This is a genomic window from Nocardia gamkensis NBRC 108242 (assembly GCF_001612985.1).
Taxonomy (GTDB): Bacteria; Actinomycetota; Actinomycetes; order Mycobacteriales; family Mycobacteriaceae; genus Nocardia; species Nocardia gamkensis.
In genome coordinates, this window is the sequence record NZ_BDBM01000032.1 from 1 (window position 1) to 103,160 (window position 103,160).

Sequence of the window (103,160 nt, forward strand, 5' to 3'; positions counted from 1 at the left end):
AAGCCTATCAGAATGTCTACACTCTGCGCTGGAGATTTCTTCCTACCCGGACAAGGCTCTTTCTCAGAGTCCGGTCGGCCGGCATGTCACCACGGCACTACTCCTCCGTCATCGAAGAACCCGCCGGTCGGTCCGTCGTCGGGCAGGGTCGCCAGGCGCACCGCGATCGCCGCGCCCTGCGCCGGTGTGCGGACGCCTCGAAATCCGTTGAGGTCGGTTGCCGTGAAGCCGGGGCAGGCTGCGTTGATCAGGATGTTGGTGTCGCGCAGCTCCTTGACGTATTGGACGGTGACGGCGTTGAGGAACGTCTTCGACGCCGAGTAGGCCGCGGAGATCGGGCCGGTATCGGCACCGGGAGTGGTCTGCCGGGTGAGGGAGCCGACCGTGCTGGACATGTTCACGATCCGAGGGGATGCCGAGCGCCGCAGCAGCGGCAGCACCGCGTTGGTGACGCGGATGACGCCGATCACGTTGGTTTCCACGGCGGTCCGCACTGTCGCGGGGGAGACGGCGGAGGGCGTCTGCGGCATGCCGCCGGTTATGGCTGCGTTGTTGACGAGCACGTCGAGGCGTCCGAAACGGTCCGCGATCAGGTCTGCGGCGGCGGCCACGCTCGCGTCGTCGGTCACGTCGAGCGGTACGCCGAACGCGTCGGCGCCGCCCGCCCGCAGCTTCGCCACGGCGGCTTCGCGGCGCTGTTCATCCCGGGCGCCGACGCCGACACTCCAACCGAGGGCGCCCAAGCCGGCCGCGATCTCGTACCCGATGCCCTTGTTCGCGCCGGTCACCAACGCGATCGTCTGTTCACTACTCATACGGCGATCCTGTTCCGAGCCGCGACGGGGCGTCCAACACCGAGTGGGTGGCAAGCGATACCGCTCAGGTATCGGCGCTGGTGGGCGACGGATACCATGGGCGTCGTGGAGACCCGGGAGCTGCGATACTTCGTCGCCGTCGCCGAGGAGTTGCACTTCGGACGGGCGGCGCAGCGACTCGGGATCGCGCAGCCCCCGCTGTCCCGGGCGATCGGGCAGCTCGAACGGCGGCTCGGTGTGGTGCTGCTGCGACGAACCAGTCGTGCCGTCACCTTGACCGAGGCCGGGTCGGTGCTGCTCGGGGAGGCCAGGGCGGCGCTGGACGCGGTCGAGGCCGCCGAGCGACGCACCCGGCGCGCTGCCCTCGCCGCGACCGGCCGGGCCGGCGTGGTCTTGGCGACGAAGGCAGGAGCGTCCGTCGAACTGCTGTCCAAACTTCTCGACGCCTACGCCGCCGAGCCCGGCGCGGTCACCATCGATGTGCTCCTGTGCGGGATCGGTGAGCAAGAGCGACTGCTCCGCGACGGACGGGCCGACGTGGCTCTTCTGCACCGGCCGTTCGACGCGACGGCCGGGTTCGACACCGAGGAGCTGTACACCGAGGAGCAGGTCGCGCTCCTGCCGGCCGGGCATCCCCTCGCCACTCGGCCCTACGTGCGGATGGCGGAGGTCGCCGCGCTGCCGGGCCTGCCGATGCCGCGCTGGCCCCGACGAGACGGCACCTACCCCGACGGCCCCGGTCCGCTGGCTCGCGACCATACTCAGCTGCTCCAGTTGATCGCCCTCGGACGGGCTTCGGCGATCCTGCCCGAGTCCGTGCGGGCACATCTGCGCGGCGACCACGCCGCCGTGCCGGTGCTGGACGCCCCGGCCGTCACGACAGTGATCGCGTGGCCACCGCACAGCCGCTCGAAGGCCGTCGCCGATCTCGTGCGGACTGCTACCCGCCTCTAGCCGATTCCGCACGATCTTCACACCCATGAGCGTCATCGGTAGATCTACTGGTGGCGAGATCCACCGGCGGCGGCGCGCTATCGCTGGAGCGGACCAACCCGAAACAAATCAGCCGGACCAACCTTCGTACGCGCTCACCGCTTCCAACGGGCTTCCAGTATCGTGCCGACCGCGGCGGTGATATCCAGCTCGGGGTCGAGGGTGGCGGCGGCGCGCAACCCGGCCGCGGCCATCTCGAGCATGCAGTCGACCATATGCTCCACGTCGAACGGTTCGTCGTTCTGCAACCAGTAGACGGTGGCCTCATCGAGGGCGCCGATACTCGACCGCGTCATCATGCGCAGGGCGGGGACCTCCGGGTCGAGGCCGAGCAGCGTGCACCACCTCTCGATGGCGCGCCATCGCCCGGCTTCGAATGCCTCCCCGATCTCGGCGTCGGTGGTGCGCCCGCTCAGAACCAGGCGCAGCGCCAAGCCGCGGTGCGCGGCGAGATATCGGAAATGGGCGGCCAATGCGGCCCGGATCTGCTGGGCGGTAGAGAGGTCGGGATCCAACCGCTGTGCTCGGACGATCTTGTCCGAGGCATCGCGCATTGCCTCCAAGTAGATGCCGCGTTTGTTCCCGAAGTAATGGAAGAGCAGCCCGTGGGCGACACCAGCGGTCTTCGCGATATCGGCGACGGCCACCTCCTCGTAGCTCTGCGCGGAGAACACCTCGACCGCGGCGTCGATGAGCCGCTGCCGGGTCTCGGCGGCCTGCGCCGCCCGCGCCGTGCGCCCTTTCGGTGCTGCCGAGGTCATCGGTACCCCTTCCGTCAACGGCCTCCAGTCCGATAGTGCTGGGTTACCAGGCGAAACACAAGTTGATTTCAAGTCGTTGACATGAAGTCAATCGACGCCGTAGCCTGTGACATGGCGCTCATGCGATCCGCCGCATCCCGCCCCGAGCGAAGCGACCGGACGGTCTTCGCCATCAAGCGGAGCCGCACCTGTTCCGCACCGGCCGATAACTGTTCAGTGTTTGAGGAGTTTCGATGCGTAATCGCATTGCCACCCCGAGCTATGAGCCCGACATGTACTCCCGGGCAGCGATTCTCGACCCGTACCCGCACTACGCGCGGTTGCGGGATCTGGGTCCGGTGGTGTGGCTGACCGAGCAGCGTGCCTACGCGGTGCCGCGTTACGCCGAATGCAAAGCCGTACTGCTGGACGACGAGACGTTCGTTTCCGGCGAGGGCGTCGCGTTGAATCCGGTGGCGAACCGGCTTTCTCGTGGTACCACCCTCAACAGTGACGGCGAGGAACACAGCCGTCGGCGCGCGTTACTGGCGCACCGGCTGACACCCAAGGCGCTGCGCACGATGCGGGAAACCGTCGACCGGCAGGCAGTGGCGGCGGTCGAGGCAGCGGTCTCGCAGGGTGTGATCGACGGCGTCGAGCTCGCGACCGCACTGCCGATGTCGGTCGTCCCTGATCTGATCGGCTGGCCAGAGCACGGCCGCGAACACCTGCTGCGCTGGGCCGCAGCGACATTCGACTCGCTGGGACCGATCAACGGCCGATCGATCCGGACCGCTGCCACGAGCGCGCAGATGATGCGCTTCACCCGGCGGCTCGCCCGCGACCGGGACCTGCTGCCCGGCAGTGCGGGCGAGGAGGTCCTACAGGCTGCCGACGAAGGCAACCACCCGCGTTCGGAATGTCCGGCGCTGCTGATCGATTACCTCGCGCCTTCGCTGGACACCACGATCGGCGCGATCTCCAGCGCCCTGTATCTCTTCGCTACCCACCCTTCCCAGTGGCAGATGCTGCGGGCGGACCCGGCGATGATTCCGAACGCGGTGAACGAGGTGGTGCGCTACGAGTCACCTCTGCGAGCGTTCTCTCGCAAAGCAGTGCGGGAAACCACGGTGTCCGGCACCACGATCCCTAAAGGTGCGCGGGTGGTGGTCATCTACGCCTCCGCCAACCGAGACCCAGAAGAGTGGAAAGACCCGGACACCTTCGATATCCGCCGCGACGCCTCCCGCCAACTCGGCTTCGGGCATGGCACTCACGGCTGCGCCGGACAGGGCCTGGCCCGGCTGGAAACCCAAGCGATACTCCGCGCACTGGTCGATCGCGTCGAACGCATCGAGATCGCCGGCGCAGGCGAATGGGCGATGAACAACATCATCCACCGCTTCGAACGCCTTCCCCTGCAATTCGTCCCCGCCTGAAAGGCTACCGCGATGAAGATCTCCGTCGACTACACCCGCTGCGAAGGCCACGGCCTGTGCGCCGAACAAGCTCCCGCCGTGTTCAGCCTCGACGACGACGCCGAACTGACCTACCGATTCGAAGGCACCGACGTTCCGGACGAGCATGTCGCCGTCGCCCGGGCAGCCGCAGACTCTTGCCCGGTAGCCGCTCTGCGAGAACACCCATGAACCCCGCCCGACTCGATCGTCATCGTCGGCGAGGCGATCACGGGATCACCGCCTCGCGTGAACTACGCGCCGCCGGTCACAGCGTTTCGATCACAATCATCGGCGCCGACAGCCGCGGACCGCGGCGGTCGGAAGTGGTCTTGCACGACCCGCCGTCGAACACGATGGGCTGTGACGGCGTCCATCCGCACGTGCTCGTCGGGCCGGACGAGCACGTAACCGGGAGCACCACGGACCATGCCGCCTCCGCCGCGTCGCAACTGCAGCGTTGCCTGACAGCCCACCCCACCCGAATCCCGACGACCGGAAGCGTCGGATCGTGTCGATCGATGTGAGCACCGCTCATGTAAGGATCGCTGCTCGACCAAGACGCTGCTCCCACCTCACCCCGCTACCGCATATGAGTAGTCCGCTACGCGGCCGTGCGTTCTGTGCCCGCGCCGATGAGGGTGACTCGTCGACGTCGCTCGCCCCGGGTTGACGTAGTCGGCTACTCGTGCCGTTGGTTCATTGCCTGGGCACGATAGCCAGTGTGAGGTAGCCGAGATCCGTCCGCTGTACGTCTGCCGAATGAAGACCCACGCCGCGATCGAGTGATGAAATGGTGCTCATCGAACACAATGCCCCGCATAGGACGTGTTCCCAGCTCACATTGATCGAGGAATTCGCCCTGCACAGCGGTGGCCGCCGGATTTCCGTTCCGCACGCTGCCGAACGGGTGCTGACCTATCTGGCACTGCTGAATCGACCGGTTTCCCGTGGCCGCCTCGCCGGTGCGCTATGGCCGGAATGCGCTGGTCACTGCGCGGCGCAGCGTCTGCGAACCGCTCTGTGACGCCTGCGCCGCATTCAGGACGCAGTCGTGGAGATCAACGGTGATCGGCTTCGCCTCCATTCGAACGTGGCCGTCGATCTGGCATACCTGAGCGAATTGGCGCAGAGACTGGTTCACCAACCGTGCTCGGAGGACCTCGCACGCGTCCCGCTGCTCCTGAATCGCGCAGCTCTGCTGCCGGACTGGGACGAGGAGTGGGTGGTCATCGACCGGGAACGGTACCGATTGGTCTGGGTCGCGGCGCTGGAAGCGGCGGCCGAGTCGTTGCTGCAGCGTCGACAGGTCGGCGCCGCCCTGATGGCCGCGTCGGCGGTGGTGGCAGCAGAGCCGCTCCGGGAAAGCTCCCGCCGGATCCTGATGCGTATCCATCTCGCGCAGGGCAACAAGATCGACGCCCTCCGGGAATACCAGCGATACCGAGGCCTGCTGTCGGCCGAGTTCGGCACGGAGCCGTCGCCGGAATGCGACGAACTTCTCCTTCGCGTCCACAAGTGCGGCGCCGCGACGATCGAGTCGCTCCCGAAGCTCTGACACGAGGCACACGGGCGCCGTATCGACGGGTGGCGTAGGTCATCGGGCACTGCCGTGCCGGGACCAACGGTGAAGTGACGGCGATGTGACGCGCATGAGGAACACTCCGCCGGTAGGGAACCTGACCACATCACCCTCTGCTTCCAGGCGGTTGCATCATGAATTATCGCGAACAAATCCAGGCGGCGTGGTTGAAGCAAATCGAGGCCGCCGCAGAGCGTTACGTCGAGACCGAGACCAAGCGTGAAGACATCGAGCAACGTCGCAAAATAAAGGACAGCCCGGTTGTCGACTCTCCGGAACAGATCAGCGCTCGGGCGCAGCGGCTGGCGACCAGCGGCGAGGTGCCGGTCGAGGCCATGATCGAAGCAGGCAGAACCGAGCCCTCCGACCGGATTACGACGCTCGAACGAATCATCGGCGCCAGCAATGAACTCCAACCGGTCAACTTCCTTTGCCGCGGCGCTCGCACGGCAGCCACGGTCGCGCGGATCTCGCTGAGTCGTAACGGCCGAGAAGTACCTATGGGCACCGGGTTCCTGGTATCGCCCCGGTTGCTCCTGACCAACAATCACGTACTTCCCGATCAGGACACCGCCCGGCAGGTCGTGATCGAGTTCGGCGCCGAGACGACGATCGACAACGATCCCCGCCTTCCCGCGCGGTTCCGTCTCGACCCCGACTTCTTCGTCACCGATGAGCACCTGGACTTCACTCTTGTGCCGGTCCGTCCCGGCGCCGACGGCACCCCGCCCGGGGATGCCGTCGGCTGGTGGAACCGCCTGATCGTGGACCAGGGAAAGATCGTCATCGGTGAGGCGATGAACATCGTCGGCCACCCGATGGGCAGGCTGAAGGAGATCGGGATCCGCCGAAACCAGCTCGACTTGCAGCTCGATGACTTCTTGCACTATTCGACCGACACCGAACCGGGGAACTCCGGCTCGCCGGTCTTCAACGACCAGTGGGAAGTCGTCGCGCTGCACCACTCGGGGGTACCGCGCACCGACGATCAAGGCCGGATTCTGCGCCGCGACGGCGCAGTCTGGCACGAGGGCGACGGCGACGACTCGATCGCCTGGACCGCCAACGAGGGGGTGCGCATCAGTGCGATCCTCACGCACCTGGCCGGACTGCGATGTTCGGCGCGCGACCAGGAACTCCTCACCGAACTCGGTCCCGACGCCGGGCCGGTCACCCGACCACCGGCGATCGGCCACCGCGTCGCACCTGCAGAGGACCGCACCGAGCTGATACCTGCGGTGCCGCGTGAGAGCACAGAACTCCGCCATGGCCTCACCGCCCGAGCAGGGGCCTTCGGCGGCACACGTCATCTGCTGTTCCTGCACGGCCGCAGCCAGCACGGCCGGGATCCCGAGCTCGTGCGCCGCGAGTGGACCGCCGGACTCAACAAGGGCCTCACCCTCGCCGGGCTCACTCCGCTCGATCCCGCGGATGCGTACTTCCCCTTCTACGGCGACCGCTTGGCAGCCCTGCTGCAGCCCATGGAGGGAACGGCTCTCGCGCCTGAAACCATGGCGATCGACCATGCCCTCGCCATGGCGCCGACCACGCCGCCGGCTCGCCAGCTGTACGAACAGATTCTGCAGAACGCTGCCGCGGATGCCGGCATGCCCGACGAGGACGATCTACCGGCCGACCGCATCGAGGTAGAAGGACTCGGTTCGATCGGCAGTGCGATCGTGAGCAGGTTGCAGCGGCAGCTCAGCTGGCTGGCTGCCCGCACCGACCTGGACGAGCTCATCATCGCCCAAGTCTTCCGGGACGTCGCCATGTACCTGGCCGACGAGCAGATCCGGCAAGCGGTACTCGACTGTGTCCTCGAGACCGTCCCCGCTTCGGGACGGCTCACCCTGGTCAGCCACAGTCTCGGCACCGTGGTCGCGATGGATGTGCTCACCCGGCTCCAGCCCCAGCTCGACGTCGCCGTGCTGCTCACTCTCGGCAGTCCCCTCGGGCTGGACGCGGTCCACGGCAAACTCCTCGTCCGAGGACCGCACCGGCCGGAGCGCGTCGGCGACTGGCTGAACGCCTGGTCCGCGGTGGATCCGATCACTGCCGCAACACGAAGGCGCCGCAGGCTGCGGTGACGCCTCCGTCAGATGTGCCGGATCGAAACGTGCTCGCCGCCGATCTGTCGGATGGCCTCAACCCCGCGCGGGCGGTCAACGGGCCTGCGGATTCCTGGTCAGGGCGACCGCGCCGAGGGCAGCGGCGACCAGCCCGACCGCCAGGGACAGGAAGCCGCCGACGATCCCGTATCCGGTGCCGGGACCGCCTTTGGCCGCTGCCACGACCAGCCCGCCGATCACCAGGCCGGTCACTCCCGCAGCCAGCGCGGTCGTCGCGGCGCGGCGTCCGGTGTGGCGGATGAGGACGCGGACGCCGGTGACGACCCCGACAAGTCCCACCGCGACACCCACCAGGGACCAGAAACGCCCGGCGGTCAACCCTGAGGCGCCCGACTGGGCAAGGATTTCCGAGGCGGCGAGTACATGAGAAACGGACACGACATGCTCCTTCTCCAACGACTGAGACGTGGCCCATCCTCTCCGCCGCACCCGCTTCCGGTCGTCCTGCGCGCGCAGGCACTTCACGCTGCCGCAGAGGGCGTACGAAACCACAAGGAGTACTGCCCGCGCAGTAGACGGTGATCATTCCCGTGCACGACGTCCCAACGCGGGCATGGGGTTAGGGTGCACCCATGGAACGGCTTCGGGACTGGGCGATCGCCGTGGGCATCGCGGTATTCCAGCTCGTCTCGGGGTTGTCCGGGCCCGCGATCGGGTGGGTGCTGCTGGTCGCAGGCGGGCTGTCGTCGGCCGCGAGCCGCCGAGCGCCGGTCGTGGTGCTGGCGGTGACGGGGCTGACCGCGTTGGCGTACCAGGCCCTCGGGGTCGATGTGCCCGCGGTCGCATTCTTGTTCGCCGTGTATGCCGCGTTCCGCGCGGGGCAGCGGGTGGCGGCTGTGGCGGGGTCGGTGCTCATGGTGCTCGTCATGCCTTTCGCGTTGCTGATCTCGCCGCGCGGACTGCTCATGGGCGAGGCGTTCGCGGAGACCCGGGGCGTGCTGCAACTGGCATGGTTGGTCGCCGCGGGCGCGGCGGGTGAAGCGCTGCGGCAGGCCGAGCGGCGGGCCGAGGAGGCCGAGCGCACGCGCGAGGAGACCGCACGGCGGCGGGCCGACGAGGAACGGCTGCACATCGCTCGCGAGTTGCACGACTCGCTGACCCACCAGATCTCGGTGATCAAGGTGCAGGCCGAGGTGGCCGTGCACCTGGCCCGCAAGCGCGGCGAGCACGTGCCAGAGGCGCTGCTGGCGATCCTGGCGGCCGGTCGCGAGGCATCCCGGGAACTCAGGGCCACCCTGGAGGCCCTGCGCGACGACCGCGCACCGTCGCACGGGCTCGATCACGTGCCGGAGCTGGTGGAAAGGGTCCGCGCGACCGGCCTGGACGCGAGATTGACGGTCGAAGGGCAGCGTGCGGCCCTGCCCGCGGCCGTGGACCGGACCGCCTACCGGATCGTCCAGGAGTCGCTGACCAACATCACCCGGCACGCCGCCGCCGCCACCGCCTCGGTCCATATCGAACACCGCCCCGACGCCCTGGTGATCCAGGTGGACGACGACGGCCGAGCCACACCGGACACCATGCCGGTGCCGGGTGTGGGGCTGCTCGGAATGGGAGAGCGGGTCACCGCCCTCGGCGGCCGGTTACACACGGCGCCCCGCGGCGGGGGCGGTTTCACCGTCTGTGCCGAGCTGCCCGTGGAGCGGGCGCCTTGATCCGCGTCCTGCTGGTCGACGACCAGCCGCTGATACGCAGCGGTTTCCGTGCGCTGCTCGACGTGGAGGACGATATCGAAGTGGTGGCCGAGGCCGCCGACGGCGCGCGGGGCGTCGAGCTGGCCCGCGAACACCTGCCCGACATCGCACTGATGGACATCCAGATGCCTGTCGTGGACGGCATCGAGGCGACCCGGCGCATCGCCGCCGACCCGGCCCTGACGGGGGTGCACGTGGTGATACTGACCAACTACGGCCTGGACGAGCACATCTTCGACGCCCTGCGCGCCGGTGCGGCCGGGTTCCTGGTCAAGGACATCCATCCGGAGGACTTCCTGCACGCCGTTCGGGTCGCGGCCCGGGGTGACGCACTTCTCGCGCCGTCGATCACGCGCAAACTGATCAACCGGTATGTCAGCCGGCCACCGGACTCCGGTGAGGCTCCCGGTCTGGCCGGGCTGACCAACCGCGAGCGGGAGGTCGTCACGCTTGTCGCCCGGGGCCTGTCGAACGACGAGATCGCCGAGCACTTGGTGATCAGCCCGCTGACCGCCAAGACCCACGTCAACCGGGCCATGACCAAGCTCCACGCCCGCGACCGCGCTCAACTGGTCGTCCTGGCTTACGAATCCGGCTTGGTGACCCCGCGCCGAGCCTGACCTCCACCTCGCCTCGCTCGGCCGTCCGCTCAGCCCCTGCCTCGAAGCTGCTCGGGGCCACGGCCGGGCGTTGCGACCGCAGGCCTTCGGTTCACCCGGCCGTCCAGGGCTGCAATTTCTCCGGATTCCTGATCGCCCAAATGCGGGTGATCCGGCCGTCGGCGATGTCGAAAGCGTAGACCGTGACAATGGTGTCATCGAGCCGTGCCACCAGGCCGGGCTGGCCGTTCACCGTGCGCTCCACCAGGGTCACCGCAGGGCCGTAGGTGGCGATTTCCATCCAGGCGCGGGCGATCTGCTCGCTGCCGTGGATCGGGTCGAGGAAGGCCAGTGCCAGGCCGCCGCCGTCGGCCGTCGCGGTAGCCTGTGGATCGAGCAGCCCGATCAGGGCCTCGATATCCCCTGTCTCCCAAGCTCGTTTGAAATCCCGGACCACCTCGGCGCGCTCGGTGCTCGACGGACCCCGGGTGGTATCGATGCGGCGGCGGGCGCTGGAGGCGAGCTGGCGACAGGCCGCGGGAGTGCGCCCGACGATCTCGGCGACCTCGGCGAAGGAGTAGCGGAAGACGTCGTGCAGAACGAACGCCACTCGCTCGGCCGGAGTCATGGAATCCAGCACGACGAGAAAGGCCATGCTGATCGACTCGTCGAGGGTGACCCGGTCGGCGGGATCGACGGAGTCGGGACCATCGAGCCATTCGGACCGTCCGGGTACCGGCTCCGGAATCCATTCGCCCACATAGCGTTCCCGCCTGGCGCGCGCCGAACCGAGTAGATCGAGGCAGATCCGGCTGGCGACCGTCGTCAACCACGCGCCGGGCGCATCCACCTTCCGTCGCTGCGACTCCGACAGCGCGTACCAGCGCGCGTAGGTCTCCTGCACCACATCCTCGGCCTCGGCGAGGGAGCCGAGCAGACGGTAGGCGAGGTTGATCAGCTGTCGGCGTTCACTGATCACCGCGCGCAGGTGCGGGTCGGTCATGGTCGTCTCCTTCGGTGTGTGCGTCCTCACCGAATTCGACGAATCAGCGAACCGATTTGTGAGGCGGCCTGACATTCCGGACGGCTGCGTCGTCGGAAGGTTGTGACACCTTCAGCAGAGCAGGAGTTCCGGAAATGACCAGAATCGGGATTATCCTCGGCAGTACCCGCCCCAACCGCAACGGCTCGCAGGTCGCCCGGTGGGTCCTGGAAACGGCATCGCAGCGCGGCGACGCGGAGTTCGAACTGATCGATCTGCGCGACCACCCGCTACCGCATCTGGACGAACCGGTGGCGCCGATGTTCGGTCCGTCGAGCAACGCGCATACCCGCGCCTGGGCCGAGCGGATCGCCCCGTTCGACGGCTTCGTGGTGGTGACCCCGGAGTACAACGGCGGGGTCCCCGGAGTACTGAAGAACGCCTTCGATCACCTGTTCGCGGAGTGGACCGACAAGGCGGTCGGATTCGTCTCCTACGGCGTGAACGGCGGCGCTCGCGCGGTGGTGCAGCTACGCACAGTCTGCAGCACGTTGGGTATGGCCGACGTGGGTTATCAGGTCACGATTTCGGTGCTCACCGATTTCGAAAACCACACCACCTTCACACCGCGCGATCATCATGCCGCCGCCCTCGACAAGACGCTGGATCAGCTCATCGCCTGGAGCACCGCATTGGCGCCGCTGCGGACCGGCACCGAAACCACTCTCATGAATTCCTGAGGAGCCGATTATGACCGGAATCAACAACTTTCAGTCAGCTGACACCGAGGCCGATGAAGTCGAGCTTCGCCGAGCAATCGACAAGGTGATCGAAGGGCTGCGAATCAAGGATCTCGAGGTCCTGAAGCAGATGTACACGCCCGACGTCGTGTCCTTCGATGTCGAGCCGCCGCTCCAGCATATCGGGATAGCGGCGAAACTCGAGAACTGGGCGAAGGTGTTCCTGTTCTTCGAGAGTGTGACCTATGAGGTCCGCGACCTGACGTTCACCGTAGGCGGGGATGTGGCATTCGGGCATGCCTTCGCTCGGCTCAGCGGCACGTTGAAGAACGGAGCGGCAACGAGCGGTATGTGGGTCCGGGTCACGTACGGCATGCGGAAGATCGACAACGCCTGGCTGATCGCTCACGACCAGGTCTCGGTACCGCTCGACATCTCCAGTGGCAAAGGCGTGGTCGACCTCGAGCCCTGACGGGCCGCCGAAACGTTGTCGAGAACCTGACGCATCGCTCGAGACGTTGTGATGCCGATATCCGGTCGCATCGAAGGCCCGGGGCCGCCCACCACAGCGGCTCCGGGCCTCGCCTGACGCCTTGCTTCTCCTGATCGGCCCCCGAAGCCGGCGGTGTCGATCGTCGAGTCTGCCCGCTGTGACCGTGGCGTCGGCCGAACCGGCGGCCGCCACGGAGAGCCCGCGTGGCGGATGCCGGATCGGACAGCAGGGTGCCGGCGGGTGATCGGATGACGTAGCCCCAGGTGATGCGCGGAGCAGACAGCCGTCGAACGAGTGGCGCAACCTATTCGATCGCTTTGGAGATGATGTCGTCGGCGAGGGGAGCGACCGCCGCGATGATCTCGGCCGTAATAGCCGGTGGCGTACCAGCCGCTCGGAGGGACTGGGTCAGATGTTCGGCGACGCGGTCGAAGTGGTGCCGGGTTATGCCTCGACCTTGGTGGACCTGCTTCATCCGCGGCCCGGTGTATGGCGTCGGTCCTCCCAGGGCGGCGGCGAAGAACTCGACCTGGCGGCCCTTCACTCGCGGCATGTTGACGCCGGTGAAAAATGGCGCAAGTTCCTCGTCGGCCAGGATGCGGGCGTAGAGGTCTTCTACGACGATTTCGAGGGCAGCGTGGCCCCCGGCCCGGGCGTAGAGGGTGCGGTCGTAGGGCGTGGCCGACGTTGTGTCCACGGTGGGCTCCTCGGATTGCGGGCGATCAGATGTGCGTTCGGAGACGGCGACTCGGCATGTCGGCAATGACGACGGATTCGGAGCTGCCGAGCGGTGGAGGCCGGTCAGGGTGACATCTCGCTGAATCCGCTGAGAACTCGAAGATTCCGTAACACCTTCGGTTCTGATATCGCCGCTCACGCCAACCTCCGTACTCGCTCGGCGCCACGGGGTCGCACACCAGAGCGCCGCCCTGCTCGCTTCGCCGCACTCGATGCCGCCCAGTTATGTTACTGCATATTCCATAGAGTATGCGACCGTCGCTGGTGTCTGCCATCCGGTGCGACACCCGATTGGAAGTCATATGAAAGTGCAGTTAGATCCACATATAGTGCATGGTTTTACAGATCTCCAACAGGCAGCTTCCCGGTCAATTAAGTTATTCGCTATGCTGTAGCAAACGCTGGTGCTGCGGGCGGCGAAAATCACGATGCCTGATAGCAGGGCGATACCCGCTGCCGGCCGGGCTGGACCCCAGCGCAGGGTGCCGCGCCTTTCGGTGTCCGGTGTCGAAGCGCGAAGTCGTCCACGCCCGGTAGGCGCGGCACCGGCCACGGCGGCGCGAGGACTCGGACGGCGGTGTAGCCCAGTGACCCGGCTCCGTGGGGGGTGACGGACGTGCGGTCGCCGCGTCGACTGCGGAGGACCATAACGCCCCGGCATCGGGGCCGCGCGATCGGCCGTCCGCGTGGTGCTCACTCGGTAGGCTCGCGCGTGGTATCGGGAGGCGAGCACCGATGGCGGGAACGGATCGCTGGTCATGGCGGCGTGTCCTCGGTACGGATGGCCCGGCGGCAGCGATCTGTATCCGGTTGTCGGTGGGGCTGGTGTTCCTCAGTGAGGGGATCCAGAAGTTCCTCTATCCGGACAAATTGGGCCCCGGCCGGTTCGAAAGGATCGGTATCCCGGCCCCGACCTTCTTCGCGAACCTCGACGGCGTCGTCGAGGTCACCTGCGGGCTCCTGATCGTCATCGGACTGCTGACCCGCTTCGCCACGCTGCCGTTACTGGTCGATATCGTCCTGGCGATCGTGCTGACCAAGTTGCGTGAGCTGCGCCCGGGCGGGTTCCAAGGAGTAGAAGGCATCTGGGGGATGGCCCACGACGCGCGCACAGATGTAGCGATGCTGCTCGGGCTGATCTACCTGCTGTGGGCCGGGCCCGGCCGCTGGTCACTGGACGCCCTGCTCACACGGCCGGAACCGCCAGGACGCCGACGATCGAACCGGTGACTCCGAGGCATAGTCCCTCGCCAGGTCCCGCAATCTTGCCTCAACGAAGCACGGTGATCATGACAGGATCTTGATCATGCCGATTTCCACCAGTTCGTTCGACCATGTTCGCTTGACAGTGACCGACATCGACAGATCCCGGGCCTTCTATGACGCCGTCTTCGGATGGCCGATCGCGTGGGAGTGTCCTGCGGACGCGGACGAAGCCACCCGTGCGCGATTCGGGTTCCTCTTCGGCGGTGTGATCTACCAGATGGGTAATGCACTGCTGGGGCTTCGCCCTGTCGCCAGCGACGAGTTCGACGAAGATCGAGTAGGACTCGACCACCTCGCCTTCGCCCTCGCCACTCGGTCGGATCTCGATTCGGCGGCTGCCTTGCTCGACGAACTCGGCATCCCGCACGAGGGGGTGAAAGATCTCGGTGCCATGTACATTCTGGAATTCCGCGACCCGGACAACATCGCGCTGGAGTTGGTCGTACGCAAGCAGTGATCGCCCCTTCCCGGAGAGCCTCGGCATCCGCGGTGGCACATATGACGCATGGAAGTCGTCCTGGTCTGAGCCGTCTCAACAGTTGGCGGGGACCGTGTCGCCCGTGAGCCGGACCTCGAACCGGATCGCGCCCGGGCTCTGCGCGGGCAGGACGATGGCCGCGCCGCGCCCGGGTCTCCAGGTCCGGTGGACTGGGATGTAGTGGCGATCACACACCAGGCATTTCCGGTGAAGAGCATGAGCCGGGTCAGGGTTTGCGTGCTGTGGCGACGATCGTGGGCACGATGGCCAGTGCGAGGATGCCGCCGCCGATGGCCAGCGTGGGATAATCGGCAGCGGCGACGACCAGTCCCGATGTCATGCCACCGGTGGCGCCGGCGATGGCGATGGTGACGTCGAGGATGCCTTGTGTTCTGGCGCGGGTCGCCAGCGGCACGGTGTCGGTGATGATCGCGGTGCCCGAGACGAGGCCGAAGTTCCAGCCGAGCCCGAGCAACGTGAGTGCGGTCGTCAACAGGGTGACGGAGTCGTTGGGGGCACAGGCGGCGACTGCTCCGGCGCCGAGCAGAGTCGGCCCTGAGGCCGCTGCGATGGTGAAGTGGCCGAAGCGATCTACGAGCCAGCCCGTCACCGGCGATGGCAAGTACATCGCGCCGATATGGATGGAGATGACCAGGCCGGCGGCGGTGGTGCTGTGGCCGTGGTCGCGCATGTGGACGGGTGTCATCGTCATGACCGCCACCATCACGAACTGAGTGAGCACCATGACAACTACACCGGCCCACACGCCGGGGCCGCGCTTTTCGACCGCGGGACGCGGCGGAATGTCGGCATCATCAGGCTGCGCGAGGACCCGGTCGGCCTCGCGTGTGCGGGCGAGTAGCAGCGGGTCGGGGCGCAGCCAGATGGCCAGTACCACTGCCGCCGACGCGTATGCGGCGCCGGCGAGCAGGAACGGTCCGGCCAGGTGGGGGATGCCGAGTTCGTGTGCCAGGTCGCTGGTCGGCGTGGTGAGGTTGGGGCCGGCCACGCCGCCGAGTGTCGTGGCGACCAGCACGGTGGACACGGCACGGGCGCGGTGGGCGGAGTCGGCCAGATCGGCTCCGGCATACCGGGCCTGCAGATTGGTGGAGGTTCCGGCGCCGTAGACGAACAGCGCGGCGAACAGCAGGATCGGATTGTCCGCGATGGCGGCGGCGATAATTCCGACGCTGCCGATGGCGCCGGCCAGGTAGCCGGCGACCAGGCCGGTGCGGCGGCCGCGGGCTTGCGAGATGCGTCCGACGGTAACGGCCGCCAGCGCGGAGCCCGCGGTGCCGAGCGCACTGGGCAGACCGGCGAGGCTGGTCGAGCCGAGCATGTCCTGCGCCAGCAGTGCACCGACGGTTAGGCCCGCCGCCAGTCCCGCTCCGCTGAGGGCCTGCGCGGCGACGAGGACGAACAGGGTGCGACGCTGCGCCCGGGCGCCGGGGGCATCGCCGGTGTGGGCAGGTACCGAAGTCGTCACGACGGACTCAGACCCTCTGGCCGAAATCGAGGCGGTCGCGGAGTCCGGCGGCGGTGAAGGCGGCGACCAGTTCGGCCCGGCCTTCGGTGAAGTGTGCCCATCCCTCGTAATGAACGGGAACAACCTGACGCGCACAAAGGATCTCGGCGGCCGCGGCGGTCTGGGCACTGTCGAGAACGATCGGCGCGCCGTCGAAGAGAATGGAGAAGCGGGGCGCTCCAGCGAAGAGGATGGCTGTGTCCACCGGCGCGAAACGTTCGGCGATCTGCTCGACCGCGGTTAGTGAGGCGTTGTCACCGCTGACATAGATGGTGGGCAGGCCTTCGCCGGTCAGCACGAATCCGACGACCTGGCCGGTGACGGGTTCGACCTCCTCGCGGGTGCCCGGCCCGTGGATCGCGGGCACGCCGGTCACGGTGATCGTGCCACCGCCGGGGCGATCCAGCTCGATCGACTCCCAGTCGAGGAGGCCTTTGGCGCCATTCCCCAGGCGTTGCCCGCCACCCGGCGTGGTGAGGGTGAGCGGCACTTCGGCGAGCAGGGCACGGCCGGAGTCGTCGAGATTGTCGGGGTGCTCGTCGTGCGAGAGCAGAACCACGTCGACGCGACCGAGGTCGGCCGGGGTGGCGGCGGTCGGCGCGGTCTTGGTCAGCAGGCCGCCGGGCTGCGGGAAGTCACGAGGCGCATCGAAGGTCGGGTCGGTGAGGAACCGCAGCCCGCCGTATTCGAACAGGGCGGTCGGCCCGCCGAAGATGCGCACGCGGACATGCTGGTCGGTGGGGCTTGCGGGGGATGCCACTACGAACTCCTCACGGATGAAGTTCAATCTATCCGTGAGGAGGGTAGGTCGTTCTCACGGATAAAAGCAACTTGTAACATGAGAGTTGTGAAAGACGTGCGAGAGATCTCGACCGGCGGGCCCGCCTTGCCGTCCGCACCAGGGGCCGAGCAGTACCTCGCCCTCGATTTCGCCGACAGCGCCTATGCGCTCCCCGGGGGGCACTTCATCGACCTGCTCGGCACTCCGGCATCGACGAACCGGTGGCTCGCCGAACGTGGCCTCGCTCCCGCCGATGCGGGAGTGCAGGAAATGTGCGCGACGCAGCTGCGCGCACTACGCGAACACATCAGGGCATTGTTCGCTGCCCGCGTCGCGCGCCGGCCCGCACTACCGGCAGCACTGGCCGCCGTCAACGACGCGCTGAGCAGAACCCCGACAGCCCCCCTGCTGAAATGGGATGATACGAACGGCCCCTACCGCGCCGCGGTATGTCCACCCAACGAGATCCTCGACCGCGCGCTCGCGACGCTCGCCGCCGACGCCGCCGACCTGCTCACCGGTTCCGACGCCGATTTCCTGACTACTTGCGACTCCATCCCGTGCAATCGCTACCTGATCCGCCACGGCCGCCGTCACTGGTGCTCCACGCGCTGCGGCGACCGCGCTCGCGCAGCCCGCGCCTACGCCCGCGCCAAAGCGAACTGAGCGTGCCGCCGATCTCCCGAGCATTTGGCACCACGTGACCGCTGGACCCCGTGGGCCGGGGCTGTGTGGCCTCCGGCCCGTTTCCGGATATCAGTCGCGAGACGACCGATCCGATCAAGAGTCAAGCGGAGGCTCGCTTTCTGAAAGCGCTGTGCTCGTGCTGATTCGGCGGTAGCATCCTGGCCTGGGGAGGCGACTCCGAAGAGACCGTGTCCGGGGAGGAACGTGGATCTTGTGACGACCAACGATTTGATACCCACTCCGCGTCGCACACTGCTTCGTATGACAGTAGGCGTCGGAATAGCCGCTGCCGCCGGATGTCTGATCATGGAGAACGCTGCACCGGCTTCGGCCACACAGCGCCTTTGGAAGAGATGTGCGCGTTGCAGTGGTCTCTGGTTCTCGGGCAACAATACCCGCGGCGGCTGCCCAGCAGGCGACATCTTCGACGGCGGCCACCACGACGATGGAACGGGCGACTTCATCTTGAAGGAAGACCCTGATGGTGGCGAGGGTCAGTCCGAATGGAGGTGGTGTCGGCAGTGCCAAGGGCTCTGGTTCGAAGGGAATTTCGGCTTTCGCGGAATATGCCCTTCGCCTCAGTTCAGCGAACAACCCGGTCACGTGGCTTTCGGATCCGGCAACTACCGACTGGAAGACGTGACCAATCGGGACGGGGTAGGGGGATCATCCAAGTGGCGCTGGTGCCGCAAGTGTTCGGGTTTGTTCTACGACGGCCATACTCCGGCAGCCTCGGGTGTTTGCCCGGCCGACCGTCAGCACCACGACATCATAGGGAGCGGTGACTACATTCTCCGCGCGGCGGAATCCACACGTCTACCGTCACCACCCTACTGATCTAACAGGCGAACGCACGTGACGATGATGCTTTCCCGCACGGCGGAATCGTCGGCGTCGAACAGGCCGAGGCAACGAGCGGATAGTTCGTCTTCCAGTTCACCTCGTCGTTTGCAGCCCGGCCCGGATTATTTCTCGAATGGGCTTGTCGCAGTGGCTTCCTGCGCGTAATCGGCACCGGCTATCGATTCCGGCACGAAACCTACCGACAGTGGTTCCGACAACCCCGCGTAGGAGTCGCATAGCGATAACCTCCCTTCGGCCAGAACAGTTCGCACATCGGCATGCGCGTGCGTCCGGCATCCATGCGCGCCCCATAGGGTGGTAGCCGACGGTCCGGTCCGTCGAGAGGAGTTGCCGATGGATGCCGAACACTTCCTGCCGTTCCGCAAGAGCGCGGTGATCTCTCTGTGCGCCGACGAGCTTCCCGACGCGGAACGCGAATCGTTCGCCGAGTTCGCGCGGCTGCTGGCGGCGGTGGTGCATCACGAGTTCCATGTGCGTGGTGAGACGGTGCTCGACGCCTATCACGTGGTCGACCCCGCGGAGGATGAACGGGCCATCCGTGCCGCTACTCCCGAGGACCGGGCGGCGGCACGGGCACGGGTAGAAGCCGAGCTGGTCGCGCTGGCCGAGGCGGCGGATTTCACGCGCATAGATGCCGCTGAGATCGTGCGCGCCTTCGCCGAGCACTCCCTGGTGAAAGTGCGGTTGGAACTCGACGAGGAGCATATCGATACCGCGATGTTCTTCCGGCGCGGGGTATCACAGCGCACCGAGCAAGTTCGGTGGCTGTTCGGCTTACGGCGGCGCAGCGTCGAATTCACCAGCTACGGCAAGGTTCTCGTATACATCGCGTTCGCCGAGCGGCCGGAGGAGGTCGCGGATCGCCCCAACGGAGGTGTGCTGCTGAAGCTGTTCGGGAACGTCCCGAGAAACGACCTCGAGATGCTGTATCCGATCGTTCGGATCCGGATGCGACCACTGGACAAGCTGCTGATCGGCGTGCCCGCGGTGGTCTCCGGAATTATCGTGGTCGTCACGAAGCTGGTGGCGTCGCTGGGGCCGCTGGTTCTCTTGCTGGCGTTCTGGCTCGGGCTGCGCGAGGAATCCGTACGGTTGGATAAGGCCACGCTGCTCACCCTGGGCGCCGGTTTGGCGGCCTTCGGCGGTTACCTGGTGCGCCAGTTCTCCAAGTTCAAGAACCGCAAGATCAAGTTGATGAAGACGCTGTCGGAACACCTCTACTTCCGCAACCTCGACAACGACGCGGGAGTGTTCCACCATCTGCTCGGCGCTGCCGAGGAATCGGAGGTGAAGGAGGCCGTCCTCGCCTACCACTTCCTGCGCACCGCCGACCGGCCGCTCACCGCAGCCGAACTCGATCAGCGGGTGGAGGAGTGGTTCCGTCGGCGATGGGAGGCAACCTTCGACTTCCGGATCCGCGACGGGATCAGCAGGCTCCGGAAGTGGGAACTGCTCGTCGAGGACGAGCACGGCGCACTGGAGGCGGTGCCGCTGACCGAGGCGAAACAGCGGCTGGATCGTCACTGGGACAACCTATTTCGAATCCAGCGCGAAACAGGTGACACCGCGGCTGCACGGCGAGTCGGGGTCACCGCCGGCTGAGACGTTGCCCACGAATCGACTTCTCAGCAGGGAAGTGCGCTCGGTCGGCGGGCCTGTGTCACCGGTTCGATCCGCTCACGGCCGGACGTCCGGAAGTGCAGCTCCCAGCGCCCGGCGCAGTCCGTCACGCCAGTGGGGAAGTGGCGGAAGGCCGCAGTCTGTCCACGATGCTTTCGACAGAACGGCATTCCGCGGCCGGGCTGCGGCATCTCGGAATTCCGATGTGCGGCAGGGCCGCAACAGGCCCGCATCGAGCCCCGCCGATTCGATGATCGCCCGAGCGAATCGGTATTTGGATGCGGCTCCGCCCCCGGTCGCGTGGAGCAGGCGCGGTGGATTCGGGTGCGCGACGAGGTCGAACAGTGCGGATACGAGATCATCGACGTAGGTCGGGGAGGCGATCTGGTCGGTGACGACCGCGACGTGCTCGCCCCGGGAGCATCTCCGCACGAGCGCGGCCGGGAAATCCCGATCGGTCCCCGAGTACAGCCACATGGTGCGGACGATCCGCGCCTCGGGCAACGCTGCTCGGGATGCCTCCTCACCTGCCAATTTGGATCTTCCGTACACGCTCAAAGGATTAGTGGGCGACCAGGTTTCCCATGGACGCGACGCCGCCCCGTCGAAGACGTACGCGGTCGAGATGTGCAGCAGTCGCGCTTCCTTCTTCGCGCAGGCTCGGGCCAGTAGTCCCGGACCGACCGCGTTGACCGCGAACGCCTTGTCGGCTTCGGTCTCGGCGGCGTCTACGCTCGTGTACGCCGCGCAGTTGATGACCACATCGCCGGAGCCGATGGTGTCGTTCACCGCCGATTCATCGGTGATATCGAGTTCCTTCGATCCGAACCCGAGCACCTGTCGATCAGCGCGACGAAATGGGCTGGTCGCCTTCGTGATCGCGCTCCCGAGCAGTCCGTCGGCACCGGTGACCACCAGCCTGCTCACCGCTTGTCCTCGAGGGAGGTCCGCACAACCCGCACCTGGGAGCGCCGGTAGCCGGAGACATACTCGCGGACCGAGGCGATCATGTAGTCGGTCATCTCGTCGGTTATCCCCGGGTACACCCCGACCCAGAAGGTGTTGTCGGCGACGTAGTCGCTGGCCGCCAGGCTTCCGGATACACGGCACTCGATGTTCGAGTACGCCGGATGGCGGAGGAGATTTCCGGCGAACAGGCCTCGGGTCGCTATTTTGCGGCTTTCGAGAAAGTTGACGATGTCGATGCGGCCGAAAGGCGCGTCCGACAGCACCGTGAGGGCAAATCCGAACCAGCTCGGATCGCTACCGGGGGTTGGTTCCGGCAGCCGGAGATGGTCGATCCCGTCCAAGCCTTCGCGAAGCCGACGCCAGTTGTGACGCCGGCGGGCGCAGAAATCGTCCAGTCTGGCCAGCTGGGAGAGTCCGAGCGCAGCTTGGATATCTGTTGTCTTCAGGTTGTATCCGATATGCGAATAGATGTACTTGTGGTCGTATCCGTAGGGGAGGTCGCCCAGCTGTTGGGTGAACCTCTTCCCGCATCTGTTGCTTTCGCCCGGCTCGCACCAGCAGTCGCGTCCCCAATCGCGCAGCGACTTCACGACGCGAGCTGTGGTCAGGTCGTTGGTCAGCACACATCCGCCCTCACCCGTGGTCAAATGGTGTGCCGGATAGAAGCTGACGGTGGCCAGATCACCGAAGGTTCCGGTAGGGTGCGACTGGTATGTCGATCCGACTGCGTCGCAATTGTCTTCGATCAAAAACATTCCGCGCTCCGCGCACAACGCGGAGATTTCTGCCACCGGAAACGGGTTGCCGAGCGTGTGCGCCAGTGCGACGGCACGGGTTCTAGGGCCGATTGCCGCTTCCACGGCTTCCGGCGTCGTGTTGTATGTCGTGGAGTCGATATCTACGAAAACCGGTTTCAACCCGTTTTGCAGTATCGGGTTCACTGTCGTCGGGAAGCCGGCGGCAGCCGTGATGACCTCGTCTCCGGGGCGCAGCCGGGTATCACCCAACTCCGGGGCGGTTAATGCACTGACCGCCAGCAGGTTCGCGGAAGATCCGGAGTTGGTGAGCCGCGCCTTGCGGAGGCCCATTTTCCGGGCGAATTCTTTTTCGAATCGGTCGGCCAGGATTCCGGCCGCGATACGCATATCCAGTGCGGCTTCGAGGACTGCGCCCCTGTCCTTGTCGTCGAGGCAGGCGCCGGATGATTGGATCTCGGTGACGCCCGCGACGAAGTGGTGCTCGCTTTGCGAATTGTGGAATTTCCGGATTATCGTGAGCAGTTCTTCTCGATCGTTCACTCTATTTCTCCCGGTACGAGCCTGAAATGAGATCTCTGAGGTCGTCGGTGAATGCGGATTGTGGCGGCAGCGCCCACATATGCCGCTTGAGTGCTCGCGCGGCCTGCCGGTAGGCGGGGTCGTCGAGGATTCGCCGGCAGGCGGTGAGAACATCCGAGGCGGTGACGGTCATTGGGTCGAGGTGGATGCCGGTGCCGAGGGCTTCGCAGCGTACTGCATTTCCGGGATGATCGGCGAAGAAGGGAAGTACCAGGTGCGGGACTCCGTAGGTTATCGTGTCGCGCATCGAATTCAATCCACCGTGTGTGATGAACAGGTCCACGTTCGCCAATACGAGCGACTGGGGGACGTACGGCAGGACATGGATGTGTGCTGGTAGCGACCGGAATATATCCTGGTACAGCGACGGTAGCGAGACGACGGCGGTACACCGGAGCTCGGCCAGAGCCGCGATGACCTCCCTGTAGATTTCGGCCATTCGATCCCGGAACCTCGGGGAGAAGGGGCCGATCGAGCCCAGCGAGAGGTAAACGATCGGCCTATCACCAGGCATCGACGTGAACACGTCGGGCAGCAGTTGATCATTGTGGCGTACCGGTGGTTCGTGCCGGTAACGGACCAATGGAGTACCGAGATCGGAGTTATTGAATTCTTTCGGCGTCAGGGAGACCGTGAGATGCCGGAGTATTCCCGGTACCGCCGGTTCTTCCGGAAGCCCGAGTTTGGCCCGCTGAGTGGTCAAAGCGGGCCGGATCAGGTCTTCGTGGAGGTCTCGCACAAGCGTCAGCGGGCCGATATCCACCGTGACGTGGGGTATTTCGAGCACTTCCGCGGCCAGGTAACCGCCGAACTCCGAGCACTCGTGCAGGACGACATCGGGCCGCCACCGGTCGGACAGATCCAGTACGTCTTCCGCGACACGCAGGGCGATCCGGTCACCGAGGAACTCCGTCATGTACATCCGGTCGAACGCGGCTATGTCCCGGTCGAGCAGAAGTCCGAAAATCGCTGCATCGAACTCGCGGTCGGCCCATCGCATTCCCACGTCCACGGTCTCGACGCCGTAGTTGCCGTGCAGCCAGGCGCCCCACTTCTCAGGTGCCGCAACGCGGACATCGTGGCCATGTCTGCTCAGCGCGTCGGCCAGTGTGACCAGTCCACGGAAGTGGGATTCGAACTGGTTGACGGTCACCAGCACGCGCATGCGATCTGCCCGCGAAAAAGCCATGTCCGCAGCGTGACACATTGGGGCACAATGCTGTACGCGTTTCCGGGCAACTGGACCTGCGACGGTTTCAGCTCGGGCGGGTCGAGTGAGTCGCCCGGTGGAAGCCGGACTGTCACAGTAGGTCTCGGCGGTTCCTCGACCCGGTGCCACGGGCTGGGCGAGCGCGGAAGCGTTGCGCGTCGCATGAGCCGGAGCGGCGCGTGCGCGGCCCGGCACCCATCGGTGATTTCGTCAGAACTTGCCGGCGTGGTGTTCGATTCGGTGCCCGAGCCGGGTGGCGAATTCGGTGATGAAGTCCTCGGTCAGGGGCGGCCAGCCCCAGAAGTCGAAGGCGAGGGCGCCCAGGGCGAAGCCGTCTGTCCATTGCCAGGTGGTGATGGGGCTCGGTGTGGTGCAGGAGGGGCAGATTGCCGAGCCGGTGCCTGTTCGTTTCCAGGTGTCGATCGCGTCCGAGAACGGCTGCCATACGGCGGGATCGGCTTCCCATTGTTGCGGGTAGTCGATGATCACGGTGGTGGCCTGGCAGCGTGGGCATACCGCGGAGGCCGGTTCGATGGCGCCCTGGCCGGGATAGTGGTCTTGGCGGCCGGCGATGACGGCAACGGGGCCGGGGATCCAGTCGGCGCCCCATTCCTGGGTGATCTGCGGCCAGTCGGGGCCCGGCAGATAGCCTTCGTCGGCGTGGAGGCTGTACATCGCGTCACGCGAAGTCTCCCGAAGCAGCCATCGCCGCGACACCATCCAGTCCACCATGTGCTCGGCCAGCGTGCTCGCGTCGGCCGAGGTCACATCGAGGTCGACGATACGTTCGAAATAATCACCCACACCCGCATCCTGCCACCGAGGACCGATGGTCGTATTCGGGCGCCGAGTGGCCGTTCATCCGCTGACGCCCGAGACGTGGCGGGGGAACGGATCATCGCCAGGTACCGTTGGGCGGTGAACCCAGCTGATACGCGAAGTCTCAAAGACGGCGATCTGGAGACCCGCGGAGCAAATCTGCGGCTGCTGCTCGCGCGGGCTGCTGACGGGCACACATCCGCCAAGGAAGCACTGCGCGCGCTCGTCCGCGACTATCCCGACTACCACCGGTCGCTGTACAGCCGGGCGTTGAACCAGGCGGCGGTCTTCGGCGACGACACCCTGAAGGCACCCCTGCTCGCGTCACTCGCCGACACTCGGTACAACTGCCAGGCATGGGCGGCGATGGGCTGCGCGGCGCTCGGCTTCCGCGATGCGGTTCCCGGCTTGATCGCGATGTTGGACCATTCGCAGGAGATGGCTCGCGAGCAAGCGGTGATCGCTCTGGGCACCCTCGGCGACGAATCGGTCGTCCCGGCGCTCACGCCCGTGCTGCGGGACCCGATCGGAGGAATGCGCGAACGTGCCGCCGATGCCCTCGGCATGATCGGCGGTGATGCGGCCTTGGCCGCACTGTGGGACGAATTCGAGAACCGCCGGTACTTCCGCATCGGCTATATCGCCAGCGCGCTGGCCAAGTTTGCCCCGGACGTCATTCCGAGGCTGTGCGCGGCGGCCGGCAGTGACGACCCGGACCAGCGATATTGGGCGGCAGTCGCGCTCGGTTCGACCGGCGATGATCGTGCCGTGCCGACGCTGGAACGGCTGATGGCCCACGACCGGGGCTCCACAGTCTTCGATGGCATGGTGAGCGTCGCCGCGAAGAAGGGCCTCCGCACGCTACGACGAATCCAAGCCGCAATCGCAGCCCGCGAATCCTGAAAGGCCACCGGATTTGTCATCGCGAGAGCGAGTTACGCAGATCGGTGATCGTGGCGCGGCGCTCGTAGGCGATCCAGGCGAAGATCGCGGCAAGCACCAGGGGGAAGATCCCCATCAAGGGCTTGTCGGCGATGAAGGCCTGCGTCCCGGCGGCGAGCACGGTGAGAACGGACAGACCCGCGGCAGCCAGGGCACTGAGCCGTGGCACCATCAGGCCGATGCCACCGGCAACCTCCGCAACTCCGATGAAGATGAGCAGCCCGAGGGGGATGGTGAGATTCTCGGGGGCGTTCTCCGTCAGGGTGTTCGGAATAACAAGCTTCGGCCCGCCGGAAGCGATGATGAAGAACAGGCCGAGCAGGATCTGCAGGGTCCACAGGACGCGGTTGCGGACCTTGCCGGGACGACCGGTGACGTTGTTGGAGAACTCGGCGGTGGAGTTGGCGGTGGTCATTTCTGGTCCTTCTGGTCGGTCGCGCCGGGTTGGCAGCGCGTTCAACGGATAGGACGGAGCGCCGTCCGAGAATTCATCGCTGTCGGCGAGAATTTCCCGAGCGCCGCCCCGACCGGCCGGTACCGCCCGGTCGGGGCGTTTGTGCATCTGCCGACCAACCGCCATCGAAGAGGGCCGGGACCTGTCCTCGATGAGCGGTGTCGGGCCGGCAGTTCCTATCGTCCGCTGCCGGCCTGGCGGCCCGGCCTCACTTCAGGTGCCGGGTGAAGAACCGGTTCGCGTCGTCTCCTTCGAACGCCGGAACGCCGGTGTGCCCGCCCATGTTGGCGTGCAGCGTCTTCTCCTTGGAGCCGAAGGCGTCGAACAGGTCCAGGGCCATCTGCCGGTCGTTTCCTTCGTCGTCCCATTGCAGCAGGACTTGCAGCGGAATGGTGACCTGCCGTGCTTCCTCGAACATGCTGCGGGGCACGTAACTTCCGGCGAACAGAACGGCGGCCGAGATGCGCGGCTCGACCACCGCCAGCCGGACGCCGATGGAGATCACCCCACCCGAGTACCCCACCGGGCCGCCGATCTCGGGCAGCGAAAGAAGGGCGTCCAGGGCGGCCCGCCATTCCGGGACCGCCTTTTCGACCAGCGGGAGGACGAGCCGGTCGACTATCTCGTCGTCGACCGGCTCGCCGGCCGTCACCGCCCGGCGCAGGTCGGCGCGGGCCTGTTCGGCGGCGGCCGAACGCGGCCGGTCACCGCTGCCGGGGAGCTCGATGGTGGCCGCGGCGAAGCCCTCCGCCACGGAGTGCCGGGCCCGGCCCACCAGTCGGGGGTACATCTGGCGGAGTCCGCCGGGATGGCCGATCAGGATCAGCGGGGCCGGTGCGGATGCGGATCCGGGCGTCCACAGGATGCCGGGGATCTCGCCGAGGGTGAATTCGCGTTCGAGGACGCCGTCGGCGAAGCGCTGTTCGGAAGTGAATTGCATGGTCGTGCCTTTCGGGAGTGCTCTCGAGCGGCGCTCCCGGACGACCTATCGCCCGACCGTGACCCCAGAGGGGAGCACCCATGTAGATACTGCGTTCACGGGTACCACCTCCTCGTTCTCTGGCACGGCTTCCGGAAAGGTAGCAGCGGTCGGCTTGGTCCGCCAACAGGTTTTCGCGGAGACTCCGGGGATGCCGCCGCGGCTGTCCGGCGGGGCCGCCGGGCAGCGGGCCGGGCGCCGATACCGAGTGCCGCTAGCGAATTCCCGGTGTCGCCGGGTGGGGGCCGACGCAGGCGAAGATGAAACAACCCGCTGGCCAATTCGCGAACGGCGCGGACATGGGCTTGCCCAAGCAGGACAGCGGGTTGCATCCCGGGTAGGCCATCGGGCCGATGCCGAGTGCGGCGAGAGTCGCGTCCGGGTTCGAGATCATCGGATCGGACAGCTGGACATCCGATTGCTGTTCGTACGGCGCCGCGGCGGGTATGCGGGGTTCCAGGAAGGCGGCGCCAACCGCACGCAGGACGTCGTGCGGGAAGCTCAACGCGCTCCCCGGAACCGTCACACCGGTCCAACTGACCATCAAACCGAGGCTCGGCACGATGAAATTGTCCTGGCGCATCATCCCCGACATCTGCATCGCATCCGGCGGCAGACCGGGAAAGTAGTTCGCGCAGTCCGGCCCGTTCACTACGAACAGGAAGCCGTAGCACGGATTCGTCGGCGTGGGACGGCCGGCCTGCGCGAGATAATCCGCCGAGATGATCCGGTGACCGTCCCACTGGCCGCGATTTGTGAGCAGCAGACCCAGCTTGGCGAAATCGTCTGGCGGCAGCAGCAGATGCGCGTAACCGTAGGTGTTTCCACTGCGGTCCCGCCCCCAGAAGTAGTCGGTCGGAAAAATACCCAACGGATCGAACAGCTTTCGCTGCGTGTACGCCTGGAAGTCCTCGTCGACCGCACGCTGGATGACGTACACGAGCAGATCGACAGCGCGCTGGCTGTAGCGCCACTCGACGCCTTGCTGTTGATCGATCGGCATCGCCAGCGCCTGCGCGACCACATTCGGGTCGATCTGCGCCAGTCCGGTGATGCCCTCGGAGGCCACCGCCACCCGCATGCCGCTGGCTTCGATGAGCAGATTCCGCACGGTGATCGCGCGATGAGCGGCATCACCGAGTTCGGGCGGCAGATAGGCGCCGATCGGGTCGTCGAGCCGCAGCCGCTGCTCGTCCACCGCGACCCCGGCCACCATCGAAACCACGCTTTTGGTGCTGCTCCAGAGATTCCACGGCACACCGGCGGCCCGCGCGTGGCTCGGGCCGGTCGCGATCAGGCAATTGTTCCGGAATACCTGCAGCGTCGTGCGCGTAGAATCCGCCGCGAGCGCCACCGCCCGACGCAGCGCCGCCGAATCGAGTCCGACCTCTTCCGGTGTGGCCGTTTCGGGTACTCGTCCACTGCTGACCGCGCAATGCTTCAGCCCGTCCGGCTCGGCATGCGCCAGCACAGGTGCACCGATCCCGAGCATCGACGCGGCCACCGTAATGGCAGCCACCGCAATGCTTCTCATACCTCGACCCACGCCGTCCTCCGCTCTCGACGAACTCCACCTGGCTCATCGCGCCCACCTCGCACCCGGTTACTTCCTCGGGTGCCCCTACTTGTAGGGGGCGGACCTGCACCGTCATCGCAGCTGCCTGCTCAGAGCGACGGGTGATCCGTTGCGATAGCAGCTTCGAAACCGTGACGGCACGGCCAGCACGCGTTCGCGGTCCCGAGCGAAGACCGCGACCGGAACGGTGCGCGACCGCGCAGTACTGTGAATCGTTCACCTGCGGGGACGGGTGTCCGGCTGGACGAGAGAACTGACTACACATGAGCGACGAGCAACAAATCCTCACCCCCGGCGACACCTGCTGGCAGATCGCGCGGGCCGATCGGCTGGCGTGCATTGTCGATGCGGCGGACTATTTCCGCCATGCCAAGTCCGCGATGTTGCAGGCCCGCAAGCGCATCGTGCTGATCGGCTGGGACTTCGATACCCGAATCAAGTTCGAACCGGGGGAGAAGACCCTCGAAGGGCCCGATCGGCTGGGTAAATTCCTGTCCTGGCTGCCGAAACAGCGACCAGATCTGGACATCTACCTGCTGAAATGGAATGTCGGTGCGTTCGCGGCGATCAGCCGCGGTATGACACCGATCTTCGTCGTCAATTGGATAACCGATCGGCGGTTGCACCTCGAAATGGATGGCGCGCACCCGATCGGTTCGGCACACCATCAGAAGATCGTGGTGATCGACGACACGCTCGCGTTCTGCGGTGGTATCGACATGACCGTCGATCGCTGGGACACCAGCGACCATCGGGACGACAACCACTACCGAACCGAGCCCAACGGCCGCCGGTACGGACCATGGCACGACGCGACCACCGCTGTCGACGGCGATGCGGCGAAGGCGATCGGCGAATTGGCCCGGGCCCGGTGGAAGGCGGCGACGGGACAGCAATTGGCCGCGGTCGACGAGCTCGCCGGTGACACGCCGTGGCCGGAGGGGCTGGAGCCGACGATGCGGTCGGTGGATGTGGGTATCGCGCGGACCTTCCCCGAGCTCGCCGACCGCGCCGAAGTGCGGGAGGTCGAGGCGTTGTATCTGGCGGCGATCGCGGGCGCCAGGCGGTCGCTGTACATCGAGAGTCAGTACCTGGCCTCGCGCACTCTCGCCGAGGCGATCGCCGCTCGGCTGCGTGAGCCGAACGGTCCGGAGATCGTGCTGGTGCTGCCGCGTCACGCCGACGGCTGGCTCGAGCAACAGGCGATGGATGGGGCCCGTCGCCGCTTACTGCAGCTGTTGTGGAAGGCCGATACCGAGAACCGGTTCGGCGTCTACTACCCCGTCACCGAGGCCGGCGCGCCGATCTACGTCCACGCCAAGGTATTGGTGATGGACGATCGGCTGCTGCGGGTGGGATCGTCGAACCTCAACAACCGTTCGATGGGCTTCGACACCGAATGCGATCTGGCCGTCGAGGTCACCCCCGCCACCGTGGACGGTGACCTGCTGCGGGAAACCATCCTCGGTATCCGCCGCCAGCTGATCTGCGAACATCTCGATGCCGAACCCGCGAAATTCGACGCCACACTCGCCGAGACGTCGTCTCTTCTGCGCACCGTCGAGAGGTTGCGCGGCAACGGCCGGACCCTGGTGCGGTTCGAGCCGGGGACCGTCGAGGACGAAGACAGCCCGCTCGCGGAGAACGAACTGATGGATCCCGAACGCACGCCACCGAGCCTGCGCGACAACCCGTTGCTGATCCGGAGTATCCGCAGGCTGAAGACAGCGGTGGCGGTGCGCTGATCTACGTGGCGGACGCACGGGGTCGAGTTCCTCCCGACCGAGCAGATTCCCAGCGCGTAGGACACGCAGCCGAGGGGGCGGTCCGACTGGGCTGCCCCCTTTCGGTTCGTGCTGGAAAGCGCGCCGATGAATAACCGGTGCTCGGTGGACTCACAGCGCGTTCGTCGACCCTTCTTTCCCGCCGTTCTCTGGCGGGGTACCGGAAAGGGAGGCGAGCAGCTGCGTGAGTGCGTGGCGATCGTCGGCGCATAGCCGGTCGGTGTAGGGGGCCAGGGCCGCGCGGATCTCTTCTTGCAGCCGTCCGGCGAGTTCGCTGCCCGTGGGAGTGATGAACACATCGACCACCCGGCGATCCTCCGGCGATTTGCCTCGTGCCACGAGACCTCGGCGCTCGGCCCGCTCGACGAGCCCGGACATCGTGGACTTGTCCAGACCGAGGAACACCGCCAGATCGGTCATCCGCGGTCGGCGGTCGCGCAGGAAGCCGAGTAGCCGCAGCTGGGTGAGAGACAGGTCGTGCTCCGAACCGATGCGGGTGAGCACGGCCATCACCCGGAAGGACGTCCGAACGAGGGCATCCTCGAGCGCATCGTCAGGTCTCATGTCGTGATCGTACTTCACATAGTTTGCATTACCAACCAAGCTCGGATTAGTTGGTAATACAAATAAACTGAGGAGTCGCCATGCACGCCGCCGTTGTCACCAGCTTCGACGCTCCACCCCGGTACAGCGAGTACCCCGCCCCGATCGCCGAGGGGGAGAACGAGATGGTCGTGGACGTACTCGCGGCCGGTTTACACCACCTGGTCAGGGCTCGGGCGAACGGCACGCACTACAGCAGCACCGACAGGCTCCCGTTCGTTCCCGGCGTCGACGGCGTCGTGCGCGACCGGCACGGAAACCTCAGGTACGCGGTGCTGGACGACAGCGACCTGGGCATGTTCGCCGAACAGACGGTGATCGATCCCAGGCGCAGCGTGGTACTACCGGGCGATGTCGACCCGGTGCACATCGCTGCCGCGATGAACCCGGCGATGTCGTCGTGGGTCGCCCTGCGCCGCCGCATCGCGTTCCAAAAGGGGCAGCGCGTCCTCGTCCTGGGTGCCACGGGTAGCGCTGGACGCATGGCGGTGCAGATAGCGAAGCAATTCGGTGCCGCATACGTGATCGCCGCCGGGCGCAATGCTTCCCGGCTCGCCGCGCTGCACGACCTCGGCGCGGACGAGACGGTGACGTTCGAGCAGACCGACCGCGCCGCCGACGTCGACGTCGTCCTCGACTACGTGTGGGGAGAACCTTCCGCCCGTGCGATGACCGCGATGATCAGCGCACGCCGCGACCGCTCCGCCCCGCTGGACTGGATTCAGATCGGATCCGTCGCCGGCCAGACGAGTCCCCTCCACTCCGCGCTGCTGCGCGCATCCCGGCTACAGATCTGCGGCAGCGGTATCGGCTCGGTCTCCTCCCGCGACATCCTCGCGGAGCTTCCGGAACTCGCCGTCGCGGTGCACACCGGCGCGATCGACGTGCAGGCGCGTCCATTGCCCCTCGCTCAGATCACCGAGACGTGGAGCGCGGAGACGGAGGACCGCATCGTCTATGTCCCCTGACACGAGGCCCGCCGGTATTTACCGGCGCACGGAGAGTCCGCGCCGACAGTCACAAGCTTTGCCTCCGGAAGCCACGGATATCCGGGTTCTGGCCGGGCCTCGCATGGCGGCGTAGAGGCGTAACCGGCCGGCATACGGCGTTGACACGGTGCTGCCTCGGGAAGTTGGTCCCGAGGCAGCACGCGGTCTCCGCTGTCCGCGCTTTCAACCAACCACATGCCGCAGTAGACGGCGATTGCCGCAAGGGCTGCATGGTCGGCTCCGTATCCGGGTTGCTACTGGCGCAGATTGCGGTCGAACAGGGCCAGTAATTCGCGGTAGTGCCGTTCGGCAGCTTCGGGATCGTGGGCGGAGGTGTCGGCCTGGGTATAGCCGTGTTGAGCCCCTTCGTAGACCTCGGTGCGGTAGCGGACGCCAGCGGCGGCGAGTGCCTTGTCGAACCGGCCGATGTGTTCGGGAGTCATGTGGTCATCCTCGCCGGCGTGGGCGAAATACAGCTCCGCGGTGATATTTCCGACGACAAGGTGCGGACTGTCCGAGGTATCGGTGACGAGCGGGCCGCCATGGAAACCGGCCACCGCCGCAACCCGATCGGGGAACATGGCAGCGACCAGCACCGCCAGCCGCGCCCCCATGCAGTAGCCGGTGACGCCGACCTTCCCCTCGGAGACATGCGGCGAGGCTGCCAGCCACTCGAGGTAAGCGCCGGCATCGGAACGCAGAAGCTCCGGTGTCAACTCGCGGATCATCGGGAAGACCTGCTGGAAGATGTCCGGCCGCTCCGCCGGGTCGATGAAGTCCGGCAACTCGATTACCGGTGCCCGCCCGTGCCGGTAATAGGCATTCGGAAGCAGGACGGTATAGCCGTGGGCGGCAATACGATCAGCCAGCGTCCGCAGGCTGGGCCGCAGTCCGAAACCGTCCTGAATCACCAGTACTCCCGGATGGGCGGCACCATCGTCGGGGTAAGCGACATATGCGTCGGCGACACCATCGGGTGTCTGCACCTCGACCGGCGTACCATGCGTTGCAGTCATCGTGGAATCCTTCTGTCGTGGTTGATGTCTTGTGATCAACACGACGAAGGCGGAGCCCGCGCGATACCGCAGAAGCCTCGATCGACAAGCCGACTGACAGCGGCCCGCGCGGCGTTCAGAACAGCGCCGGGTAACCAATCCGTGTGTGGCGCATCGCCGTCCCGGTAGTCATCGCCTCACACCGTAGCCCACCGGACAGGACATATGTCAACTCTGAGGTAGTCATCGCCACTCGGTGACCTCGCCGCCTGACCTCGGCACCCCCCAAGGGCGCGGTGAGTCTCCGAAGGAGACACGTCGGTGTGTGTCCCACTCTCTCATCGGCTGCTCATAGTCGTGGTCGGTGTCAGCGGACCCGTGGCGGATCGATGAGCAGTTCCCGCACCAGTTGGCGCAATGCTCGTGGATTCCCGACGGGTATGTGGGTGGTGGATGCGTCGACGGCCTCGCGGAGAGTCAGCGTGGCCCAGCCGGTCCGTCCACCTATGGAGAATCGGGATCCCTGTCGGGCTCACCTTCGGTGCCTGATCCCTCGCCCGCACTCTTCTCGATTCGCCGCGGTTTGACCATGCGCCGGATGCCGGCGGCCGGAGCGTCGTCACCAGCTCGTTTCCGCCGCAGCGCGTCGAGATCGACGACATTCCCCTCAGGCTCGGCGCTGCCCGGATCATTCACGGGGGCGGGGTGCCGTGCCGCGCCTGGGTCGACCGGCCACCACCCTGTCTCCCGCTGCAGTTCCGATCGCAGTACGGGCTTGGTCGGTGCAGGATCGTAGACGGAGCCGCCTTCCGAGCGCCAAGTCTTCTGGAGACGCTCGCCGGCCTCTTCCGCCACGCGCCGCGGGCGACGCGGTAGGCGGGTGACGTTCGATGTGCCGTCTCCGGGGGTCTCCACAGCCCTGCTTCCTTCTTCCGACTTCCTGCGCAGCAGTTCCAGCTCGTCGAACCTCTTCCCGCCGGGACCTGTCGAGGATTCCCCTCCCGGCACTTCTCGCTCCGACATCGAACTAGCAGCCGACGAGTGCCACTGCACCCGTCGGCGCCATGACCGCTGGTAGGCCGAGCTGATGTTTCCACTTATTGCTGATTGCGTCGCGCACGTCCATATTCTCCCTCAATAGGAAACCACTGAGGGGCCTCGGGCACGCCAGGTGGCCCCGGCTCGGGGAGGGGGAGGAGTGCAGGGCACCCGCACGGGCCGTCGGTTCAGCTTCGGGCGCCGAGCGTGCCGGTCCAGGTGGCCGTGTCGAGACCGGCACGCGCGGCCAGGGCGAACGTGGCGGTGAGGTCGTTGTCGGTGCGTGGTCGGGGATCGTCCTCGGGGTAGCGCTGTGTCTTCAACCGCGCTATCGTCTCGGCGAAGGATCGAAGCACGGTCTCGGTCGCAGCGCCACGCTCGGCGTCGTCGAGCAGTTGATCACACAACTCCGGCATACCGGTGTCGGTGTTGTCGAACTCCAGCCGTTCGGCGATCTCGCCGACGGCGCCGGCCCGGGTCGTCAGAGCCGAGATGCCACAGTCGAGCCCGTCGTCGGCCAGATCGCCGGGGTAGTGGGCCCGGTTCCAGGCCCCTTCCCGACGGTACCGCAAGGGGGCTGCTCGACCTGCGTCGGCGCTGCGGCGTTCCGGCCCTGGCCACTCCTGGGCGAATTCGGCGCGTCTCCAGTGCGCGCTCGCCGCGGCGCACAGCGGCTACCGTCCCGCGTGCGTCCTCACCTCGGGCTGATCGGCAGGCCGGGGCAGAGTTCGATGTAAGGCTGGTTCGGCATGCGCACCCGGTCACTCCAATTCCTCTGGCTCATATTGGAAGTGAGTTTGGCGCACAGCTTGTCGGGATCGGCGTCGTAGGCAGGCCATACTCGCACCGTCGTGTCCCAACTTCCGGAGGCGACCAGCGTCCCGTCCGGGCTGAACGCCACGCTCGCGACCTCGCTGATGTGGCCGATCATCGGAGTGCCGAGCAGTTGTCCGGACTCGGTGTCCCACAACCGCACCGTCCTGTCGCGGCTACCGGAGACGATTCGCTTACCGTCTGGGCTGAAGGTCACACTCTTCACGATGTCGTTGTGGCCGATCGTCGGTTGGCCGAGCGGTCGTGCGGACTCGATATCCCACGACCGCACCATCCCGTCGTGCCCACCGGTGGCGAACCGCTTCCCGTCGGGACTGAATGCCATGCCGCCCACAGGGGCGCTGCCGCTGTCCGGCAGTTCTTCGATCTTGCGCCCGGACTCGACATCCCATAACTGCACCGTCCCGCCCCAGTCGGTCGCGACTCGCGTGCCGTCCGAGCTGAAGACCGCATTCTCCGCGCCGACTCTGTCTCCGATCGGAAGTTCCCGGATCCTTTTGCCGGACTCGGCATCCCAGAACAGCAACTTCTTGTCGGAACCGGAGACAACGCGTTTGCCGTCCGGAGTGAAAACCGCGTTCGGCACGGCGTTGCCGAGGCCTGTGAGCGGCTCCCCGATCGGCCGCCCCGCGTCGACATCCCACAATCGCATCGTCCCGTCATGACTGACGGAGACGATTTTCCTACCGTCGGGACTGAAGACCACGCGTTTGACAGCCTGAGTGTGGCCGATCAGCGGCTCTCCTAGCGTTTGCCCGGATCCGACACCCCACAACCGCACCGTCCCATCGGAACTGCCCGAGGCGATACGTTTACCATCCGGACTGAAGGCCACACTCGCCACGATGTTGCTGTGGCCGATCATCGGCTGCCCGATCAGATACCCGCGCCCGACGTCCCATATCCGCACCGTCCCATCGAGGCTGCCGGAGACAATTCGCCTGCCATCCGGGCTGAACGCGACATTCATGACGCCGTTGGTGTGGCCGAGCATAGGCGCCCCGATCAATTGGCCCGACCCGACATCCCACAGACGCAGGATCCCGCGGTAGTCACCGGTCACGACCCACCGCCCATCAGGACTGAACGCCAGACTCGACACATAGTCGGCGTGACCGGTCAGCGGCCTCCCGATCGAGTTGCCCGACTCGACGTCCCACAAACGCGCCGTCCTGTCGGAACCCCCCGAGATGACGCGACGCCCGTCCGGGCTGAATGCCACGCTGTCCACGGTGTCGGTGTGGCCGATCAGCGGCCGCCCGATCGGCTGTCCCGACTCGGCGTCCCACAACCGCACGGTCCTGTCCAAACTGCCGGAGACGATGCGACGCCCGTCCGGGCTGAATGCCACGCTGTCCACGGCGTTGGTGTGGCCGATCAGCGGCCGCCCGATCGGCTGTCCGGACTCGGCGTCCCACAACCGCACGGCGCCGTCCTGATCGCCGGTGACGACTCGCCGCCCGCCCGGGCTGACAGCCACATCCCCCAAGATGCCGATATCGACGTTCAGCGGCTGCCCGGTCGGTTGTCCGGATTCGACATCCCACAGTCGCAGCGGCCCGCCCAACTGGCTGGTGACGGCCCGACGCCCGTCCAGGCTGAGCCGTTTGAATTGAACCCCCAGGGTACGTGTGGGGATCTGCCGCGGCTCCCCGACCAGTTCACCGGAATCGGCATCCCACGACCGCAACCGTAAATCGAGACCCCCGGTGACCACCCGACGCCCATCAGGACTGAACACCACATCCCAGACGTCCGACCCGGTGTCGACGATTTTGGCTGTCTGTCGCCGCTCATAGAGCGCACCGACGATAGCGCCCGCGGTCTCGGGGCTCGGCGCTAGGGCGTGTGCCGCGAGAATTTGCTGAACAGCTCGAATATCGCCACCGGACCGGCTCTGCTCGAACATGGCCTGCGCTTCCGCGACCAACTGTCGCCCGACCGCCTCGCGGGTGCGCGCCTCGGCCCGGATGCTCGCGGCCTCCGCCCGTTTGCCCGCGGTATCGGCTCGCCAGAATCCCGCTCCGGCCAATCCCGCCACCGCGACGGCGACGACCAGCAACGCCGCGAGCGCTCGAGCCCGGCGACGCAATGCCGTGAGGCGATCCTCTTCCCGACGGCGGGACGCGAGGAGGAATTCACGGGCGGGCTGGAGACGTCGCTGATAATCCGGTTTCGCCGAGAGCGTTTCGGCTTCGGCGAGCCGGGTCCCTTCCAGCAGCCACGACTGGTCACGACCGTTGCGATTCCAGCCTTCGACAGCACGTTCGAGGCGGTCGGCGGCCTTGAGGTCGTCGGCCTGCGCGCGGAGCCATCCGGCCAGCGAATCCCAGCGCCGCAGTAGGCTTTCCAGTGCCACCTCGACGATCACCTCGCCGTCGCGGCGGTCCTTGACCAGCAATCGCTTGTCCACGAACCCGTCGATCAGCTCGTGCGCCTCCTCGGGGAGTTCTTCCCAGCGAGCGATGCGACGCATCGGCTGATCGCTGTCGGGATCTACGGTCGCCAACGCGGGGATGAACGCCGAGCGCAACACCTCCAACTGCCGCTGTCGTATCCGCGGATCGGTGGACAGCAGCGATTCGACCTCGGTGTGGACGACCCGGTCGATACCGCCCATCGCGTTGTAATTCTCGACAGTCAGCGTTCCGCTCGCGGCATAGTCGTCGTAGAGTCGCGACAGCGTCAGTGCCAGCAGCGGCAGGGTGTCGGCGCCGTGATCACCGTCGGCCAGGAGCCGATCCACCAAGTCCGGTTCGATGCGCAGTGCCACACTGTCGTCGGCACGAGCCGCCGGCCCGGTGATGACCTCCTTGAACTGGGTCCGCGGCAACGGCTCGAGCGCGTCGAAGACGAATCGCGGCACCGTCTTCATCTGCACGGAATTCTGTAGCTGCTCATAGCGATCGGTACGGATGGTGACCGCCGCCTTGATCGACACGTGCTGTGTGCCCACCTCGTCCGGTACGGCGAGCAGCGTGCCCAGCAGCTTCAGGAATTGCTCGCCCTGCGCCCCGGCGTCGGCGACGAACAGCTCTTCGGCTTGATCGATGGGCAGCAACAACGTCGGCAGGGGTATATCGACATCGTTGGATGGCCACCTGTCTCGCGCGGCGTGCTGCATCTGGACGAGCCACTCACGTGCGCGATCGACGTCGGGCAACGCGGATTTGATCTCCCCGAGGGTCGGAGTGGTCAACCCGAGGCGAGTTCGGGTGGCGTAGATGACCGCGGCCAGGCCGTGAGCACCGGTGAGCGCTCGACGTTCCGGCCGCATGATGTCCAGTACGAGAAAGTGCCGATCCTCCCGAGCCAGCCGCGGCAACAATCCCGCGCGCAGAAACGACGATTTGCCCGTCCCCGACGCTCCCAGCACCACGAACATCGACTCGGCACCGATCGACCGCATCCGCCGCAGATGTTCCAGACCCGCCATGACCTGCACCTCGCGTCCGAAATACACGGCGGCGTCCACGGCATCGAAGGGTCGCCAGCCCCGGTACGGCGACCGGTCCGGCTCGCCTGCGGGCGGCCACGGAAAGTTTTCGGCACCGATCCCGGCGTCGCCCAGGCCGTCCAACAATCTGCGCAAGCCTTCGGTGCGCATTCGCACCGGCTCGAGTTGCCCATCGACCTGGATCTCGGTGACCGGACCGTCGCCGAACAGGTCGCACCGTTGCCATTCACGGGTCGGATCCGTATCGGTGAACGGTTCCAGCCTGGCACAGTAGATCCGCTTGCCGAGATTCACCGCCGTCAGGTACTCGGCAACGCATTCGGCCGAGGTGTGCCAATCCCGCGAGGTCAAGCAGATCACCGCTTCGCAGCGTGCCAATCCCCCGCGTAGGGCATCTCGCCAACGGACACCCTGAGCGATCCCGGATTTCTCGTCGAGATCCAAGAAGATGTTGCCCGTCAACGCGGGCCGTTGCTCGACCAGCCAGCGCAACAGCGCGACAGCCTGCACACTGTTCCGACTCGAATGACTCAGGAACAGCCGTGTCATCACGCCCCCTTGATGGAGAGACCATCTCGCGCTCGTCAACGCTACCGCACGCCGAATCGGAGCACCTTCCGCGCCGGAGGTGCCGGTGGCGCGCAATCGGCTTTCCGGCACGGGGTTTCGTGGTCGATTGATATCATTCGAGCCGCTGTCGGCCCACTAGATCGGCGGCGGGTAGGGGCGTTGATGGAGGTGGAGGACGTCCACTACTCATACGGCAGACGGTCGGTGCTGCGTGGCATCGACATCGTGTTGCCTGCGGGGACGCTGGTGGGCATCGTCGGTGAGAACGGGGCGGGTAAGTCGACGTTGTTGAAGGTTTTGTCCGGAGGGCTGCGACCGGACCGGGGGATGGTCCGGCACCGTGGGCGGTTCGGTTACTGCCCTCAGCAGGTAATCCTGAACGACGCCTTCACGGTGCGTCAGCACCTGAACTTCTTCGCCGCGGCCTATGCGATCCCGGACCTGCGACGCGCCGAGGAGGCCATGGAGATCTTACGTTTCTCCGAGTATGCCGGTGAGCGGGTCGGGACGCTCAGTGGCGGCACACGGCAAAAGCTCAATTTGACGCTGGCGGTGATGCATGATCCGCAGGTCTTGCTGCTGGATGAGCCGTATCAGGGTTTCGACTGGGAGACGTATCTGCGTTTCTGGGATCTGGTCGCGGAGTTCCGTGACACCGGACGGTCGGTTCTGGTTGTCTCGCATCTGGCTCACGACACCGACAAGCTGGATAAGGTGTGGCGGTTGCGCGACGGCGTCTTACGAGGCGGACAGGAGCAGGCCGGATGAATAATGGTGTGCGGCTGTTCGTGATTGCCACGCGCTATGCTCTCATCGAGCATGCTCGCAACCGGTTCGCCATGCTGTTGGTGGCCGTCTTCCTCCCCATATTGATCACCGTGGTCCGCGTGGCCGTCACGGACATCGAGGTGCCGTTCCGGCTTCGAGACACCGGTCTGGTTCTGCGCGCCAACGGTAATGAACTCGCTCAGGTCAGCGGCGCCCTGATGGCGGTCTCGCTGATCATAGGATTCATGATGTTCGCGGCCACTTTCAGCAGCGGCGCATTCGACCGGCGTCTGTCGATGGCCGGGTACCCCCGAGTCGCTCTGGGTTTGGCGAAGATCGCCTGCCTGGTGGTGGCCTCGGTGGTGGTTTGCGTGTACGCCACCGCGGTTATTTGCTGCTACTGGTCGCCGCGGCAGCCTGTCCTGCTCGCTGCGGCGCTTTTCGGCTCGGCGATGACTTACGGGGCGTTGGGTGTGGCCCTCGGCGCGCTGCTGCGCCGTGAGGTGGAGGGGATGTTCGCCATCGCGATGATCAGCTGTTTCGATATGGCCGTACAGAACCCCATCGCCAGTGCTGGGGCCGACAGCGATTTCGTGCGATGGCTGCCCTCCTATGGGGCAATGCAGGCTTCGACCACGGCCGGTTTCTCCGACGCCACCCCGATGACGGGTTTCGCCGTGCAACTGGCCTGGTTCATTGCGAGCGCCCTCGTCGGACTGATCGCTTTCCATCGGTGCACCCGCTCCTCTCTTCGACGGATGCGCATCCCCGGCCCGATGGGGTCCGGACAACCTGCGAAGCACTGAGGAGCGTCCCGCACGACCACACGGTGGAGGGCGCGGGACATCACTCTGTTCGGCCTGCTGCGGGGCTTACGAGGCGGTAGGAGCCGGTTCGGCGGCAGGGAGGTAGACCTCACGGCGCAAGCGTTCGAGATCCGGCGCTGTGGTAGCGGAGGTGTGCGTGTACCGATCGCTCTCACGCCCCCAGAGCCCCACGCTCGTGATGTTCACATACATCTCCGCGTAATCCTTCCCCTGACTCGATAGGCCGGGAAGAACGCGCAGGAGCGCGGGGACATAGTGGATCACCGCCTCGAGCTGAGCGCGCTGATCCGCTACTTGGCGCCGCACCTGGTCCACGGCTTCGTCGCGAGTGCAGCCGGTTTCGTGATGAACCGCCCGCACCAAGTTGTAGGGAACTCGGTCTGCCTCGTCCTGATCTAGTCCCACCAGGTCGTTCTCCACGAAGGTGACCCAGAAGGCCAGTTCCTCGAGACGGCGGATCACGGGGTGTTCGCGCAGCGTCGGCGGTAGTTCCCGGTCGTGGTACACCTCCATGCAGGCGATGGCGGTTTCGATCCCACTGGTCGACATCCGCATCGGCAGGTAGTCGGCCGTGGAAGGGATGTAGCCACTGATGCGATGGTGCGCTTCGCGTTCGGCGGCTTCGAACCACTCCTCGATGCCGTCGAGGAACCGCTTCTGCCAGCGGATGGTCCGGCCCTCGCGCAAGCGCGGCCATATGCTCGCCCACGCCGTCGGAATCGCGCCGGGCCGCCACGGTTTCGCCGGGTCCTGGCGCAGCGTTGCCACCATGCCACGTCGCAACGCGGTCACGGCTTCGGGGTCCCTCAGCTGCGGATCCTCGAAAAGGTCATCCCAGGCGAGGACCAGCACAGCCATCGCGTAGGCGGTCTGTTCACGGACCGCATTCGCTGCTGGGGCCAACGTGTGCGTGGGGATCTGGATCGCCCCTGTCCACCGGTGGTAGTCCGCCTCGGCGGAGGAGACGGCAAGGCCGGTGTCCACCAGCCAGTTCCGCAACCATCGCGCGAGTTGCGGCGAAAGCCCATTGCCATGAGTTCGAGGTGGCCGCGTCGACCGCCGGGGGACCGAGGGACCAGAAGCTCGCCGGTCGAGGATGGACCGGGCGTAGGCGGTGATCGCGCGGCGAGCGCGCGGGTCAACGGGCAGAGTGGCGAGCTGACCGGCAGCCCGGTCCATGAACTCGTCGGCCACCGCCTGTGCTTCGTCCACGGCGCCGCAGGCGATGACGAGCTCGCGGGCACGCGCAGCTTGCTCGAGCGTCATTCTGCTCTGCAACAGGCGAGCAAGGCTTCGATCGCGGGCGGCCGCGCGGATCACGGGCAGTGTGTAAATGCCCGCGGACAGGTCCGCGTTGACAGGCTTGCCCATTTCTTCGGCGGTGGAGGTCAGATCGAGGATGTCGTCATACAGCTGGTAAGCCAGCCCGAAGTACCGGCCGAACTGGGCGGCCGCCTCTTGCTGATCGTCGGGCCGGCCGGCCTGCATCGCGCCCACCAGGCATGCCAGCGAGAGCACCGCCGCCGTCTTGCCGTCGATCGCGTCCAGGTAGGACTGCTCGCTGCGGGAGGCCACGTGGAGGTCGGCGGCCTCGATCACCATGCCCGCGCACATCTGCTCACCGGCGATTGCCCCCGAGAGGACCTCGCGCCGACCGAGTTCGGCCAGCATGCGCACACTTGTGAGCATCACGGAGTCCCCACCCAGCACAGCCATATGCGAACCCCACACCACATTGGCACTGGGACGGCCTCGACGCTCGTATGCGTGATCGATGACGTCGTCGTGGTAGAGCGAGCCCAGATGCAGCAACTCGACGGCAGCGGCGGCGCGCACCACCCGGTCGTCGGCCGGGGCAGCGGGATCGGTGAGCAGGTAGTACGACAATAGGGTCAATGTGGGGCGGACCAGGCGGCGAGAGGTGTCCGGCCCTTCGTCTGTGAGTGCGGCCAGTTCAGGCCTACCCTCCAGCCGAACGGGTCCGAGAACCTCACGGACACGGTCCAGGTCCGCGTCCAGATGGGGGAAGACAGCCGAATCTATTTCACGTGGCACGCGGGCACTCCTGACTGGTTGCATCGGTCATCCAGAACACCGCCGATCAATGGCAATTCGACACCAGGCGACGCGGAAGATGTTGGGATCGACCAAAATTGATGCCAGCTCCGCAGTTGCGGTGCGGCTCGGCGGACATCGGCAGTGTGCGCCGCGCATCGAACGTGGCGGCCCACGTGTGTCGGGCCTTCGCGTCGGAGAGGCTTGCGCGGCTACACGAATGTCGGTGTCCTGACGCACCACCGACTGCCTGAGTGCGCACGATCGCCTCGATGCCGCCAGCGCCGCGGCGGACCGCGCCGCTTGATGGCGGGAGCTCACCGCACATGCCCGAATCCACTTGATCGAAGACTCCGTCGACGGCGAATCGTTTTGCCGCGTTCCGGCTCTGATCAGCGGGGATGCAGGGTGATCCGGGCGTTGTGGGCGGGGCTGAGGCCGGTGTGATAGCGACGTGGGGGTTCGACGGGACCGGTGGCCGCACCGATGCGACGATGCTCGAGGATGGTGCGGAAGAGGATGCGCGCCTCCGTCAAGGCGAATTGGGCGCCCAGACAGCGATGCGCGCCGGCGCCGAAGGTCAGCCAGGTGCGGCCGTTCGGTGGCTCGTCGAGGAAACGTTCGGGGCGGAAGTCCATCGGGTCCGAATAATGCCGGGGTGATTCGTGAATGAGGAGAATCGGGACTATGACGATGGCCCCCTTGGGGACCTGGACGCCGTTGACCACGGTGTCGCGCAGCGCGCGCCGCCCGGTGAACGGAGACACCGGGCGGATTCGCATCGTTTCGGCGACCACGGCGTCGAGGTACGTGTCGAGCCGGGCGCCGTCGCCTGCGTCGACCGCCGCGTCGAGCTCGGCCATGGCTGCCGGGTGGGCGGCCAGCATGGCGGCGATCCAGCCGAGCGTGATGGCGGTGGTCTCGTAGGCGCCCAGCAGGATGCCACGCATATTGCGGGCCAACGCGGCGTCGTCGTGCTGATCCAGTTCGGTGCCGACATACCGCGACAGCACATCTTTCCGGCCGTTCCCGTCACCGGGCGTGGACCGGCGCGCGGCGATCTCCTCGATGATGAGGGCGTCGACCTCGGACTGGCGGCGGCTGAGCGGCGGGTAGGGCAACGTATAGCCACCGACCAGCGGAGTGAGCAGGGTGACGGCGAGAAAACCGCGACTTTCGATTTCCCCGAACCACCGGCTCACCGCCTGTTTCAGCCGGTCCTTGCGGGGCGGAGCCACGTCGCCGAAGACGACGCCGAGCAGCACGCCGATGGCCAAGTCGTAGCCGACCTTCAGAAACTCGAACGGTTCACCAACAGGCCAGGTCGGCAGTTCGCGCTGGACCACCTCCACCATGAGATCCTCATAGGACCGGAGTGCCTTGCTCTGGAACGGCGGCGCGAACAGTTGACGTTCGCGGCGATGGTCGTCACCGTCGAGGAAGATCAACGTCTGCTTGCCGAACATCATGTCGTGGCTGGAGAAGCGGCTCAGCACCTGTCCGACCGAGAAGTCGTCGTGGTTGGCGAACAGTCCTCGCACATCGTCCATGTCGTAAGTGACCAGCATGGTCGGAAATCCCGGCGGCGAGACGACGAACCGTTCGCCGAATTCCAGCAAGGGAGATCGGTGCGTACCGGGGCGCATCAGTCCACCGATTTGCGCGATGTGGCGGGTGCGTAGCCGAGGGAGTTCACGCAGAGATATCGGGGCATGCGACATGTAGCCATCCTTAACCCGTTGCTCGGCGACTCGCAAACATGAAATCCCCGCAGTGGCAATAGATACCGCTGACTCCGCGCGGCGTCCCCTTCTTTACGCTGCGAAGCCCAGACCGAGCGCGACCGCGACCGGAATCAGGTAGAGCATCGGAAACGCCACGGTCTTGTATGAGCGGGCCCGCAGCACGGTGATCACCGCACCTGCGAAGTACAGGATCAGGCCGATGGCCGCTGCGACTCCGATCGCGGGAACGAAGAGGCCGGCGATCAGCCCGAGCGCTCCAGCGGCCTTGGCCGATCCCAGTGGCGTCCACCACGATTGCGGCACGCCGTATTCCACCAGCGGGTCCACGACGAACGCGGCCCGGCGCAGCAGCGAGACCGCCGAGAAGCCGACCCAGGCGGCAGCGACGATGGTGACGACGATGTATGCAGTGTTCATGGGAATCTTCTCGGTTTCTCTTCGGTAAGTCCTGGTCCGGATGGGTTCGCCTCGATGACGACGCAGCGCGCCGGAGTGTGACATCCGGAAAAACCCAACCCGGTTCGGTGGTTGTCCGGTGGCCGCGGCTTCGGTCGCGAGTTCGGTTGTGGTGACGCGGCGGTAGCGCGCCGGGCAGTCGGTGGCGAAAACGGTGCAGATCGGCTCGCGCGACTCCGGCTCAGTAAGGGCCGATGGCGAAGAAAACCGCATTCGGTTGACTCTGACATCGTGTGAGGTTGCAGACTCACTGGCGTGACCGACCCCTCGAAGCTGATGTCCATCGGCCGCTTTTCCTCGTTGAGCAGGATCAGCGTGCGGATGCTGCGGCACTACGACTCGAGCGGTGTGCTGACTCCCGCCGTGGTCGATGCCAGCGGATATCGCCGGTATTCGCCGGAGCAGCTGGGTGATGCCGCCCGGATTCGCCAGCTGCGTGACGTCGGGTTCGGCGTGTCCGCCATCGGAGCCCTGCTCGCCGTATACGGCACTCCCGCGTATACCGATGCGCTGCGATTGCAGCGCCGGACGCTCGTGGACGAGGCCGCCTCGGCCAGGCATCGGCTGGCCCTCATCGAGCGCATGCTCGACCGGAACGAATTGGAGAACATCTTGTCCGACATCGAGGTTCAATTGATCGACATCCCCGCGCAGACGCTGGTGACGCTGCGCGGGACGGTGGAGAACTACGCCGCCGAGGGGGAACTGTGGGAGCGATTCGTGCCCGAGCTCCAGCGGCAGGACATCGCGATCACCGGTGCGGGCGGCTGCATCGAACACGACGGGGAATTCCGGGAGGCCCATGTCGACGAATCGGTTTTCGTGGAGACCGCCGCAGGTGTCGAAGCCCAAAGCCCGCTCGTGGCGCTGCACGTCCCGGTTCGCCGCGCGGTGTGCGCGACCGTGACCGGCCCGTTCGCCGAGATGATCCCGCAAGCACACGATCGAATCGCGGCCTTCATCAATGACAACGGTCTGCGGATCGCTCGTACGGACGACGACGTCTCGACCCACCACTTCAACGTCTACCGCAACGACCCCAGCCAGGTGCCCGAGTCGGAGGCGATGATCTCGGTGACCGTCCCGGTCCTGTGAGCACATCCTCGCCTCACCGCCGTTGGTCGACTGTCGCGGCACGGGTGGCTCGGCGGGAGTGATAGTGCCGGTGACCGGCGGTGTCCGCGGACCGGTCGACGCGGTGGCGGAGAAAACGCCTCCCCGCTGTTCGGTCGGCGCACGGCCGATACATGTGGCTGCGGTGAGGCGGGGTTGCGGGTCGGGCGGCGGTGCCACCCACACGGCCGCCGGGGCAGGGGCCGCCGACCCATCGGCTGATCCGCCGGTCGCTCCGGAGTCGCTGGACGGCTGGATACATATATCGAGCAAGCGGGAACAAACCGGTTGGCTGGATACATATATTCTCCGTACGGGTGGCGACGACGAGTGGAGTGTCAGTGACGGAGCCGGATTCTGCACTGCTGGTGCGGGCGCTGCAGGCCGATGCTTCGCACACCCCCGAGTCGGTGCGCGCGGTGACCGCCCGGTTGATCCGGGATGGTGCGCTCACCGCGGGTGCGCGCTTGCCGACTATTCGCGAGGTAGCCCGGCGCTGCGGGCTGAGTACGCGCACGGTTGTCGCCGCCTGGAGCGCGCTGCGCGAGGAAGGCCTGATCACCACCAATCGACGCGGTGGCACGGTGGTAGTCGCGCTAGAGGAGGCCCCGGCGGGCCGTGCCCTCGCGGCCCGCGACCTGCTGACCGGAAGTCCGGACTACGCATTGCAACCCGATCTGGCACCCGCCATGCTGGCCGGATTGCACACCGATCAGCTCAACCGACCCGGGCGTGACTACATCACCGATCGCCTGCGCGAAGCCGTCGTCGACGGCTGGCCGTTCGCGGCCGAGGCCTTCGCCGCGGCGGGCGGCGGTTCGGAGGGTCTGTTCCTCGCGGTGGACGCCGCCGCGCCCGCGGGTTCCCTTGTCGCCGTGGAGGAGCCGGTGATGCCGGGCTTCCTCGACACCCTGACGGAGGTAGGGTACGAGGTGCTCGGTATCGAATCCGACGAACAGGGGGCGCTGCCCGGCGCGCTGGCGGCAGTGCTGCGGCGGCAGCCGTCGGTGGTGGTGCTCCAGCCGGAGGGCGGGTACGCGATGGGTGGCGCGCTGTCGGAGGACCGCGCCACGGAGTTGGCCACCGTGCTCGCCGCGGCGGAGCAGGTGCCCTGGATTGTCGAGGACGACGCGGTGGGGCCGCTGGCCCTGGCGCAGGCGCCCTCGCTCGGCCGCTGGTTCCCGCGCCGCAGCGTGCGGGTGCGCAGCTATTGCAAGGCCTACGGCATGGACATTCGGACCTGTGTCATCGGCGGCAGCGCCGAATTGGTCGACCGGGCCATTCGTGCACGGGTCCACGGTATCGCCGCCAACAGCCGGATTCTGCAGAATGCTCTGGCGCACCTCATCACCGACCCGGCGACCGCCGCACTGATCGATACCGCCCGCGATCGCTACACCGCCCGTCGGGAAGGGCTGCTCGCGGCATTGCGCGAGCGCGGCGTCACCGCGTGTTCCGGTGTGAACAGCCTGGTGGTGTGGGTGGAGGTCGCCGATGAACAGGCGGCGCTGCTCGAGCTGGCCCGGCACGGGATCGTCGTCGGATCGGGGGCGAAATCGTATGTGGCACCGCCGCGTCCGGGCGTGGTGCGCGTCGCGGTGCCGCAGCTACCCAATGCGGCCGCCGGGCTCGCCGAGCTGCTCGCCGAGGCCGCCGGTGCCACGCATCGGGAGTTCCTGGACTAGCGGACGGGCCGCGGATGCAGCCGCGGGGCTATCTCGGTGCTGACGCGGTGCAGGCATTCCGCGTACCGGGGATGGCCGACCGCGAGAGGAATGTGGAACAGCACTTCGGTGGCGGCGTCGAGGCCCCGGTCCTCGCGCAGCTGTTCGACGATCTGCTCGGCGGTTCCGATCCGGATGCGGTTGTCCGTGAGGAACCGTCGCCGGTCGGCGGCGCTCGGCAGCTCCGGGTAGTAGGCCGGGCTCAGTCGGATGTCGGTGTCGAGCAGGTCGAGCGCGTCACGTTCGCTGTCACCGGGCAGCACCGTGACGGTCGACCCGACGCGCGGTGTGCCGCGGCATGAGGACAGATAGGCATCGACGAGTTCGGCGACATCGCCGCCTGCGCGCGCCAGGGAGTTGCCGTGTGGAAGGAGTCCGTCGCCCGCCGCGCCCGCGCGCCGCGCGGTGTCGATGTTGCCAGTGGACTGCCAGATCCGGGAACGCAGGGTGCCCGGTGGCGGATACAGGGCGATGTCGTCGGTGACGCGGCCGTAGGCCAGTAGACGCCGCAGCGCGGCCATCCGGTCGGCGTACAGCGCCTCCCGGTCGGTGTCGGGAACACCGAATCCGATGTAGCTGGAGGCGGAGTGGCCGAAACCGAGGCCCTTGCCGACACCGAGTTCGAGCCGTCCGCCACTGAGCGCGTCGGTGACCACCGCGTCCTCCGCCAGACGCACCGGATGTTCGAACGGCAGTGCCACCACGCCGGTGCCGAGCCGGATCGTGGTGGTGTGCTGGGCGGCCGCGGCGACGAACGGGAACACGGCGGGCAGTGCGGCGTGATGGGCCTCGAAATGCCGGGTCGCGAACCAGAGGGCGCCGAAGCCGAGTCGTTCGGCACGCGTGCCGATGTCGATGGTCTGCCGGTAGACCTCGGCGGCCGGCGGACCGCTGCGCAACTGCACGAACAACGACGGCGCGCTGAGGGCCGCTGAGGACGACGAAGTGATCACAGCCGGTAATGCCCTCTCAGGGTGGTGGTGTCGTATTCGGTGCGGAAGATGCCGCGCCGGCGCAGCAGCGGGACGACATGATCGACGAAATCGGCCAGGCCGCCGGGCAATTCGTCGATCATCACATTGAATCCGTCGACGGCGCCCGCCGAGAACCAGTCCGCGATGAATCCGGCCACCTGTTCCGGGCCGCCGACCACCTTGGCGTGCACACTGCCCGAGGCCAGCAGGCGCGCCGCGCCACGCGTGTCCGCGCCACTCGAGCGCACGTACTCGAGCAGTACCGCGCGTTGTCCGCGTGACCCCCCGTCGGTGTTCTCGTCGGGAATCCTCTCCCACGGGAACGGCGCGTGCAGGTCGAGATCTGCGGGGTCGAGGCCGAGCCGTTCGGCGAGGTTGACCAGTTGGACCTCGTCGGGAATAAGATCGATGAGCTCGCGCTCGCGTCGCCGCGCCGCGGCTTCGGAATCGCCGAGCACGACGATCAGCCCCGGCAACAGCTTCACACTGTCGGGAGCGCGCCCGGCGTCGGCGGCCCGACGCCGGAGTTCGGTGCGGCGTTGCGCCGCCGACCCGGGATCGACGTGTGCGGAGTAGACGGCGTCCGCTGTCCTCGCACCCAGTTCCACGCCGTGGGTGGAGGCGCCAGCCTGGATCAGCACCGGCCTGCCGTGAGTCAGCGGCGGCGCCTTCAACGGCCCGGCCACCCGGAAGAACTTGCCGTCGTGGTCGATCGGCCGGACCACTGCCGGGTCGAGGTAGCGGCCGGTCGCCTTGTCACCGATGATCGCGTCGGCGGGCGCCGAATCCCACAACGCGGTCACCACGTCGAGGAATTCGGCGGCGCGGGCGTACCGTTCGGACTTCGGCGGGGCCTGGCTCAGGGAGTAGTTGCGGGCCGCGGCGTCGCCGCCGGTGACGACGTAGTTCCAGCCCACCCGACCACCGGACACCGCCGACAGCGCGGCGAACGAGCGCGCCAGATTGTAGGGGTCGCTGTAGGACGTCGTGGCGGTGACGACCAGGCCGATGTGGCTGGTATGCGCGGCCAGCACGGACTGGGCGATGAACGGGTCGAGCAGCCGGCTGGGCGCGTTCCAGTCCTTGGCCTGGATGTCCGGTGAGTCGGCCAGGAACACGGCATCGAGCAGTCCGCGTTCGGCGGTGCGCGCCACGTCGAGGTAGTGCTCGATCCCGACGAAGTGCGCCGCGGGTTGTTCGGCGCGCCGCCACGGGCTGCCGAGGGTGCCGCCGGGTATCAGGTTGGCGTTGAGGATGACATGTCGTGGCTGGGCGGTCATGGCGGATCTCCGGGGATCAAGGTGAGGGGACGGGGCCGGGCGCGGGGGAGTCGCCGCGGACGAGGGGTCGTGCCGGGTCGGCGGTCCACTGCGACAGCGAGCCGGGATACAGGGCGATCTCGATGCCGAGCGTGGTGAGGACGAAGACCTGCAGGGCCGCGGCCATCCCGCTGCCGCAGTGGGTGGCCGCGGGCGTCGCGGGGCCGAGGCCGAGGCCGAGGCCGCGATAGCGCGTACGCAGGGTGTGTTCGTCGCGAAGCAGTCCGTGCTCGTCGAAGTCGTCGAAGACCGGCGCGTTGACGGCATCGGGAATGTGACCGGCGAATGCGCCCTCGCCGCGATAGTGGCTGCGGGGGCGGGCATCGAGGAGGATGCCGCGTGCGGGCAGCGTCGCCACGGCGGCGGTGCCGACCACGGGAAGTCCGCCGGGCCGCGCGGACACGGTTCCCGCCGTGACGGTTTCGGTGCCCGACACGATGGGGCCGCCGGCAGCGCGCCACGCCCGCAGCCCACCGTCGAGGAGCCGGACGTCGGTCAGTCCCGCCCAGCGCAGGACCCACCAGGCGCGGGCGGCGGGTACCGAGCGGGAGTCGTCGTAGACCACCACGGTGCTGTCGGCGCGGATGCCCCAGCTCCGCAGCGCGGTGGTGAGTGGTCCCGCTTCCGGCAGCGGGCGGGCGCCGGAGCGCGCGGTGGCGGTAGCCGCGAGGTCGGCGTCGACGTCGACGAACCGCGCTCCCGGCAGGTGTCCGCGCCGGAATGCATTGGGGTCGGGCACGCCTGCGCCGACCCGGACGTCGAGCAGCACCAGCTGTTCGGGTGGGTCGTCACGCAAGTTGCTCGCGGAGATGAGATGGGCGGCACGGGCCCCGGACATCGCGATCCTTTCGACGCTCGGACTATGCGCGGTGCCGAGGATATGTATTCCGAAGCTGTGGAAACATAATTCGGGTCTGCGTGACTTTTTGTGTTCACAGTATCGCGGTGGGGCTCATATGTTTTCACAGCCGAGGTCGCCCGACCCGGCACATATCAGCGAGAGGGCTGCTATGGGAGACGTCCTGACGAGCCGAGTCGTCGACGCCGAATGGTTGCGGACCCGTCTCTCGGACCCCGGCGTCATCGTCATCGAGGTGACCAACACGCCGGGTGCCGAGTCGGACCGGAGCACCATCGCGGGCGCGCGCACCGTTTACTGGAAAGATCTGCTCTGGCACCACTCGCGCCGGGAATTCCCCGCGGCATCGGTCCTGGTCGATCGTCTGCACGCACTGGGTGCCGATGCCGAGTCGACGGTGATCTTCGCGGGCGAGCCGACACAGTTCGCCGCGTACGCCATCTGGGTGGCCGCGGCCGTCGGGGTCGGTGGTGACCTGCGCTATCTGGACGGCGGAGTGCCCGCGTGGCGCGCCGCCGAAGCCGCGAACGGCACCGTGTCGAGCGACTGCGCTGCCGCACCGATCGAACGCGCCGCCGATGCGGCCGAGCCCACCGGCGACGCGCAGGCCTCCGAGTCGCCGGAGCCGCTGCCCGAGGTGGCGCCGCGCCACGAGGAAATCGTCGTCGGCCGGGACGAGGTACGCGCGGCCCTCGGATCGTCCGTCGCGATCCTGGATCTGCGCTCACCGCAGGAGTATTCGGGTCTGCGGGTGTCCCCGCTCACCGAGCCGATCGATCACGGTGCCGAACGGGCGGGCCGGATTCCGGGCGCGCGGAGCCTGCCAGCGCAGGATCTGCTCGACGCGCGCGGACTGCTGCGGCCGGTGTCCGAACTCCGGGAGCGGGTGGCGGAGCTCGGCATCGACGGTGCCGAGCAGATCATCGCCTACTGCCGGCTCTCGCATCGCGCCGCGCTGGGCTGGCTGGTGTTCACCGACCTGCTCGACGATCACCGGGTCCGCGTCTACGACGGATCTTGGACCGAATGGGGCAGCTTGGTCGGCGCGCCCATCGAGGACTGAGCCCCCATGAATCCACACCGGCGCAAAGTATTCGGCCGCATCGCGGGCGTGGTCCTGTCCGCGGTGGCGATGATGTGGGCCGCGGTCACCCTGGCGTTCCTGGCCGTGCACATCGCCCCCGGCGATCCCGTCACCGCGATCATGGGGGAGTCCAGCGATCCGGGACTGCGCGCGCGGATCGAACAGGACTGGGGTCTGGACCGCCCGCTGCTCGTGCAGTACGGGCGGCACCTCGGACGGCTGCTGCACGGCGACCTCGGCTACTCATACGTGCGCGGCGAACCCGTGACCGACATCGTGTTCGGCGAACAATTGGGCAGCAGCGCCCAGCTCGCCGGATTCGCCCTGCTCCTCGCGGTCGTCCTCGCGCCGCTGCTGGCCGTGCTCACCGCGGGAAGACGCGATGTACTCAGCCGGTCGATCACCACGGCCGAGATCGTGGTGGCCTCCGCGCCGCCCTTCTGGACAGGGCTGCTGTTGATCTGGATCTTCGCCTTCACGCTGAAGGTGCTGCCGGTGACCGCGGGCAACGAGTTCCAGCGTCTGATACTGCCGGCCGTCACCCTGGCGCTGCCCATCGCCGCGGTGCTGGCCCAGGTCATGCGGGAGGGGATCGAGCGCGCGCTCGAGCAGCCGTTCGCGCTGACCGCTCGATCGCGTGGAATCGGCGCCATCCGCCTTCGCCTGCGACACGGACTGCGGCACTCGCTGATCCCGGCCGCGACCCTGGCCGGATGGGCGGTGAGTGGATTGCTCACCGGGACCGTCGTCGTCGAGGAGGTCTTCGGCCGGTCCGGCGTGGGACGGGCGACGGTCGAGGCCGTCGGCTATTCCGACGTTCCGGTGGTGCTCGGTGTCGCGCTGCTGTCGGCCGCCGTCTATCTGATCGTCACGGTCGTCGTCGATATCGCCTATCTCTGGATCGATCCGCGCCTGCAGGAGGCCTCCGCATGACGAGAGCCATCCTGCGGCAACGTTTCGCCCTCCCGGTGCCACACCGTCCCGTCGCCGTCCTGATCGCCGGCGTGGTGCTGATTCTCGCGGTGCTCGCCGCCCTCGTGCCCACCCTGCTCGCCTCCGGCGACCCGCTGCAAACCGAACTGGTCACCGCGCATCGGCCGCCGTCGCTGTCGCATCCGTTCGGCACCGATCAACTGGGCCGTGATGTGTTCACCCGTGTCGTGTACGGCGCCCGGTTGTCGCTGTTCATCGGGGTGTCGGCGACGGCGCTCGCGGTGCTGATCGGCGTGAGTGCCGGGCTGGCGGCAGGAATCGGTGGCCGGGTCGTAGACGCCATCGCCTCGCGCGGCTTCGATCTGCTCGGCGCGTTCCCGGAGGTGCTGCTGGCCCTGGTGCTCATCACCTTCACCGGCACCGGAACCGGCAATCTCGTTCTCGCCCTCGGCCTCGCCGCGGCGCCGCGATTCGCCAGGGTGATGCGGGCGGAAACCCGGGCGGTGCGCGCCGCCGACCATGTCGCGCAGGCTCGACTGCTGACCCGGTCACGCGCGCGGATCGTCGTTCGCCACATCCTGCCGAACGCGTTGCGGTCGCTGCCGGTTGTGGTCACCCTCGGCCTCGGGACCAGTATCCTCGGCGCCGCCGCCTTGAGTTTCCTCGGCTTCGGCCCGCAACCTCCGGACCCGGAGTGGGGTTCCATGCTCGCCGAGGCGCACGGCGATCTGCGTATCGCATGGTGGTCGGTCGCCTTCCCCGGTGCCGCCGTCACGGTCGTGGTCCTGGCCACCACGGTGCTCGGCCGCCACGTCGGCCACCACTTCGAACGAAGGGCACAGCCATGACGCTCACCGCCGCCGCCGTGCCGAGCACGGACACCGTGACCGACACCGTGCTGAGCGTGCGGAACCTGCGCGTCGGTTTCCCCGGGAGCGCGGGCGATGTCGTCGAAGGCGTCGGCTTCGACCTTCGGCGCGGCGAGATCCTCGCCATCGTCGGCGAATCGGGTTCGGGCAAATCGGTGACCACACGCAGCCTCGTCGGACTCGCGGGGGCAGGCGCCCGGGTGCGGGCCGACCGGTTCGAGTTGTTCGGCACCCCGGCCCTCGGACTGAGCGAACGGCAGTGGCGTGGGATCCGTGGCGCCCGGATAGGACTGGTGTTCCAGGACGCGCTCGTCGCGCTCGATCCGCTGCGCACCATCGCCGACGAGATGGCGGAAGCGTTGCGCGCGACACCGCGCTCCGGCCGCGCGGCCCGCATCGATGAGCTGCTGATCTCGGTGGGGATCGCCGATCCCGAGGTGCGCAAGCGGCAGCGGCCGTTCCAGCTGTCGGGCGGTCAGCGCCAGCGCGCGCTGATCGCCTCCGCCCTCGCGGGCAACCCGGACATCCTCATCGCCGACGAACCGACCACGGCGCTGGATGTGACGGTTCAGGCGCAGGTGCTCGACCTGCTGGTCCGGCAGGTCGCGGGCGGTCGATCGATGATCCTGGTGAGCCACGATCTGGCGGTGGTGGCCGCGGTGGCCGATCGCATCCTGGTGATGAAAGCGGGGCGCGTCGTCGAGCAGGGGCCAGCGGCGCAGGTCATCGGCGATCCACGGCACGAGTACACCCGGGCATTGATCGCCGCGGTGCCGCGGGGCCGGGTCGGCGCATCTCCGTCACGTTCGGGCGCACCGATCTTCACCGCGAGCGCGCTGACCAAGGCGTATCGGGTGGGGGGCCGTGCGGTGCCCGCGGTCGCCGATATCGGCTTCGAGGTCAGGGCCGGCGAGGTGCTCGGCGTGGTCGGTGAATCCGGTTCGGGTAAGTCGACGGTGGCGAAGATGATCACCGGGCTGATCGAGCCGGACGGCGGCGAGATGCGTTTCGCCGGAGCGCCGTTGACGCCGCGCACTCGCCGTCCCGGCCGGATCGGGCTGGTCGCGCAGGATTCCACCGGATCCTTCGACCCCCGCTACCGGGTGGGCGAGATCATCGGCGAGAGCGTCGCCCTGCGGGTCGGCCGGCGCGAGCGGCGCGCCGAGGTGATGGGCCTGCTCGACGCGGTGCGCCTGCCGGCCGACAGCATCGATCGTCACCCCCGCGAACTGTCGGGCGGACAGCGTCAGCGCGTCAATATCGCCAGGGCGCTGGGCAGCAGGCCGGAATTGATGGTCTGCGACGAGCCGGTGTCGGCACTCGACATCGCGGTACAGGCCCAGATCCTCGAACTGATCGCCGAACTCGCGCGCGAGCGCGGGGTCGGCATCGTCTTCATCTCCCACGATCTAGCAGTCGTCCGGCAGATCTGTCACCGACTGCTCGTCCTGCACGGCGGCGTGATCGTCGAATCAGGTTCGTCCGATGACGTTTTCACGGCTCCGACCTCCCCGTACACCCGTTCCCTGCTCGATTCCGTGCCGCGCCTGGCGGTACCGGACCCCACGGAAAGACCCTCGCGTGCGTAATCGCCTCACTCGACTGTTCACCGCACTGGCCGTCGGCATCGTCCTGGCCGCGGGCGCCTGCGCCTCGGACCCCGAACCCGGCAGCGGCCGGGGCGGACCGACCTCACCGGCACAGCCGGGCGGCACCTTCACCATCGCCTTGCCGTCCTATCCGACACGCGGCCTCAATCCCCATGTCGGCGCGGCCTTCGACGCCTCCCAGGTGCTGCGCAACAGCTATGACAGTCTCATCGCCGAAGACCGCGACGAAAAGTTCCACCCGTGGCTCGCCTCCGAGTGGACCGTTTCCCCCGACGGCACGGTGTACGAATTCACGCTGCGCCGGGACGTGACATTCCACAACGGGGAGAAGTTCGACGCCGCCGCGGTCAAGGCGAACATCGATGTGCTGAGGAATCCGGACACGCCGTCCTGGACGGTGCTCGGCCTCCTGCAGTACTCGAGCGTCAGCGCGGTCGACGTGGTCGACCCCTACAAGGTGCGGATCACGCTGAGCACACCCCGCGCGGACTTCCTGTCCACCCTCGCCGGACTCAGCGGCGCCATCGTGGCTCCCAGCACACTGAACGTCGGCAAAGAGACCCTCACCAGCGGAATCGGGCTGGTGGGTTCGGGTCCGTTCATCCTGGACAAGGCGGTCCAGGGGCAGGAACTGCGCTTCCACCGGAATCCCGACTACCGGTGGGGTCCCGCCACCGCCGCGCATCAGGGCGCCGCGTACGTGGACGATCTCGTCGTCGAGTACATTCCCGAAGCCTCCACCCGCGCGGGCCTGCTGCGCAGCGGCGAGGTCGACGCGATCGGAACGGTGAAGGCCACCGACATCTCCCTGTTCGACGGGATCGACGGATTCCAGTACGAACAGATCGGCTCGTCGGCCGCGCCCACTGTGATCATGCTCAATCTCACCAACGGCCCGACCACGGACGTGCGGGTGCGGCGGGCCATCGCCGCGGGCGTCGATATCGCCGCGGTGGTGGACAGTCTGACCAAGCGTTCCCAGCAGCGCGCCTGGAGCCTCATCTCTCCGGACAGCGCCTATTACGACGCCAAGTACGAGACCAAGGGCAAACCCGATGTCGCCGCCGCCCGCGCCCTGCTCGATCAGGCGGGCTGGACCGGCAAGGACGCCGACGGCTACCGCACCGACGCGGCGGGACAGCGCCTGACCGTCCGTCTGCTCGCCACCACCCCGACCTATCCGGAAGACGATTTCCTGAAGGCCTGGCAGGCCGAGCTGCGCCAGAACCTCGGGATCCGGGTCGACCTGCAGTTCGTCGAGAACGCCCAGGTCTACGATCTGCTGGCCCGCAACCAGTACGAGGCGTTCCCGCGTCAGGTCGGCGGACTCGACCTGTCGCTGCAGTTCAACCGCGCCTACGGCTCCACCACCCCCGATCTGAAGTACGGCCAGATCGACGGCATCACCCTCGGTTCCATCGTCGCGGGCGCCAAACTCGCCGACCCGCGGGTGGACCGGTGGCTCATCGAAGCGACCAAGGCGACCGACCCGCAACAGCGCAAGCAGCTGTTCGACACCATCACCGCGCACCTGCTCGACAACGCCGTGGCGATCCCGCTCTACACCGACCGCAACAGTGTCGCGGCGAGTTCCGCGATCCACAACGTGACCGCACTGTTCGACCCGCCCCGCAACACCGTCAATGCCTGGGCATACGACATCGCCGTCCGCTGACCAGTCTGCCGCCAACCCCTTGTTCCAGGAAGGCTCGATCATGACCGCCGCAACACAAACCCTGACCTTCGATCGCAATATTCCGCGAGGCATCGTGCACCGGGAATCGATCGCCGAGGTCTTCCTCACCGACGCGCAGCCGATACCCGACGGTGCGGTGTTCGCCGCTCAATTGCCCCGCAACCACTCGTATTTCAGTGACCATCGGGGTACCGCGACCACCTACGATCCGCTCCTGCTCATCGAGGTGTTCCGGCAGGTCGCGATCTATTACGCGCACACCTTCCTCGGGGTGGCCCGCGCGGAGAAGTTCATCTTCGGTTCGGCGGATTTCACCATCGCCGACCCCGACACCCTGCGGATCGGCAATTGCCCGGGGCACTGCGTCATCGAGGCGCGGGTGATCGGCGAGAAGCGCCGTGACGATCAGATCATCGGCCTGTCGCTCGAGATGGTCGCCGAGATCGAGGGCAGGGAAGCCGCACGGGAGGTGATGGTCTACCAGTGGATGCCCGCCGCGGTGTGGAACCGGATCAGGGTGCGCGGGCGCGAAGCGCTGGGTTTGCCCGCCCAGCACGTGATTCCGGGGCAAGTGCCGGTCGCGCGAATGCGGCCGGGTTCGGTGGGCAGGCACAACCCGCGCAATGCGATCCTCGCGAATCCGGTGCTGTCGGGCAGGCATGAGCTGACGGCGCTGACCATCATCGACACCGACCATCCCTCCCTGTTCGATCATGCCCTCGATCATGTTCCCGGCATGTTGCAGTTCGAAGCGGCCCGACAGGTCGCGATGGCGGCCGCGAACGCCGTCCTCGGCTTGGACACCAGTCGCATGGTGATGCAGCGGCTCGGGATCGAGTTCACCAAGTTCGGTGAATTCGAGCGTGAGACCATCGCCAGGGCCACCGTCGCTGCGCTTCCCGGTGCGGGCGGCGGCGTGCGGGCGCAGGTGGACCTGTCCCAGGGCGCGGATGTGATCGCCGTCGGCGAGGTGGAGCTGCGCTTCCGTCCGGCCGATGTCGGGACGATGGTCCAGTGACCGCCGCGAAGACGGCAGGGCCGTTCGTCTGGTTCGATTTCGGCGGGGTGCTCTCACCGCCGCTCGACGACCTGTTCGAGCGCTACGAGGAGGTCGCGGGCATTGCGCCCGACCTGTTGAAGTTCGCCATCGCCGAGGTGGGCGCCGAATACGGGCTCGCGCCGCTGGCGCCGATCGAACTGGCGCTGCTCGACGAACGGGAGTGGGTCGGCAAGCTGCACGCCGTGCTCAGGGCCAAACAACCCGAGATCGACCTCTCGCGCAGCGAACCCGACTTCGGCAGGCAGTGGTTCGCCGGCCACCGGGCCAACAGCGCGGTCCGCGACTTCGCGATCGAGCTGGCCGAGGGCGGTACCCCGGTCGGGGTGCTCAGCAACAATGTCGTCGAGTGGGAGCCCTACTGGCACGCCATAATCGATCTGGACGGGGTCTTGAGCGCCCTGATCGATTCGTGCAAGGTCGGGGTCCGCAAACCCGATCCGGAGATCTTCGCCCTCGCCGCCGAGCAGGCGGGCGTCGCCTCCGGCCAGTGCCTGCTGATCGACGACCTCGCCGAGAACTGCGCCGCGGCACGGCAATCCGGCTGGCAGGCGGTGCAGTTCCGTGATGCCGGGCAGGCGATCGCCGAGGTGCGCGAGGCGCTGGAACGATGGCCGGGCTGAGCGCCGTCTCACCAGGTGCCGGCAAGGTAGCCGTCCGGACGGACCAACGCACAGGTCCACGCCTGGTCCGGGGTCACCTTGCCGGTCACCGTGATCGTGCCGGCGGGAGAGTGCGGTACCGGGACGTGCTCGTCGGGCCGGATCGCCACGAACCGGCCCGCCCGCAGCAGCTCGGTGAGAGTCCGCACACCGCCGTCTGCCTCGGTGACCACCAGATCGTCCTGGAATCCGGACTGGAACTGGCCGCTGATGAGCTGGGCGACGGCGTCGTGGATCGCCGGGATCGCGAGCATTGCCAGCATCGCCGCACGCAGCTCGGGCTCGCGGGGGTTCATCATCCGCGATTGCAGCACGGTGTTGGCGACCACCGCGGCCGCGACGGCGACCCGTTCACGCGAGTACTCGTCGAGGACGGCGGGCCGCTCGTGTCCGGTGATCACTCGGGCCAGCCGCCAGCCCAGCGCGAACGCGTCCTGCATGCCGGTGTTGAGGCCCTGGCCGCCGAGGGGATAGTGGCTGTGCGCAGCGTCGCCTGCCAGCAGCAGCCGTCCGTCCCGCAGGCGGGTGCGGTAGCGGCCGTAGTCGCTGAAACGGGTGAGGTGGCTGATCCCGCTCAGCGCGGGCGGTGCGCCGAGCACATATTCCAGGCGCTGCCGGTACTCTCGCGCGTCGGGCTCGGGCCGGTGGTCGAGGGCGCCGCTGAAATCCATGGCGATGATGCGCGCGGGTCCGTGGGGATTCGGATTGTGCAGGGTCCATCCGGACGGCGTCGGATGCCAGCCCGGCGGGATCCCGCCGTCCGGGGCCGTGACCGCCAGTCCGGCAATGGCGTTCATGGTCGCCGGGTACACCTGCGCCGGGAAATCGCCGATGCGGGCGACGAGGCTGCGGGCACCGTCGGCGCCGACGGCGTAGCGGGCGCGGACATGCAGCGAGCGATGTCCGGCCTCGGCGGCCACCTCGGCCACCACCGCGTCGTCGTCGGCCTCGAGGCCGGTGACGGTGTGACCGCGCAGGATTCGTGCGCCGAGATGACCCGCGCGCTCCTCGAAGGCCGCCTCCAGCCGTGCCTGCGGAATGCCCGCGATCGGACCGGGCTCGACGCCGGGCGCACTGATCATCAGCACCGGTTGCGCCGCGAACTGGAACGGGGACCGCCGCACGCCGTGCGGATCACGCTGTATCGCTTCGGAAGTCGCGGAGGGCAGATATCCGCGGCGGGCCAGCAGCGACAGCGACCGGGCGTGCACCGTGCCCGCCCGCGGGCGCTGGTCGAGTTCGGTGCGGGTCTCGACCACGACGACCCGGATGCGTTGCAGTGCCAGCTCGGCGGCGACCAGCATGCCGACCGGCCCGCCACCGACCACCAGGACATCGGTGTCGATGTCGGTGTCGACCGGATGCGGTCGGGGCCGGTGCGCCGTGCTCATCACATGCTCCTGGGGCGAGGTCTGTCCGCGGCAGCGGTTGTACGAAGCTCGAAGTACCTACTAGGATCATAGTACCTACTAATCGAGTAGTACCTATCGTACGTCTCGAAGTCCTCCCATCCACCGTGCCGAGTCCAATTCCGACCGCCTCAGGGGGTATTCATGTCGACCGTCACCACCGAAACCGAAACCCGCGGCGCACCACCCAGCGGTGCCACACTGCCCGTAGTGCTCACCGCCCAGTTCGTCACGCCGATGGCCATCGCAGGCACCGCCATCGCCCTTCCGCTCATCTCGCAGGACCTCGGATCGAATCCCGCCGCGCTGCAATGGGTCGTCAACGGGTTCAATGTCGCCTTCGCCCTCACCACGTTGCTGTGGGGCGCGGTCAGCGACCGCATCGGACATCGGCGCACCTTCGGGATCGGCACCGCGCTCGTCGTCGCGGGCAGTATCGGCAGCGTCGCCGCACCGAACCTGTTCGTCCTCGACCTGGCCCGCGTCGTCGCGGGCATCGGCGCCGCGGCCATCCTGACCGGCGCCACCGCGCTGCTGTCAGCGGCCTACGAGGGGGCCCGCCGGACCAGGGCGTTCGCCGTCTTCGGCACCGTGAACGGGCTCGGTCTCGCGCTCGGCCCCACCATCTCCGGCATCCTCATCTCACTGCTGGACTGGCGGGGCGTCTTCCTGGTGCACGCGGTGATCCTCGCGGCCGCCGGCGTCGGCACGCGGGTGCTGCCCGCCGCGAAACCCGCTGTCGTCGAACACGGCCCGATCCTCGATCTCGGTCTGCTGCGCAATCGGGAATTCCTGGCCATGTGCCTGGTTCCGGTCGCCGGATCGATCGGCTTCGTCACCCTGCTGACCTACCTGCCTTCGGCGTTGAGCGGCATCACCGACCTCTCGGCGGGCGCGTCCGGATTGCTCATGCTCGCGATGACCATTCCGGTCTTCGTCGCGCCGGTGGCAATCGGCCACCTCGTCACCCGCTTCCCGGCGCTGACCGTCGGCAGGGTGGTCTACCTCGCGCTGGGCGCCGCGATCCTCGGCAACGCCGGTGTGCTCGCGCTCTCCCAGGACCGTTCGGTGGCCTGGATCATCGTGCCGATGGTGTTGCTCGGCCTCGGTTTCGGCCTGCCCATCGGCCTCGTCGACGGTCATGCGCTCTCCGTGGTGCCCGTCGAGCGCGGCGGCACCGCCGCGGGCTTGCTGAACTTCTTCCGCATCGGCAGCGAAGCGCTGTTCGTCGCCGGTTACGCCATCGTGCTCGCTGCGGTCGTCGGCACCCGGCTCAGCGGGAAGGCCGCCGACGACACCGCCGCGGGCCAGTTCGGCCATCCCGACGTCTACCGCTCCGCCTTCACCATCACTGTCGGCGTGCTCATCGCCCTGCTCGTGGTGCTCACCATCCTCATCGTCGCGGTGCGCGGCAACGCACGAGCCACCGAGAACCGGGACATCGGTTCCAGTCCAGAAGGAGTCACCTCATGACCCACGCACTCGACACGGTCCGGGTCGATCTCGACGGCATCGCCAATATCGCGCCGCCGCTCATGATCGAACCATTACCGCAGCGTTCCACCGGCGGCTTATCACAGGTGAAACTGCCCAGCGGCCACACCGCGGTGCACGTGACCGCCTACCGCGACGTGCACGCGGTCCTGACCGACCTCAGCTTCGCGCGCGCCGAGACCAACGTCGAGGACGGGCCGAGCTTCCTGCCGACCATCATGCCGACGGAAATGCTGCTCAACCTCGACCACCCCGGTCACGGGCGGCTCAAAGGCTTCGTGGCCTCCGCCTACAGTGCCGCCACCATGGCCCGGCGAGCGCCCGCGGTGCACCGGGTACTCGACGACGCGCTCGCCGAACTGCGCGAACAGCACGAGCGCGGATCGGCCGATCTCGTTCGGGCGCTGCTGGATCCGGTGACCATCGGCGTCAACGTCGACTATCTCGGCATACCGACTGCCGACATCGGCTATTTCCGGCATCTGTCGCGGGCGATGCAGCTCGGCGACGGCAGCGATGTGGACAAGCTGCTGGGCGAGTTCTGGACCCTGTACCACTACATCGAGGATCTCGTCGCCCGGCGGCGTGAGCTGCGGCCCGGCCTGATCCTCGACCTGCTCGCGGCGCGCGATTCCGTGTCGCCGCCGGTCACCGACGGGGAGTACGCAGCCATCCTGCTCGGCTCACTGGTCGGTGGCGACCAGAACATCCTGTCGGTGATCACCAAGATCGCCTACGTGACACTCGCCAGGCCGGAGCTGTGGCAGTACCTGGTGGACAATCCGGACTCCATCCCCGCCGCGGTGGAGGAGTTCCTGCGGTTGCTACCGCTGGGACGGATCTCGACCTTCCCGCGCGTCACCACCCGTGAACTCACGCTGTCACAGGGGACGCTGTATCCCGGCGACATCGTCTACGCCGACGCGCATTCGGCCAACCGTGATCCCGAGGTGTACCCGGACCCGGCGGTGATCGACCCGGCCCGTAACGGCAAGCGGCACCTGCAATTCGGCTACGGCATGCACCACTGCATGGGTGCGGCCATGGCGCGTATGGAGATCACAGAGGTGCTGCGCAGGCTCGTCACCGAGCTGCCGACGCTCCAGCTCGCCGTACCCGAGGGCCGAATCCCTTGGGAGACCGGCATTCTCGTCCACCGGCCGACATCGCTGCCGGTCACGTGGTAGCCGGCGCGGCCGGATGACGACCCCTGTCGGCGTCGAGAATCGCCGCCAGCAGGCCGGGAAAAACCTTTTCCATGTCCTCGCGTCGCAGGCTCGTCATCCGGCCGTTGCCGACATCACGCTGCCGGATCAACCCCGCCTTGCGCAGCACCCGGAAGTGATGCGTGCGCGTCGATGGCGCCCACGGCATCCCGAACACACTGCAGAACTGCTCGGTTCCCTCCGGCTCGGCATATAGTTGCGCGATCACACTGCGCCGATTGTCATCGGCGAGCGCGGCAAGCACCGCGGAGAGATCGAACTCCTCGATATCGGGATGCCCATCCGCATCGGTCACGACCCACTCCTTTCTACCGCACCAGCCCGCGAGCGGCTGCCGAAGGTATGAAATCTATAGTACCTACGGGTCGGGGTTTCGGACGTGGCGGGTTGGGCCCCCGATCGTCCCGACTTCTTGGAAAAAGCGAGAAACCCGCGCCGTAGCGCGGGTTTCCGGTCTGTCAGCTCTCAGATGGCGCGGACGCTCTGAGCCTGCGGGCCCTTCTGGCCCTGCCCGATCTCGAACTCGACACGCTGCCCCTCATCGAGGGACTTGAATCCGGAGCCGGAAATCTCGGAGTAGTGAACGAAAACGTCGGGACCGCCACCGTCTTGCGCGATGAACCCGAAGCCCTTTTCGCCGTTAAACCACTTCACACTGCCTTGCGTCATGTACTTTGTATTACTTCCTGTAGTAAGCCGAGCGATCACTTCGACAGCCCGTGCTCATCATCAAGCATGCCACATCCCCAGCTCCCCATCACCACGACCACGGCGGCACAGGCCAACGCCGCAGGCTGGACACCGCTCCAGGTCGGCACATACCGGTACCTTGACCGACCGCCGAGCGTGCCGTGCCGGCGATCACTGGAGACGGCACTCGTGCTCAGCTCAGTGTGAACGTCGCCGTACCCGAGATCTGTTCCATCTCTCTGTTGTTCGAGTCCAGCGCGACGATTCGAGCCTCCACCCGGCCGACGCCCGGCGCCGTGCCGAAGCCGACGATCACGCCGTCAACCGTGTCTTGGACGACACCGTTCACGACGCGGTGCTGCTGCCCGTCCGCGTATCCGCTATCGAGGTTCTTGAAGCGCACAGCAACCTTCCAGTCCGAGCAGCCCTCCCCGGTCTGGGTGACGTTCACCCGCACGCCGAATGTGCCGGCCTTCTCCTGCTGCACGGTGACCGCGTCGATGATCGCGGAGCAGCTGGTCGGCACCAGACGCGTCAGGGTCGGCGTGAACGGAAAGCCTGGGTCATGCGGTATGGCGGTAGACGGCGCTGCGAACCCGACCATCCCGGCGACGGTCACCGCTGCGACGACACCGGCGCGAGCCAAAAACCGTTGCGGCTGCTTGTAATTCAGAGACATGCCCGGTTTGTCGGGTCACCGGCAGCCGGTGTTACGGCAGTCGTCGCGTTAGCAGAATCACTGTAACGCGGGACCGAAAGCCATTCCAGCTCCTGATATCTCAGCATCATCGCTGATCCGACGGGGGAACGCGGTGGGCAGCGAGCGGTGAGAGACCCGCGCGGCTCGCGCCCGATCGCCGGGTGTGGTCGGGGGGCCGATTCGACCTTCCGGCGGTCAGGACGAGGGCTGGTCCGTTTTCCGGTCGCGTGGGGGCGGCAGCCGGAACAGGCCCTTGAGCCTGCGCAACGCCTCGATGTCTCCGGACACCGAGGCGGCACCGGTCTCGATCGCGTCGGCGAAGGACAGACCCTGGCTGGTGACATCCAGGAACGCCGCCTCGCCGATGGTGATGGTCGCGTCGGGGTGCTGGGCAGGCCCGTGTAGCGTCTCGATCGTCCCGTCGTCGATCCGGGCGTGGAAGACCTCGTCATCGATCCGGAACTCGTACACCGCGCGCAGCCCTGCTGCGGCCTCGGCGTCGAAGCAGGCCCGGACACCGAGCACCGCCCATCCGGGATGGAACGCCTCGGTCTCGCGGCGTTCGCCCATGGCCCACTTCAGGCCCCAGCGGGCCAGTCCCAGGAGCGGTGGTCCGAGTTCCTCGCCGGCCTCGGTGCGGGCGTACGCCGGGGTGCGGGCGGGCGGTGGGAGCGTGATTTTATGCGCGAGTCCCTCGCGTTCGAGGTGTTTGAGGCGGGCGGCGAGTAGGCCGGTGCCGAGGCCGCGCAGGCTGGCCTGGAGCCGCACCACTGAGATCGGTGGCCTCGGTGAACGTACGCAACGGCTGGGGGAGCAGACGCGCAGCCAGCCGGTCCGCGTGGTCGGTGTCGACGACTGTGACCACCTTCGTTCTCGTCCACGGCGCCTGGCACGGCCCGTGGGTCTGGGAGTGTGTCGCCCCGCTGCTGCACGCCGCCGGGGCGCACACCCTCACCCCGGATCTCAGCTCGGTCGGGGATTACGGTCTCCACGATCACGCCGCCATCGTCGCCGCCACCCTGGAACAATGAAAGGGAGAGTTTTGATGGCAAAGGTGCTTTACCGGGCGCAGGCACGTGTGGCCGGAGGCCGAAACGGTCACGGACGCACGTCCGACGGACAGCTGGATCTCCATCTGCGCCAACCCAAGGAATTGGGTGGTGACGGTGCGGGTACGAATCCGGAGCAGCTCTTCGCAATCGGGTACGCCGCCTGCTTCGGAACCACGCTCGCCCTCGTCGGGCAGCGCAGCAAGCTCCGCGCCGACGACGCGGAAATCGACTCTTCGGTCGCCTTGATCCCGACCGACGACAGCCGGTTCGAACTCGGCGTCGAGCTGCAGATCTTGCTGCCGTCGGTCACCGGCGAGCAGGCAGTGGGACTGGTAGAGACGGCCCACCAGGTCTGCCCCTACTCCAACGCCACGCGCGGCAACATCGACGTGACACCGGTGGTCAATGGCACCCGGCTGTGACATCGGCCCCGCTCTATTGTCGACGAGGGGAGCGGCGCTCGACTGCTGACGCCTCATCCTGGGCGGGGACGGGGTTCGGCTCGACCCGGAAGTCGAGCCCCCGGCCGGCGTCCAGCCGCTGACCGTCGGCGACAGCGACGCCCTCAGAGCTGTGCCGCAGCGGATCGGACCTTCGAAGTATGCGGTGGTTACTTCTTCCTCAGTCCGTCCAGGGCCTGCTGGGCTTGGCTTCTGGCGATCGCGCCGAGCTCGTTCAGCTCTACCGAGGGCTCGCCGTGCTGGCGCAGGATGGGGATTCGTACTCGCACCGAGACGTTGCTGTCCTGCACGCCGACGACGTAATCCATTCCAGTGGTGTAGCTGGAATCCGATAGAGCGGTGTGCCAGTAACCCTGGGCGCCGATTCCGGTGATCTCGCCGGAACCCGCCCCGGGCCCGGTAGTGGTGTCCTGGCGTTTCCAGTCGTTATAAGCGGGTGCGGCTCCGGCCGTTGTGAACTCGACGCGGAGGTCGATGGCCGCTTGATTCCAGTGGACACCGTCGCTCGCGAGGCTCTTGTAGCTGAATTGGCATGACAGGCGGCCGGTGTCATAGGCGCTCGGCGGGGTTTCGTGATGGTAGGGCGGCTGGTCCGGTGTGGACGACCACTTGTGCAATGGGGCTGGGTCGACCAGATCGCACGCATCGGAGATCCCGTTCATCGAATAGATTCCCGGCTCCGGTTCCGTACGCGGGGTAGTCGTGGCGGTAGATGATGTCGCCGGCGCTCCGGCGGGCCCGTCGACAGCGGCGGACCGACTGCCACTGTCGCCGTCGGCGATGATGATGCCGATCGCCACACCGGCGCCCAGCGCAGCCAGCAACGCCACGACACCAGCGGCGATCAGGCCTGGCTTACGATGACCGGCAGGCGAGGACGGGCCCTGCGGAACCGGTGGCTGATATCCCTGGCCAGGTGGGCCGTATTCGGTGTCGGGGCGTGTCCAGTCGCCGCTCGACAAGTGTGGTTGCCGCGCACGGATATCGGAGTCGTCCGGAATGGGGCGGTCGGGTGTGTGCCGCGGGTCTGTCATCTCTCGCAGCCCTTCGATTCCTCGACGTGCTCCCCGTCGAAACTCCTCAACTCAGCGCCGATCGTACTTTGCCGGTGGCCGTGTAGTCACCCGACCGTCCTCATCGGCCCGTTCGATCGATAGTTGCTAGTTCTGTCGCAGTCCGGCCAGCACCTTGCGGGCTTGGGATCTGGCGACCGAATCGAGTTCGTCCCTGTCCACCACCGGCGATTCCTTCTCGCGCGAGAGATCGATCTCCACCCGCACCGCGACACCGCCGTCCCATACGCACATCACGTATTCGGCGTCCACGATGCCACCGAAGTTGTCGGCTTCGAACTGCCAGTAACCTTGGGTGCCGATGCCGGTGAACTCCCCGGATGTCACCACCGAACCCTCATCGGCAAGGTCGGCGGCGCTGCGTTTCCAATGGTCGTACGTTCGCGAAGCCGAACCGTCCATGACGTCAGCCCGGACTTTGACCGCCGCGGTGTTCATCGGAAAGGTGTCGTCGGTCGAATTGCCATAGTTGATATTGCAATTCAGGATGCCGAAGTTGCCGGACGACGCAGTTTCCTCATGTGCGGGATCGCCGAGCGGCGCGGAGGCCCACCTGGTCAATGGGGTGCGATCGACAAGGTCGCACGCATTGGTGATCGCCTTCATCGAATAGGTCACCGGTCCCGGCGGCGCGGTGGCCGAGGCACCGGCCGGAACGGTATCGCTGTCTCGATCACGCACGGCGACACCGATCACCACCCCGATCGCCAGCACCATCGCTCCTAGCCCGGCAACACCGGCAACAACCAACCCCGGCTTGCGGCGCCCGGCCTGCTGCGTCGGATACGCCTGTGGAAAGGGTTGTTGCGGCGGCCAGTGGCCCGGCCCGGTGTGCTGGTGCCCGACGACCGGCTGGCCAGAGAACGAAGCCGCCATGTGAGAGTAGACGCCCGAATCCGGAACCGGCCGTTCATCTGTCGTCGAATCCGATTGCCGTGCAACGAAGTCGGCGTCGCCCGCCCGTACCTGATCACCTGAATCGTACGGAGCACCAGTCATTCCCGTAGCCCCTCCGGTCCTGGACGGACCCCCGCCACGTCGTCGAGTCGGCCCTGATCATAACTGTTCGATCGGAACCGGTCGAACACTCCTACCGTTCCTACGAGCAGGCCACCGCCGCACCAAACGGCAACTGCGCGTATTCAGCCCGGCCGAAGGCGGCGCCGAACACGTCGGACTCGACAACCTTCCCTAAGTCAGTGAGTTCATCGCAGACTGGGTCGCTGACACCTTCACCGAACTGGCGGCGACAGTGGCATGAGGTGATGGCCCCCGTTGCGGTATCAGCTCGCTGCTGGGCATCCGGCCGAAGCGGGACGAGGAACGCCGATGATTCGATTCCATTCGTCGGGGGAGAGGTCGCCGGCGGCGATATCGCAGGCCGTGCGAATCAACGTGGCGGGATCGATCGCACGCTCGACCAGTTTGCCGGGTTTCTCGTGGGAATCTTCGGTGGCGGTCACCAGGTAACCGCCGTCGGGGGAGAGCCCGACACCGGTTTTGCCGATCTCGCCGGGGTTCACAGCTGGAATATGTGCGAGTGTGATGCCGCTCGCGGCGTCCGCGAGGATGATCGAACCGTCCTTTTTGACTCGTGCGACGAGCGAGCCGTTGTCAGCACCGCTGAGGGCCACCGTTCACCTGAGCCAGTGAATTCGGATACGGCGTATCCGAATTACGCCGCTTCGTCAAGGCCGGCGGAAGGTTGCGGAGCCGCTCGCATTTCGCGGCGAGGAGTCGCACTCCGGCTCGAAGCGGGACGGGGAGATGAAGTGGTGCACGTCACACGGGTTCGTGTCATGTTTCGGCGGTCGATGGTGTCTTGAGGGCATGACCAAAGAAGGAACCCTCCACAACGTCGTTGTCCTCGGTGGCGGCTACGCTGGAACACTCGCGGCCAACCGTCTGCGGATGCGCACCGATACCACCATCACGCTGGTCAATCCCCGCCCGGAGTTCGTCGATCGAGTCCGGCTGCATCAGTTCGTCGCCGGGACCGGCGACGCGACGATCGATTACGGCACGCTGCTCGGCGAGGGCATCCGGTTGGTTGTCGACAGCGCCACGCGCATCGACACCGCCGCCCGTACGGTGCGGCTGGCGTCAGGTCGTACGCTGGACTACGACCACGTCATCTACGCTGTCGGCAGCACCGCGGCGATACCAGCCGTGCCCGGCGCGGCCGAGTTCGCTTTCCCCGTCGCCGAATTCGAGTCCGCGCAGCGGCTGCGCGCCAGACTGGACGAACTGCCCCTCGATGCTCCGATCACGGTGGTCGGTGGCGGGCCGACCGGCATCGAGACGGCCGCCGAACTGGCCGAACAGAAACGCACGGTCACGCTGGTGTGCGGCGGAACCCTGAATCCGTCATTGAGCCCGCGCGGTCGCCGGTATGTCACCAAGTGGCTGTCCCGGCACGGTGTCGCTGTGCTGGAAGCCGGCCGGGTGAGCGAGGTCGGGCCGGACACGGTCGTCTTGACCGGCGGTGCGGTGCGTGCGAGCGCACTCACCATCTGGACCGCGGGTTTCGGCGTACCAGGATTGGCCGCGGCGAGCGGGCTCCGAACCGACACGCTCGGCAGGCTGCTCACCGATGAGACGCTGACCAGCATCGACGACGACCGCATCGTCGCAACCGGCGACGCCGCCGCACCCTCGGGCCAACCGCTGCGGATGAGCGGCCAGGGCGCCGGGCCGCTCGGGGCGCAGGCCGCCGACACCGTGCTGAGCCACATCGCGGCCACCGAACCCGCAGTGATCGACCTGGCCCTCACCGGGACGTGCATCAGCCTCGGCCGTAGTGTCGGCATCCGGCAACTCGCCCGGAAGGACGACATGGCGGTGAACCTCTACATCGGCGGCCGCGCTGGCGCCAGGATCAAGGAGCTGTCCTGCAAGATCGGGGTCGGGAAGATCCGCCGCGAGGCCCACAAGCCGGGTTCGTTGCTCTGGCCCAAGGGTGGCCCGCGACCCGCACAGCCCGACTCCGCCGCACCGGTAGTCACCTCCGTATGACGACCGACGAGCATGCCGAACGATTTACCCTGCTGCGGCCGCTGCTGTTCACGATCGTCTACGAAATCCTCGGCTCGGCGACCGAATCCGACGACGTGCTGCAGGACAGCTACCTGCGGTGGGCCCAGGTGGACCTGGCGAAGATACACGACACCAGGTCGTATCTGGCACGGCTGGTGACCCGCCAGGCGCTCAACGCGGTGCGGGCCGGCGCGCGCCGTCGCGAGGACTACATCGGCCCGTGGCTGCCCGAACCGCTGCTCCTCGACGAGAAGGAGGCCTCAGCGGATCTGATCCTCGCCGAATCGGTGACGATGGCGATGCTCGTGCTGCTGGAAACGCTGAGTCCCGACGAGCGTGCGGTCTTCGTGCTGCGGGAGGTATTCGACTTCGGCTACGACGAAATCGCCGCGACGTTAGGGAAATCCGTGATGACGGTGCGTCAGGTGGCCCACCGCGCCCGCTCCCATGTGCACGCGCGGCGCAAACGTTTCGAGCCGGTCGACGCGGCCGAGATCGCGCAGATCACCCAGCAGTTCATGACAGCGGCGACCACCGGCGACACACAAGGCCTGCTCGCGCTGCTCGCTCCCGACGCCACCTGGACCGCCGACAGCGGCGGCAAGGTCACCGCGGCGCGCCGACCGGTAGTTGGCGCCGAGAAAGTGGCCGCGGCCCTCGTCAACATCTTCCACAGGAGGCGACGGACGTCGGACGTGCGAATCGAGATGGTCAACTACAACAACACGCCCGCGATGGTCGCCTACAGCGGCGGCCATCTGGAAGGGGTCTTCCTGATCGAGATCCTCGACGGCAAGATCGCCAACGTCTACGCCATCCGCAACCCCGACAAACTCGCCACAGTCGCGGTTCCGCGCCGGATCAGCCGGTAGTCGACCCGCCGGTGTGAAGTGAGCCGCGCGGGCGGGAAAAGGTTCAGCGCACGTAGTCGGTGTTCCGTAAGCCGTTCCGCTCGAGCTGCACAACCCGTCATCATCGCTGGTCCAGCTATCAGTGTTGTTTTTCACGCGATTACTACCGGGACCCTTGCATGCGGAGCGCGAGGCCGCTTCGGGTCCGCTGCGCGACCGCGAAGGCGATTGTTGTCCAGGTGATTGACCAAGATGCTAATATCGGAGACGCTGTAACCATTATGACTGGACGAGTTGCTGCAGATGGGCAGGCCGACCCGGGCTCCGTCGTTCGTGGCGTGAGCGACGGAGGGAGCCCGAGGGAAACGCCGTCATCGCCGAGGTTGTCGAGGACCTCGTGCGAATCCTCGACGCAGATGCCGCGGGCATCGACGATCCAACCGGCATCGTCCGGGCGCATATGCGTGCGCTCGGCGAGGTCGGCATCGGAGATCCCGATATCGCCGCGATTGTGCTCTCGGTGAGATACCAAATCCTGGAAGACCCAGCGATCAGCTCGCGTCTAGCGGTAGGAATCCGCGCCGGTGTGTCGGCGGGATGCTTCCGAACTCACGACCTCGGCGCCGCTCTCGATCTGGTCGGTGGAGTCGCCCTGGCAATTCTGCGAACGTCGCAGCGTGATCCGGCGGCGGTGACGGCGGGGTGGATCGAGAGCCTCACCGATCAGGTGCTGGTGGCACTGGGACACCGTTGAAGCGCTAGCCCTGCAAACGTCGAGTCCCGAGCGAGGAGGTGGCCCCTGAGCGAGTGCGCCTCTAAAATAGAGGCATGAATGAAAGTCTGGTTCTTCCCAGCTGGCGGAGTGGCGACATGAAGTGGGTCACGAGTTTGTTGTGTACGGACTCGACGTTCTCCAGTCCAGTCGCCGACTACCACGGACGCGCGGATGTGGCGCACATGCTGGGGTTGATCGCGACAGTTCTGGAAGGAGTGGAACAGACCGGTAGGTGGGGTGGCGAGCGGGATCGCCTGTTCGCGTTCACCGCTCGGGTGGACGGCCACGAGCTGCAGGGCATATTGCGAGAGGAGTTCGCCACAGCGGGTGGGCTCGAACACGTGACGCTGTTATTGCGGCCCTATCGCGTGCTGCGCACGGCAATCGCGAAAATGGCGCAGCAGCTGAAGGTTTCGCCGTTGACCGGGCAATCGGCATAGTGGTGGAAGCCACGGCTCCGCGCCCGGGACGTCCGGTTCGAGGGTCGACGTCGGGGCGGCCGATCATGGCCCTGTTCGACCTGATCGGGCGGCGGTGGATGTTGCGGATCATCTGGGAACTCGACCGAGCCGATCATCCTCCGACCTTTCGGGAGCTGCGCACGGCGTGCGGCGACATCTCGTCGAGTGTGCTCACCCGGCGGCTGCACGAGCTCGTCGAAGCACGCATCGTCGAACACGTCACCGGTTACGCGCTGACACCGCTCGGCCGCGGGCTCGTCCGCCATCTCGAACCGGTCACCGAGTGGGCGGAGACCTGGGCGGAGCAACTCCATTGATACCGCCGTACCGCATGGAAACTTCGACCGCGACGTACGCGGGGACTACACGGATCGTGCTTGCGTGCTCCTTCGCGGAGTGGGCGTGAGTGAGTTCATAGAGCCCGCGCCACCTTCGCAAGTAGGTTCTGGAATATGGATAACGACGGACCCAGCCGGACAGCGCTCATCACGGCGTACGCCCGCGCCTATCACCAGATCGCCGACCGACCACAGATCTTCACCGACCCCCTGGCGGCCCGTCTGCTCGGCGTCACCGCAGAGGAACTGACCGAATCGGGCACGCCCACAACCGATCACCTCGGTGACCGGGTCAGCGATCGGCCCCGCCGACTGTTTTTCGCCGCACGCGCGCGCTTCGCCGAGGACGCCGTGGCCACGGCCATCGCCGCTGGTGTGCGGCAGGTCGTGATCCTCGGCGCGGGCCTGGACACCTTCGCCTATCGCAATCCGCTCCCGGACGTGCGCGTCTTCGAGGTCGACCATCCCGCCACCCAAGCGTGGAAACGCGAACGCCTCACTGCCGCCGGAATCGACCTGCCTGAGACATTGACCTTCGTGCCGGTCGATTTCGAAACCCACACGCTGGCAGAAGGATTGGAATCGACGGGATTGAAACGGACGGACCCTGCCGTATTCGTGTGGCTCGGCGTCGTCTTCTATCTGACTCCGAACGCCGCCCACGCCACTCTCGAATACATCGCTGGTCAGGCCCAGCCGGTCGAGGTGGTCTTCGACTACCTGCAGCCCGCGGACAGCGGCGAGGACCGTGCGCACCAGCAGGCCCGTGCCGATCGGCTGGCCGGCGTCGGCGAACCCGTGCTCAGCTACTTCACGCCCGAGGACATCGCCGCACAGCTGCGCGCCTTGGGCTTCACCGACCTCGAAGACCACTCCGCCCCCGACCTCGTCGCCCGCTACCTCGACGGATCCGAACGATTCGGAGGCGAACCGCCCAGCGCACTGCGCGCGATCCGCATACTGCGCGCGAGCCGCTGAGGATTGCGCGCCACGCCGACCAGCACCACGTCTGTCGACGGCTGGCATCTCCGGCATCAGCCTCTGAACTGCACAAACTCAGAGAAATACGGGAACGCACGTGGGCGGAGCCCCGCAGACCATGCCCACCCGCACACCGTCTTGAATAGCGTCGGGTCACGGTACGCCGTCAGGGCCCCCTCAGGTGCCCCTGAACGCAGTCGGTATCGGCCAGGAGGATCCGGCGAGGGGGGCGTCCGGCTGCTGAGCCGGGAGCAACCGGCCGGTGAAGCCGGCGTCGACGAGCCTGGTGTAGGCCGCCATCACATCGGTGGGTACGTCCTGCTCGATAGCACGTCCTTGCTGTGGGTAGACCCAGATGCGCTGGGTGTCTCCCACCAGCATGGTGATCACCCGGTCGACGTCGCCGATGCTGTCGATGTACTCCTGCAGCGGCATGGGCTGTGATCCACAGATCACGTCGAGCTCGGGCCACTGCTTGCGGCAGATGGCGTAGCTTCGCCGCTGTTGGTAGGGGCGGGAAATCAGCATCGCGGAGGCGATCGCAATCCCGCGATCGGCCAAGAGCGCGCGGGTGAATCCGATGTTGTCGGGTGTGTGCCTCGCCGCGGGTTCGACCAGAATCGCCGAGTCGGGGACACCGAGGCCATGCGCGTGCTCGCGGAAGTGCACAGCCTCACCGCGGGGAAAACGTTCGACAGTGGTCGGCGCGTTCGCGCCGGTGAACACGATCAGAGGAAACACGCCTCGGTGGTAGAGATGCGCGGCGTAGGTGGCTACGCCCGGGTCGTGTCCGCCGAGACCGATTCCGACGTCTACGGGGCGTACCGGGTGGTCCATCTGGTTGTAGCGCCACAGCGTTTCCACGTCGGCGCGCAGCTCCTCGGGCAAGGTCGTTGCAGGCATGGGTGCGTGTCCTCAGGGTGGATGGACCGTAAGGTCTGTCGTGTGACCGCGACCTGACGACTGTAGGTGAGGATCAATGTGGCCGGGCGCATTCATGCGCGACGTATCCGAGGTCGCCGACGAGACGCCGCTGGCCGAGATTCTTTCGCAGATCATCGTCACCGGCAGCTCTGGAACGGTGCAGACCTGGCGGATATTCACCCGGGTCGGCTGAGAGTGTTGGTGTCGCTGCCGTAGTGCACAATCGGGCGTATGGCACGATCCCTGCCCGAGGGCGAATCGCTTCTGGTGCGTACCGACTTCACCGACGACGTGGCGTGGGCCCAAACCCTCGCGGCGGTCATCGCGTCCTACGACGAAGATACGGTGACGGAGCTGACGCCCGTCGACGATGTGTCCTTCGACGGGCTGACCCCCGCCGACCTGGCTGATCTGGTCGATGGCCAGACCTATGTGTTCCTCGCCGACGCCACCACGATGACCGACCCCGAGCATCCAGTGCTGGTGGTCGATACCAGCGACGAGGATGTCCGAGGCGACGGCGACCCGGTGTTCCGGATCGCGCCGAGCGCGATGGCCGAGGTCGAGGTCAACTTCTTGCTCGCCAATATGGACTTCGAGGACTACGCCGACGGCGTCGACGACGACGGTGTTTTCCGCGGCTTCGATCGGTGAGCGCGGCCGGCTTCATGGCCGGCCACTGTGGAGAAATGGATGGACGACTTGCCCCTTGCTGAACGACAGTGCGCCGGTACGGCCGCCCACAGCCGCACCTAGTTCCAGCGTTGGGCAATCGACCGCCACCGGGTACAAGCCATATATCGGCCAACCGATACAGCCTCTGGACAGTACTCCGGTGACGTCGGATTCACCGATCGGATCGGTCCGGTCCGATTGAGCGCCAGCGATTTTCGCCGAGAGGTGACGTCAGCATCCGCTGGTATAGCCAACCGTGCCTCAGCCACCCGCCACTGCGGAGGTGATGTCCGCGGCGAGCGTGCGTTCCAAGTGCGTCACCGCACCATCCTGCGCGGCGGCGAGAAATGCATTCAGCAACCGGGCGTGTGCCGTCGGGTGCACGACTGCGCGGCGCGGCCGGCCCAGATGCAAGCGAGCACGCCGCGCCAGCTGTCTGGCGTTGGCCTCGCTGATGCCGAGTCTTTCCGCGACATCCCGGAACGAGTAGTCGAATGCCTCACGCAGCACGAAGACCGCGCGTTCGGTCGGCGACAGGCGTTGCAGCAGAAGCGCAACGGCGTCCTCGAGGGCCGCGGATCTTTCGCTGACCAGTGACGGGTCCTCGACGGTCGTGACGTGCTCCGGTAACCAATGATCGACCGGAATCTCCCGGCGGGCCCGGGCCGAGCCGATGGAGTTCAGGGAGACGCGTGTCGTGATGGTCACCAGGAAGGCGAGTCGATCCCGAACCTGCGCGCGGTCGGTGCGCTGCCAGCGCAGCCAGACATCCTGCACGACGTCCTCGGCGTCGGCCGCGCGGCCGAGCATCCGGTATGCGACTCCGAACAGACGCGGGCGGACACACTGGAAATCCGTCACCAGACCGGTCTCCTCCGGTGCTGGTCGCTGCGTGAGGTCCGACTCGGGCAGGGCGGTTGCGGTGCTCATCGGGCTCATGGCGAGGTCCTTTCGCGGGGGCTCGATCGCCACCTACCGGCGATCGAACGAGCGGCCCGGACGAGCCGCACCCCCACGGTCGCCCGCCGCGGGCGCCGATCGCGCCCTTGAAGATCCCGGGCGAATCCCTGGGGCGAGGCGGCCAGGGACACGTGACCCGTGCCCGCCTCGGCCCCGGGGAACGCGGGTGCCCGGCCCCGCCCGTGATGCGGGCCTGCGGTTATGCGCGGCCGCCGGGTCCGCTGTGACCTGAGCGACGCCTGGTTACCCTTCCGGCCGGATTTCTGCGGGTGGCATCATGTGCTGGCCCCGGTGCTGATCGGGGATCGGCTCTCGGATTCGGTGGTGGTGATGTCGGGCAGCGAGCAGCTGCGCACGCTGCGCGGCAGACAAAACGAATGCGAGCCGCTGGATCGGTTGCTTGTCGAGGTGCGCTCGGGCAGGGGCCGGGTGCTGGTACTGCGTGGCGAAGCGGGCATCGGCAAGACGGCGCTGATCGAATACCTGATCCGGCGCGCTGCGGACTGCCGGATCGCGCGAGCCGCCGGCGTCGAGTCCCAGATGGAGCTGGCCTTCGCGGGTCTGCACCAGCTGTGCGCGCCGATGATGGATCATCTCGATCGCATTCCCGAGCCGCAGCGCGAGGCGCTGGCCGTCGCTTTCGGACTGAGCGCGGGCAGCGTGCCGGACCGGTTCCTGGTCGGGCTCGCGGTCCTCAGCCTGCTGGCCGAGGCGGCCGAGGACCAGCCGCTGATCTGTGTCGTCGACGACGCGCAGTGGCTCGACCGGGTATCCGCGCAGACGCTGGCGTTCGTCGCGCGTCGACTGCTGGCGGAGCGGGTCGCGCTGGTGTTCTCGGTGCGCACCCCACCGGCCGATCCGGACGAGGATCCCCTCGCGGGCCTGCCGGAACTCCCGATCCGGGGTCTGCGCGACAGCGACGCCCGTGCACTGCTGGTCTCGGCGATCCCGGGACGTCTCGACGACCGCGTCATCGATCGGATCGTGTCCGAGGCCCGCGGCAACCCGCTGGCCCTGCTCGAGTTGCCGCGCGGTCTGACCGGCGCGGAACTCGGCGGCGGATTCGGTCGACCGGATGTACGACCTGTGGTGACTCGGATCGAACAGAGTTTCCTGCGGCGCATCGAGGCTCTTCCTGGCCCCGCGCGTCGGTTGATGCTGGCGGCAGCGGCCGAGCCGATCGGAGACCTGGCGCTGCTGCGGCGCGCGGCCGAACGGCTCGGCGCGGGTGCGGAGGCTGCGGCAGCGGCCGAGAGTTCGGGACTGATCGAGTTCGGGGCCCAGGTCCGATTCCGCCATCCGCTCGTGCGGTCGGCGGCCTATCGCGCCGCGGACCCCGGGGAACGCCGGGACGTGCATCGCGCGCTGGCCGAGGCGACCGACCCCGCCGCCGACCCGGACCGGAGAGCCTGGCATCGGGCGAGCGCAACCGTCGAACCCGACGAGGAGGTCGCCGGTGAGCTCGAACGTTCCGCGGCTCGCGCCCAAGTTCGCGGCGGCGTCGCTGCGGCAGCCGCGTTCCTGCGCCGTGCGACCGGGTTGACACCCGATCCCGGCACACGTGGAACGCGCGCATTGGCTGCGGCGCAGGCAGCGTTCGAGGCCGGTAGCCCCGAGGCTGCCATCGAACTGCTCACAGCGGCGGAGATGGGTCCGCTGGACGAACTCCAGCGCGGTCGGCTGGCACGGCTGCGCGCGCAGATCGTCTTCGCACGCAGGCGCGGCGGTGAAGCGCTGCCGCTGTTGCTCGACGCGGCCCGCCGCATGGAGCTCCGCTCTCCGGAGCAGGCACGTGAGACCTACCTCGAGGCGATCGGATCAGCGGTGTTCGCCGGTAGGCTGAACGGCGCGGACGGCTTGCGCGTGGTGGCCGAGACGGCGCGCGCCGCAGTGCCGGGACTACGGGCGCGGTCGGTCGACGCACTGCTCGAGGGACTCACGGCACGCTTCGCCGACGGCTACGTCCAAGGCGCGGAGCCCATGTGGCGCGCACTGCGGGCATTCCGCGGTGCGGGCGCGGACAACGACGACGTCATGCGCTGGCTCTGGCTGACCTGGCCCGCCGCTGCCGACCTGTGGGCAGACGAAGCCTGGCACGAACTGACCACTCGAGCTGTCCGGACGGCCCGGGATACGGGCGCACTCAACTTTCTGCCCCTGGCCCTGACCTACCGCGCGGCCGTGCACTTGTATGCCGGCGAATTCGACGTGGCCACGGCGTTGGTCGAGGAGGCCGACGCGCTCACGGAGGCGACCGGCAACTCGCCGCTGGGCTACACCGCGCTGCTGCTCGTCGCGTGGCGGGGCGCGGACCCGCAGGCTCAGCGCACGATCGAGGCCGGAGTCCAGCAGGCGACCGCTTGGGGTGAAGGCAGAACGATCGGCACGGGCAATCACCTGCTCGCGGTACTGCACAACGGCAGGGGCCAATACCAAGCAGCCCTTGCCAGCGCCGAAAGAGCCTGCGCGCACGATGATCTCGCGTCCGTCGGGCATGCGCTGGCCGAGCTGGTGGAAGCGGGGGTGCGGACCGATGCCCACGCGGCTGCGCGGGCCGCCCTGCGCCGGCTCGAGCGCCGCGCGCAGGCCGGCGGCACCGAGTGGGCCCTCGGCATGCTGGCCCGATCGCGGGCGCTGCTCAGCACGGGAGAAACGGCAGAATCGTCGTATCGTGAAGCGGTCGAACGGATTTCTCGCAGCCGGGTGACCGTTCACCTCGCCCGCACCCACCTGGTTTACGGTGAATGGCTGCGCCGCGAGAACCGGCGTGCCGACGCCCGCGAGCAGTTGCGGACCGCCTACGAGATGCTGCACCGTTTCGGCGCCGAGGCCTTCGCCGAGCGGGCCCGCCGTGAACTGCTCGCCACCGGCGAATCCGTGCGCCGAGGGGCTGTCGAGGTGTCCGATGCTCTCACCGCGCAGGAGACCCAGATCGCCAGGCTCGCAGGAGACGGCCTGACGAATTCCGAGATCGGCGCGGAGCTGTTCATCAGTCCCCGCACCGTGGAGTGGCATCTGCGCAAGGTGTTCACCAAACTGGATCTCACTTCGCGAAAAGAGCTCCGCGCAGCCCTGGACCGTTGAGCTCGCTATCGCGTCACCAGGTTTGGCCGCCGGCCCGGACCACGATCTCGTTGACGGCCACGTGCCGGTCGCGCGTGACGATGTAGGCGACCACGTCGGCGACGTCATCGGGCCGCAACGCCGACATCGGGTCGGCTGGCGGGTGGGCTGCCTCCCGCGCGGTCCCGTCGACGACTCCCGGCGCCACCACGCTGGCCCGCACGCCCTCGGAAAGCAGTTCCTGGCGTAGCGATTCGGTGAACCCGTTGAGGCCGGACTTGGTCAAGTTGTAGACGCTGCCGACCGACCGCGCTGTCCGGCCGACCAACGAGCCCACGTTGACCAGGTCCGCCACCCGCCGTGGTGAGGTCGCCGCCGCATCGATCAGATAGGGGAGAGCGGCGTGTGTGATGTGCACGAGCGCGGACACATTGAGCGAGATCATCCGATCCCACTCCTCGACCGATGTGTGCAGCGCCGTGTCGAGGACCATGACGCTGGCGCCGTTGACCACGATGTCCAATCGGCCGAACAGGTCGTGGGCGTCCTCCACCGCTCGATAGGCCAGCGCCGGTTCGGTGATGTCGGCCGCCACCGCGACGGCGCGTCCGCCGCCGGTGGTGAGGTCTTCCGTGAGTTGGTCCAGGCGGTCGCCGCGCCGGGCGACCAGTGCTACCGCCGCGCCCTCGCCGGACAGACGGCGCGCGGTCGCTGCCCCGACGCCGCTGCTGGCGCCGGTGACGAGCGCGACGGCTCCGGCTAACGGACGATCTGACATGACTGCCTCACTCCCTGGTTCGAGGACGATCGGCGTGCAGTGCCGACACGCTCAGATTCGCGTGTCCGGCACCCCGGTCGCACCCCGGGAGACACCCTGGTCTCACAGACCAGGGATCGGTGCGGGCAGCTCGCCTCGAACCGGCGCGGCTTCCATACTCGTTGTTCGACGCGGCTATTCGCTGTACGGCAGGGCATCCCGGAGCTGCCGCCGCGAGGTGATCGCCAACTTCGTGAAGATCTTGCGTAGATGCCACTCGACCGTCCGCGGGCTGAGGAACAGTCGTGCACCCACCTCAGGATTCGACAGACCCGCGCCTACCAACACCGCGATCTGCCTTTCCTGCGGTGTCAGTTCGTCATGGGTGGATTCGATTACGGGCGTGCGGACTTTCTCGCCGCTGGCGAGCAGCTCACGGCGAGCCCGTTCGGCGAATGCCGCCATGCCGATCGACACGAACATGTCGTAGGCAGTGCGCAGATGCCGGCGCGCGTCGACGCGGCGGGATTGCCTGCGCAACCACTCGCCGTAGAGCAGATGGGCCCGTGCCAGCTCCGGCCGCATCAGCGTCCGGTCCAGCCTGTCGATCGATTCGCGATACAGGTCGTCTGCCGCCTCGTCGGCCAGTAGCGCCCGGCAGCGCGCGAGGATGCCGTGCGACCAGTCGGTGTCGCCTGCCTCCGCGGCGTCCACCAGGCGATCGAGCGCCTCACGGGCAGCCTTGTCGTCCTGGACCCGCACAGCGGCCTCGATGAGTTCGGGCAACACCCACACCGATACCACCAGCTGGGTGATTCGAGTGCTGGCCTGTGCCGCCGACAGCGCCTCCTCGTAGCGAGCGAGGCCGTTGTAGAGCACCGCGGCGGCCCAGTGCGCGGTGGTAACGCCGGTCAGTTGCCCGTCGGCGCCGGTCTGTTCGATCGTGGCGGCGATGAGCGCCACGGCCTCGTCCTCCCGGCCCTGCATCGCGGTCAGGATGAGGGTGGTATACGGCGCGAGCGGGATACCGGTGGCGGTGGCGAGACCCTCGGATTCCGCGACGATCCCGGCCGCCGTCGCGAAGTCTCCGACAAGAGAGGTCGCCGCCCCCAGCGAGGCGAGATAGATGGGGAGTTCGGTCAGAATGCCTGCGGTGCGTGCGACCTCGGCCGCCCTCGCATAGGTCGCGATCATGACCTGTTCGCTCCAGACCGCGGGGCTGAGGCCACACGCCGCCCACCCCCACTTCAGCAGGTCGGGCACCGGGAGGTCGACGAGCGCATCCATCGCCCGGCGCAGGGTGGCGATGGCGGTGCCCAACCCCTCGGTGACGAGAAGTGCACACGCCTCGAGCACCACATCAATGGGGCGTGGATCGCCCTGCCGGACAGGAAGGTCCCGGATCGCTTCGGAAATCGCCGCCAAACTGTCCGCATCGGCGGCGCCCCACGCCGCCGCACCCCATGCGAGCAGGTAGGTCTCTCGCGAGAGCTCCATATCGAAGGGTTCGAGCCTGCGCGCCGCCGCCAGCAGAATCGGGGGCGCTTCGTTGTTGAACCCGGCCGCATGCGCGATCCGGCCGCGCACCAGATGTGCTCGGGCCCGCAGTAGATCGCTGTGCGCATCGACATCGGCGATGTCGATGAACCGCCGCGCGGCATCCAGGTCGCCTGCCCGGACGCTGGCATCCGCGGCCGCCACCGCACGTTCCGCCCGTCGCCCGGCGTCGATGGTCAGCAGTACCGACCGCTGCAGGAACGCCGCGGCCGCGGCCATCCCGCCGCGAGCCTGAGCACGACCGGCGGACCGCTCGAGCTCCGCCGCGACGGCCTCGTCCGGCTCGGCCGTGGCCGACGCCAGATGCCACGCCCGCCGATCCGGATCAGCTAGCGGGTCGGTGACCTCTGCCAAGGCCAGGTGCACCGCACGACGTTCCGTGTCCGCGGCGGCCTGGTACACCGCGGACCGCACCAGCGGATGCCGGAAGGTCACTCGGATGTCGAACGACACCAGCCCTTCGGTCTCCTCGTCGAGCGCTGTCGCCGGTGCGACGCCGAGCCGCTCGGCGGCGCCCCACACGAGCAAGGGATCCCCGACGGGCTCGGCGGCGGCGATCAGCAGGAGCCGCCGGCTCTGTTGCGGCAGCGCCGCGATCCGGGTCAGAAAACTCTGTTCGATGCGGCTGGGCAATGTGTCCGTGCGCAGCAGACCGTAACCGCCCGCCAGCTGGGTGACGGTGCGCTCGCGCGGCAATTCCAGCAGGGCGAGCGGGTTGCCCGCGGCCTCGGCGACTACCCGGTCACGGATGTGGGGATCGAGCCGGGCATGGGTCGCCGAGTCGAGGAGCGCGAGGGCGTCGGCCCTGGCGAGTCCCGAGACCTCGAGTTCGGGAAGGCCCAGCAAATGGTGCGTGCGATGGCGGGCGGCGAAAACCAACGCCACCGACTCGGCGAGCAGCCGTCGGGCCACGAAGCCGAGGACTTGCGCAGAGGCCTGGTCCATCCACTGCGCGTCGTCGACCGCGCACAGCACGGGGCCGCTCTCCGAGGCGTCCGAGAGCAAGCTCAGCACCGCCAGCCCGACCAGGAAGACTTCCGGCGGGGTGCCCGTGCGCATCCCGAACACGGTCTCGAGCGCGTCGCGCTGTGGTGTGGGCAGTTCGGGCAGCCGGTCCAGCAGCGGTACACACAGCTGATGCAGGGTGGCGAACGGCAGTTCCATCTCCGACTCGACGCCGACCGCGCGCAGCACGCGCAGTCCGGCCGCGGCACCCTCGAGGTATTCGAGTAGCGCGGACTTGCCGACTCCGGGGGCGCCGTGGACGACGAGCACCCGGCTCTCGCCGGTCCGCACTGCGGCGACCAACTGCTCGAGCGCAGCGCACTCGGATCGCCGGCCCACCAGTCCCACATTCCGCCGAGATGCCACCGTCACCTGCTTTCACCATGGTCTATCTGCACTGGAGGCTCCCAGTGGTCACGCAGACATCATCCTGGACGGAGATGCCCGGAGACGACGGGCCTCGATCCGACCGTGTCCCGGCGCGGCTTCGTCACGATTCGCCGATCTGTCTTGTCCTAGCTGCCGACAGACTCCGCCGATTTCGCCGAGACGAGGTTCCCGCATGCACACCGGTATTCCTGCCATCGATTCGCTGGACGATCTACGCCGACATCTGCAATGGGCGATCGAGCTCGAGCACGCGACCATCCCGCCCTATCTGTGCGCGTTGTACTCGTTGGATCCGGGCCGCAATGCCGAGGCGGCACAGGTGATCGGCAGTGTATTCGTAGAGGAGATGCTGCACCTGGCGCTGGCCGCGAACCTGCTCAACGCTGTCGGAGGGGAACCGAAGCTGGACGCGCCCGAGCTGCTCCCGGCGTACCCGCATCCGCTACCGCATGGGGATCCGTCCGTCCACCTCAACCTGGTGCCGTTCGGCCCCGAGGCTCTGGAGCTGTTTCTCCAGGTCGAGCGACCCGCTTCGGCCGAAGCGCCCCCGGAATCCCAGGGCTACCACACGATCGGGCAGTTCTACGCGGCCATCGAGTCCGGTTTGCGTACCTTGTCCGATACCCTCGGCGAAGACGCGGTCTTCTGTGGCGACCCGCACCGGCAGCTCCAGGAGATGCACTTCAGCACCGGTGGCGGACAGGTCGTACCCGTACACGACCTGAAGTCCGCGCTGGCCGCGCTGGCGGAGATCATCGAGCAGGGTGAAGGCGCGGCCCGGACCGAGGTGTGGGACGGCGACAAGGACGTCTTCCACCCCGAACGCGATCAAGTCGCCCACTACTACCGCTTCGTCGAACTGAAGGAGGGTCGCCGGTTCCGCTTCGGTGACACCCCGCAGTCCGGCCCCACCGGCGAACCGATCGCGGTGGATCCCAGCGGAGTGCTGCCGATGCGTCCCAACCCGCGCACCACCGACTATCCCGAGGGCAGCGCGGTGCGGGTGGCGCAGGAGAAGTTCAACAACACCTACTGCCTGCTGCTGTATCTGCTGGAGGACACCTTCAACGGCAATCCCGCGCAGATGCGGGACGCGATCGGGGCGATGTATGCCCTCAAGTCCCAAGCCCAGGCGCTCATGAAGATGCCCAGTGGCGACGGCCGAACCACTGCGGGCCCGACCTTCGAGTACGTGCCGCTCGACCAGCGGGCGTGAGCGGACCGGTCACAGCATTCGTCGGGCCGCATCCGGCCGAGTCGCGAGTCGTCACGAATGCGCCGCCTGCCCTGTCCTCGATACAGGGAAGTTCCAACAACCCCGAAACACCGCTGCAACGGAAGGAAAGAGCATGAAGATCGTCGTCATCGGCGGCACCGGGCTCATCGGCTCGAAACTCGTCACCCGTCTGGGGGAGCACGGCCACCAGGCGGTCCCGGCCTCGCCCAACTCGGGTGTGAACACCATCACCGGCGAAGGCGTGAAGAAGGTGCTGCACAATGCCCACGTCGTCATCGATGTCTCCAATTCGCCGTCGTTCGCCGACGACGACGTGATGGCCTTCTTCCGGACCTCGACCACCAACCTGCTCGAGGCCGCGGGCAGCGCCGGCGTCGGCCACTACGTCGCCCTGTCGGTGGTGGGCACCGACCGCTTGCCGGAATCCGGGTACCTGCGGGCAAAGGTGGCGCAGGAGGAGCTCATCAAGAGATCGGGCTTGCCGTACTCGCTGGTGCACGCGACACAGTTCTTCGAATTCGCCGGTGGGATCGCTGATTCCGCCACCACCGGCGGCGAGGTGCGGCTGCCGGACGGCGGTGTGCAACCGGCGGCCGCCGAAGACGTCGCGGCCGTGGTGGGCCGGACCGCGGTCGGCGACCCGATCAACGGCACCGTGGAGGTCGCGGGCCCCGAGGTGTTCGGCCTCGACGAGTGGATTCGCACCGTGCTGACCGCACGGTCGGATCCGCGCGAGGTCGTCACAGACCCGCAGGCGCGCTACTTCGGAGCAATCCTGAAGCAGGACAGCCTGCTGCCCGGCCCGGGCGCACAGATCGGGGCGACGCGGCTCGCGGAGTGGCTGGACCGGCAGTGACCATCGCACGCGGGCGGCCGTTACCCCGGTCAGTGCCGCCCGCGTGCCCTCACCTGAACTCCGAAAGGAAGCAACCCGATGGTCGACTCTCCGACAGAACGACAGCTCGCGACTTCGGTGCTGGTGGTCGGCACCGGTGGCGCGGGGCTGCGGGCGGCGATCGAATTGGCCGAGCGCGGTGTGGAAGTGCTCATGGTCGGCAAACGCCCGAAGGCGGACGCGCACACCACCCTCGCCGCGGGTGGCATCAACGCCGCGCTGTCGACCATGGACGCCGAGGACAGCTGGCAGCAGCACGCGGCGGACACCATCACCGAGAGCTATCTGCTGGCCCGACCCGACACGGTACGCATCGTCACCGAGAACGCCGCGCGCGGAATCGAGGATCTCGAACGGTGGGGGATGCCGTTCGCGCGCGAGTCCGACGGGCGGATTTCCCAGCGGTTCTTCGGTGCCCACACCTATCGGCGCACCTCGTTCGCCGGTGACTACACCGGACTCGAGATCCAGCGGACCTTGGTGAATCGGGCGGCCCAGCTCGGCATCCGGATCATCGACACCTGTTACGTGACTCGCATCCTGGTGCGTGACAACGTGGTATTCGGCGCCTACGGATTCGATCTGGAATCGGGCGACCGCTATGGGTTCCGGGCCGACGCGGTGATCCTGGCCGCGGGCGGCCACACCCGAATCTGGCGGCGCACCTCCTCCCGACGCGACGAGAACACCGGAGACTCCTTCCGTCTCGCTGTGCTCGCCGGTGGCAGGATCCGTGATCCCGAACTCGTGCAGTTCCATCCGTCCGGACTCATCGAGCCGGAAAATTCCGCCGGGACGCTGGTCTCGGAGGCCGCACGCGGTGAGGGCGGAATCCTCCGCAACGGAGAGGGCGAGCGATTCATGAAACGCTACGACCCGGAGCGAATGGAGCTGTCGACCCGGGACCGTGTCGCCCTGGCCGCCTACACCGAGATCAAGGAAGGCCGCGGCACCGCGAAAGGTGGGGTCTGGCTGGATGTTTCCCATCTCCCGCGCGAGACCATCATGCGGCGGCTGCCGCGCGTCTACCAGACGATGCTCGAGCTGCAGATGCTCGACATCACCCGTGACCCGATCGAAATCGCCCCCACTGCCCATTATTCGATGGGTGGTGTGTGGGTGCGGGCCCAGGATCACGGCACCGGCGTCGAGGGGTTGTACGCCATCGGTGAGGCCTCCAGCGGGCTGCACGGAGCCAATCGCCTCGGCGGCAACTCGCTGATCGAACTGCTCGTCTATGGCCGGATCGTCGGCGAGGCGGCCGCGCGATACTCGGCGGAGCTGTCCGTGCAGCGACGATCCCACGGGGCGCTCGCCGAGGCCCGCGCCGAGATCGACACGCTGCTGACCGCTGACGGCCGCGAGAACGTACGGGCCCTGCAGCGTGCCCTGCGCAACACGATGACCGAGCATGCCGGTGTCGTCCGGGACGCAGCCGGCATCAGCGCCGGGCTTTCCGAGCTCGACGAGATCGAGGACCGGATGGCGGATATCGGCGTGCATCCGGATGCGGCCGGCTTTCAGGATCTCGCGCACGCCTTCGATCTGAAGTCGTCGGTCCTCGCGGCGCGGGCCACCTTGGAGGCCGCCCTGGAACGAAGAGAGACCCGCGGCTGCCACAACCGCTCGGACTACCCCGCCCTCGATCCGCGGCTGCGCGTGAACCTGGTGTGGTCGGGTCCCGGCCGGCTCGAACGGGAGGAGATCCCTGCGGTTCCCGAGGAGATCGCCCGGCTGATGCGGGACGTCTCGACGGAGGGGAAGCTGGTCGAATGATCGTCTTGGGGCCCGTGGGCGGGCGGGTTCGCGTCCACGGCCCCAGCTCGTCGCGTGATCACCGTCGCCGCACGCCCTACTGCTTCAGCCCGGACGGGTAACGTCCGCCTGCTATCACGGACACCGATTCTCTATTCGAGGCGGTGGGTGGTGCTGCGATATACGGAGGTCGGGCGCGTAGGGCCGAGCGCAGGACGGGCACACATCAATCGCATTTACCGGATGCTCAACCCCGAGAAGCTCGGCCGTCTCGCGGAATCCGTCGGCTCGACCCGGGGCGACCGCGCAGTGAAATGCCCAGGGCCGCCACGCAGACGCCGGCGACCGCCGTCACGGTCAGGTTGGGGACCGTGACGGTAGCGAGCGGTACGAGGAGTACCGATGTCGCCGCAGCCACCAGGATCACCGGGCGCGGACGGGACATCATCGCGGCATGAGTCGCCCAGAGCAGCACGAGGAATACGGCTGCCGGAATCGCGACGGCATAGCCCCCGGCGGGCGCCGGACCATCGTGGCCGGCCGTGCGCACCGCCACCTCCAAACCCGCGCCGAGCGCTGCGAGCGCCGCGAAGGATCCGTAATGGCCGTAGCCCCACAGGAACGACCGTGTCCGCCGCCCGGCCAGTGCCTCGCCGCTGGGCTGCAATTCGTAGAGCCACCACAGCGCGAACAACAACACCAACCCTGACAGCGCGACCAGCACCAGTGACGGCCGGAAATCACTTTCGAGCGCGTCGGCGATGCCCGTTGACACCGCCAGCACGCTCTCGCCCAGCAGAATGATCGTGAAAAGCGTGTAGCGCTCGGCAATGTGATGCGGATGCCAGTGCGTACCGGTGGCTCGTTCCGCCCACACCGGAACCGCGAGTTCGGCGACGATCAGTGCGCCGAAGACCCAGTTCAGTGCCGTGCCGTGCAGAACACCCAGTTCGGCGGCCAGCATCCGGGTCAGCCACAGCACCTCCAACACGATGATGCACAGCGCGTACCGCAGCGCGGTCGTCCGGCCGGCGGCATCCTCACGCGCTGCTCGCAGCCATTGCGTCACAAGAGCACTGCGCATCACCAGGTAACCCAGGGTGATGAGGATGTAGTCGCCGCGGCCGAATGCGGCGGGGATCCCCGCGGCCAGCAACAACACCCCCGCCATCTGAATCAGGGTGAGCAGCCGGTAGCCGACGTCGTCGATGTCGTACGCCGAGGCGAACCAGGTGAAATTCATCCACGCCCACCAGACGGCGAAGAAGACCTGCAGGAACGGCACCAGAGCCGAACCCGGATGCCCCGCGCCGATGGCGTGCCCGAGCTGCGCCACTACTCCCGCCACCGCGACCACGAAGGTCAGATCGAACAGCAGCTCGAGCTGTGTCGACGCCCGATGCGGCTCGTCGATCGATCGGCCGCGCATCCGGATCCACAGCGGCGGACCAGCGGGTTTTCTGCCGATCGCGCTCATGGTCGTTTTCCTGGTCATCAGCGGTGACTCCCGAGATCTGTCGAGGGTTTGCAACTGAGACAGGGCAGCGTCGGCATTCGTGACGGGCAGCTTCGGCGGCGTGCTGTCACGGATCCGGATCCTCCGTTGTCCTCGCTGTGCAGCCCGTGAACGACAACACCAGGAGGAATCCCATGACCAGCAGCGTGTGGGAGACGGCGTTGACCGTCGTGCAAGAGGCGACGCCGCCGTTCATTCCCGCTGGGGCGCACGCGATGACCGTCGTCATCGAGTACCCGCCGGGCGACCCGGGAGCGCCGCCGCACCGGCACCCCGGCGGTCCCGCGTTCGGCTACGTGATCGAAGGCGAGATGCTGTTCGAGCTGGAGGGTGCACCGCCTCGCGTGATCGGCCCAGGTGAGGCGTTCTGGGAGCCCGGTGGCGACATCATCCACTATTCGGACGGCAACCACCGCGAGGACATCGGACTGCGTTTCGTCGTCACGATGATCTGCGACCCGAGTCAGCCGATGCTCGTACTCGTCGACGAGGAGGAACTGCTCGCGCGCGCAGACCGTCGAATCCCATCCGAGCCGAAAGCCTGAGTGTCAGGGACATTCATCCGATCCGCTCGACCGGGTCCGTGCCCGAGTCGCCCGGTCGAGCGGACCGGCGGTCGCGAAGGAGGCACCCTGGACGGCCGCATCCCCGCGGCACCACTCGCTTACCTCAGCGTCTTCAGTGCCGCCGCGTCGTACGGCTTCAGCTCGTCGATCCGCCCCGCCAGCAGCTTGGAGGCCCACTCCGGGTCCTGGAGCAGGGCGCGACCGACGGCGACCAAGTCGAATTCTTCGCGCTCCAGGCGATCGAGGAGGTTGTCGATGCTGCCGAGTTCGGCGCCCTCGCCGGTGAACGCGCGGAGGAAGTCGCCGTCGAGGCCGACCGAGCCGACGGTGATGGTGGGCTTGCCGGTGAGCTTTTTGGTCCAGCCTGCCAGGTTCAGGTCCGAGCCGTCGAACTCCGGGAGCCAGTAGCGACGGGTGGAGGCGTGGAAGGCGTCTACGCCGGCTGCGGCGAGCGGAGCAAGGATCGCCTCCAGCTCCTGCGGGGTCTCGGCGAGCCGCGCGTGGTAGGCCTCCTGCTTCCACTGCGAATAACGGAAGAGCACCGGGAAGCCGGGCGAGACTGCGGCACGCACCGCGGCCACGACCTCGGCGGCGAACCGTGTGCGGGCCGCGGTGTCGCCGCCGTAGCCATCGTTGCGGCGGTTGGTTCGCGCCCACAGGAACTGGTCGAGGAGATAGCCGTGCGCACCGTGCAGTTCGACGCCGTCGAAGCCGATACGCTCGGCGTCCGCGGCGGCCTCGGCAAAGGCGCCGATGACGTCGTCCAGGTCACCCTGGGTCATCGCCTTACCGATACCCTCGGTGCCGTCGAGGCGAATACCGGAGGGGCCAACGGCGGGCGCATCGGGGTAGGGTGCGTCGCCCTGGTTGCGGACCATGCCGATGTGCCACAGCTGCGGCATGATCGTGCCGCCGGCCGCGTGCACGTCCTCGGCGACCTTCGCCCACCCCGCCAACTGCTCTTCGCCGTGGAACCGTGGCACCCGATCACTCTGCCCGGCGGACTCGTGGCCGACGTAGGTGCCCTCGGTGATGATCAGGCCCACGCCGGCGGCGGCGCGGCGGGCGTAGTACGACCGCACGTCGTCACCGGGAACGCCGTCGGGGGAGAACATGCGCGTCATCGGCGCCATCACGATGCGGTTGGGGACGGTCAGGCCGTTCAGCGCAACGGGTCGGGACAGGATCTCGGCTGTGCGAGAGGCGTCGGACGCGGTCACGATCACTGGATACTCCTCGGGGGTACGACTGGGATGGTTGAGAACTTCAAGCAATGGCCCCACGCTAGGGGTAGATATTTGAGATAGTCAAGTTTCTGCGGATAGGCTGGCTGTCATGGCAGAAGCTCCCCGCGTCGACACGGCCCAGCTGATGGAGCTGCTCTCGGTGTCGCTCGGCGTCTACTACGGCGACTTCACCGTCGCGGCGGCGAGTGAGAACCTGACAGCGAGCCAGGGCAAGGCGCTGACCGTGCTGCGCCGGGGGCCCGTCGCGATGCGCGCTTTGGCCGAGACCTTGGCCTGCGACGCCTCCAACGTGACCGGGATCATCAACCGGCTGGAGAAACGTGGCCTCGTGCGACGGGAGGCCAGCGAATCCGACCGGCGCGTCACCAATCTCGTCATCACACCCGATGGCGAGCGGGTAACCGACACGATCCGGGCGAAAATGCGCGCCACCCAAGACGGCCTGAACAGGCTCGGTGACCAGGACCGGGACTGTCTGTACGCACTGCTGGAACGGGTTTTCGTCACCCGATCGGACTCACCTACGCCGGCCGCAGATCACCGCTGCCCAGCAGTCCCTCCGCGCCGGTGACCACCAGCCTGTTCGCCGCTTGTCCTCGGGCGAGGTCTTCATCAGCCGGACCGGGGAGCGCCGGTAGCCGGAAACATACTCCCGCAACGAGGCGACCATAAGTACGTCATCTGAGACCTGCGATTCGACCCAGACGCTCGGCGCCGCTGAGGGATCGAGTTGCGGGGGCGATGTGAAGGACACCTTGGTCGAGGTCGAGCATCAGCGCCCCGGAGGTCGCCTGCAGTTTTCTGCGTAACTGATCGGGGATGTAGTCCATGGTGGCGATTCGATTGCGGTAGTCGAGAAAACTGTGGCATCCGATCGCCTTGACTCCCGACCGGCGGACGCTCGCGACAGCGTCCGCCAGGGTCCACAAGGCCTGTTCGGCCGGCTGGATGATATCGATGGCGTCGAGGTGCCGCGACCGGATCTGCCCCGCAAAGAATCTCGCAGCGAAGTGGCGGTAGAGCACATACTCCGAAGCACCGGTCCACTTCTCGTGCTCTATCGTCGCCAGGAATGCCTCCCAGAACGGTCTCTCGTGCTGATCCTCGACTCGCCGCATCAGGTCCGCGAGTATCTGCCTGTCGAACACCATGTGATGTTGCATCCCGCTGTAGGGGTCGACCGGCCGCCACTCGGCAAGTAGCCGAGTCGAGGCGGCGATCGCGGAGTGGCGGTCGGGGATCGCGTGCCGACGGGTGTCGAGGCGCCATTGCAGCGGGTATCCGAACGCCAGACAGGATTTGCCATCGTTTTCGACGAACACGACATCGTCGACGATCGCGTAGTCCGCATCGAGCACCAGGAGGTGCCGGCCTGTGCTCGGCAGGATGCGGAAGCAGTGCAGTTTGAGCAGCTGCTGGAAATACCACGACGAATTCCGGTGATGCCCACCCGATCTGCGCAGGGTCGCCTCGATCTCGGCCGGTGTCGGCGAGACCGCTTCCTCATCGATCCAGTGCACCACGTGCTCGGTCCGCACCTGTGCGAACAGTCGCGCGGACCCGACGATATTCACCGATCGGATCGGGTTACGACAGTGTGCCCTCAGCCCGGTGATACAGGCGTCGAGGCTGAGCAGGTCCTTGGTCGCTACCGGGATCATGACGTCGATTGCCGGTAGGCGCGCAGTGTCGGTGGCCACGATCACACTCCGTAGGCTGGGTCGGCACTGGTAACCATAGCCAGGATTCGCGCTCGGAAAGCGCCGGAATGTCAGCATTTTCATCGCTGGCAGTCAGTGATGACTGTCTGCGCCTGGGCCCGCTCCGATGACGATGCTGCGGCCCTGGTCGCAACATGCTCACGCCGACAGCAGTTCGATCTTCGAAGTACTGGAAGGCCGAGAACAGTGCGATCGGACCGCCGACGCGGTCTCGGAGGTGGCGGGCATCCCGCGGGCCTACCCAACAGGCCCAGGTGGCGCTGGAACTTCTACCGGAGGACGGCGGCGTGCTCGCCGCCCCCCATCCGCGCCTTCGCCGCCGCCGATATGAACCTGCGCGAGGCCGCCGAGGAACTGCGCATCCATCACAACACCGCGAAATATCGGCTCGAGCGCATCCAGGAATTGACCGAACGCAATGTCCGTAGCGCCAACGATCTGGTCGAACTGCTGGTGGGAGTTCCACTGGTTCGCCGCTCATCGTCATCTGCCCTGCTGGTCATCGGTTGGGGTCGCTCGAGATATCGCCGCATCGAACGGGTCTGCCGGAAGTGGCGGTGGAGCTGACCGATCACGTCCTTCGCCACGTCGACCACCGTGGCCTCCGGGCAGATGACGCCCGCCCGCCTTCACCAGGTTTTGCCGGCCTGCTCCCGGATCGTGTGGTTGATCCGGTTGAAGAAGTTGGTGAGTGCGATGTTCAGGATGATCGCGAAGATCTGCTTCTCGTCGAAGTGGGTGGCAGCGGCGTCCCAGATCTCATCGGTCACGCCCGGCGAGCCGTCCTGGATCCGGGTGGCGGCCTCGGTCAGCGCAAGCGCTGCCCGCTCCTCCTCGGTGAAGAACGGGGTCTCGCGCCAGGTGACCACGCTGTGCAGCCGCTCGTCGGTCTCGCCATGCTTCTTCGCCGACTGGACACCGGCGAACACACACGGGCTGCAGCCGTTGATCTGGCTGGCTCGCAGATGGACCAGCTCGAGCACGAGCGGGTCGACGCCACCGGCGTGAATCGCCTTGTGGAGATGCTCGATCCCTGTGATCAAGTCGAGACTCGCCACGCTCTTCATCCGTGCTTCCATGGGTTCCGCCGTCGACTCGCCGCGCCCGGTGGTGGACTGTGTATGACTCATACATATAAACTAGGACCATGCCCCGAACCCCGTCAAGCAGCCAGCACGCCGCCAACGTCCTCGGCGCCTTGAGCCTCGCAGTCGCCGACCGGATGAACACCGCCGTCGAAGCGATCGCGACGCTCGGCCCGTCGGCCCCGGCCGCCCTCGCCGCGATGCACGAGTTCCTCGACGGCGGATCGGTCACGCAGCTGAGCTCAGTGCTCGGCCTGACTCACTCGGGCACCGTCCGCCTCGTCGACCGCCTCGTCGTCGAAGGCCTCGTCGAGCGCGTCGCAGCACAGGACGGACGGGCTGTCTCCCTTGTTTTGACCCAATATGGCCGGAGCACGGCCGAACGGATACTTCGAGCGCGCGAGAAGTCACTGGCAAGCGCACTGTCCGCGTTGTCCCCGGACGAGATCGACAATCTTGCGGCGGTGCTGGACACGATGTTGACCACGGTGACCCATGCCAGAGCCGAGGAACGCTCCGCCCGCACCAACGACCGTCCGCAGCCTTGGCTGTGTCGCCTCTGCGACTTCGCCGCGTGCGGCCGTAGCGAGGGCAACTGCCCGGTCGACAACGTGGTGACGGAAAATAGGTGACGTGGGCCGGGAAAGGGGACCTACTGCACCAGGGACCGACCATCGGCGGCGACGCACCACCGGGCGGCACCGTCGAAGACTTCCTCGACGCACTCGGAATCGACCTGCCCGAACCGGCGACTGGGGACAAACGGTGAGCCGCAGCGGGTTTCAGTCGTCTGCGGCGTCCGGATCGCGCAGTCGCCAATGACCGCGCGACTGTCTCGCGCTCGATGGGTTGCCCGTCAGTACCGGCGTCATCAGCCACGTTCACCAGCATTCGGCGCCCCGCAGTTCGCCAGCGATGCTCAGCGACGCGGCGATCTCGGCATGGGCTTGTCCGGGGAGCGACCGAAAAACGGGCCTATGCGGCCGTTCCGCGCGCGGAGTGACCGCGCGGCTTGGCGCGCGACCGACCTTGCGCCGCACTGCCGTTGCGACGGCCGCTGACCTGACGCGGTCCGCCGCTGCCCCGGCGCGGTCCGCCACTGCTACGGTACGGTCCGCTGCTACTGCGGCGGTCGTCTTCACGTGCCGCCCGCTCGCTGTAGGAGGGCGCGACGAATGGGGCAACCGCGCCGACGAGTTCGGCCACCACGGGCGAATCCGCGGTGACCCGTTGCGGGGTCACAGTGATCTTCGCCTTGCGCATGAGGTCGGCCAGGTCGCGTCGTTCGCCGGGCAGCACCAGGGTGATCACTTCACCGGCGTTGCCGGCCCGCGCGGTACGGCCCGAGCGGTGCAGGTACGCCTTGTGTTCGGCGGGCGGATCGACGTGCACGACCAGCTCGACACCGTCGACGTGCACGCCGCGCGCGGCCACATCGGTCGCCACCAGCACCAGGGCCTCACCGGCGGCGAAGACCGCGAGGTTGCGGTCGCGGGCGCCCTGCGAGAGGTTGCCGTGCAGATCGACGGCCGGAATCCCGGCGAGGGTCAGCTGCTTGGCCAGTTTGCGAGCCTGATGTTTGGTGCGCATGAAGAGGATCCGCCGCCCCGAGCCCGAGGCGAGCCGGTGTATGACCTCGCGCTTGGCTTCGACGCTCGCGGTTTCGAAAACGTGATGGGTCATGGCGGCGACCGGGGAGTTCGCCTCATCGACGGAATGCAGCTCGGCATCCGGCAGGAACCGGCTGACCAGCTTGTTGACGCCGTTATCCAGGGTGGCCGAGAACAGCAGGCGCTGACCGTCATTCGGGGTGGCCGCGAGAATGCGGGTCACGCCTGGCAGGAACCCGAGGTCGGCCATGTGGTCGGCCTCGTCGACCACGGTGACCTCGACGGCATCCAGGGAGATCAGACGTTGGTTCATCAGATCCTCGAGCCGGCCGGGGCAGGCGACGACAATGTCGACACCGGCGCGCAGCGCCCGGACCTGCCGGTTCTGCGGGACCCCACCGAAAATCGTGGTGACCGTCATGCGATAGGCCGCGGCGAGGGGTTCCAGCGCGGCCGTGATCTGGGTGGCCAATTCCCGAGTCGGCGCGAGCACCAGGCCGGTCGGGCGGCTCGGTGCGCGCCTACCGGCGAGACCGCCGCCGAGACGGTTGACCATCGGGATGGCGAAGGCGAGCGTCTTGCCGCTGCCGGTCCGGCCACGGCCCAGCACGTCGCGTCCGGCCAGCGAATGGGGCAGGGTCTCGGTCTGGATCGGAAAAGGTTCGGTGATCCCGGCGCGGGTCAACGCCTTCACCAGCGGTGCGCTCACGCCGAGCGCGGCGAAAGAGATGTCAGCAGAACTCATGGATGTTGCGGTGCCTTTCGGACATCAGGTGGTGCCCGAGCCGTCTGTGGACCTTCCGGTCCGCGCCGGGGGCACGAAATGGCGAGATTGCCGATGGGCAAAATCGATCGCCGTAAGAAGAGCGGATGCGGCAAGCGCTACTTGCGAAGCGAATGCGATCTACGACGCTTGGCGTGACAGGTCACGCACTTGATCAACAATAGCCTGTGATGGGCAGTTCGTACTCATCGGGTGAGGTTTCTCGCTTCTTGCCACGGTTGAGCCGCCAGACTCGTGGTCGAGATCTCCACCCGCGATCAGCATGCCGAGGCCCCGCAATGACGCGCTCACCGTGGCCGGGTGCGAGCAGATCTTCCTCCACAAGGCTTCCGGCAGAACTCGGAGTGCACTGCTGATACCGAGGGGTGCTGACCGCCGCTCGAGTCAACGGCGCGCCGGTTCGATGTCGAGCGCGCGTTGAAGCTGGCTTGCCCACCAGCGCAGCTGAGCGGTCGAGTCTCGTGCTGCGGCGCCGGTGATGCCGGCGCTGCGCCGGAAGTCGCTGCCGTAAAGGGGCTCGGTTGCCATCGCCTGGTGAAGGGCCGCGACCGCGAGTCGTGTCTCGTCGATAGGACTTCCGGGGGGCCGACTCCGATGCAGAGCGTCGACGACCGGGTCGAGCATGCCGGCGCCACGGTCGCGCCATCCCGCCGCGTGCAGCGCCACCGCGAGTTCGCCATAGCCACCCCGGTACACGGTCTCGAGGGACTCGATGAGGTCGAAAAGATCGGTGCCGTGCTCCAGCCATGCGGCGACGACGTCTTGGAGCGCGGCTCGAAGCCGGCGTCCACCGTGACGAAGGAGTTCGGCGAGCAGCTTCTCGCGATTGCCGAAGTGATGCGTGACGCCGGCGTCTGTCATGCCGACCAGCGCTGCCACCGCGCGCACCTGTACAGCGGCGACGCCTCCCTCGGCCAGCAGCGAAGCCGCGGCGTCGAGGATCAGCCGACGGGCTTCGTCCGGTGGTCTGCGCGTTCTCGGGTTGGTCACCGTCGAATCTTACCTTGACTTACCAAGGTTTCTCTGCGTACCGTTACCTAGACGGCTCAAGGTAGATCGGGAGGGGCATGTCGATGTTCGAAATCAGAGAGCTGAGAGGGAAATTCGGCACGGAGGTGGATCAGCGATGGCAGAGATGAGCCTCACGTTGCACGACGTCACCCTTCGAGCCACGGTGACCGGCACGGGGCCCACGGTCCTGTTGCTTCACGCGGGGGAAGAGCGGCGCGAGGTCTGGGCACCGGTCACGGAGGGGATGACCGAGTGCGGACTGCGGACGGTGGCCTTCGATCTGCGCGGGCACGGCGAGAGTTCCGGACGGGCGACCACATTGCGGGCGATCGCCGACGACGTGATCGAGATGGTGGCTCGCGAACCGGCGCCGATCGTCGTGGTGGGCGCCTCCCTCGGCGGGTTTGCCGCCGTCACCGCCCTCGCGGAGCGGTCCGTCGCGCAGCGCGTCGCCGGCCTCGTGCTCGTGGACGTCGTTCCTGACCTCGATGCGGATCGGGCCCGCCGCTGGCTCGACGACCACGGGCTCCTCGCACGCAACAGCCAGCTCGCCGATGACATTCTCGCGTCCCGCTCCGAGCTCCACGCGATCGTGGCGGCATCGGACCTGCCCATCCTGCTCGTGCGGGGAGGACCACGGTCTCCGCTCGGCGACGCCGACGTGGACCGGCTACGCACGGCCAACCGGCGCGTCACCGTTACCCGCGTACCGGACGCCGGGCATCTCGTCGCTCGCGACGCCCCCGGGGAACTCGCCCGCATCGTTTCGGCGCACGCCACCAAGTGGCTCGGTACCGACGACGTCGTTCGTCGCGCGTTCGAGCTGCAGCGCACGCTCGGCGCCGAACGGATCGGTCACCCAGGAGGGACCCTGTTCGAGCACCTTCGCCGGGTGCACGCGCTCACCGTCGAATGGAACGCCGCGCCACGAACCCGGCTGGCGTCGATCTGTCACGCGTCATACGGCACCGACGGGTTCCGGCACGCCCTGCTGCCGACCATGGATGACCAACAGCTGCGCCACGTCATCGGCCCTGACGCGGCGGCGCTGGTGTACCTCTACGGCGCATGCGATCGCAGGCGCACCTACCGCGAACTCGGCCGACGGCCCTTGCCCGTGATCGATAGATTCACCGGTGGATCGAAGACGATCGAAGGAACCGAACTCCGCGATTTCGCCGTCCTGACCATAGTCAACGAACTCGACATCGCCCGCCACGCCCAGCCGCCTCCGTCGATTCGCAGCGATATCCGTGATCTCCTCACCGCGCTGGCCACTTACGCGCCGGACGAGGCGGCGGTAGCGCTCGCCGACGATGCGCTCGCTCGAGCGGATGCCGAGTGAACCCGACCGGCTACTCGTGTCCGCAGTGACGGAGGCCGGAAAGAGATGTTGCTGTCCCGCACGTCCGGCGAACACACGCCGAAGGTGCCGGTCAGCCGATGGACTGGTGGCTGTGGACGCGCGGACCGGTGTGCGCGGGAAGGTGCTCGTAACCGTGCAGGGTGAACAACGGCCGTCGGGTGGGCGGATCGGTCGATCGCAGGTTCGGAAACGCCTCGAACAGTGCGCGCAGAGCGTGCGCCGCTTCCATACGAGCCAGAGCCGCGCCCAGGCACACATGGGTACCGGTGCTGAAGGACAGATGATTCTTGGCGTTGTCCCGGGTGATGTCGAAACGAGCAGGGTCGGTGAACACGGCGGGGTCGCGGTTCGCGCCGGCCAGCGACAGCACCACGGTCGACCCCGCGCGCAACCGGGTACCGCCGATCTCCAGCGCTGTCCGGGTGGTGCGAGCGGTGGTTTGCACCGGCGGATCGATGCGCAGGATCTCCTCCACCGCGTTGGGCCACAGTTGCGGCTCGGCGCGTAACCGGTCCACCTGATCGGGGTGGCGCAGCAGCCAGATGATGCCCTTGCCGATCAGGTTGACCGTGGTCTCGAAGCCCGCGGCCATCAGCAGGGTCGCCGACGCGCACAGTTCGTAGGTGGACAGATCGCCCGCGGCGACCAGGCTGCTGAGGATGTCGTCGCCGGGTTCGGCGCGGAGGCGCTCCACGTGCTCGAGGAGATACCGGTACACCCGCTCCGAGGATTCCATCGCCCGCTGGTGCGTTCGCCAGGAGATCCCGAGGTCGAGCAACGGACTGATGTCATCGCCCCAGCGCAGGAACATCTCGCGATCGGAGTCCGGGAAGCCGAGCATTTCGGAGATGATGGCGATGGGCACCTGTGCCGCGTACCGCGCCACCAGATCGGTGGGGCCGTCGTCGGGCAGCGCCGCGAGCAGTTCCTCGGTGACCGACTCGATCCTGTCGCGCAGCCGGGCGACGGCACGCGGGGTGAAGGCCGCGGTGACCGGTTTGCGCATCCGGGCGTGCTCGGCCCGGTCGAGCACCAGCATCGACGGCGGATCCACCGGATTCGGCGGGAGGGGCCGACGCTCCAGCGCGCGCAGCACGGGCTGCGGTATACCGAACACGGTCGGTATACCGACACTGAAACGGTTGTCGCGCAGAATCTCCCGGACCATATCGTGATCGAAGGTGATCCACACCGGAAGGGCGCGGTGCAATCCACCCTCTCCGCGCATTTCCTCGATCAGAACGTACGGATTCTCGATCCCCTCCGCGGTACCGATCAACCGAGCGAACAGATCATCACGACGGAGCAGTAACGTTGTGAACAGGCGGATCAGCCCGTGATTGTTGACCCACCGATACGCGTAATGCGGATTCATCGAGCCCTCCGTCGTCGAACCGTCGCATCCCTTGGGCGTAACGAATATCACAGGTCTCGCGGCATCCGATGGAGTGACATCTCGAGAAATGCCGTGGTAGGCGACGTGGGTCGCCGACCACGGCGGGCCGCGCTGTTTGTCCTCGATCAACGGGTTGTCACCATGAAGGGCATCGGCCTGGGGGGCGACGCTGCCCACGTGGGACGGCGCGCATGCCGTTTGTCCGTATCAGGCGGTGATGAGGCGTTCGGCGGGATTGCGGGTGGCGTGCATGTCCCAATGGAGTCGAGCGATGTCGTCCGGTTCGATTGGTGACGCGTCCTCGGGAGTGCCCGGCGTGCCCTCGATCCACGCGCCGAGGGCGACATAGCCGACGTAAATTCCTTTGTCGGCCAAGGCGTTGTTCAATTTGAGTGCCCAGTTGTGCAGGGCGGCGCCCGCCGCGCCCGCGGCGCCGGCCGACGGCGTCGGCGAGACCGCGCTGGCGCCCGTGGTGAACAGCAAGGTGCCGGCGCCGGTCGCGATCATCGCGGGTAGGACCGCGCGGGTCGCGGTGATCGCGCCGTAGCAGGTGCCTTCGATCTGCGGCCGCAGGTTCTCCACGGTCACGTCCAGCACTCCGGTCATCCAGCTGTCGCCATCGTCGGCCCGCACGTAGGGCGCGGAGTACTGCAACACGTCGATTCCGCCGAACCGCGCCCCAGCACTGTCCAGGGCGGCGGCCAACGCGGACCGATCTGTGACATCGGCGGGAAATCCGGCCGCTTCGACACCCTCGTCGGTCAGTCTGTCGGTGAGGGCACCGAGTCGCTCCTCCGAACGGGCGATCAAGGCGACATCGAAGCCGTGGCCGCCGAAAACCTTGCCGAGCGACAGACCAAGGCGCGTTCCGGCCGCGACAAGAGCGATGGTGGGCATGGTGATACCTCCCTGTATTCGTTTTCGTTCCGATCCCCAGCGGGGACGAGTCCATCCGATCACCGCCAGGTAGGGCGAGTCCAAGACCGACCGCGCCGCGATCGATAACATGAGGGAATGGATCGGTTGGAGACGCGGGAACTGGCGTACTTCCTGGCAGCGGCCGACGAGTTGCACTTCGGGCGTGCCGCCGGCCGGCTGGGTATCGCGCAACCCGCGCTGTCGAAGACGATCCAGCGACTGGAACGCCGCCTGGGCGTGAGCCTGTTCGAACGGACCAGCCGCGTGGTCGAGTTGACCGCGGCCGGTCGGGTGCTCGCACGCGAGGCACGCACGGTGTTGGACGCGGTATCGGCCGCCACCGCACGGACGCAGCGAGCCGGCACCCGAGATCCGCGTCTGATCCTGGCCGTGAAGCCCGGCGGCGACGCGGGGCTTCTCCCGGCCATCCTCGCCGCCTACGAACGCGAACCGGACGTGCCGCCGGTCGAAGTGGTCTTCAGCGGCGACCGCACCGGCATGCTGCTCGCGGGGAAAGCCGATGCGGCGCTTTTGTACACGCCACCCGACGACGTGCGCGGACTGGACACCGAAACGCTGCTGAGCGATCCACCGGTCGCCGTGCTGCCTATATCCCACCCACTCGCACACCGGGCCGACCTCTGCATGGCCGACCTCGCGGGCGAAAACCTGCACAAGTACCCCACGGACGTCAACGCCATACGCAGCATCAGCGAATTGATGCACCTGATCGCCCTGCGGCGCACCGTCGCCGTGCTGCCCGAGTCGCTGACCACGCCGCTGCGCGAGGACCTGACCACCGTGGCGATGACGGATGTCCCGCCGAGCGTTCTCCTGCTCGCCTGGCCCGCACACAGCACGTCCCAGTCGGTAGCGGCCCTCACCCGCGCAGCCGCGAACGCCGCGGCTGCGCGACGCACATCGGAAGCGTGCGGGCACGCAACGGCAGCCATCGACACGATCGGCCCACCCGAAATCCTCGGTCGGCTTCCCTCTTCGGGTGCTTCGGGGTCACGCAACGGCCGATGAGTTCCGCCGAGGTCGGGCAGGTGGAAGCTGTAATGCCCGTCGATGCCGATGTGGGCGCGGACGAACGGCGACAGCGCGCGGTGCGTCAGCGGCGTCACGGCTCCCCGATGGATTATCGTCAGGCTCCCTGAGGGACACGCAATCCGCCTCGAGCGTCGGTCTGCCCAGGCGTTCAGTACTGACCTGAAGTACGTATCAGGGAGGAATTGTGGACATTACCGAGCTGATTCTCGATGACCACCATGAGCAGCGGCGGCTGTTCGCGATCCTGGAGCAGATCGACCCCGCGGAGACCGACGCGCTCTCCGCGGTCTGGAGCAGGCTGGCGGCCTTCCTCGAACTGCACGCGCAGGCGGAGGAGGAGATCTTCTACCCCGCACTGCTCCAGGCGGGCATCGCGGCCCGGCGCGCGGGCGGGGTGGAAGACGAGACACTCGACGCTATCGGCGACCACAACGAGATCAGGGACGCGATCGCCGAAGTGGCGCGTCATCAGGCCGGCACCGCGGACTGGTACGCGGCCGTCGCGGCAGCGAACTCGGCCAACAGCGATCACATGGCCGAGGAAGAACGCGAGGGACTCACCGACTTCCGCAGGCTGGCCGGATTGTCGAGCCGCCATCGGTTGGCCGTCGCCTTCGCCGCTTACGAGGCGCGGAACTACGCAGGCGTCGAGCCCGTCGACAAAGATCCCGTCAGCTATGTCCGGGCGGCGGAGAGGAAGCTGCCGACAGCTGCGAGCGGGTCGCTGAATGTCGGCACTCTGAAGCGGAACTGACCTCGGCAGACCGGCCGCGGCAGTCGTGGCGGCCGCGCATCCAGCGCCGTACCCCAGCCGAAAGGGTGTGAATCCGCCGCAGAACGCGTACTCGAGCGGCGAGGATGTCTAGTTCTCGGTGCGGCGATAGGGCGGAACGACCCGTTGCCGATCGGCGGCGATCTGGCGCCGCCGGGCCGCCATCGCGTCCGCGGGGGAGGAGCCGGTGGACAGCGCGCGAAAGATGGCTGCCGCGTCCTCGATCGCGTCCCGCGCCCCGACTCCTTCAGCGGGTGTGATGGCGTGATCGGCGTCGCCGCACAGGATCACCGGAAGCCGTGGAGCAGCGGCGGCCGCGAAGGGGACGTTGCGCGCATTGGAGACATGCACGGTCTCGGTCTCGGCCAACAGAAGATCTACCACGTCGGAGACGCCCGGGGCGACCGTTCGAATGAGTTCCGCCCACTCCGCTACCGGATGGAAGCCGATGTTCTCGACGGGAAGAGGCGGGCGGGTGACTCTGGCGAACCAAACGGAAAGTCCTTCGTCCCAGAAGTGGCCGAACGCGCCCGCCGGGCGGCCGTCCGCATCGATCCGGCCGTCGAAATGCAGCACCGTGCTCTTGGTGCGCAACGCTTGGGCACGCTCGGTACGGCCGTAGAACACGATCTGCCCGGCGTACTCGGGTGTTCGCTCGGTTCGATCCGGCGGCGGGCGAGGGAGTCGATGCATCCCCGCATCGACAGCGCAGCGTCTCGTCAGGGACTGCCAGGTCGAATGTGGCTCTGCCGCGACCGGGTTCAGGAACGCAGCGACTGCCGCGTGGGGGAGGTGGTCGCGCTCAGGCGCAACGGTGGCGGCGCGGGACGCCTCGGCGTACAGGGTGGCGGCCTGCTCGAGGGCGTCCGCCCGCATCAGTTGCGGGACGACGCCACGGTTCTCGAGCAGGCCGCCGTCACGGCGGGGTGGGCACGGCGGCACCTTCGCGGAGCCGGGCCGGGCTACATCCGGAGGGCGGCGTCATGCGGCACTGCGCTGTGAGCCCGGTGCTCATGCCGCCGCTGGTGGGGCTGCTACCGAGCAAATCGGGCGATGTCTTCCGCGACGCGCTCTGGTGCTTCGAAGGGGAACGCGTGACCGAGCCCGCGGTAGATCAGCAATTCCGAACCGTTGATGTAGCTGTGTAGCATGCTGGAGTTGGCGGCAGGTTCTTGCTCGTCGTTTTCAGCGCCCAAGATGAGGGTGGGCAGCCGAAGGGCGGGCAGGCTGCTGACGACGTTGGTGGTGGTGGTGGGCTTCGACCGCCAGTCAGCACATCCAACTCCGCGGCCGGGCGGCCCGACGCGATCGCCCGGCGCGCCCGACGGGGCGCCCGCAGCGCGGTGATGAAGCTGTGATTCGAGCACCAGATCAGCACGGACTCCAGCGCAGTCGAACCGCCGGTGAAGATCGTGTCGGCCACCGATGAGGATGCGACATGAACTGAAACAGCCCGCAATTCGGGGATGTCGGCCGCAATGGCCCAGTGTGCGAACCCTATCGCGCTCATTCCATGCAACGCCAACCGTCCGTCGAACCACACCTGATCTCGAAGCCACTCGATTGTTGCCAACCCGTCGGCACGCTCGGTGCTCAGCGGCAACACATCCTCGGCCGAGCGGCCGTCCTGCACCACCACCTGAAATCCCGCGCACGCTCGGCTGCGGCCGGCGACCTATGGTCGTGCAGGTCTGTTTGCGCGTGGTGAATCTCCAGCGCTTCGGAGGGAGAGTCTCGGCTGCTTCCGGTGATCTGCGGGGCGCTGTATCGGATTTTCGCGGGGTGTCGCGATAGGTGAGACTCAATATCCGGCGTCGGGCCCGGACCGCTGTGAGCGGAGTTTCGACACGTACACGGCCG

97 protein-coding genes and 1 pseudogene are annotated in these 103,160 nt (G+C 67.2%); 51 read left to right on the forward strand and 47 right to left on the reverse strand.

Annotation, left to right across the window (positions count from 1 at the left end):
- Nucleotides 1–86: 86 nt before the first annotated feature.
- Entirely contained in the window at nucleotides 87–815 is a 729-nt protein-coding gene (locus NG1_RS23785) for an SDR family oxidoreductase (RefSeq protein ID WP_062974290.1), read from the reverse strand.
- Between the two features lie 96 nt (nucleotides 816–911).
- On the opposite strand from NG1_RS23785, the gene NG1_RS23790 reads away from it, so the two are divergent.
- Nucleotides 912–1,769: a LysR family transcriptional regulator gene (locus NG1_RS23790; RefSeq protein WP_210750080.1), complete on the forward strand. Its 858-nt coding sequence runs from the start codon at nucleotides 912–914 to the stop codon at nucleotides 1,767–1,769.
- Nucleotides 1,770–1,903: 134 nt separating this feature from the next.
- Here NG1_RS23790 and NG1_RS23795 read toward each other — a convergent pair whose 3' ends face one another.
- Nucleotides 1,904–2,569: a TetR/AcrR family transcriptional regulator gene (locus NG1_RS23795; RefSeq protein ID WP_062974292.1), complete on the reverse strand. Its 666-nt coding sequence runs from the start codon at nucleotides 2,567–2,569 to the stop codon at nucleotides 1,904–1,906.
- Nucleotides 2,570–2,802: 233 nt separating this feature from the next.
- Between NG1_RS23795 and NG1_RS23800 the strand changes: the two genes are divergently transcribed.
- The 4 genes from NG1_RS23800 (at nucleotide 2,803) to NG1_RS23825 (ending at nucleotide 7,674) form a co-directional block, all read left to right on the forward strand.
- Complete coding sequence (locus NG1_RS23800; RefSeq protein ID WP_062974294.1) at nucleotides 2,803–3,987, forward strand: cytochrome P450; 1,185 nt, start codon at nucleotides 2,803–2,805, stop codon at nucleotides 3,985–3,987.
- A gap of 12 nt (nucleotides 3,988–3,999) precedes the next feature.
- Complete coding sequence (locus tag NG1_RS23805; RefSeq protein WP_062974296.1) at nucleotides 4,000–4,197, forward strand: ferredoxin; 198 nt, start codon at nucleotides 4,000–4,002, stop codon at nucleotides 4,195–4,197.
- Nucleotides 4,198–5,059: 862 nt separating this feature from the next.
- Nucleotides 5,060–5,563: a bacterial transcriptional activator domain-containing protein gene (locus NG1_RS23820; protein ID WP_062974302.1), complete on the forward strand. Its 504-nt coding sequence runs from the start codon at nucleotides 5,060–5,062 to the stop codon at nucleotides 5,561–5,563.
- Between the two features lie 158 nt (nucleotides 5,564–5,721).
- Nucleotides 5,722–7,674, forward strand: a complete 1,953-nt coding sequence (locus NG1_RS23825; RefSeq protein ID WP_062974306.1) for a S1 family peptidase — start codon at nucleotides 5,722–5,724, stop codon at nucleotides 7,672–7,674.
- A gap of 75 nt (nucleotides 7,675–7,749) precedes the next feature.
- On the opposite strand, the gene NG1_RS23830 is transcribed toward NG1_RS23825, so the two are convergent.
- Entirely contained in the window at nucleotides 7,750–8,094 is a 345-nt protein-coding gene (locus tag NG1_RS23830; protein ID WP_062974469.1) for a DUF6223 family protein, read from the reverse strand.
- Nucleotides 8,095–8,288: 194 nt separating this feature from the next.
- Between NG1_RS23830 and NG1_RS38870 the strand changes: the two genes are divergently transcribed.
- Nucleotides 8,289–9,371 carry a sensor histidine kinase gene (locus NG1_RS38870; protein ID WP_062974308.1) on the forward strand — a complete coding sequence of 361 codons (1,083 nt, stop codon included), beginning with the start codon at nucleotides 8,289–8,291 and terminating at the stop codon, nucleotides 9,369–9,371.
- Nucleotides 9,368–10,030, forward strand: coding sequence for a response regulator (locus NG1_RS23840; RefSeq protein WP_062974310.1), 663 nt, complete (start codon nucleotides 9,368–9,370; stop codon nucleotides 10,028–10,030). The genes NG1_RS38870 and NG1_RS23840 overlap by 4 nt, the downstream gene beginning before the upstream one ends.
- 91 nt (nucleotides 10,031–10,121) lie before the next feature.
- On the opposite strand, the gene sigJ (NG1_RS23845) is transcribed toward NG1_RS23840, so the two are convergent.
- On the reverse strand, nucleotides 10,122–11,012 hold the full coding sequence (gene sigJ / locus NG1_RS23845; RefSeq protein ID WP_062974312.1) for an RNA polymerase sigma factor SigJ: 891 nt from the start codon (nucleotides 11,010–11,012) through the stop codon (nucleotides 10,122–10,124).
- Between the two features lie 134 nt (nucleotides 11,013–11,146).
- On the opposite strand from sigJ (NG1_RS23845), the gene NG1_RS23850 reads away from it, so the two are divergent.
- Both NG1_RS23850 and NG1_RS23855 read left to right on the forward strand, forming a co-directional pair.
- The gene (locus tag NG1_RS23850; protein ID WP_062974314.1) at nucleotides 11,147–11,731 is read left to right on the forward strand and encodes an NADPH-dependent FMN reductase; all 585 of its coding nucleotides are present in this window, start codon (nucleotides 11,147–11,149) and stop codon (nucleotides 11,729–11,731) included.
- A gap of 10 nt (nucleotides 11,732–11,741) precedes the next feature.
- Nucleotides 11,742–12,203, forward strand: coding sequence for a YybH family protein (locus NG1_RS23855; RefSeq protein ID WP_062974316.1), 462 nt, complete (start codon nucleotides 11,742–11,744; stop codon nucleotides 12,201–12,203).
- Between the two features lie 325 nt (nucleotides 12,204–12,528).
- Here NG1_RS23855 and NG1_RS23860 read toward each other — a convergent pair whose 3' ends face one another.
- On the reverse strand, nucleotides 12,529–12,921 hold the full coding sequence (locus NG1_RS23860; RefSeq protein ID WP_062974318.1) for a group I truncated hemoglobin: 393 nt from the start codon (nucleotides 12,919–12,921) through the stop codon (nucleotides 12,529–12,531).
- Between the two features lie 776 nt (nucleotides 12,922–13,697).
- Here NG1_RS23860 and NG1_RS23865 point away from each other — a divergent pair.
- The gene (locus NG1_RS23865; RefSeq protein WP_062974320.1) at nucleotides 13,698–14,192 is read left to right on the forward strand and encodes a DoxX family protein; all 495 of its coding nucleotides are present in this window, start codon (nucleotides 13,698–13,700) and stop codon (nucleotides 14,190–14,192) included.
- Between the two features lie 76 nt (nucleotides 14,193–14,268).
- Nucleotides 14,269–14,685, forward strand: a complete 417-nt coding sequence (locus NG1_RS23870; protein ID WP_062974322.1) for a VOC family protein — start codon at nucleotides 14,269–14,271, stop codon at nucleotides 14,683–14,685.
- Nucleotides 14,686–14,932: 247 nt separating this feature from the next.
- On the opposite strand, the gene NG1_RS23875 is transcribed toward NG1_RS23870, so the two are convergent.
- Both NG1_RS23875 and NG1_RS23880 read right to left on the reverse strand, forming a co-directional pair.
- Nucleotides 14,933–16,192 (reverse strand): MFS transporter, encoded by a 1,260-nt coding sequence (locus NG1_RS23875; protein WP_062974324.1) that lies wholly within the window; start codon nucleotides 16,190–16,192, stop codon nucleotides 14,933–14,935.
- A gap of 7 nt (nucleotides 16,193–16,199) precedes the next feature.
- The gene (locus tag NG1_RS23880; protein WP_062974471.1) at nucleotides 16,200–16,991 is read right to left on the reverse strand and encodes an MBL fold metallo-hydrolase; all 792 of its coding nucleotides are present in this window, start codon (nucleotides 16,989–16,991) and stop codon (nucleotides 16,200–16,202) included.
- 87 nt (nucleotides 16,992–17,078) lie between these two features.
- On the opposite strand from NG1_RS23880, the gene NG1_RS23885 reads away from it, so the two are divergent.
- Both NG1_RS23885 and NG1_RS23890 read left to right on the forward strand, forming a co-directional pair.
- Nucleotides 17,079–17,678 carry an ABATE domain-containing protein gene (locus tag NG1_RS23885; RefSeq protein WP_210750078.1) on the forward strand — a complete coding sequence of 200 codons (600 nt, stop codon included), beginning with the start codon at nucleotides 17,079–17,081 and terminating at the stop codon, nucleotides 17,676–17,678.
- Between the two features lie 1,218 nt (nucleotides 17,679–18,896).
- Entirely contained in the window at nucleotides 18,897–20,165 is a 1,269-nt protein-coding gene (locus NG1_RS23890; RefSeq protein WP_062974328.1) for a TMEM143 family protein, read from the forward strand.
- A 75-nt stretch (nucleotides 20,166–20,240) separates the two neighbouring features.
- On the opposite strand, the gene rfbD is transcribed toward NG1_RS23890, so the two are convergent.
- The 4 genes from rfbD to NG1_RS23910 all read right to left on the reverse strand — a co-directional run bounded on the left by rfbD (nucleotide 20,241) and on the right by NG1_RS23910 (nucleotide 24,503).
- A complete protein-coding gene (rfbD, locus tag NG1_RS23895; protein ID WP_063910415.1) occupies nucleotides 20,241–21,110 on the reverse strand; it encodes a dTDP-4-dehydrorhamnose reductase in 870 nt (289 codons plus the stop codon).
- The gene (gene rfbH / locus NG1_RS23900; RefSeq protein ID WP_062974330.1) at nucleotides 21,107–22,450 is read right to left on the reverse strand and encodes a lipopolysaccharide biosynthesis protein RfbH; all 1,344 of its coding nucleotides are present in this window, start codon (nucleotides 22,448–22,450) and stop codon (nucleotides 21,107–21,109) included. Before rfbH ends, rfbD begins: the two co-directional genes overlap by 4 nt.
- A 1-nt stretch (nucleotide 22,451) precedes the next feature.
- On the reverse strand, nucleotides 22,452–23,648 hold the full coding sequence (locus tag NG1_RS38485) for a glycosyltransferase (RefSeq protein ID WP_245660019.1): 1,197 nt from the start codon (nucleotides 23,646–23,648) through the stop codon (nucleotides 22,452–22,454).
- A 261-nt stretch (nucleotides 23,649–23,909) separates the two neighbouring features.
- On the reverse strand, nucleotides 23,910–24,503 hold the full coding sequence (locus NG1_RS23910) for a hypothetical protein (RefSeq protein WP_062974335.1): 594 nt from the start codon (nucleotides 24,501–24,503) through the stop codon (nucleotides 23,910–23,912).
- Between the two features lie 114 nt (nucleotides 24,504–24,617).
- On the opposite strand from NG1_RS23910, the gene NG1_RS23915 reads away from it, so the two are divergent.
- Complete coding sequence (locus tag NG1_RS23915; RefSeq protein WP_157114192.1) at nucleotides 24,618–25,421, forward strand: HEAT repeat domain-containing protein; 804 nt, start codon at nucleotides 24,618–24,620, stop codon at nucleotides 25,419–25,421.
- A 16-nt stretch (nucleotides 25,422–25,437) separates the two neighbouring features.
- Here the strand turns inward: NG1_RS23915 and NG1_RS23920 are convergent, their stop codons facing one another.
- The 3 genes from NG1_RS23920 to NG1_RS23930 form a co-directional block, all read right to left on the reverse strand.
- The gene (locus tag NG1_RS23920; RefSeq protein ID WP_245660020.1) at nucleotides 25,438–26,040 is read right to left on the reverse strand and encodes a DoxX family protein; all 603 of its coding nucleotides are present in this window, start codon (nucleotides 26,038–26,040) and stop codon (nucleotides 25,438–25,440) included.
- A gap of 82 nt (nucleotides 26,041–26,122) precedes the next feature.
- Complete coding sequence (locus NG1_RS23925) at nucleotides 26,123–26,854, reverse strand: dienelactone hydrolase family protein (RefSeq protein WP_062974340.1); 732 nt, start codon at nucleotides 26,852–26,854, stop codon at nucleotides 26,123–26,125.
- A 253-nt stretch (nucleotides 26,855–27,107) separates the two neighbouring features.
- Nucleotides 27,108–28,412, reverse strand: coding sequence for a serine hydrolase domain-containing protein (locus tag NG1_RS23930; protein ID WP_245660021.1), 1,305 nt, complete (start codon nucleotides 28,410–28,412; stop codon nucleotides 27,108–27,110).
- A 320-nt stretch (nucleotides 28,413–28,732) separates the two neighbouring features.
- Here NG1_RS23930 and NG1_RS23935 point away from each other — a divergent pair, with 320 nt between their 5' ends.
- Nucleotides 28,733–30,214 carry a phospholipase D-like domain-containing protein gene (locus NG1_RS23935; protein WP_062974344.1) on the forward strand — a complete coding sequence of 494 codons (1,482 nt, stop codon included), beginning with the start codon at nucleotides 28,733–28,735 and terminating at the stop codon, nucleotides 30,212–30,214.
- Between the two features lie 150 nt (nucleotides 30,215–30,364).
- Here the strand turns inward: NG1_RS23935 and NG1_RS23940 are convergent, their stop codons facing one another.
- Nucleotides 30,365–30,817 carry a MarR family winged helix-turn-helix transcriptional regulator gene (locus NG1_RS23940; RefSeq protein WP_062974476.1) on the reverse strand — a complete coding sequence of 151 codons (453 nt, stop codon included), beginning with the start codon at nucleotides 30,815–30,817 and terminating at the stop codon, nucleotides 30,365–30,367.
- An 80-nt stretch (nucleotides 30,818–30,897) separates the two neighbouring features.
- Here NG1_RS23940 and NG1_RS23945 point away from each other — a divergent pair, with 80 nt between their 5' ends.
- Nucleotides 30,898–31,824, forward strand: coding sequence for a quinone oxidoreductase family protein (locus NG1_RS23945; protein ID WP_062974346.1), 927 nt, complete (start codon nucleotides 30,898–30,900; stop codon nucleotides 31,822–31,824).
- Nucleotides 31,825–32,099: 275 nt separating this feature from the next.
- Here NG1_RS23945 and NG1_RS23950 read toward each other — a convergent pair whose 3' ends face one another.
- The 3 genes from NG1_RS23950 to NG1_RS23965 all read right to left on the reverse strand — a co-directional run bounded on the left by NG1_RS23950 (nucleotide 32,100) and on the right by NG1_RS23965 (nucleotide 38,718).
- A complete protein-coding gene (locus NG1_RS23950) occupies nucleotides 32,100–32,861 on the reverse strand; it encodes a dienelactone hydrolase family protein (RefSeq protein ID WP_062974348.1) in 762 nt (253 codons plus the stop codon).
- Nucleotides 32,862–34,066: 1,205 nt separating this feature from the next.
- Nucleotides 34,067–34,450 carry a hypothetical protein gene (locus tag NG1_RS23960; RefSeq protein WP_062974352.1) on the reverse strand — a complete coding sequence of 128 codons (384 nt, stop codon included), beginning with the start codon at nucleotides 34,448–34,450 and terminating at the stop codon, nucleotides 34,067–34,069.
- A gap of 122 nt (nucleotides 34,451–34,572) precedes the next feature.
- A complete protein-coding gene (locus tag NG1_RS23965; protein WP_063910416.1) occupies nucleotides 34,573–38,718 on the reverse strand; it encodes an nSTAND1 domain-containing NTPase in 4,146 nt (1,381 codons plus the stop codon).
- Between the two features lie 183 nt (nucleotides 38,719–38,901).
- Here NG1_RS23965 and NG1_RS23970 point away from each other — a divergent pair, with 183 nt between their 5' ends.
- Both NG1_RS23970 and NG1_RS23975 read left to right on the forward strand, forming a co-directional pair.
- Nucleotides 38,902–39,507 (forward strand): ABC transporter ATP-binding protein, encoded by a 606-nt coding sequence (locus NG1_RS23970; protein ID WP_062974356.1) that lies wholly within the window; start codon nucleotides 38,902–38,904, stop codon nucleotides 39,505–39,507.
- Nucleotides 39,504–40,313, forward strand: coding sequence for an ABC transporter permease (locus NG1_RS23975; RefSeq protein WP_062974358.1), 810 nt, complete (start codon nucleotides 39,504–39,506; stop codon nucleotides 40,311–40,313). Before NG1_RS23970 ends, NG1_RS23975 begins: the two co-directional genes overlap by 4 nt.
- 66 nt (nucleotides 40,314–40,379) lie before the next feature.
- Here the strand turns inward: NG1_RS23975 and NG1_RS23980 are convergent, their stop codons facing one another.
- The 3 genes from NG1_RS23980 to NG1_RS23990 all read right to left on the reverse strand — a co-directional run bounded on the left by NG1_RS23980 (nucleotide 40,380) and on the right by NG1_RS23990 (nucleotide 44,551).
- A complete protein-coding gene (locus NG1_RS23980) occupies nucleotides 40,380–42,389 on the reverse strand; it encodes a polyprenyl synthetase family protein (RefSeq protein ID WP_062974360.1) in 2,010 nt (669 codons plus the stop codon).
- 392 nt (nucleotides 42,390–42,781) lie between these two features.
- Nucleotides 42,782–44,110: a cytochrome P450 gene (locus tag NG1_RS23985; RefSeq protein WP_062974362.1), complete on the reverse strand. Its 1,329-nt coding sequence runs from the start codon at nucleotides 44,108–44,110 to the stop codon at nucleotides 42,782–42,784.
- Nucleotides 44,111–44,203: 93 nt separating this feature from the next.
- Nucleotides 44,204–44,551: a DoxX family protein gene (locus NG1_RS23990; protein WP_040871712.1), complete on the reverse strand. Its 348-nt coding sequence runs from the start codon at nucleotides 44,549–44,551 to the stop codon at nucleotides 44,204–44,206.
- Between the two features lie 294 nt (nucleotides 44,552–44,845).
- Between NG1_RS23990 and NG1_RS23995 the strand changes: the two genes are divergently transcribed.
- Nucleotides 44,846–45,685 (forward strand): MerR family transcriptional regulator, encoded by an 840-nt coding sequence (locus tag NG1_RS23995; protein WP_062974364.1) that lies wholly within the window; start codon nucleotides 44,846–44,848, stop codon nucleotides 45,683–45,685.
- A 359-nt stretch (nucleotides 45,686–46,044) separates the two neighbouring features.
- Nucleotides 46,045–47,388, forward strand: a complete 1,344-nt coding sequence (locus NG1_RS24000; protein ID WP_062974366.1) for an aminotransferase class I/II-fold pyridoxal phosphate-dependent enzyme — start codon at nucleotides 46,045–46,047, stop codon at nucleotides 47,386–47,388.
- Here NG1_RS24000 and NG1_RS24005 read toward each other — a convergent pair.
- From NG1_RS24005 to NG1_RS24015, 3 genes are read right to left on the reverse strand one after another with little or no spacing between them, the layout of a single operon-like run.
- Entirely contained in the window at nucleotides 47,385–48,380 is a 996-nt protein-coding gene (locus tag NG1_RS24005; protein WP_062974368.1) for an LLM class flavin-dependent oxidoreductase, read from the reverse strand. The two genes, NG1_RS24000 and NG1_RS24005, sit on opposite strands and share 4 nt — an antisense overlap.
- Entirely contained in the window at nucleotides 48,377–49,681 is a 1,305-nt protein-coding gene (locus NG1_RS24010; RefSeq protein ID WP_062974370.1) for an NtaA/DmoA family FMN-dependent monooxygenase, read from the reverse strand. The genes NG1_RS24005 and NG1_RS24010 overlap by 4 nt, the downstream gene beginning before the upstream one ends.
- A gap of 16 nt (nucleotides 49,682–49,697) precedes the next feature.
- Nucleotides 49,698–50,558 (reverse strand): sulfurtransferase, encoded by an 861-nt coding sequence (locus NG1_RS24015; protein ID WP_062974372.1) that lies wholly within the window; start codon nucleotides 50,556–50,558, stop codon nucleotides 49,698–49,700.
- Between the two features lie 172 nt (nucleotides 50,559–50,730).
- Between NG1_RS24015 and NG1_RS24020 the strand changes: the two genes are divergently transcribed.
- The 7 genes from NG1_RS24020 to NG1_RS24050 are packed head-to-tail and all read left to right on the forward strand — an operon-like array spanning nucleotide 50,731 to nucleotide 58,451.
- Nucleotides 50,731–51,642, forward strand: a complete 912-nt coding sequence (locus NG1_RS24020; RefSeq protein WP_062974375.1) for a sulfurtransferase — start codon at nucleotides 50,731–50,733, stop codon at nucleotides 51,640–51,642.
- 6 nt (nucleotides 51,643–51,648) lie between these two features.
- Nucleotides 51,649–52,596 carry an ABC transporter permease gene (locus NG1_RS24025; protein WP_062974377.1) on the forward strand — a complete coding sequence of 316 codons (948 nt, stop codon included), beginning with the start codon at nucleotides 51,649–51,651 and terminating at the stop codon, nucleotides 52,594–52,596.
- The gene (locus NG1_RS24030) at nucleotides 52,593–53,444 is read left to right on the forward strand and encodes an ABC transporter permease (protein ID WP_062974379.1); all 852 of its coding nucleotides are present in this window, start codon (nucleotides 52,593–52,595) and stop codon (nucleotides 53,442–53,444) included. Before NG1_RS24025 ends, NG1_RS24030 begins: the two co-directional genes overlap by 4 nt.
- Complete coding sequence (locus NG1_RS24035) at nucleotides 53,441–55,054, forward strand: ATP-binding cassette domain-containing protein (RefSeq protein ID WP_062974381.1); 1,614 nt, start codon at nucleotides 53,441–53,443, stop codon at nucleotides 55,052–55,054. The genes NG1_RS24030 and NG1_RS24035 overlap by 4 nt, the downstream gene beginning before the upstream one ends.
- Nucleotides 55,047–56,750, forward strand: coding sequence for an ABC transporter substrate-binding protein (locus NG1_RS24040; protein ID WP_062974383.1), 1,704 nt, complete (start codon nucleotides 55,047–55,049; stop codon nucleotides 56,748–56,750). Before NG1_RS24035 ends, NG1_RS24040 begins: the two co-directional genes overlap by 8 nt.
- 40 nt (nucleotides 56,751–56,790) lie before the next feature.
- Entirely contained in the window at nucleotides 56,791–57,789 is a 999-nt protein-coding gene (locus NG1_RS24045; protein WP_051175793.1) for an AfsA-related hotdog domain-containing protein, read from the forward strand.
- A complete protein-coding gene (locus tag NG1_RS24050; RefSeq protein ID WP_062974387.1) occupies nucleotides 57,786–58,451 on the forward strand; it encodes an HAD family hydrolase in 666 nt (221 codons plus the stop codon). The genes NG1_RS24045 and NG1_RS24050 overlap by 4 nt, the downstream gene beginning before the upstream one ends.
- 8 nt (nucleotides 58,452–58,459) lie before the next feature.
- Here NG1_RS24050 and NG1_RS24055 read toward each other — a convergent pair whose 3' ends face one another.
- Nucleotides 58,460–59,881 carry an FAD-dependent monooxygenase gene (locus tag NG1_RS24055; protein ID WP_062974388.1) on the reverse strand — a complete coding sequence of 474 codons (1,422 nt, stop codon included), beginning with the start codon at nucleotides 59,879–59,881 and terminating at the stop codon, nucleotides 58,460–58,462.
- A 162-nt stretch (nucleotides 59,882–60,043) separates the two neighbouring features.
- Between NG1_RS24055 and NG1_RS24060 the strand changes: the two genes are divergently transcribed.
- Together NG1_RS24060 and NG1_RS24065 are read left to right on the forward strand one after the other, a co-directional pair.
- On the forward strand, nucleotides 60,044–61,372 hold the full coding sequence (locus tag NG1_RS24060) for an MFS transporter (RefSeq protein WP_062974391.1): 1,329 nt from the start codon (nucleotides 60,044–60,046) through the stop codon (nucleotides 61,370–61,372).
- Nucleotides 61,369–62,580, forward strand: coding sequence for a cytochrome P450 (locus NG1_RS24065; RefSeq protein ID WP_062974393.1), 1,212 nt, complete (start codon nucleotides 61,369–61,371; stop codon nucleotides 62,578–62,580). Before NG1_RS24060 ends, NG1_RS24065 begins: the two co-directional genes overlap by 4 nt.
- Here the strand turns inward: NG1_RS24065 and NG1_RS24070 are convergent.
- The 4 genes from NG1_RS24070 to NG1_RS24085 form a co-directional block, all read right to left on the reverse strand.
- On the reverse strand, nucleotides 62,570–62,914 hold the full coding sequence (locus NG1_RS24070; RefSeq protein WP_062974395.1) for an ArsR/SmtB family transcription factor: 345 nt from the start codon (nucleotides 62,912–62,914) through the stop codon (nucleotides 62,570–62,572). The genes NG1_RS24065 and NG1_RS24070 overlap by 11 nt on opposite strands.
- A 170-nt stretch (nucleotides 62,915–63,084) precedes the next feature.
- Entirely contained in the window at nucleotides 63,085–63,288 is a 204-nt protein-coding gene (locus tag NG1_RS24075) for a cold-shock protein (RefSeq protein ID WP_040871014.1), read from the reverse strand.
- A gap of 214 nt (nucleotides 63,289–63,502) precedes the next feature.
- Entirely contained in the window at nucleotides 63,503–63,928 is a 426-nt protein-coding gene (locus NG1_RS24080; RefSeq protein WP_245660022.1) for a hypothetical protein, read from the reverse strand.
- Between the two features lie 276 nt (nucleotides 63,929–64,204).
- Nucleotides 64,205–64,777 carry a winged helix-turn-helix transcriptional regulator gene (locus NG1_RS24085; protein ID WP_210750077.1) on the reverse strand — a complete coding sequence of 191 codons (573 nt, stop codon included), beginning with the start codon at nucleotides 64,775–64,777 and terminating at the stop codon, nucleotides 64,205–64,207.
- 89 nt (nucleotides 64,778–64,866) lie between these two features.
- Between NG1_RS24085 and NG1_RS37895 the strand changes: the two genes are divergently transcribed.
- On the forward strand, nucleotides 64,867–65,040 hold the full coding sequence (locus NG1_RS37895; protein ID WP_210750076.1) for an alpha/beta fold hydrolase: 174 nt from the start codon (nucleotides 64,867–64,869) through the stop codon (nucleotides 65,038–65,040).
- Nucleotides 65,041–65,054: 14 nt separating this feature from the next.
- Complete coding sequence (locus tag NG1_RS24090; protein ID WP_062974399.1) at nucleotides 65,055–65,483, forward strand: organic hydroperoxide resistance protein; 429 nt, start codon at nucleotides 65,055–65,057, stop codon at nucleotides 65,481–65,483.
- Nucleotides 65,484–65,671: 188 nt separating this feature from the next.
- Here NG1_RS24090 and NG1_RS24095 read toward each other — a convergent pair whose 3' ends face one another.
- The 3 genes from NG1_RS24095 to NG1_RS24105 all read right to left on the reverse strand — a co-directional run bounded on the left by NG1_RS24095 (nucleotide 65,672) and on the right by NG1_RS24105 (nucleotide 68,229).
- Nucleotides 65,672–66,322, reverse strand: coding sequence for a hypothetical protein (locus NG1_RS24095; RefSeq protein ID WP_157114194.1), 651 nt, complete (start codon nucleotides 66,320–66,322; stop codon nucleotides 65,672–65,674).
- 360 nt (nucleotides 66,323–66,682) lie between these two features.
- Nucleotides 66,683–67,594 carry a hypothetical protein gene (locus NG1_RS24100; RefSeq protein WP_157114195.1) on the reverse strand — a complete coding sequence of 304 codons (912 nt, stop codon included), beginning with the start codon at nucleotides 67,592–67,594 and terminating at the stop codon, nucleotides 66,683–66,685.
- A gap of 284 nt (nucleotides 67,595–67,878) precedes the next feature.
- Complete coding sequence (locus tag NG1_RS24105) at nucleotides 67,879–68,229, reverse strand: hypothetical protein (RefSeq protein ID WP_062974404.1); 351 nt, start codon at nucleotides 68,227–68,229, stop codon at nucleotides 67,879–67,881.
- Nucleotides 68,230–68,425: 196 nt separating this feature from the next.
- Between NG1_RS24105 and NG1_RS24110 the strand changes: the two genes are divergently transcribed.
- From NG1_RS24110 to NG1_RS24135, 6 genes are all read left to right on the forward strand, one after another.
- On the forward strand, nucleotides 68,426–69,610 hold the full coding sequence (locus NG1_RS24110; protein ID WP_062974406.1) for an NAD(P)/FAD-dependent oxidoreductase: 1,185 nt from the start codon (nucleotides 68,426–68,428) through the stop codon (nucleotides 69,608–69,610).
- Nucleotides 69,607–70,503 carry an RNA polymerase sigma factor SigJ gene (gene sigJ, locus NG1_RS24115; protein WP_062974408.1) on the forward strand — a complete coding sequence of 299 codons (897 nt, stop codon included), beginning with the start codon at nucleotides 69,607–69,609 and terminating at the stop codon, nucleotides 70,501–70,503. The genes NG1_RS24110 and sigJ (NG1_RS24115) overlap by 4 nt, the downstream gene beginning before the upstream one ends.
- Nucleotides 70,504–70,879: 376 nt before the next feature.
- Nucleotides 70,880–71,236: a hypothetical protein gene (locus NG1_RS24120; RefSeq protein WP_062974410.1), complete on the forward strand. Its 357-nt coding sequence runs from the start codon at nucleotides 70,880–70,882 to the stop codon at nucleotides 71,234–71,236.
- Between the two features lie 74 nt (nucleotides 71,237–71,310).
- On the forward strand, nucleotides 71,311–71,697 hold the full coding sequence (locus NG1_RS24125; RefSeq protein ID WP_157114196.1) for a hypothetical protein: 387 nt from the start codon (nucleotides 71,311–71,313) through the stop codon (nucleotides 71,695–71,697).
- 65 nt (nucleotides 71,698–71,762) lie between these two features.
- Nucleotides 71,763–72,035 (forward strand): winged helix-turn-helix transcriptional regulator, encoded by a 273-nt coding sequence (locus NG1_RS24130; protein ID WP_174315497.1) that lies wholly within the window; start codon nucleotides 71,763–71,765, stop codon nucleotides 72,033–72,035.
- Between the two features lie 135 nt (nucleotides 72,036–72,170).
- Complete coding sequence (locus NG1_RS24135; RefSeq protein WP_062974414.1) at nucleotides 72,171–73,034, forward strand: class I SAM-dependent methyltransferase; 864 nt, start codon at nucleotides 72,171–72,173, stop codon at nucleotides 73,032–73,034.
- Nucleotides 73,035–73,214: 180 nt separating this feature from the next.
- On the opposite strand, the gene NG1_RS24140 is transcribed toward NG1_RS24135, so the two are convergent.
- Nucleotides 73,215–73,940, reverse strand: coding sequence for a YdcF family protein (locus tag NG1_RS24140; protein WP_084499149.1), 726 nt, complete (start codon nucleotides 73,938–73,940; stop codon nucleotides 73,215–73,217).
- Nucleotides 73,941–74,192: 252 nt separating this feature from the next.
- Here NG1_RS24140 and NG1_RS24145 point away from each other — a divergent pair, with 252 nt between their 5' ends.
- Nucleotides 74,193–74,615 carry a DUF6924 domain-containing protein gene (locus NG1_RS24145; protein WP_062974416.1) on the forward strand — a complete coding sequence of 141 codons (423 nt, stop codon included), beginning with the start codon at nucleotides 74,193–74,195 and terminating at the stop codon, nucleotides 74,613–74,615.
- A 282-nt stretch (nucleotides 74,616–74,897) separates the two neighbouring features.
- Here the strand turns inward: NG1_RS24145 and NG1_RS24150 are convergent, their stop codons facing one another.
- Nucleotides 74,898–75,575, reverse strand: coding sequence for a sigma-70 family RNA polymerase sigma factor (locus NG1_RS24150; protein ID WP_245660023.1), 678 nt, complete (start codon nucleotides 75,573–75,575; stop codon nucleotides 74,898–74,900).
- Nucleotides 75,576–75,926: 351 nt separating this feature from the next.
- Between NG1_RS24150 and NG1_RS24155 the strand changes: the two genes are divergently transcribed.
- Nucleotides 75,927–78,680, forward strand: coding sequence for an ATP-binding protein (locus tag NG1_RS24155; RefSeq protein ID WP_062974480.1), 2,754 nt, complete (start codon nucleotides 75,927–75,929; stop codon nucleotides 78,678–78,680).
- A 13-nt stretch (nucleotides 78,681–78,693) separates the two neighbouring features.
- On the opposite strand, the gene NG1_RS24160 is transcribed toward NG1_RS24155, so the two are convergent.
- Together NG1_RS24160 and NG1_RS24165 are read right to left on the reverse strand one after the other, a co-directional pair.
- Entirely contained in the window at nucleotides 78,694–79,437 is a 744-nt protein-coding gene (locus tag NG1_RS24160; protein ID WP_062974420.1) for an SDR family oxidoreductase, read from the reverse strand.
- Nucleotides 79,438–79,611: 174 nt separating this feature from the next.
- Entirely contained in the window at nucleotides 79,612–82,317 is a 2,706-nt protein-coding gene (locus NG1_RS24165) for a helix-turn-helix transcriptional regulator (RefSeq protein ID WP_084499157.1), read from the reverse strand.
- A 223-nt stretch (nucleotides 82,318–82,540) separates the two neighbouring features.
- Here NG1_RS24165 and NG1_RS24170 point away from each other — a divergent pair, with 223 nt between their 5' ends.
- The 3 genes from NG1_RS24170 (at nucleotide 82,541) to NG1_RS24180 (ending at nucleotide 86,276) form a co-directional block, all read left to right on the forward strand.
- The gene (locus tag NG1_RS24170; protein ID WP_062974424.1) at nucleotides 82,541–83,584 is read left to right on the forward strand and encodes a ferritin-like domain-containing protein; all 1,044 of its coding nucleotides are present in this window, start codon (nucleotides 82,541–82,543) and stop codon (nucleotides 83,582–83,584) included.
- 133 nt (nucleotides 83,585–83,717) lie between these two features.
- Entirely contained in the window at nucleotides 83,718–84,461 is a 744-nt protein-coding gene (locus NG1_RS24175; protein ID WP_062974426.1) for an SDR family oxidoreductase, read from the forward strand.
- Between the two features lie 78 nt (nucleotides 84,462–84,539).
- Nucleotides 84,540–86,276 carry an L-aspartate oxidase gene (locus tag NG1_RS24180; protein ID WP_062974428.1) on the forward strand — a complete coding sequence of 579 codons (1,737 nt, stop codon included), beginning with the start codon at nucleotides 84,540–84,542 and terminating at the stop codon, nucleotides 86,274–86,276.
- 226 nt (nucleotides 86,277–86,502) lie between these two features.
- Here the strand turns inward: NG1_RS24180 and NG1_RS24185 are convergent, their stop codons facing one another.
- On the reverse strand, nucleotides 86,503–87,750 hold the full coding sequence (locus tag NG1_RS24185; protein WP_210750075.1) for a low temperature requirement protein A: 1,248 nt from the start codon (nucleotides 87,748–87,750) through the stop codon (nucleotides 86,503–86,505).
- Between the two features lie 155 nt (nucleotides 87,751–87,905).
- Here NG1_RS24185 and NG1_RS24190 point away from each other — a divergent pair, with 155 nt between their 5' ends.
- Nucleotides 87,906–88,316 carry a cupin domain-containing protein gene (locus NG1_RS24190; protein WP_062974433.1) on the forward strand — a complete coding sequence of 137 codons (411 nt, stop codon included), beginning with the start codon at nucleotides 87,906–87,908 and terminating at the stop codon, nucleotides 88,314–88,316.
- Nucleotides 88,317–88,435: 119 nt separating this feature from the next.
- Here the strand turns inward: NG1_RS24190 and NG1_RS24195 are convergent, their stop codons facing one another.
- A complete protein-coding gene (locus tag NG1_RS24195) occupies nucleotides 88,436–89,563 on the reverse strand; it encodes an NADH:flavin oxidoreductase (protein WP_062974435.1) in 1,128 nt (375 codons plus the stop codon).
- Nucleotides 89,564–89,672: 109 nt separating this feature from the next.
- Between NG1_RS24195 and NG1_RS24200 the strand changes: the two genes are divergently transcribed.
- The gene (locus NG1_RS24200; RefSeq protein WP_062974437.1) at nucleotides 89,673–90,155 is read left to right on the forward strand and encodes a MarR family winged helix-turn-helix transcriptional regulator; all 483 of its coding nucleotides are present in this window, start codon (nucleotides 89,673–89,675) and stop codon (nucleotides 90,153–90,155) included.
- A gap of 106 nt (nucleotides 90,156–90,261) precedes the next feature.
- Here the strand turns inward: NG1_RS24200 and NG1_RS24205 are convergent, their stop codons facing one another.
- A complete protein-coding gene (locus NG1_RS24205; protein ID WP_369691023.1) occupies nucleotides 90,262–91,368 on the reverse strand; it encodes a DUF6492 family protein in 1,107 nt (368 codons plus the stop codon).
- Nucleotides 91,369–91,491: 123 nt separating this feature from the next.
- On the opposite strand from NG1_RS24205, the gene NG1_RS24210 reads away from it, so the two are divergent.
- On the forward strand, nucleotides 91,492–91,872 hold the full coding sequence (locus tag NG1_RS24210) for a helix-turn-helix domain-containing protein (RefSeq protein WP_210750074.1): 381 nt from the start codon (nucleotides 91,492–91,494) through the stop codon (nucleotides 91,870–91,872).
- A gap of 62 nt (nucleotides 91,873–91,934) precedes the next feature.
- Here NG1_RS24210 and NG1_RS24215 read toward each other — a convergent pair whose 3' ends face one another.
- Complete coding sequence (locus tag NG1_RS24215; RefSeq protein ID WP_245660024.1) at nucleotides 91,935–92,435, reverse strand: carboxymuconolactone decarboxylase family protein; 501 nt, start codon at nucleotides 92,433–92,435, stop codon at nucleotides 91,935–91,937.
- A 17-nt stretch (nucleotides 92,436–92,452) separates the two neighbouring features.
- Here NG1_RS24215 and NG1_RS24220 point away from each other — a divergent pair, with 17 nt between their 5' ends.
- Together NG1_RS24220 and NG1_RS36910 are read left to right on the forward strand one after the other, a co-directional pair.
- Nucleotides 92,453–93,022 carry a MarR family winged helix-turn-helix transcriptional regulator gene (locus NG1_RS24220; RefSeq protein ID WP_063910418.1) on the forward strand — a complete coding sequence of 190 codons (570 nt, stop codon included), beginning with the start codon at nucleotides 92,453–92,455 and terminating at the stop codon, nucleotides 93,020–93,022.
- The gene (locus tag NG1_RS36910) at nucleotides 93,019–93,159 is read left to right on the forward strand and encodes a hypothetical protein (protein ID WP_157114198.1); all 141 of its coding nucleotides are present in this window, start codon (nucleotides 93,019–93,021) and stop codon (nucleotides 93,157–93,159) included. Before NG1_RS24220 ends, NG1_RS36910 begins: the two co-directional genes overlap by 4 nt.
- A 206-nt stretch (nucleotides 93,160–93,365) precedes the next feature.
- On the opposite strand, the gene NG1_RS24225 is transcribed toward NG1_RS36910, so the two are convergent.
- Entirely contained in the window at nucleotides 93,366–94,745 is a 1,380-nt protein-coding gene (locus NG1_RS24225; RefSeq protein ID WP_062974449.1) for a DEAD/DEAH box helicase, read from the reverse strand.
- Nucleotides 94,746–95,168: 423 nt separating this feature from the next.
- Nucleotides 95,169–95,774, reverse strand: coding sequence for a TetR/AcrR family transcriptional regulator (locus tag NG1_RS24230; RefSeq protein WP_062974451.1), 606 nt, complete (start codon nucleotides 95,772–95,774; stop codon nucleotides 95,169–95,171).
- Nucleotides 95,775–95,910: 136 nt separating this feature from the next.
- On the opposite strand from NG1_RS24230, the gene NG1_RS24235 reads away from it, so the two are divergent.
- Nucleotides 95,911–97,140: an alpha/beta fold hydrolase gene (locus tag NG1_RS24235; protein WP_062974453.1), complete on the forward strand. Its 1,230-nt coding sequence runs from the start codon at nucleotides 95,911–95,913 to the stop codon at nucleotides 97,138–97,140.
- Nucleotides 97,141–97,231: 91 nt separating this feature from the next.
- Here NG1_RS24235 and NG1_RS24240 read toward each other — a convergent pair whose 3' ends face one another.
- Nucleotides 97,232–98,536: a cytochrome P450 gene (locus NG1_RS24240; protein ID WP_062974455.1), complete on the reverse strand. Its 1,305-nt coding sequence runs from the start codon at nucleotides 98,534–98,536 to the stop codon at nucleotides 97,232–97,234.
- A 228-nt stretch (nucleotides 98,537–98,764) separates the two neighbouring features.
- Nucleotides 98,765–99,454, reverse strand: coding sequence for an SDR family NAD(P)-dependent oxidoreductase (locus tag NG1_RS24245; RefSeq protein WP_063910421.1), 690 nt, complete (start codon nucleotides 99,452–99,454; stop codon nucleotides 98,765–98,767).
- Nucleotides 99,455–99,571: 117 nt separating this feature from the next.
- Here NG1_RS24245 and NG1_RS24250 point away from each other — a divergent pair, with 117 nt between their 5' ends.
- Together NG1_RS24250 and NG1_RS24255 are read left to right on the forward strand one after the other, a co-directional pair.
- A complete protein-coding gene (locus NG1_RS24250; protein ID WP_084499151.1) occupies nucleotides 99,572–100,504 on the forward strand; it encodes a LysR family transcriptional regulator in 933 nt (310 codons plus the stop codon).
- 208 nt (nucleotides 100,505–100,712) lie between these two features.
- Complete coding sequence (locus tag NG1_RS24255) at nucleotides 100,713–101,282, forward strand: hemerythrin domain-containing protein (RefSeq protein WP_062974459.1); 570 nt, start codon at nucleotides 100,713–100,715, stop codon at nucleotides 101,280–101,282.
- A 108-nt stretch (nucleotides 101,283–101,390) separates the two neighbouring features.
- On the opposite strand, the gene NG1_RS24260 is transcribed toward NG1_RS24255, so the two are convergent.
- Nucleotides 101,391–101,993, reverse strand: coding sequence for a Rossmann-fold NAD(P)-binding domain-containing protein (locus NG1_RS24260; protein ID WP_062974461.1), 603 nt, complete (start codon nucleotides 101,991–101,993; stop codon nucleotides 101,391–101,393).
- Between the two features lie 90 nt (nucleotides 101,994–102,083).
- Between NG1_RS24260 and NG1_RS24265 the strand changes: the two genes are divergently transcribed.
- The gene (locus tag NG1_RS24265; RefSeq protein WP_157114199.1) at nucleotides 102,084–102,302 is read left to right on the forward strand and encodes a hypothetical protein; all 219 of its coding nucleotides are present in this window, start codon (nucleotides 102,084–102,086) and stop codon (nucleotides 102,300–102,302) included.
- Between the two features lie 32 nt (nucleotides 102,303–102,334).
- Here NG1_RS24265 and NG1_RS39070 read toward each other — a convergent pair whose 3' ends face one another.
- Both NG1_RS39070 and NG1_RS39075 read right to left on the reverse strand, forming a co-directional pair.
- Nucleotides 102,335–102,667, reverse strand: coding sequence for an alpha/beta fold hydrolase (locus NG1_RS39070; RefSeq protein ID WP_062974465.1), 333 nt, complete (start codon nucleotides 102,665–102,667; stop codon nucleotides 102,335–102,337).
- Nucleotides 102,625–102,939, reverse strand: a pseudogene (locus NG1_RS39075) (CocE/NonD family hydrolase); the annotation flags it as partial. The gene NG1_RS39070 and the pseudogene NG1_RS39075, both read right to left, overlap by 43 nt.
- Nucleotides 102,940–103,160 lie beyond the last annotated feature (221 nt).

What these genes read in the sequence shown, in the direction of transcription:
- NG1_RS23785 (WP_062974290.1), bottom strand. Translation starts at nt 815, where the DNA reads ATGAGTAGTGAACAGACGATCGCGTTGGTGACCGGCGCGAACAAGGGC.
- NG1_RS23790 (WP_210750080.1), top strand. Translation starts at nt 912, where the DNA reads ATGGGCGTCGTGGAGACCCGGGAGCTGCGATACTTCGTCGCCGTCGCC.
- NG1_RS23795 (WP_062974292.1), bottom strand. Translation starts at nt 2,569, where the DNA reads ATGACCTCGGCAGCACCGAAAGGGCGCACGGCGCGGGCGGCGCAGGCC.
- NG1_RS23800 (WP_062974294.1), top strand. Translation starts at nt 2,803, where the DNA reads ATGCGTAATCGCATTGCCACCCCGAGCTATGAGCCCGACATGTACTCC.
- NG1_RS23805 (WP_062974296.1), top strand. Translation starts at nt 4,000, where the DNA reads ATGAAGATCTCCGTCGACTACACCCGCTGCGAAGGCCACGGCCTGTGC.
- NG1_RS23825 (WP_062974306.1), top strand. Translation starts at nt 5,722, where the DNA reads ATGAATTATCGCGAACAAATCCAGGCGGCGTGGTTGAAGCAAATCGAG.
- NG1_RS38870 (WP_062974308.1), top strand. Translation starts at nt 8,289, where the DNA reads ATGGAACGGCTTCGGGACTGGGCGATCGCCGTGGGCATCGCGGTATTC.
- sigJ (WP_062974312.1), bottom strand. Translation starts at nt 11,012, where the DNA reads ATGACCGACCCGCACCTGCGCGCGGTGATCAGTGAACGCCGACAGCTG.
- NG1_RS23850 (WP_062974314.1), top strand. Translation starts at nt 11,147, where the DNA reads ATGACCAGAATCGGGATTATCCTCGGCAGTACCCGCCCCAACCGCAAC.
- NG1_RS23855 (WP_062974316.1), top strand. Translation starts at nt 11,742, where the DNA reads ATGACCGGAATCAACAACTTTCAGTCAGCTGACACCGAGGCCGATGAA.
- NG1_RS23865 (WP_062974320.1), top strand. Translation starts at nt 13,698, where the DNA reads ATGGCGGGAACGGATCGCTGGTCATGGCGGCGTGTCCTCGGTACGGAT.
- NG1_RS23870 (WP_062974322.1), top strand. Translation starts at nt 14,269, where the DNA reads ATGCCGATTTCCACCAGTTCGTTCGACCATGTTCGCTTGACAGTGACC.
- NG1_RS23890 (WP_062974328.1), top strand. Translation starts at nt 18,897, where the DNA reads ATGGATGCCGAACACTTCCTGCCGTTCCGCAAGAGCGCGGTGATCTCT.
- NG1_RS23920 (WP_245660020.1), bottom strand. Translation starts at nt 26,040, where the DNA reads ATGGCGGTTGGTCGGCAGATGCACAAACGCCCCGACCGGGCGGTACCG.
- NG1_RS23925 (WP_062974340.1), bottom strand. Translation starts at nt 26,854, where the DNA reads ATGCAATTCACTTCCGAACAGCGCTTCGCCGACGGCGTCCTCGAACGC.
- NG1_RS23935 (WP_062974344.1), top strand. Translation starts at nt 28,733, where the DNA reads ATGAGCGACGAGCAACAAATCCTCACCCCCGGCGACACCTGCTGGCAG.
- NG1_RS23940 (WP_062974476.1), bottom strand. Translation starts at nt 30,817, where the DNA reads ATGAGACCTGACGATGCGCTCGAGGATGCCCTCGTTCGGACGTCCTTC.
- NG1_RS23945 (WP_062974346.1), top strand. Translation starts at nt 30,898, where the DNA reads ATGCACGCCGCCGTTGTCACCAGCTTCGACGCTCCACCCCGGTACAGC.
- NG1_RS23950 (WP_062974348.1), bottom strand. Translation starts at nt 32,861, where the DNA reads ATGACTGCAACGCATGGTACGCCGGTCGAGGTGCAGACACCCGATGGT.
- NG1_RS23965 (WP_063910416.1), bottom strand. Translation starts at nt 38,718, where the DNA reads ATGACACGGCTGTTCCTGAGTCATTCGAGTCGGAACAGTGTGCAGGCT.
- NG1_RS23970 (WP_062974356.1), top strand. Translation starts at nt 38,902, where the DNA reads ATGGAGGTGGAGGACGTCCACTACTCATACGGCAGACGGTCGGTGCTG.
- NG1_RS23975 (WP_062974358.1), top strand. Translation starts at nt 39,504, where the DNA reads ATGAATAATGGTGTGCGGCTGTTCGTGATTGCCACGCGCTATGCTCTC.
- NG1_RS23985 (WP_062974362.1), bottom strand. Translation starts at nt 44,110, where the DNA reads ATGTCGCATGCCCCGATATCTCTGCGTGAACTCCCTCGGCTACGCACC.
- NG1_RS23990 (WP_040871712.1), bottom strand. Translation starts at nt 44,551, where the DNA reads ATGAACACTGCATACATCGTCGTCACCATCGTCGCTGCCGCCTGGGTC.
- NG1_RS24010 (WP_062974370.1), bottom strand. Translation starts at nt 49,681, where the DNA reads ATGACCGCCCAGCCACGACATGTCATCCTCAACGCCAACCTGATACCC.
- NG1_RS24015 (WP_062974372.1), bottom strand. Translation starts at nt 50,558, where the DNA reads ATGTCCGGGGCCCGTGCCGCCCATCTCATCTCCGCGAGCAACTTGCGT.
- NG1_RS24020 (WP_062974375.1), top strand. Translation starts at nt 50,731, where the DNA reads ATGGGAGACGTCCTGACGAGCCGAGTCGTCGACGCCGAATGGTTGCGG.
- NG1_RS24025 (WP_062974377.1), top strand. Translation starts at nt 51,649, where the DNA reads ATGAATCCACACCGGCGCAAAGTATTCGGCCGCATCGCGGGCGTGGTC.
- NG1_RS24030 (WP_062974379.1), top strand. Translation starts at nt 52,593, where the DNA reads ATGACGAGAGCCATCCTGCGGCAACGTTTCGCCCTCCCGGTGCCACAC.
- NG1_RS24035 (WP_062974381.1), top strand. Translation starts at nt 53,441, where the DNA reads ATGACGCTCACCGCCGCCGCCGTGCCGAGCACGGACACCGTGACCGAC.
- NG1_RS24045 (WP_051175793.1), top strand. Translation starts at nt 56,791, where the DNA reads ATGACCGCCGCAACACAAACCCTGACCTTCGATCGCAATATTCCGCGA.
- NG1_RS24055 (WP_062974388.1), bottom strand. Translation starts at nt 59,881, where the DNA reads ATGAGCACGGCGCACCGGCCCCGACCGCATCCGGTCGACACCGACATC.
- NG1_RS24060 (WP_062974391.1), top strand. Translation starts at nt 60,044, where the DNA reads ATGTCGACCGTCACCACCGAAACCGAAACCCGCGGCGCACCACCCAGC.
- NG1_RS24065 (WP_062974393.1), top strand. Translation starts at nt 61,369, where the DNA reads ATGACCCACGCACTCGACACGGTCCGGGTCGATCTCGACGGCATCGCC.
- NG1_RS24075 (WP_040871014.1), bottom strand. Translation starts at nt 63,288, where the DNA reads ATGACGCAAGGCAGTGTGAAGTGGTTTAACGGCGAAAAGGGCTTCGGG.
- NG1_RS24090 (WP_062974399.1), top strand. Translation starts at nt 65,055, where the DNA reads ATGGCAAAGGTGCTTTACCGGGCGCAGGCACGTGTGGCCGGAGGCCGA.
- NG1_RS24100 (WP_157114195.1), bottom strand. Translation starts at nt 67,594, where the DNA reads ATGACTGGTGCTCCGTACGATTCAGGTGATCAGGTACGGGCGGGCGAC.
- NG1_RS24110 (WP_062974406.1), top strand. Translation starts at nt 68,426, where the DNA reads ATGACCAAAGAAGGAACCCTCCACAACGTCGTTGTCCTCGGTGGCGGC.
- sigJ (WP_062974408.1), top strand. Translation starts at nt 69,607, where the DNA reads ATGACGACCGACGAGCATGCCGAACGATTTACCCTGCTGCGGCCGCTG.
- NG1_RS24125 (WP_157114196.1), top strand. Translation starts at nt 71,311, where the DNA reads ATGAATGAAAGTCTGGTTCTTCCCAGCTGGCGGAGTGGCGACATGAAG.
- NG1_RS24130 (WP_174315497.1), top strand. Translation starts at nt 71,763, where the DNA reads ATGGCCCTGTTCGACCTGATCGGGCGGCGGTGGATGTTGCGGATCATC.
- NG1_RS24135 (WP_062974414.1), top strand. Translation starts at nt 72,171, where the DNA reads ATGGATAACGACGGACCCAGCCGGACAGCGCTCATCACGGCGTACGCC.
- NG1_RS24140 (WP_084499149.1), bottom strand. Translation starts at nt 73,940, where the DNA reads ATGCCTGCAACGACCTTGCCCGAGGAGCTGCGCGCCGACGTGGAAACG.
- NG1_RS24145 (WP_062974416.1), top strand. Translation starts at nt 74,193, where the DNA reads ATGGCACGATCCCTGCCCGAGGGCGAATCGCTTCTGGTGCGTACCGAC.
- NG1_RS24150 (WP_245660023.1), bottom strand. Translation starts at nt 75,575, where the DNA reads ATGAGCCCGATGAGCACCGCAACCGCCCTGCCCGAGTCGGACCTCACG.
- NG1_RS24155 (WP_062974480.1), top strand. Translation starts at nt 75,927, where the DNA reads ATGTCGGGCAGCGAGCAGCTGCGCACGCTGCGCGGCAGACAAAACGAA.
- NG1_RS24160 (WP_062974420.1), bottom strand. Translation starts at nt 79,437, where the DNA reads ATGTCAGATCGTCCGTTAGCCGGAGCCGTCGCGCTCGTCACCGGCGCC.
- NG1_RS24170 (WP_062974424.1), top strand. Translation starts at nt 82,541, where the DNA reads ATGCACACCGGTATTCCTGCCATCGATTCGCTGGACGATCTACGCCGA.
- NG1_RS24175 (WP_062974426.1), top strand. Translation starts at nt 83,718, where the DNA reads ATGAAGATCGTCGTCATCGGCGGCACCGGGCTCATCGGCTCGAAACTC.
- NG1_RS24180 (WP_062974428.1), top strand. Translation starts at nt 84,540, where the DNA reads ATGGTCGACTCTCCGACAGAACGACAGCTCGCGACTTCGGTGCTGGTG.
- NG1_RS24185 (WP_210750075.1), bottom strand. Translation starts at nt 87,750, where the DNA reads ATGACCAGGAAAACGACCATGAGCGCGATCGGCAGAAAACCCGCTGGT.
- NG1_RS24190 (WP_062974433.1), top strand. Translation starts at nt 87,906, where the DNA reads ATGACCAGCAGCGTGTGGGAGACGGCGTTGACCGTCGTGCAAGAGGCG.
- NG1_RS24200 (WP_062974437.1), top strand. Translation starts at nt 89,673, where the DNA reads ATGGCAGAAGCTCCCCGCGTCGACACGGCCCAGCTGATGGAGCTGCTC.
- NG1_RS24205 (WP_369691023.1), bottom strand. Translation starts at nt 91,368, where the DNA reads ATGAAAATGCTGACATTCCGGCGCTTTCCGAGCGCGAATCCTGGCTAT.
- NG1_RS24215 (WP_245660024.1), bottom strand. Translation starts at nt 92,435, where the DNA reads ATGAGTCATACACAGTCCACCACCGGGCGCGGCGAGTCGACGGCGGAA.
- NG1_RS24220 (WP_063910418.1), top strand. Translation starts at nt 92,453, where the DNA reads ATGCCCCGAACCCCGTCAAGCAGCCAGCACGCCGCCAACGTCCTCGGC.
- NG1_RS24225 (WP_062974449.1), bottom strand. Translation starts at nt 94,745, where the DNA reads ATGAGTTCTGCTGACATCTCTTTCGCCGCGCTCGGCGTGAGCGCACCG.
- NG1_RS24235 (WP_062974453.1), top strand. Translation starts at nt 95,911, where the DNA reads ATGGCAGAGATGAGCCTCACGTTGCACGACGTCACCCTTCGAGCCACG.
- NG1_RS24240 (WP_062974455.1), bottom strand. Translation starts at nt 98,536, where the DNA reads ATGAATCCGCATTACGCGTATCGGTGGGTCAACAATCACGGGCTGATC.
- NG1_RS24245 (WP_063910421.1), bottom strand. Translation starts at nt 99,454, where the DNA reads ATGCCCACCATCGCTCTTGTCGCGGCCGGAACGCGCCTTGGTCTGTCG.
- NG1_RS24250 (WP_084499151.1), top strand. Translation starts at nt 99,572, where the DNA reads ATGGATCGGTTGGAGACGCGGGAACTGGCGTACTTCCTGGCAGCGGCC.
- NG1_RS24260 (WP_062974461.1), bottom strand. Translation starts at nt 101,993, where the DNA reads ATGCATCGACTCCCTCGCCCGCCGCCGGATCGAACCGAGCGAACACCC.